The organism is Labrys sp. KB_33_2 (assembly GCF_052114505.1).
Taxonomy (GTDB): Bacteria; Pseudomonadota; Alphaproteobacteria; order Rhizobiales; family Labraceae; genus Labrys.
Genome location: NZ_JBFREW010000015.1, coordinates 1 through 113,383, shown reverse-complemented (window position 1 = coordinate 113,383; position 113,383 = coordinate 1). Strand labels below are relative to the sequence as shown.

The following is a 113,383-nucleotide window of genomic DNA, read 5'->3' as shown; positions in this document are numbered from 1 at the left end:
ACCCGGCGGCAGCGTTCGCCCTTGGCGCCATTCTTGGCGGTGCTCTGAGCCAATGATCATATCAGGGATACGCGGCGGCCTGAGACTTCGTTGCGTCACCCGCATTGGCCAATGGAATTGCCCCATCAGAGCGCGATATTCCTTCCTTTTTCCATGTAATTTTCTGATTCCATGGATAGCGCCGGAAGCGTGGTTTCCCGCATTGCGCGGTCGGCGCCGTAAATCTTCCTGCGTTTACGTTTGAGTTACTTCCGCCCCCTACGGTCCGCCCGGCTGGCGCCTGTTGGGGATAACGTGGCGCTGGCAAAAGGCCCGGCCGGATGCTCTCCTGGCCGGGCCACTAACCGGACGGCAGGCGAGTGGGCGACGATTTTAGCCCCTGCGTTTCCCGGTCCCTGGATTGCTTCCTCGCGCTCGCAATGACAATGATCCCTGAAATCGAAACAGTGTCAGGCAAGCGCAATGGTTCGTCTCAACAAGATCTACACCCGTACCGGCGATGACGGCTCCACCGGTCTCGGTACCGGCGAACGCCGGTCCAAGGCCGATCTGAGGGTCGAGGCCTACGGCACGGTTGACGAGGCCAATGCCGTGGTCGGCCTTGCCCGCCAGTATTCCGGCCGCGAGGATGTCGATGTCGATGCCATGCTCGCCCGCATCCAGAACGATCTGTTCGATCTTGGCGCAGATCTATGCACGCCCGAGGGCGGCGAGAAGGAGATCACCTGGGCGCCGCTGCGCATCGTGCAGGCCCAGGTCGACCGGCTGGAGCAGGAGATCGACGCCATGAATGCCGATCTTGCGCCGCTGAAAAGCTTCGTGCTGCCGGGCGGTACGCCTTGCGCCAGTTATCTGCACATGGCCCGCACCGTCAGCCGCAGGGCCGAGCGCGTGATGGTGGCGCTGTCGCAATCTGTGGGCGAGTTGGTTTCCGCCGAGGCGCTCGCTTATGTCAACCGCCTCTCCGACCATCTGTTCGTAGCCAGCCGCTACCTCAACCACAAGGCAAGCGGCGACGTGCTCTGGGTACCCGGCGCAAACGGGTGAGCTCCCTTTTACCGCAAGGGGAGAAGGTATTTGCGCCCGCCTCCGTCATGTCCGCGCAATCATTGCGCGTAATTAATCCGGCCCCACCCCATTTCGGCCGGTTTGGCCATCTTTCATTTACCTTGATGAATCATGATCGAGGCCATGAAAAAGTCAGTCCTGCCCGCCCTTGCGCTGCTCGCCCTCTCGGCTCTGCCGGCGTCATCAGCTTCCTTCCAACAGTGCCTTTCAGCCATCGGCGCGCGCGCTGGTGCGGCGGGGGTATCGTCGTCCGTGATCAACCGGCAGTTCAGCGGCCTGCAGCCGGACATGACCGTGATCGATGCGATGAACAAGCAGCCCGAGTTCAAGACACCGATCTGGGACTACATGGCCTCGCTGGTCGATACGCAACGCGTGGCCGACGGCAAGCAGATGCTGGCCAAATATGGTTCGGTGCTTTCGGGCGTGCAGCGGCGCTATGGCGTCGACCCGGCCGTGGTGGTCGCGGTTTGGGGCGTCGAGTCCAACTACGGCGAGAGCAAGGGCACGCGCCCGCTGGTGCAGTCACTGGCCACGCTTTCCTGCTATGCCGGCCGCCGCCAGGCCTATTTCCAGGGTGAGCTCATCGCCACGCTGAAGATCATCCAGCGCGGCGACGTCAATCCCGATCATCTGGTTGGCTCCTGGGCCGGTGCCTTCGGCAATACCCAGTTCATGCCCTCGACCTTCCTGCGCCTCGCCGTGGACGGAGACGGCGACGGACGGCGCGATGTGGTCGATTCCGTGCCCGATGCACTCGCCTCCACCGCCAACTATCTGGCCCGGTCTGGCTGGGCTTCCGGCACGCGCTGGGGCTATGAGGTGCGCCTGCCGCCCGGCTTCAAGGCGGGGCTGGCCGGACGCACCAAGAAGCGCCCGCTCGGCTCCTGGGCCGCGATGGGCGTGACCCGTATCGATGGCGCTCCGCTGCAGGGCGGCAATGCCCGGGCCGCGATCCTGCTGCCGGCCGGACCGGAAGGGCCGGCTTTCGTGGTGTTCCGCAATTTCGATGCGATCTATTCCTACAACGCCGCCGAGTCCTACGCGCTGGCGATCGCCCATTTGTCCGACCGTATCCGGGGTGGAAGCCCCTTCGCAACGCCATGGCCAACCGATGATCCCGGCCTGTCGCGGGCGCAACGCAAGGAACTTCAGGCCCTACTGGCACGCAAGGGCTACGATGTGGGTACGCCCGACGGCTCGATCGGCAACAAGACCATCCAGGCGATACGCGATGTGCAGCGCCGGCTCGGCCTGCCGGTCACCGGCCACCCTGGGCTGAAGGTCCTGACGGCCCTTAAACGGGGGTGATCGCCAAAAAGGGCTATTTTTCCAGGGCATAGTTGCCATCAGCCATTATGATGATTGCGCCTGCGGCATCACTTGCCCTAGAATGTCGCCGAGAAAAGTTGTAGAAACGCATCATGTCAGCGACCACAGTCATTCACTTCGATCGTTCCGCCAAGGCGGCCACGCCGGATGCAGCGCCTTCGCGCGAGCTTCCCTCTCGCGACCACCAGCGCACGGGCTGCCCGTTCCACGACGTGCGTTCTATGCTGCGTGACGTCGGTCTGAGGCCCACCCGACAGCGCCTGGCGTTGGGCTGGTTGCTGTTCCAGAAGGGCGATCGGCACATCACGGCCGAAATATTGCATGACGAGGCCTCCAAGGCCCGCGTGCCTGTTTCGCTGGCCACCGTCTACAACACACTGCACCAGTTCACGGAAGTCGGTCTGCTGCGCGAATTCGCCGTGGATGGTTCGAAGACCTATTTCGACACCAATGTGCATGAGCACCATCATTACTATGTCGAAGGCGACAATGAGGTGCTCGACATTCCCGGCGAGGTCAACATGGCCGAGATGCCGAAGGTGCCTGATGGTTATGAGGTCGCCCGCGTCGACGTGATCGTGCGCCTGCGCCGCAAGGACTGAGGCATTATCCCTTGATTTTTATGAAAACGGCGCGGCTTGGCCGCGCCGTTTTCGTTTGCGCATGTTTTGGTCATCGCACATCTTCGTTCTGAACGGTGCATTCGGCAAATTGACGGTGTCGCTGCGCTGCAATCAAGCTCGACTGTCGTCTACAAGTGAGCGATCGAACGGAGGGGTGCCGGCGGTGGGTGCATGAATCGCTATCCGATGTTCAATCCGCAACTCCTGAACAGCTTCGTGGCGGTGTGCGACACGGTGAGCTTCACCCGCGCGGCCGAGATCGTGTCGCTGTCGCAGTCCACGGTCAGCCAGCAGATCCGCCGGCTGGAGGAGATGCTGGGCAGGCCCCTGTTCGAGCGCTCCTCGCATCAGGTGCAACTCACCGAAGAGGGCATCAAGATGCTGGGCTATGCCCGGCGCATCATTGCCTTGAACGAGGAGGCGCATGACGCCCTGACGGGCCTGTGGCGCGATGGCGTGCTGCGACTGGGCATGCCCGAGGACTATACGGTGCCCACTGCCGAATTGCTGGCAGCCTTCAGCCGCGAGCACCCGCATTTGCGGCTGGATGTCACCAGCGGGCTGAGTGCGGATCTGCATGGCGCCTATGGGCGCGAGGAGCTCGATCTCATCCTGGTCAAGCAGCGTCGCAGCCAGCCGCCGCGCGCCGCCAGGCCCGAACCCCTGCTGTGGCTGGATAGCCTGGCCCACCCGGCCATCGAGCAGGCCCCGGTGCCGCTGGCGGTCTTCCCGCCCAACGGGCTCTATCGCGAGGAATTATGCCAGGCACTCGACGCTCTCGGCCGGCGCTGGCGGGTCGGCTACAGCAGCGCCAGCCTGGCCGCGCTCACCGCCGCATCCGCCGCCGGCCTCGGCGTCACCCTGTTGCCCGCCGGCTGCCGGCTGCCGAGTCACCGCATATTGGGCGAGGCCGAAGGACTGCAGCCGGTGACCGATTTCGAGCTGGCGCTCTATTTCCGTGACGGCGCTGCCGATGCTGTCATGACCCTGGCGGAGCGGCTGGTCACCTTCTGCGGGTTGGAGGCATAAAGCGCGGAAATCTCCGCCGCCCTCTTGGCATGAAAGGCCTGGCCATTCATTCATGCTCTGCATTCAGGTCCCATCATTGCCGAATCGAATGATCAGCATTGGCAAATGTCGCTGCCAACCGCAGCCGCCCTTTCGTAAATTGGCAGCATAAGCAACCAATCGAGGGCAGGAAACACCGTGGAAAACCAGCAGCAGCCGAGCCGCAGAGCCTTTCTCAGCCAGACCGGAAAACTCACCACGGCCTGGGCGGTCGTCGGCATGGCAGGCGGCAGCGCCATGGCCGCGACAGCCGGCACCAGCCGTCCGGCCGGTGAAGCAGGCGCCAGCACGCTGAGCGATCGCCATTATTATCTCAGCGACGTGCGCCTCGAAGAAGGCTTCGAATATGAGGGCGAGACGGTGATCGGCACCCGCACGGCGCTCTATACGCTGGAGATCAAGGACGGCAAGATCGCTGCCCTGCATGCGGCCGGCGCCAAGCTGGACGACGGCCTGCCGCGTTACCAGGCGCATGGCCAACTCCTGCTGCCGGCGATGCGCGACATGCACATCCACCTCGACAAGACCTTCTATGGCGGTCCCTGGCAGGCCCCGCGCCCGCGCCAAGGCAAGACCATCATGGACATGATCGCGCGGGAGCAGAAATTGCTGCCCAAGCTACTGCCCACCTCGCAGCAGCGCGCCGAAGGGCTGATTGCCTTGTTGCAGTCCAAGGGCAGCACGGTGGCGCGCAGCCATTGCAACATCGATCCGGTCAGCGGGCTCAAGAGCCTGGAACATCTGCAGCGCGCGCTGGAGAACCATCGAAGCGACTTCAGCTGCGAGATCGTCGCCTTCCCCCAGCACGGCCTCCTGCATTCCAAGGTTGACGGCCTGATGCGCGAAGCCATGGGCATGGGCGTGCAATATGTCGGCGGGCTCGACCCGACCAATGTCGACGGCGCCATGGAAAAATCGCTCGACGCCATGTTCCAGATCGCGCTCGATAGCGGCAAGGGCGTGGACATCCATCTGCATGAGACCAGCCCGGCCGGCGTGGCCGCGATCAACTACATGGTCGATACGGTGGAGAAGAACCCGGCGCTCAAGGGCAAGGTCACCATCAGCCATGCCTTCGCCCTCACCACGCTCTCGCCGGAGGCGTTGTCCGAGATTGCCACGCGCTTTGCCGCCCAGGGCATCACCATTGCCTCGACGGTGCCGATCGGCAGCCTGGTGATGCCGCTGCCGCAGCTCAGCGAGAAGGGCGTCTTCGTGATGACCGGCACCGACAGCGTGATCGATCATTGGTCACCTTTCGGCAGCGGCGACATGCTCGAAAAGGCCAATCTCTACGCGCAGCTCTACCATGGCTCGGACGAGTTCCATCTCTCTCGCTCCCTGTCGATCGCCACCGGTGGCGTGCTGCCACTGGATGACAGCGGCAAGCGCGCCTGGCCGAAGGCCGGCGACGACGCGGCCTTCACACTTGTTCCCGCCAGTTGCTCGGCCGAAGCGGTAGCCCGCATGCCGGCGCGCACGGCCACCTTCCACCAGGGCCGCATGGTCTATGGCAGCGTGGGGCAGGCCTGAGCCTCTGCGCGAAAAGCGGCCTTGGCGCCGCGAGGGACTCCGGTTTTGTCATGCCCGGGCTTGTCCCGGGCATCTATTTGCCAGCATCGCAGTTGTTGCGTTTCCCTGAATCGCCGGGTCAAGCCCGGCGATGACAAGGGGCGGCGCTTCAGCTGCCTTTCAGGCTCGCAGGCGCCTTACTTCCCGGCGGGATATACCTTCTTGCCGCCGACCCAGGTTTCCGCGACCTTGGTCTTCCAGATCAACTGGGGATCGACGGCGAAGATGTCCTGGTCGACCAGGATGAAATCGGCCCATTTACCCGGTTCCAGGCTGCCGAGGCTCTTCTCCTGGTGTCCGGCATAGGCGGCGTCCAGGGTGAAGGCGCGGAAGGCCTCCACCCGCGTCATCGCCTGCTCGGCATGCCAGCCGGCGACGGGCTTGCCCTGATGGTCGGTGCGGTTGACGGCCGCGTGCAGGCCGAAGAAAGGATTGGCCGATTCCACCGGAAAGTCCGAACCGCCTGCAATCACCGTGCCCTGGTTGAGCACGGTACGCCAGGCATAGGCGCCGCGGATACGCTCGTGACCGACCCTGTCCTCAGCCATGTTCATGTCGGAGGTGGCGTGGGTGGGCTGCATCGAGGCGACGAGCCCGAGGCTCTTGAGGCGCGGCAGGTCGGTGAGCGCCAGCACCTGGGCATGCTCGATGCGGTTGCGCAAATCGCGTCCGCCCACCTTGGCGAAGGCGCCCTCGAAGGCATCGAGCACCTCGCGGTTACCGGCGTCGCCGATGGCATGGACATTGGTCTGGAAGCCGGCCTTCAGCGCCGTCTCGATATCGGCCTGCATCTCCTCGGGCTTGCGGAAGAGCAGGCCACGATTGCCGGGATCGTCGCTATAGGGCTCGATCAGCGCGGCACCGCGGCTGCCCAGCGCGCCATCGGCGTAGAGCTTGACGCTGCGCACGGTCAGCCGGTCCTGCCCATAGCCGAGCAGCGGTCCGCCAGCCGAGACGGTCTTGAAATCCTCACCGACGCCGCCGACCATGGCATAGATGCGGGCGGTGAGGCGGCCCTCGTCGGCGAAGCGCTTGTACACCGCAATGTCGGCAGCCTCGACGCCTGCGTCATGCGCACCAGTCAGGCCGAGCTTGGCCATGTGGGCGAGGGCGGCGGTGAGATTGGCGGCACGATCAGCTTCGGTCTTAGCCGGCAGCACCTTGACGACGAGGTCCATGGCCTTGTCGACCAGTACCCCGGTGGGATTGCCCTGGGCGTCGCGCTCAATGCGCCCGCCATCGGGATCCTTGGTATCCTTGGTCACGCCGGCGAGGGCGAGCGCCTTGCCGTTGGCCCAGCCGGCATGGCCGTCGACCCGTTCGAGCCAGACCGGCCGATCCCTGACCACGGCGTCGAGCTCGGCGGCGTTGGGGAAGCGACCGAGCTTCCAGACCACCTGGTTCCAGCCTCCGCCGCGGATCCAGGCTGCCTTGGGATTGGCGCTCGCATAGGCGCTCACCAGCTTGAGGCCGGCCTTGAGGCTGGCAGTCGAGGACAGGTCGATCGTCGTCAGCGTTTCGCCGAGGCCGCCGACATGGCCATGGGCGTCGATCAGGCCCGGCAGCAGCACCTTGCCGCGACCGTCGCGCCTGGCCGCATCGGCATGGGCCTTGGCGAGTTCCTTGCTCGCGCCGGTGGCGATGACCTTGCCGTCCTCACCGAAGACGAGCGCGTCGAAACGGACGAGTTCGCCGTCCCGGATGGTATAACCCCTGATATTTTCAATCAGGACCGACGCAGCCAGCGTCGGCGTGGCCGCCATGGCGGCAGCCGCGACGAGGGTCGCGAAACCGACCTTCCTCATGCCAAATTTCCCCCAGTGTGATTCCCCTCGCAGGGATCATGTTCCATGCGGCGGCAGAGAGGTAAAGGTACCGTCGGGGAAGAACCCGGCCTGCATCGTCTCGCGGTGAGCCCGACCGGCCCGCCTCCGCGAGTGAACGGCTAGTTTGTTCCCTCCGCCCTTATCGGCGAGGACCACTTCTGTTTGCGATAAGGTCGATCGCCAGGGCCAGGATCATCGCGACCGAACCGATCACAAAGAGCAGGCGGTAATTGCCGCCGCTCTGCGCGAAGAGGAAGGACAAGGCATAGGCAGCACCGGCCTGGAACAGAGCGAACCACACTGTCGCCAGGCTCCAGGCGCGTTTTTGCTGAGCGGGATGGTGCGGCAGGAGTTCATGGATGCGGCCGATGACCAGCGGCACCGTGCCGGTGACGAAGGCGCCGACCACGAGGCTGGAGGCGATCAGCCATGGCTGGCCCATGACGCCGGCGGGCAGGGCTACCGCGACGGCTTCGAGCAGGAAGGAGGTGCGCAAGGCAGCGCCGAAACCGATGCGATCGGCGAGGTGACCGGCCAGGAGAGGGCCGATGGTGGCGCCGATGCCGAAGATGACCCAATAAAGCGCGCCGACCTCGACGCCTTCGCCCAATCCCCGCGCGACGAAATCGACCAGGAAGATCATGTGGGGCACCCAGCCGGCGGCATTGAGGGCATATTCGGCATAGAGGGCGCGCAGGCTTGCCGTCCTGGGGGCATGGCCGGATTGGGCGGGGGGCTGGCCTACCGCATTCTCGCCTCGCGGCCAGCCGGTCCAGGCGGCAGCCGTCAACAATAGCGAAAGCGCGCCGAGACCGAACCAGGCTTGCCGCAGCCCCTGTTGCAGCAACAGTGGCGCCAGCGTGCCGGAGGCGGCGATACCCGCGCCGATCCCCATGAAGATGGCGCCGCCGGCAAGCCCCCGCCTCGCCGGTGCGACATGGGCGAGTACGGTCGGAGCCGCCAGGACCATCAGCGTGCCGCCCGCCAAGCCGGCGACGAAGCGCCAGGCGAAGAACCAGGCAAAGCCGAGCGGATAGGCGCAGGCGAAGAAGGTAAAGGTAGCCAGGGCCATCATGATCCTGAGAATGGCAATGGTCGAGAAACGCGCGGCCAGCGGACGGCCGATAAGGGCACCGGCAAGATAGCCTGCCAGGTTGGCAGCGCTGAGATAGGCGGCCGTCGAGGCTTCGAACCAGTGCGCATCGACGATTGCCGGCAGCAGCGGCGTATAGGCGAAGCGGGCAAGGCCAATGCCGATCAGGCTGGCGCAGAAGGCGGACAGGATCGCGCGCCACATGTTCGGGCTGCGCTCGCTGGAATTCCCGTCACGGTCCAAGATGATGGTACCGGCCATTCGTCGACCCTCGATTGTCGTTCTTGACGAACTTAAGGGACCGTATCAATCTATAAAAACGAATATAAAGGATACGAGATATCTCTATTTGAGATATCTATGTTTGCAGTGGATGCGACCGGCATGGATATATCCGATCTGAGGGTGTTCGAAGCTGTATCCCGGCTCGGCAGCATGAACCGGGCCGCCCAGGAGCTGAACACCGTCCAATCCAATGTGACGACCCGTATCCGTACCCTCGAGCAGGACCTTGGCGTCAGTCTGTTCCAGCGCCATGCGCGCGGTGTGTCGATCACGCCCGCGGGGCAGCGTGTGCTGCCTTTTGTCGGCCGTATCGCCAGGCTGCTGGCGGATGCCCGAACGGCCGCGCAGGACGAGGGCGCGCCGAGCGGCGCTCTGTCCCTCGGCAGTCTGGAGACGACGGCGGCGCTGCGGCTGTCCGGCCTGCTCAGCCGATTTGCCAAGACCCATCCCGCCGTCCGGCTCGTCCTCACCACCGGCACTACGCGCAAGCTCCTGGACGAAGTGATCGCCTGCCGCCTTGAAGGCGCCTTTGTTGCCGGCCCCGTCAGCCATCCCGAATTGCACCAGCAGGTCGTCTTCCGGGAGGAACTCGTCCTCGTCACCGCCCGCAACCTTCGGAGCCCCGACGAGTTGGCCTCGGTCCCGGAGTTGAAGACGATCGTTTTCCAGGTCGGCTGCTCCTATCGCCAGCGGCTCGAAACCTTGCTGGCCGAGAGGGGGATCGTGACCGCAAGGCCGCTGGAATTCGGCTCGCTGGAGGCAATCATCAGCTGCGTGTCGGCCGGCGTCGGTATCACCTTGTTGCCGAGAAGCGTGGTCGCCGGCGCCTGGCAGGAGGGCAGGATTGCCATCCACAAGCTCCCGCCCGAGCGGGCGGAGGTCGACACGCTGTTCGTGCGCCGGGCCGACGGTTATGTCTCGAGCGCGCTCTCGGCCTTTCTCGACATGGCACATGCGAGTTTCAGCGTGAGCGGCACCTAACGCGCCGCTCCGATGGGCAGCCGCTCAATCGGCGATCTCGACCACGAGCTCGATTTCGACCGGCAACCCTAGGGGCAGGCTGGCGACGCCGAGCACGACCCGGCCCGACAGCATGTCCGCGCCGAAAACCTTGAGAAGGAGCTCGGAGGCGCCATCGGCCACCTTCGGGTGGTCCCGGAAATCACCTTGCGTGGCGATGTAGACGCCGAGCTTGGCGACGCCGGTCACCTTGTCGAGCGAACCGAGTTCCTCCCTGATCGCCGCCAGCGCACTACGGGCGGCGAGTTCAGCCGCCCTGTAGCCTTCCTCTACCGTCAGTTCGCCGCCGAGGCATCCGAGAAATTGCGGCTTGCGATCGATCACCGGCAGCATGCCGCTGAGAAACATCAGCCTCCCGATCCTGACTGCCTCGACATAGGCGCCGAACGGGGTCGGTGATGGCGGAAGGGTGATGCCGAACTCCCGAAGTCGCTGCTCCGCACCGGCGCCTTTTCCAGTGGGGCCGTTGCCGAAGTTTACCATTTGCCCAGATGTGCGCCGCCATCGACGTGCAGCACCTCCCCGGTTACGCGCGGAGCCTCGGTCAGGAAGAGAACCGCCTGGACGATTTCCCCGACACCGGAAATGCCGGGCATGGGTGACAAGGCATTGATGAAATCCCTTGGGCTGTCCTTGTGGAGCGGCGTGTCGACCACACCGGGCGCGACCGTGTTCACGCGGATGCCCTCATGCGCATATTCCATGGCGATGTTCTTGGAGAGGGCCTCGATGCCGCCCTTGGTGGCCATGGCGACGGAGGCGTTGACACCGGCGATCGGGTGGCCGGCCAGGGGCGTGGTGATGCTGACGATGCTGCCGCCGCTCTTCTGGGTAAGCATCTGACGCACCACCGCCTGGGTGAGATGCAGGAAGCCTTCCACATTGGTGGCGGCGAGCCTGCGGTAATCCTCCAGCGTGTAGTCGACGAACGGCTTGGTGAAGAAGATGCCGGCATTATTGACCAGAGCATCGATCCGCCCGAAGCGGGCCAGCGCGGTTTCCACCACACGCTGCGCGGTGGCGGGATCGGCGATGTCGCCGTCGACACGGGCCAGCCGATCGGAGGCCCGGATCTCGTTCGTCTGCGAAACCCGCCGCGAGGTTGCGACCACGTCGTAGCCGCGTTCGAGGAAGGCGTTGGCGAGGCCTGCACCGATGCCCTGCGAGGCGCCGGTGACGATGACGACCTTGTTTGTCATTTGCGTTCTCCACGAGTTGGTTTGTTCTCGTGGCAGGAATGTGCGTCGCGGCCAGTTCTTTGATTAGATGGAAATATCTGGAATCAATTTTCCACTCATGCAAAAATAACGACATGGCGGATCTCAACGACATCGCCGTTTTCGTGAAGGTTGCGCAGTTCGGCAGCTTCAGCCGGGCCGCCCATGCGCTCGGCATGCCGGTCTCCACCGTCAGCCGCAAGGTGAGCGCCCTCGAGGAGCAATTGGCCGTGACGCTGCTGCAGCGCACGACGCGCAAATTGACCCTCACGGCCCAGGGGCGCGCCTATTACCAGCAATGCAGCGAGCCGCTCGGCCAGCTCCAGGATGCCGAGCGGGTCCTCGTCCAGGCACAAAGAAGGCCGGAGGGCCTGCTCCGGGTCTCGGTGCCGGTGATCATGGGGCAGGAGCCCTTCTACGACTTCATCTCGTCCTTCCTGACGGCCTATCCGCACATCCAGGTCGACCTCGTCGTCACCAATGTCTTTCTCGACCTGATCGCCGAGAATGTCGATGTCGCCATCCGTTTCGGGGAACTGCCGGATTCCAGCATCATCGCTCAGCGCATCGGCAAGAGCGTGCGCTATGTCGTGGCGACGCCGGCTTATCTGAGGGATCGAGAGGTGCCGGACAGGCCGGAGGATCTCGCGCGCCATCGCTGCGTCCTGATGAACGGGCGCAACAACGAAGCCGAATGGCATCTGGTCAGCGGCCGCAAGGCGGTGAAGGTCCAGGTCTCCGGGCCGATCGCCAGCCGCGACTTCCAGGCCGTGAGCGCCTTCACCTATAAGGGCCATGGCATCGGTCTCCTGCCCTCGACCTATTGCGACGAGCGCATCGAGAGCGGCGACCTCGTACGCCTCCTGCCGGATTGGTCTTCGCCGGAGATCTTCGTGCACGCCGTCTACCAGACTAGGCGCTTCCTTCCTGCCAAGCTGCAGGTCTTCCTCGACGCCCTGAAGGCCTGGAAGAGCCCGCTTTGGATTATGCTGCGGTGACGCTGGTTACCGCAGCATGATCGTCATCGTCATCGGCCTCACAGCTTCAGCCAGTCGAGCGTGCCCAGGGAGACCAGGGTCGCAACCAGGATGGTTCCGGCATAGATCAGGCTGTGGCGCCAGCTCTGCAGTGGCGAGCGCCGGCGCAGCATGGCGGGGCGGGCGAGGATGAAGGTGGCGATCAGGAGCGCGACCACCAGGCCGCTGTGCTGGATGCCCGTGGCGAGGTCATGCAGGATCACCATGCTGCAGATCAGCAAGGTGGGGAACCAGGCGTGCCGGAATTCGGTGCGAAGCTTGGCAAGCAAGGGAGCAAATGGCTGCATGATATCCTCGGGATCGAAAGTCCGACCGCGGTCTGAAAATTGAAGTTGGCGGAGTAGATGCCGATTGCGGCGCGAGCGTGCCGTGCCGATGGTCACACGGCGGAAATCGCGAGGAATCGTGGCGTCAGGCCTGGGAATCCCGGATCAGCCTTAATAAAGCGTAAAAAATCGAACCGATTTGTCTGTTGCTGCCACACCCCGTCGGCTAGAGCAAAGGGCGTTCAGGCGTGAACGCTCACTTGCTCTAATTCTTTGTTTCGACGCGTCTTTGCGATTCTTGACGATTTCGTCCAATCTCAAAACGCTTTAGGCGGCAAACCCCGCATTCCTGGCATGGCAGACGTCGTCAAATAGGCAGTAGCGGCCTGACTGGAATCCTTCTATAAACGCACCATACCGCGCCGCACAAACCGCCTCGTGAGCGCGAATTCCGCTGACGTATCATAGGCTTGGGGGCGTTCCCCGGCCTTTTTCAGGGAACCTGCCATGGCCTCTCTCGATAGCTTCAAAGCCCGCAAGACACTTCAGGTGGGCTCGAAGACCTATACCTATTATTCCTTGAAAGCAGCGGAAGCGAACGGTCTTCCCGGCATTTCCGCCCTGCCGGTCTCCATGAAGGTCCTGCTCGAGAACCTCCTGCGTTTCGAGGATGGCCGCAGCGTTTCCAAGGGTGATATCGAAGCCATCGCCGCCTTCCTCACCAATCGCGGCAAAGCCGAGCGCGAAATCGCCTTCCGCCCCGCCCGCGTGCTGATGCAGGACTTCACCGGCGTGCCGGCCGTAGTCGATCTCGCCGCCATGCGCGACGCCATGAAGGCCCTGGGTGGCGATCCCACCCTGATCAACCCGCTGGTGCCGGTCGATCTGGTCATCGACCACTCCGTCGTTGTCGACTATTTCGGCAACAACGACGCCTTCAAGAACAACGTTGCCCGCGAATATGAGCAGAACCAGGAGCGCTACCGCTTCCTGAAGTGGGGCCAGTCGGCCTTCGACAATTTCCGCGTGGTGCCGCCGGGCACCGGCATCTGCCACCAGGTCAATCTCGAATATCTGGCCCAGACGGTCTGGACCAAGGAAGAAGACGGCGTCACCGTCGCCTATCCCGACACGCTGGTGGGCACCGACAGCCACACCACCATGGTCAACGGCCTGGGCGTGCTCGGCTGGGGCGTCGGCGGCATCGAGGCGGAAGCTTCCATGCTCGGCCAGCCCAATTCGATGCTGATCCCCGAAGTGATCGGCTTCCGTCTCAACGGCAAGCTGCCGGCAGGCGTCACCGCCACCGACCTCGTGCTCACCGTCACCCAGATGCTGCGCAAGAAGGGCGTCGTCGGCAAGTTCGTGGAGTTCTTCGGCCAGGGCCTCGACGCCATGACGCTGGAGGACAAGGCCACCATCGCCAACATGGCGCCGGAATATGGCGCGACCTGCGGCTTCTTCCCAGTCGATGCCGAGACGCTGCGCTATCTCGACAAGTCGGGCCGCGATGCCGATCGCATCGCTTTGGTCGAAGCCTACTCCAAGGAACAGGGTATGTTCCGGACCTCGGCGAGCTTCGATCCGGTGTTCACCGACATTCTCGAGCTCGATCTCGCCACTGTGCTGCCCTCGCTCGCCGGCCCCAAGCGCCCGCAGGATCGCGTGCTGCTCTCCGACGCCAAGACCGGCTTCCTCGCCGCACTGGAAGGTGAGTTCAAGAAGCCGGGCGAAGCCGGCAAGGCGCAGGCCGTCGCTGGCACCGACTATGCCATCGGCCATGGCGCCGTGACGATCGCCGCCATCACCTCCTGCACCAACACCTCCAATCCCTCCGTGCTGGTCGCGGCCGGCCTGCTCGCCCGCAAGGCGGCGGCCAAGGGCCTGAAGTCCAAGCCCTGGGTCAAGACCTCGCTCGCACCGGGATCGCAGGTGGTGGAAGCCTATCTCAGCCAGTCCGGCCTGCAGAAGGATCTCGACGCCCTCGGCTTCAACCTGGTCGGCTTTGGCTGCACCACTTGCATCGGCAACTCAGGCCCGCTGCCCGAGCCGATCTCGGAGGCCGTCAACAAGGGTGATATCGTCGCCGCGGCCGTGCTCTCGGGCAACCGCAACTTCGAGGGACGCGTCAATCCCGACGTCAAGGCCAACTACCTGGCCTCGCCGCCGCTGGTCGTCGCCTATGCGCTGGCCGGCTCCCTCCAGGTCGACGTGACGCTGGAGCCGCTCGGCACTGGCAGCGACGGCAAGCCCGTCTTTCTCTCCGACATCTGGCCCGATGGCGCCGAGATCCAGGCGGTGATCGACGAATATGTCACCCAGGCGATGTTCAAGTCTAAATATGCCGACGTCTTCAAGGGCGACGAGAACTGGCAGAAGATCTCGGCACCAGCAGGGCAGACCTATGCCTGGGACGAGCGTTCGACCTATGTGCAGAACCCGCCTTATTTCGAAGGCATGACCAAGACGCCTGTGCCGCCGACGGATGTGCACAAGGCCCGTGTCCTCGGCCTCTTCCTCGACTCGATCACCACCGACCACATCTCCCCGGCCGGTTCGATCAAGGCGGCGAGCCCGGCGGGCGAATATCTGCGCGACCATCAGGTCCGCCCGGTGGACTTCAACCAGTACGGCACGCGCCGCGGCAACCACCAGGTGATGATGCGTGGCACCTTTGCCAATATCCGCATCAAGAACCAGATGCTGCCGGGTATCGAAGGGGGCCTGTCCATCCATTATCCCGATAGCGTGGAAGCCCCGATCTATGACGTCGCCATGCGCTACAAGGCCGAGGGCGTGCCCTTGGTGGTGTTCGCCGGCAAGGAGTATGGCACCGGCTCATCGCGTGACTGGGCGGCCAAGGGCACCAAGCTGCTCGGCGTGCGCGCCGTGATCGCCCAAAGCTTCGAGCGCATCCATCGCTCCAACCTGGTCGGCATGGGCGTGGTGCCCTTCACCTTCGCCGAAGGCACCTCCTGGCAGACGCTCGGCCTGAAGGGGGACGAGATGGTGACGATCGAAGGGATCGAGACGATCAAGCCGCGCGCCACCATCGAGGCCGAAATCAGCTTCGCCGACGGCAAGGTCGTCAAGGTGCCGCTGCTCTGCCGCATCGATACGCTGGACGAGCTCGACTACTTCAAGAACGGCGGCATCCTGCAGTTCGTGCTGCGCAATTTGGCGGCGTAATCCTGGGAGTGCGGGCTCTGCCCGCTCTTCCGATATTGAGGGCATGGCGGCATCTCGTAGAGAGGGCCGTCTCGCCTCTCTTTCGGTCCTCGTCTCTTGCCGCATTCGTCAACGCCCAAGAGCGGACATCGCGACATGCGAACATGTCGCTGAGATGTCCGCGTTCCGAGGAGATTCCATGTTCCCCGACAGTCTCATAGCCGGCTACAAGTCCTTCCTCGGCGACCGCTTTTCCCGGGAACGCCAACGCTATGAGACGCTGGCGGCCACAGGGCAGAGCCCGGAAGTCCTGGTGATCGGCTGCTGCGACTCGCGTGTCTCGCCGGAGGTGATCTTCGATGCGGGGCCGGGCGAACTCTTCGTGGTGCGCAACGTCGCCAATATCGTGCCGCCTTATGAGGCGGGCGGCCAGTTCCATGGCACCAGCGCCGCGCTGGAATTTGCGGTCGAGGCGCTCAAGGTCAAGCACATCGTCATCATGGGCCACGCCAGTTGCGGCGGCATCCGTTCCTTTGCCGAAAAGCGCGCGCCGCTTTCTTCGGGGGATTTCATCGGCAAATGGATGTCGATCATCGCCCCGGCGGTGGATACGCTGGAGGACCCTGGCGAGACGCCGTCCGAGGATTATATCACTCGGCTTGGCCTTGCCGCAGTGGAGCAGAGCCTTGCCAATCTGACGACCTTCGGCAGCGTGCGCCGGCGCGTGGATGCCGGGGAATTACAGCTCCACGGCGCTTATTTCGGCATCGCTTCCGGCCATCTCCTGGTACGCGACCCAAAAACCCGCCGCTTCGAGCCGGTGGTTTCCGAGATCGGCACGCCGCCGTCCTTGCTTCGCTGCGATTGAGCCTTTGGGATTGCGGGCGTCACGCCCATAGGTGTAACTTAAGGCGAGAGGTGCAACACCACCCGCCTCCTCGCTCCACCGTTGAGTTGGTGCCTATGGGCGAGACGCCTGTGGCCCCAGGAATTGCGCCGCCCGCGTGAAGCAAGGTCTGCATCCTTATACCTTGTTTACGTGTCGCACTCAAAACAATACACAATATTTATTTGTGAAATATACTCTATATTTCGTAAAATGCCTTGGATGTCAGCCTCGTCGGACAATCGTCGCGGGGCAAGATGACACCGTTTCTTCCTTCGCGCGGCCGAATGCTTTGCGTGCCGGCGCGAGAACAAGGTATTTTCAGAACTGCTCCTATCATGTCGAATTCAGTCTCGAGAAAACTGGACCTCGTATCCAGAGTAACCATTCACGTCTTTGCCGCCGAAGTCCTGTTCGCGGCTTTGCTGGCGGCTTCCGGCTCGAAGGCCTTTGCGCCGACCTTTGCCGTTCTGCTCACCTTCCTCGCGCTGTTGCAGGTGATGGCGGCTCTTGGCGCGCGCCGCCGAGCGCCATCCTCCTCGCTGACGGAATGGGACGGCGTCGCCTGGCTGCTGCTGGTGGCGACCGGCACGCTGCTGTTCTTGCGGTGATTTCGCCGCTATGAGGCAGTCCTTCACAGCGGCGGCAGGCGCCGCTTCACCGGTTGCGCCTTGACGATGGCGGTGTTGGTCTCGGCCTTGTCGATCAGGCGGTCGAGGATCTCGTCGAGCTGCTCGATCGAGCGCAGATGCAGCCGAGCGACGAAGCAGTCGTCGCCGGTGACCTTGTCGCATTCGGAGAATTCCGGGATCTCCTCGATCAGGCCCTGCACCCGCTGCAACTGGCCGGGCAGGGGGCGGATGCGCACGATCGCCTGTAGTGTATAGCCGAGGGCGTGCGGATCGACGTCCACGGTAAAGGCCCGGATTACGCCGCGCTCCTCCAGGCGCTTGAGACGCTCGGAGGTGCTGGGAGAGGACAGGTTCACCCGGCCCGCCAATTCCTTCAGCGAGATACGGGCATTCTCGACCAGTATGTCGACGATGCGTTTGTCCACTTCATCAAGCATGATGTCGATCCGTTATTTGTCCTTCGTAATTTAGGAGGATGCCATATTCAACCTTATCCGATCCATATAAATTCGCAAAGAGCCCGAATAGAATTGAGCCTCCATTGAGAGGTAGATGCCATGGACAAGCTCCGCGGAACGGCCGAAATGACGGCGGCCATGATCATATCGGGGACGATCGGTTGGTTCGTCATCCTGTCGGGCCAGCCCGTCATCGACGTAGTGTTCTGGCGCTGCCTGTTCGGGGCAGGCACGCTCGCCTTGATCTGCCTGGGGCTTGGCCTCTACAGGGGCGATGTCATCACAGTGCGGCAGATCGGGCTCGCCGTGATCGGCGGCGTCGCCATCGTGGCGAATTGGCTGATGCTGTTCGCCGCCTATCCGCGCGCCTCGATCTCGATTGCCACCGCCGTCTACAACACCCAGCCTTTCATGCTGGTGGGGTTCGGCGTGCTGTTCTTCTCCGAGAAGCTGACGGCGTCCAAGCTGTTCTGGCTCGGCCTCGCCTTTGCCGGCATGCTCGGCATCGTGCAGGCCAAAAGCGGGGCCGCCGGGACCGGTTACCTGGTCGGCATCGGCCTGGCGCTCGGCGCCGCCTTCTTCTATGCGATCGCGGCCCTGGTCGCCAAGAAACTCAAGGGGGTGCCGCCGCATCTGATAGCCCTCATCCAGGTGATCGTCGGCACCCTGATGCTGGCTCCGCTCGCCAGCCTGGCCCATCCGCCCACGGGGGAGCAGACCTGGGCGATTTTGGGCACGCTCGGTGTCGTCCATACCGGGCTGATGTATATCCTGCTCTATGGTGCCATCCAGAAATTACCGACCAGCCTCACCGGCGCGCTCTCCTTCATCTATCCCGTGGTGGCGATCCTGGTCGACTTCGTCGCCTTCGGCCATCGCCTGGACTGGCTGCAAATGGTTGGTGCCGGCGCCATCCTGGTCGCGGCCGCGGGCATGACGCTCGGCTGGTCGCCCCTGCGCCGGAATGAGACGGCGGTACCGGGGACGCCGGCTAGCCCTCGATCCTGAGCAGGACGACGTCGAAGAGGGCGGCAGCGATGCCGAACCATTGCAGCGGCGACAGCCTTTCGCCGCGCAGCACCTCACCGGTCGCCAGCGACAGCAAGGTGGTGATCGCGCCATAGGTGGTGGCGCCGACGCCATCTGGCCGCGGATGGTGGGCAGGAACAGAACCAGCGGCGACAGGCCGGCAAAGCCGATAGCCTGGCTGAAGAATAGGGATCGGCGCACCCCGAGCGTGCGTGCAGCCGCGCCGCCGAGAAAATCTGTGCCACCCCAACATAGGGCAGCCGCCAGACCGAGAAGAATTGCCATGCCCGCGTCCGCCGTTCGGCCATGCGAGGAACGGTACTTCCGCCCAGATTCCACGCCTCTTATCTTCGTCCCCTGCCTCCTCGGAACGCACAGCCGCGCCAAAGCGCGTCAATATCCAGCCAAAACGCGAAAGGGGAGCGGTCAGGTCCCTGAACGCAGTCGCCGATGCGCCTCTGCGTGCAAGCTGTCGAGCCCTGCGGTGATGCGATGGCTGATCGCACCGATTTCCTCAGCATCAGCATCACCGGGGACGACGAGGGCTTCCGACCACAGCACGCAGCCGCGCCCGAAAGGCAGCACCACGCTGGCCTTATCCCAATTGTCGAGGTCGATCCGCGCACTGGTCACCGCCGCGAAGAGGAAGATCGGCCGCCCGGTGGCCCGGGCCAGCTGCACCGCGCCCTTGCCGGCCACCCGCGCGACCTTGGGCACGTCGGCCGTCATCAGTACGTTGGTGCCTGTTTCCAGCGCCTGGCGCATCGCCAGGAAGGCCGGGATGCCACATTTGCCCCGAATCTTGGCGCGGGTCTGGGTGCCGGAGCCGCGAATGGTGCCATAGCCGGCGCGCGCCAGCGCCGTGGCGATCACCGTACCGTCGAAATGCAGCGAGACCAGCACGCTGGTGCGCGGCGCACCTCGCAGGGCCGCGATGCTCAGCATCTGCTGGCCATGCCAGGTCAGGGCGATGAAGGAACCATCGGTCCGCTCCCAGGGCCGCTGCTCGCTTGGCAGAGGGGCGAAGCGCGTGGTGCGCATCACGCCGCTGATATAGGCATGCAGCCCGTAACCGGCTGCCCTTGCGGTCCATTGTTTCCTGCGGATCATCGAACGGCTCCCGAATGCGGGCGCAACCTAGGGAGGGCGGATTGCGCGGGCATTGCGGGCAGGCGGACGTTGCCCAGGAGCGTCGGAGATCGGACCTAGGCCGGCGGAAGCGGGATCTCGGGCCAATTCTCGGTGGCCAGAGGCTGGATCGCTCGTTCCAGATAGGTGGAGAGCACCACATAGCTCTTGGTCCCCCTGACGCCAGGCAGGACATAAAGCTGGGAGAGGAAATGCTCCATCGCCCGGGCGTTTCGGGTGCGCACCTTCATGATCACGCCGGTATCGCCCGCCACCGAATGCATTTCCTCCACCTCGGGAAAGCGGCGCAGCGTCATCATGCGCTCGCTCTTGCCCCAGCCTTCGGTGTCGACATGCACGAAGGCGAGGAAGGGCTTGCCGATGGCCTGGGCGTCGAGCACGGCCGTCGAGCCCTTGAGCACGCCGGCTTCGCGCAAGCGCTTGACGCGTTCGTGCACGGCCGGTGCGGAAAGCCCGGCGCTCTGGCCGATCTCGGCATAGGTCTGGCGCGCGTCGACGCTCAAGGCGCCTAAGATCTTTCGGTCGAAATCATCGAGAGAACGGTCCGCCCGTTCATTCGGCTGAAGATCCTTCGTTTTTGATTTCATTCGGCAAAAAGCTCTTTTCCTCGAAGATCGTTCTGTTCAACATGCGCTCGCCGAGGGAGAAAAACCATGCAAATGATCGTACGAAACCCCAGTAACGGCATCTATGAGGCAACGCCTGACTATGTTCACGCCATGGAAGTGGTGGGAATGCAGCGTCTGCTTTTCTTCAGCGGAACCATGGGCCTCGATCCAGATGGCCGGGTGCCCGGCAGCCTGGAGGAACAGCTCGAATGGCTGTGGTCCAACATTCGGTGCATCCTCGCCGAAGCCGGCATGACGGTCGACAATCTCGTGCGCGTCACCAGCTATCTCACCGACACAGCCTTTGCCGAGGCCAATCAGGCGGCGCGGCTCAAAGCCCTGGGCGCCCGCCGCATCCCCACCACGGCGATCGTGGTCGGCACGCTAGAGCCGGGCTGGCTGGTGGAACTGGAGGCTATTGCTGCCGGCTGAGGCATGCCAATGGCATGCCTCAGCCGAAAACCTCATTCCATCCCTTCAAGCTCCACGATCATGCTCTCGATCAGATTGAGCCCGATCTGCCAGAAGGCGGGATCGCGGGCATCGAGGCCGAAGGGGGCAAGCAGTTCGGAATGGTGCTTGGTGCCGCCGGCCGCCAGCATGGCGAGATAGCGTTCGGCAAAGCCCTCATGGGCCTTCTCGTAGACGGCGTAGAGCGAGTTCACCAGGCAATCGCCGAAGGCGTAGGCGTAGACGTAGAAGGGTGAATGAATGAAGTGGGGGATGTAGGTCCAGAAGGTCTCGTAGCCCGGCCCGATCTTGATGGCGGATCCGAGACTTTCCTCTTGAACCGACAGCCAGATCTCGCCGAGGCGGTCGGCGGTCAACTCGCCCTGGCGGCGCTCGACATGCACCTTGCGCTCGAAGGAATAGAAGGCGATCTGGCGCACCACCGTGTTGATCATGTCCTCCACCTTGGCGGCGAGCATGGCCTTCTTCTGCGCGGGCGTGGCGGCCTGGGCCAGCAAGGCGCGGAAGGTCAGCATCTCGCCGAACACCGAGGCTGTTTCGGCCAGAGTCAGCGGCGTCGGCGCCATCAGCGCGCCGTTATGGCCCGCCAGCACCTGATGGACGCCATGGCCCAATTCATGGGCGAGCGTCATCACGTCGCGCGTCTTGCCCTGATAGTTGAGCAGTACATAGGGATGGGCGGAGGGCACGGTCGGGTGGGCGAAGGCGCCGGGTGCCTTGCCGGGGCGGACGGGTGCGTCGATCCAGTATTCGTCGAAGAAGCGCTGGGCGATGCCGGCCATACGCGGCGAGAAACCGGCATAGGCCTCGAGCACGGTGCCGCGCGCGTCCTCCCACTTGATCGGGGTGCTCTCGACCTTGGGCAGCGGCGCGTTGCGGTCCCAGTGGTTGAGCTGGTCGAGCCCGAACCATTTGGCCTTGAGGCGGTAATAGCGATGCGACAGGCGCGGATAGGCTTCCTGCACCGCCGAGACCAGGGCATCGACCACTTCGCGCTCGACCCGGTTCGACAGATGGCGCGAATCGGCGACATCCTCGAAGCCACGCCAGCGGTCCGAGATCTCCTTGTCCTTGGCCAGGGTGTTGGTGATCAGGGTGAACAGCCTGAGATTGTCCTTGAAGGTGCGGGCTAGGGCGTGAGCCGCCTTCTCGCGCTTGGCGGGGGAGGGGTCCTGGAGCAGGTTCAGGGTCGGCTCCAGCGTCAGCTCTTGGCTGTCCTCAACCCTGAAGCGCAAGCCCGAGATCGTTTCGTCGAACAGGCGGTTCCAGGCCCCGCGACCGGTCACCGACTTGTCGTGGAACAATTGCTCGACGCGATCCTCGAGCTGATAGGGCTTCTCGATGCGGATATCGTCCAGCCAGGGCTTCCAATGGGCGAGCGCCTCGTCCTTGACCGCCTCGGCCAAGGCACCGTCGTCGATGCGGTTGAGCTCCAGCGTGAAGAACAGCAGGTGGGAGGAGGCCGTGGTCAGCTTGTCCTGCACGTCGCCATAGAATTTGGCGCGGGCGGGGTCTGTGGTGTCGCCGGCGTAGACGAGGCCGGCGAAGGAGGCGATGCGTCCGAGCCTGTCCTCGATGCCCTCATAGGTCTTGATGATGGCGGAGAGGTTGATGGCGCCGTCCTTGCCGGCCAGGATCTCGGCGAGCCTGCCCTTGTTGCCCTCTTCGAAGGCCAGGCAGTCGGCGAGGCCCTTGTCGAGATCGGCGGTGATTTCCGGCGAATCGATGCCCGGATAGAGATCGGCGAGATTCCATTCCGGCAACCGGCCGAGCTCGCTGCCCTTCCGGTCGGCCTTGGTCTCCTGCGAATCGGCCCTGGCGGTCTCCGACGAGGCGGAACCGGAGGATGCGGAAAAAGATTTGCCGGCCATGAAAACTCCTTGAGACCGCAAGATATCAAATATTTGCAGTGTTTCCCGACGAGGTCCATCCATGGGCCTCGTCGGGAAACACTGCCTGGGGCAAGGCGCGTTCAGGCCTGAACGCTTGCGTGCCCCGGCTCTTTGGTTCGACGCGTCCTTGCGATTCCTGTCGTTGCCGCCAAGTCGCCAAACGCCATTGCCGGGCCGGCGACGCGGCCCCGTGATGGTCCCACATATCGCCGTTCGCGGCCGCGGTTTCAACCGTCTCAGTGGAATGTAACTTTCATCCAACGTCGTTAAGCAGTCCTTCACGCTTCTGCTCCTAGATGATCCGAAACGGCACACAGGGCGCTTCGCCCGGGTGAAATTGCGAGGCCTGGCCACTGGCTACCTTGCGCTGACGCGGTGGTGCCGGGGCTTCGGCAGGGATCGGCATCCGATCGCTGCACCGAATGAAATGGGACGGGGGATTGATGGGCTCGACTGTTCTGATCGCCGACGATGATCCGGTGCAATGCCGGCTTCTGGAGGCCATGGTGAGGCGTTTTGGCTATCACGCCCGCCTTGTCGACAGCGGCGAAGCGGCGTTGCGCGAACTCGAAGGCGGCAAGATCGATCTCCTCGTGCTGGATCTGGTGATGCCCGATCTCGACGGCATGGGTGTGCTCGGACGCATGCGCGCCCGCGACCTGCAGGTTCCGGTGATCGTGCAGACGGCCCACGGCTCCATCGATGCCGTGATCTCGGCGATGAAGGCGGGTGCGGCCGATTTCGTGGTCAAGCCTGTCGGCGCCGAGCGCCTGCAGGCCTCGATCCGCAATGCCCTCAAGCATCGTGCCTTGGAACGCGAAGTGCGCGTGCTCGCCAAGCGCGCCATGGGCCAGCTCGGCCTGAAGGATCTGGTCGCGCGCGGCCCGGAGATGGAGCGGGTGGTGCGCCTTGCCGAAAAGGCGGCCGGCTCGACCATTCCCGTGCTGATCGAGGGCGAGGCCGGCACCGGCAAGCAGATGGTGGCCCAAGCGATCCATGGCGGCGGCGAGCGCCGCGGCCGGCCTTTCGTGGCCGTCAATTGCGGTACCCTGCCGGAGGAGGAGGCCGAGCGCATCCTGTTCGGCCAGGACAAGAACGCAGCCGGTGCTGTCGACAAGCAGGCCGGCAAGCTGGCGGAGGCCCATGGCGGCACACTCTTCCTCGACAATGTCGGCGAATTGTCGCCCGCTTTGCAGGTCAAGCTGCTCGACGCGCTGCGCAGCGGCGAGATCGAGCCGCTTGGGGCCCGGCGGGCGGTGCGCACGGATTTCCGGCTGATCTCCTCGACCAGCCGCAACCTGATCGACCTGGTCAAGGCGGGGCTGTTCCGCGAAGATCTCTATTACCGCCTCCATGTCTTCCCGATCATGCTGCCGGCGCTGCGGGTAAGGCGCGAGGACGTTGCCGATCTCGCCTGGCATTTTCTCGCCCGCTTCGGGGCCGAGGAGGGCAGGGCCGTACGCAGCATCAGCGCCGAGGCCGTGGCGCTGCTCACCGCCTATGACTGGCCCGGCAATGTGCGCCAGCTCGAAAACGCGATGTATCGCGCCGTGATCCTCGCCGAGGGCGACGAGATCGGCGTGCCCGATCTGCCTCAGATCGCCGCCCGCGTGGATGGCTTCGATGTGCGCATCCCCTCTGCACCGCTGCTGCCGCCCAAGCCGGTTCATATCGGGCCGGCCATGATCACCGGGTCGCCGTTGCGCGAGATCATCACGGTGCGCGAACCCCACACCATGACCATGCTCGATGCACGGGGAGATGTTCGCACGCTGGAATCGCTGGAAACGGACATGCTGAAATTCGCCATCCGCCATCATCGCGGACAGATGACCGAGGTCGCGCGCAAGCTCGGCATCGGGCGATCCACGCTTTATCGCAAGCTCAAGGAACTAGGGCTTGACGAAGCCACGATCGGCGTGAGAGCCGGTGAATTGAACGAGTCCCACCAGGCCGCGTGATTGTTCGCACACCAGAATTTGTCTTGAATCTGGCATGGTACTCGGCACTATCCACATTATTGTAGGCGGCGTTCGGATAATTCGCGCCGGGATTGAGGAATCTTATGAGTTACCGCGCTAATTTGTTGAGTTCGGTTGCTCTGGCTTTGAGCTTGAGCGCCCTTTTGCTCCCGGCCTATGCCCAAGACAGCCATACGCCTAATAGCCCTGTGTCCGCCGCCGAAACGCCCGTGGTTCCCGGCCTGAGCGCCGGTGAAAAGCAGAGCGCCTTCGCACCGGCGACGCCGCAGACCGCGCCTGCCGCCGCTTCGCCGCAAGAGCGGATGAGCGTGCAGCATGTCAAGCCGGAGAGTGCGCCGGCCTCCACTGCGACCCTTGCACCCGCGCCGGTCGGCCCGGTGCCGGTGCCGGCCCCTGTCGAAATGGCACCTAAACCGGCCGAGACGGCAGTGGCTCCCGATACGCCGTCCTCGATCTCGGCAACACCTTCCAAGGAAGAGGCGGCCCCGGCCGCGCCGGGGGACTCCCAGTCCGTGGCCACAGCCTCACCGGCCGGACAGCCTGCGCCCGCAACTGCTCCGACGCCGGAAATCCCGGCTGCCGTGCCGGCCGAGACACAGGCCAAGCCTAAGGTCGAACCGAAGGCCGAGCCCGTGCCGCCGGCGGAGGCCAGTGCGCCCGCCCCCGCGCCATCTGCCGCACCTGCCGCGATTACCCTCAACCTTTCCGCCAGGCTGGCCGATTACGCCGCCAAGCGCGGCGCCGATGCGCAGGCCATCAGCGATTTCTATGCTCTGCGCGGCGCTGTGCCGCTCTGGATCGACAATGGAGTGCTCACCCCCACCGCCAAGGCGCTGGTCGATCGCATGAACCGCGCCAGCGAGGACGGTCTCGACGCCGCGGCCTTCCGGGTTTCCGGGCTCGACAGCCTGAGCGGCGCGAGCGCCGATGCCCAGGCCGATGGTGAGATCGCGCTGAGCGCGGCCATCCTCACTTATGTCCGCCAGGCCTCCTCGGGCCGGGTCGACACCAGGCAGATCAGCCGCGACATCGCCAAGGCCCCCAACATGCCCGACCCGGTTGCGGCGCTCGCCTCGGTGGCGATCGCCTCTGATCCGGTTACAGTGCTCGAAGGGTACAACCCGGTCTCGCCGCAATATCTGGCGCTGAAGCAGAAGCTGGCCGATGTCAGGGCCGCCAGTGCCGCTGCTGCCGAAGCCGTCCTGCCGATGGTGCCCGCCGGTCCTACGCTCAAGGTGGGCATGACCGACACGCGCGTGGCGGTGCTGCGTACGCGCCTTGGCCTGACGGCCAGCGATGCCGACAGCGACGTCTATGACGACGCGCTGCAGGCGGCGGTGCGCGAGTTCCAGGCTGCCCGCAATCTCAAGGCCAGCGGTACGCTGGGGCCAGCCACTGTGGTCGCCCTCAACGCGGCGCTGCGCCAGCCGCGCACCAATGCGGAAAGCGAGATCATCGCCAATATGGAGCGCTGGCGCTGGCTTCCTCACGACATGGGCCTGACCAACGTCTTCGTGAACGTTCCCGAATACAAGGTGTGGTTCACCAAGGACGGCGTGCTGAGCTACGAGGCGCGGGTGGTGGTTGGCAAGGCCAATACGCCGACGCCGGTCTTCTCGGACACGATGAGCTTCGTGGTGGTCAATCCGTCCTGGAACGTGCCGCAGTCGATCATCAAGAAGGAATATATGCCCAAGCTCGCCCAGGACCCCGGCTATCTCGAGCGCCGTGGCTATGAGGTGAGCTATGTCGGCGGTCAGATGCAGGTGCGCCAGCCGCCGGGCGAGCGCAACGCGCTCGGCTTCATCAAGTTCATGTTCCCGAACAATTTCTCGGTCTATCTGCACGACACGCCGCAGCGCACCCTGTTCTCGCGCGACGAACGGGCCTTCAGCCATGGCTGCGTGCGTGTGGATAACCCCTATAAATTTGCCGAGCTGGTAATGGGCAATGGTTGGACCGAGGACCGCGTCCGCGGTCTGCAGGGCGGAGACGAACAGCGCATTGATTTGGAGAGGAAAATTCCGGTCCACATCGCTTATTTCACCGCTTATGTGGACGGTGATGGTGAATTGCAGCGCCTCAATGACATCTACGGATATGACCGGAAGGTGATTTCGGCGCTTGGCCTTCCCGGCTGAAATCTGTTATGCAACGATTTACCATGTTTGGTAAGGGTTGGCTTAGGCCAGCCCGCGTTCGTCTTTTTGCCACGTTTCCCAAGCAAAAGGCCACTCCCAAGGCCGGTTTCAACGGCTAGATATTAGGGGTCGAACGGTGCATCAACGGTGCTTTAACCAATCTCGGCAAGACTCCGGCAATCCGGACCTGGCGCTGAGCGTCCCATTTGTGGAAATACGCTCCGTGCTGGTTCCCTCGCCTGTTTGCCGAGAGTGCTAATCGTGCAGAATCCAATCAGCCTTTTGCCCCGGATCAAAGTTTCGCGTACCGGTCGCATTCTGGCCATTACCCTCGCATCCACCGTGATGGCGACGGTTCTGGTCGGGCCGACGCAGGACGCGATTGCCAATGGCGATACCCGCTCGCTCTATATGCGCCATGTGCATACGGGCGAGACCATCAACATCACCTTCAAGCGCAACGGCTCCTATGATTCCGCTGCGCTGAAGCAGCTCGACTGGTTCTTTCGCGACTGGCGCCTGAACCAGCCTACGCGCATGGATCCTCGAACGATGGACACGCTCTGGCTGGTCTATCGCCAGGTCGGTGCCAGCCAGCCCATCAACGTCATCGGCGGCTACCGATCGCCCGGCACCAACAACATGCTGCGCCGGCGTTCGCGCGGCGTTGCCAAGTTCAGCCAGCACACGCTCGGCAAGGCCGTCGACTATTTCATCCCCGGCGTGTCCCTGTCCAAGCTGCGTGTGGCCGGTCTGCGCCTGCAGCGCGGCGGCGTGGGTTTCTATCCGTCTTCCGGTTCGCCCTTCGTCCATATGGATTCGGGCGGCGTGCGCATGTGGCCGCGCATGTCGCGCAGCGAACTCGCTTCCGTCTTCCCCGATGGCAAGACGGTGCTGGTGCCTTCCGATGGCCGACCGATGGCCGGCTATCAGCTGGCAATGAACGAAATTCGCCGCAATGGCGGTACCGCCGGCGGCAGCGTCGGCGAGGATGATGCCGGCGGATCCAGCAGCGGCGGCGGTTTCTTCGCGGCCCTGTTCGGTTCTCGCAGCAACAGTGCGCCACCGCCGACCCAGATGGCGCAAGCCTATGCGCCGACCACGCGTGCCAGCGCCCGTATACCGGCCGTGCCACCTCAGCCCGCTCCGGCAGCGCAACTGCCGGCCATGCAGCAGATGGCGATGGCTGATGAACTGGCGATTTCACCGCGCCGCATGGCGCCCGTGCCGCTGCCCGAACGCCGTCCCAGCGACATCAATGCCGCTCAGGGGGCAGATGCCGCGGCAGCGCAGCTTGCCTCGGCCGATACCGGTCCGCGCATGATGTGGCAGACCGGGCCGAATGGGGCGGGTGGCGAAATGGCTGCCAATGTACCACTGCCGCCTCTGCGTCCGGGCACAGCGGCCGAGGAGAGCCAGGCGGCCCCCGTGCAGCTCGCATCCCTGGATACCCCGCCACCGGTGCCGGTGACGCGGCCGGTGCTCGACCCCAAGCCGCCGATCTTCGCCGACCTTTCGCAGGGCAGCGAAGGCTTTATGAAGCGTAGCGCCAACCGCCAGTCGCAGCGCGCACTCGGCTTTGCCGATCCGGCGCCCGTGACCAACACAGCCCGCCCGCCGCGGCCGGCCCTGATCGCGACGCGCTTCGAGAAGCAGAACTTCGCTTCGCTGTCGGCGCCGGTCTCCGCCGCCCGCAACAAGCAGCAGGCGACATTGGTCAAGCCTGACCTCCGTGCCACGGCTTCGCTGATTGCGGCGCCGTCCAAGACGGTGGTGGTGCGCTTCGGTGTGGCGGCCTATCAGGATCTGCGGGCCGACAAGTTTACCGGCGCCGCGGTGAAGCCGCTACGCGTCGCTAGCTTCACGCCGATGCCGGATATCTTCACCGGCTCGATCGCCTCCAACTGACGATCGACGACAGGTCTTACCAGCGCACCGGTTCGCCCGGTGCGCTGGCTTCGATTGCCAGGGCATGAACGCCTCGCGCAAAGGCCGGTTTGAGGGCCTCGTTGACCAGGCGGTGGCGATCGACACGGCTGCGCCCGCTGAAATGCGGCGAGACAATCCGCACCCGGAAATGACTTTCGCCACCCTCACGATGACCGGCATGGCCGGCATGAGCGGCCGATTCGTCGAGCACGATAAGACGCTCTGGCACCAGCGCTGTCTTCAGGCTGGTTTCGATCAGTTCTTGAATGGATGAAGACACGTCGTCGGTCCTTATGCTGCCCTGACTTCGGCCCAATTCTCCGAGATAGAGGAGAGGCTGGCTCGAATCACACTATTCCTGCTCTAAAATCGCGCCGTTTCAAGAGGCCGATGAGTTGACCCGCAACACGGCCAACCCTAGAGCAAAACGCGTTCACGATTGAACGCCTATTTTCTCTAACTCCTTGTTTCAACGCGTCTTTGCGGTTCTTGGTGACACCGTCAAATCACAAAACGCTATAGCGAGACCCTTTCGTGCCGACTGACCTGATCAATCCTGCGCCGCGCCGTTCCTCCCGCCGCATCTTCCTGCCGACCTTCCTGTTCGCTTTGGTCGCGATCGCCTGGTCGGGCTTCTGGTGGTATGCATCCACCAGGCTCGAAGCCGAGTGGGGCCGCTTCCTGACCAAGCAGGCAGAACTCGGCCGCCAGATCAAATGCGGCGAGCAGACGATCGGTGGCTATCCCTTCCGCCTGGAAATGCATTGCGGCCAGGCGACGGTCGAGAGCGTCCGGGCCGGGCGCCCCTTCAGCGCCACGCTTACCGAGGTGAATGCGGTAGCCCAGGTCTATCAGCCCAACAAGGTGCTGCTCGAAGCCAAGGGTCCGGTGGTGCTGGTCGACAAGAACGATGCCGGCGCGACCCTCACCGCAGACTGGAAGAGCGCAGAGGCCAGCATGGCGATCTGGACCTCCGGGCCGCAGAATGCCGCGGTGGTGATCAAGGGCCTCAGCGGCAACGTCAAGCGTGGCGATCAGGCCGTCAATCTCGTCGAGGAGGGCAATGTCGAGGTCCATATCCGCCTGGCGGAGGGCACCAATGCCGCGCCGGGCGCTTATGATCTCGCCGCCGATGTCGACGCCAAGGCGATTGCTCCGCTCGACGACTTCCTCGGCGCTCCCTCCCCGATGAAAGGGACTTTCCGTGGTGTGATCACCAAGATCGACCTCAGGCCGATGCCGATGCCGGAGCGCCTGCGGGACTGGGCCGCCGCCGGTGGCACGCTGACCATCACCCAGGCCCAGGTCGAACGTGGCCCCAGCGTCGTCAGGGCGACCGGCACGGTTGGCCTGGAAACCAGCGGCTTTGCCTCCGGAGACGTGACTGTGGCCCTCGCCGGCGTGCCGGAACTCGCCCAGACGCTCAAGCAATCGGGCCGGGTGCCTGATATGGTGGCGACGACCCTCACCGTCGGCCTGCCCGTGCTGGGCAAGCCCACCAATATCGATGGCAAGGCAGCGGTCGAAGTGCCCCTGACCATCGCCGACGGCAAGGTCCGCGCCGGTGCCTTCCTGCCTGGCCTCAAGCTGCCACGCCTGTTCCTGCCGGAATAGCGGCGCTGCCCCTGCGGCGGAGGAGGGGCGCGGATCATCCTGATGGGTTGAATGCCTGCCTCGCGGCTTTATGCTGCGTGCAACAATCCGCTTTGGGGGAATCACATGCTCCGTCCGCTTCTCGTCTGTCTCGGCCTGCTTTGCCTGGCGCCCGCCGCTATCGCACGGGAGGCACCATCGGCCCTGGGGCTCGATGCCGTGCTGGCTTCCGGTGTGCTCCGGGTGGGGTCCACCGGTGACTACCGTCCCTTCAGCTACAAGGACCCCGCCAGCGGCGAGTTCTCCGGCTTCGATATCGATCAGGCCAGGAGCCTTGCCGAGACACTCGGGGTGAAGCTTGAGATCGTGCCGACGACCTGGTCCAACCTTTCGGCGGATTTCGAGGCCGGCAAGTTCGACGTCGCCATGGGCGGCGTCTCGGTGACTTTCGATCGCCAGAAGAAGGGCTTGTTCTCCAGTCCCTATATGCGCGAGGGCAAGACGCCGATCGCCCGCTGCGCCGACAAGGGCAAGTTCGAGACGCTTCAGGGTATCGACAAGCCCGAGGTGACGGTCGTCGCCAATCCCGGTGGCACCAACGAGAAATTCGCCCGTGCCAGCCTGAAACAGGCGAAGATCGTGATCTTTCCCGACAACACCAAGATCTTCGACGAGGTGGCGGCGGGCCGGGCCGATCTGATGATGACCGATGCTTCCGAGACCCTCTATCAGGAAAAGCTGCATCCGGGCGTATTGTGCGCCGTGCATCCGGACAAGCCGTTCAACTTCGCCGAGAAGGCCTATTGGGTACAGCGCGACATCGGCCTCAAGGGCTTCGTCGATCAGTGGCTGCACCAGTCGATCGAGACGGGGGCCTACCAGAAGATCTACGACAAGTGGTTCAAGTGAGCCGATAAGCCGGAAAGCGCTTACCGCGCCAGGATCGGCGCCAGAGCATCGAGCAGCGGGTCAGGGGAAAAGGCTTCCCCTCCCGGCTCCCAGGCATATTGGAACTCGGCGATCTCGATGCCGACGAAAGCCTGTTCCGCGATCACCTCGCAGCAGGCCTGGAGTTCGGCGAGCGACAGGCCGTCTTCGCAGGCATAGTCGGTGGGAACGACGCCCGGATTCAACACGTCGCAATCCAGATGTACATAGACCGGACGGCCGGCGAGTGCCTTGCGCAGTTCGCTTGCCACGTCGCCGCGCGCTTTGACATGCGGGATGGCGTGCCTGTCGATCAAGTCCTGCTCGAAGGGATCGAGATCGCGCTGGCCGACGAGGACGAGCCGATCGAGGTTCAGGCCGGACCCGAGGCCTGAATCCCACAATCCTGCAGGACCGGAAATGGCAAGGCCGCCGAGATAGCCCGAAGCCGAGGCCTCCGGCGTGTTGAGATCGCCATGGGCGTCGAACCAGACGATACAGGCATCGGGATGATACCTGGCGACCGCCGGCAGCGTCGCCAGCGAGACCGCGCAGCGGCTGGTGGCGGCGATGGAGACGGCTCCGCTTGCCAGCACGTCGTCGAAGCGGGCCTGCAATTGTCTGAGCGCCGGCAGGGCCGCATCCAATTCTTCGCGCCAGCCCTTGTTCAGCGCAGGTTCCAGCCTGCCGACCACGAAGGGCGCAATCCCCGTCCGGCGCGCCAGCGCCTCGCCGATCGCCTGGGCTCCGGGCATGGCCAGATCGTTGTGATCGCCGGCCCGCCCCTGAAACACAGTATAGGCGAACGGCCCGGTCACGGGCTGCCGCCTTGGCCGTTGGCGTCCTGGCTGTCCGGCTTCACTTCGTATTTCATCAGGATCGGCACCTGGGTGGCCGCGAAGATCAGGGTGATCGGCATGGTGCCGAAGACCTTGAAATTGGTCCAGAAATTATCCGAGAAGTTGCGCCAGACGATCTCGTTGAGCACCGCCAGGAACAGGAAGAACAGGCCCCAGTTCAAGGTCAGCTTGCGCCAGCCTTCGGGCTTGAGGTCGAAAGCGGTGTGGAGGACGATGCGGATCAAGGGCTTGCCGAAGGCGAGGCCCCCCAGCAGGATCAGGCCGAACAGCGTGTTGACGATGGTCGGCTTGAGTTTGATGAAGGTCTTGTCCTGCAGCCAAAGCGTCAACACGCCGAAGACCAGCACGAAGATGCCCGAGACCAGCGGCATCACAGGGATGTGCCGGGTAAGGACGAAGCCGGCGACGAGCGCGATCAGCGTCGCCGGGATAAAGACAGCGGTGGCGGTGAAGATGTTGCCGCTCGGGCCCTCGAACAGGGCCGGTCCCATGAAGTGCTCAACCAGCGGATTGAACAGTTCCGGCCTGACATTGGCCAGGAAGAACAGGCCGAGCGGCCCCATTTCCAGCACGAGCTTGAGCAGAGGGTTGACCTTCTGGCGCGGCTTGGCAGTGGCTTCGATGGTCATGGCTCACTCCATCCCGGCAATGGCGCGGGAGAAGTCCCGGGCAGAGAAGGGTTCGAGATCGTCGATGCCTTCGCCGACGCCGATATAATGCACCGGCAGGCCGAATTTGGCTGATAGCGCCACCAGGATGCCACCGCGTGCCGTACCGTCGAGCTTGGTCATCACGAGGCCGGTGACGCCGGCGGTCTTGCCGAAGATTTCGGTCTGCGAGATGGCGTTCTGGCCCACGGTGGCATCGAGTACCAGCAGTACGGCATGGGGGGCGCTCTCGTCGATCTTCTTGATCACGCGCACCACCTTGGCGAGCTCATCCATCAGCAGCGCCTTGTTCTGCAGGCGCCCGGCGGTATCGATCAGCAGTACGTCCGAGCCGTTTTCCTGGGCTGTTTTGAGGGCATCGAAGGCCAGGCCGGCGGAATCGGCACCCTGCGCGCGGGCCACGATGGGCGAGCGGGTGCGCTCGGCCCAGACCTTGAGCTGCTCGATGGCGGCGGCGCGGAAGGTGTCGCCGGCCGCCAGCGTCACCTTGAGGCCGTCGGCGCTGAACTTGGCGGCGAGCTTGCCGATGGTGGTTGTCTTGCCCGAGCCGTTGACGCCGACCATCAAGAGCACGAAAGGCTTGCGGGAGCGGTCGATTTCCAAGGGCTTGGCCACCGGCGTGAGGATGGCCTCGACCTCGCTGGCCAGCACCTGGTGAACCTCCTCCGGCGAGATCTGGCGGTCGAAGCGCCCCTTGCCGATCGCGGCGGCGATGCGGGTGGAGACGTCGACGCCGAGATCGGCCTGGATCAGCACATCCTCCAGTTCCTCGATCGTGGTGGCATCGAGCTTGCGCTTGAGCACGATGTCGGTGATGCCGCGCGAGATGGCGTTGGACGAGCGCGACAGGCCGTCGCGCAGGCGGCGCCACCAGGATTTTTTCTCGACGGGAACAGGAGCTGGAACGGGAGCAGACTCCGGTTCGCTCGCGCGGGGCGCGGGAGCCGGCTCCGGTGCTGGAGGAGGAGGCGAGACGGAAGGCTCGGGTTCGGAGGGAACGACCAGCTCGGCCGCAGCCAGCGGAACAGGCTCGGTCAGCGCTTCGAGCAACGGTTCCGACGCGGGTTCCGCAGAGCGTGGCTCTTCGACGGGCGCCGGCAGCACCTGCTCGGATGTCTGCTCGGGCCTGGTTTCGGTCTCGGGCGCCGCAGCGCCTCGCCCGAACAGCCGTGAAAAGAAGCCGGGCTTTTGCTTGTCGCTCTCAGTCATCGAAACGGTCTGGATCCTTTGATGGCGAACCTGCCACCGAAAAATGGTCTCATGTTGAAGGAACCTCTAGCCGACAATGCCCGATCACGATAGCGCTAAGCGATGATATCGCTCGATTTGACCACGCGGCTTGTTCACCGCGACGCCCTGATCCTGATCCTCGACAAGCCTGCCGGCCTGCCCGTGCATGCCGGCCCGAAAGGCGGGCCCAATCTCACCGCCATGCTGGAGCAGTTGCGCTTCGGCCTGCCCCGCAATCCGGAACTCGCGCACCGGCTCGACAAGGATACGTCCGGCTGCCTGGTGCTCGGGCGGCATGCCCGGCCTCTGCGCACCCTCAACGAGCTCTTCGCCAAGGGCGGCATCGAGAAGACCTATTGGGCCGTGGTCGAGGGCGGCCCCGCCGAAGAAAGTGGCCTGATCGACATGCCGATCGCCCGGCGTTCGCCCGAACGCGGCTGGTGGATGAAGCCGGCCGAGGATGGACTGCCGGCCCAGACCGATTTTCGCGTGCTAGGCCGGGCCGAGGGGCTTACCTGGCTGGAACTCAAGCCGCGCACCGGGCGCACCCATCAACTGCGCCTGCATTGCGCCGCCTCCGGTTTTCCGATCGTCGGCGATCCGATCTATGGCAGCGCGCCGCGCGAGGGCGGCCCGGTGCTGCATCTGCATGCCCGTGGCGTGAGTGTGCCGATCCTGCCCAAGAAACCCGCCGTCAGCGCCGAGGCGGCGCCACCCGACCATATGGGTGAGCACCTTGCTACCCTCGGCTATCAGGGGCCTGTAAGCCCGACGCCGCCCGAACTGGTGCAGCCGGCGGCCGAGCCGGTGCGCCGCCGCGGGCTCAGGCCGAAATAGGTTGCCCACCCGCCAGCTCCGCCAGGATCCAGTCGCGGAAGGCGCGGATCTTGGGTTGGTTGCGGCGGGCTTCGGGATAGACCAGGTAGAAGGAGCGTTCGCTCTCCAGCACCAGCTCGAAAGGCTGGATCAGGCGCCCTTCGGCGAGATCGTCGTCATAGAGGGCGGTGGACAGGATGGCGACCCCCTGTCCCGCCTTGGCCGCCGCGTTGATCACCGCCTGGCTGCTGAGATTGTAGACGAGCTTGGGCATCTCATAGCTGACGCCGGCCGCTTCGAACCATTCGCGCCACCAGTGATCGCCGGGATCGAGAAGGGGCAGGCGCAGAAGATCGGCCGGCGTGTAATGCGGGCCAAGACGAGCGACGAGGCTGCGGCTGAGCATGGGCGTGTAGTCACCGGCAAGCAGGCGGTGTGCCTGCAGTCCGGGCCAGTCCCCGGCGCCGAAAAAGATGGCGAGGTCGGTTTCCTCGCGGGTGAAATCGATGGCTCGGTCGGTCGCCTCGATACGAACCGCCAAGGCGGGATGGGCGAGCTGGAAGGCGCCGATATGGCGGGCAAGCCAACTGGTGGCAAAACTCACCTTGGCGCAGACGGTCAGTACGCCCTCGATGCCGCCGCGCGCCGCCGCATAGGCCTCGCCGATCAGGGCGAAGGCGTCCGTGATCGCCGGGGCCAGGCGCTGGCCGGCCACGCTGAGCTCGATCTGGCGTGGCTTGCGCAGAAAGAGCGGGCCGCCGAAGCGCTCCTCCAGGAGCTTGATCTGATAGGAAACGGCAGCCTGGGTCATGCCGAGCTCGCCCGCCGCGCGGGTGAAGCTCAAATGCCGCGCCACGGCCTCGAAGACCCGGATGGCGGTCAGCGGCGGCAAAGCGGTGCTCACGATGCATCAGCTCTCTTTATGGGCCTTGCTTGAGCTTCAATTCGTCATCGCTGCGATTCCATGGAAGAACCATGGGTGAAACGGCGAAATCAAGGCCGGATTGGAGATTTAGCCATGACAATGGCGCAGGTTGTACGCATAGGGCAAGCTTATTTCGAGACTGGCGATCAGGAGCAGGCCGCATCGCGGCCGGGGCAGCGATCATGGCTGCGGAGGCGCGGTTTGATTGGCCTCTCCTGCCATTTGCTGGGCGATATCGGGGCCGTCGACATCCGCGAAAAGGCCAGGCCCTGCGAGCCTGCCGCGAGTGCCCGCGATCTGATCGATCGTTACAGGTAAGAGGCAGGCGGGCTGGCTGACCGGCCACGATTTTCGCCGGCTGACCGGGTACCGTGAACCACCGATCGCGCTAGGAGGCTATCGCCTCCTCGGTCTGGCCGGCGACATGGGTGGTCCTGCCGACCTCGTCCAGGATCCAGTCGCGAAAGACGCGGATCTTCGGCAGGTTGCGGCGCGCTTCGGGATAGACCAGATAGAAGGATTGTTCGCCGGCCGTTTCGTCAAAGGGCTGGATCAGCCGCCCTTCCGCAAGGTCCTTCGCCCATAGCGCGCGAGAGAGGATGGCGACACCCTGGCCGTCCAGCGCCGCGGTTCCGACGAAGGCCTGCGAACCGATGCAGGGGATTTCCACCGGGCCGCGATGGTTGCTGCCGAAGCGGTCCTGCCCGCGTGTGATCGCCGGTGCCGTTTGCGCCTGGCCGTGCGCCGAGTTCTTGGGCCGGCGGGCAACCCTGACCCTGTCGAACCAGTCGTCCCACCAGGTGTCGCCAGGATCGAGCAAGGGCAGGCGCAGGAGGTCGGCCGGCTGCTTCACACCGCCGATAGTGGCGGCGAGCTTCGGGCTGAGCATGGGGGAATATTCGCCTGGAAGCAGGCGGTGGCTGCATAGGCCCGGCCAGTCGCCGTCGCCGTGGCGGATCGCGAGATCGATATCGTTGCGCGCGAAGTCGACCGGCTGATTATTGGCGTCGATCCGCACTGCGAGCGCCGGATGGCGGATCTGGAAGGCGCCGACATGGCGGGCCAGCCAGGTCGTGGCGAAGGTGACCGAGGCCGTGACCGTGAGCACACCCTCGGCATCGCCGCGCGCCGAGGCATAGGCCTGGGCGAGCAGGGAAAAGGCCTCGCTCACGGCCGGCGCCAGGCGTTGCCCGGCCTCGGTCAGTTCGACCTGGCGCGGACGGCGCAGGAAAAGCGGGCTGCCGAAGCGCTCCTCGAGCAGCTTGATCTGATAGGAGACAGCGGCCTGGGTCATGGCGAGTTCGCTTGCCGCGCGCGTGAAACTCTGGTGCCGGGCCACGGCCTCGAACACCCGGATGGCGGTGAGGGGAGGGAGCGGAAGCGTCATTTGCTATAAGCCTGTTTTATGGCTCCAAATCGAGCTTCAATTAGCCACATCTCGCGGGAAATGGGAATATCCCTGTCAGATATTGTTAATTGTCGCTCAGGAGATTTGGCCATGACGGCCGTTCAGTTCCACCACATAGATCTATCTTATTGCAACGCGCGGGAAAACAGGCAGGGCGCCAGGCTTCCTCGGACATCCGTCCGGCGCCGCCTCGTCGGCCTGTTCGGCTTTTCGGATCACCTGCTGCGCGACATCGGCGTGCTCGATGGCCAGCCAGTGAGGGGCAGGCCGACCGAGGCCGCCGCCAGCGCCTACGACCTGATGGACCGCTATCGCTAAGCCTGGGAGCGCGGACGTCCCGCCCGTTTTTCTTTTCCTGCAGTCGTGACGTTTCCAAGGGGGCGGGGGAGGACATCCGCGTTCCCAGGGATTATTCCGCTGCGGGCCTAACCCCGTAGCGGTTCTCGATATAGTCGATCACCAACTGCTTGAATTCGTCGGCGATGCCGGGGCCGCGCAGAGTCGCGGCCTTCTGGCCGTCGATGAATACCGGCGCCGTCGGTGTCTCGCCGGTGCCGGGCAGGGAGATGCCGATATCGGCATGCTTGCTCTCACCGGGGCCGTTGACGATGCAGCCCATCACCGCGACCTTCAGCGTCTCGACGCCGGGATAGCGCGTCTTCCAGTCGGGCATGGAATCGACGATGAAGCCCTGGATGCTTTGGGCGAGCTCCTGGAACACCGTCGAGGTGGTGCGACCGCAGCCGGGGCAGGCGGCGACCAGCGGCACGAAGGTGCGAATGCCCATCACTTGCAGGATCTCCTGGGAGACCTTGACCTCCTGGGTGCGGTCGCCGCCGGGCTCCGGCGTGAGCGAGACGCGGATGGTGTCGCCGATGCCGGCCTGCAGCAGCGGCGAGAGGGCGGCGGCCGAGGCGACGATGCCTTTCGAACCCATGCCGGCCTCGGTGAGGCCGAGATGCAGGGCATAGTCGGAACGGCTTGCCATCTCGTTGTAGACGGCGATGAGATCCTGCACCGCCGAGACCTTGGCCGAGATGATGATGCGGGACTTGGGCAGGCCCATTTCCACCGCGCGATCGGACGAGAGCAGGGCTGACTGCACCAGTGCCTCCCAGGTTACGGTGCGGGCATCGACGGGCGCCTCGCTCCTGGCGTTCTCGTCCATCAGATGAGTGAGCAGTTCCTGGTCGAGCGAGCCCCAGTTCGCGCCAATGCGCACCGGCTTGTCATGGCGCATCGCCGTCTCGATGATGGCACCGAACTGGCGGTCGCGCTTGTCCTTGAAGCCGACATTGCCGGGGTTGATGCGGTATTTGTCGAGCGCCTCGGCACAAGCGGGATGGTCGGCCAGGAGCTTGTGGCCGATATAGTGGAAATCTCCGATGATCGGCGTGGTCACGCCGATGCGCATCAGCCTCTCCTTGATGCGCGGTACAGCCGCGGCGGCCTCGTCGCGATCCACCGTGATGCGTACCAGTTCAGATCCGGCGCGAGCCAGGGCGGCGACCTGCCGCACGGTGCCATCGATATCGGCCGTGTCGGTATTGGTCATCGACTGCACGACGATGGGTGCGCCGCCACCGACCGTGACGCCGCCGACATCGACGGGAACGGTAAGGCGACGGGACATCAGGCCAAAGCGCGCATAGGACGGGATCATCGGGCACCGCTGGTTTCGTTTGGGGATGACATGGACCTCACCGGCAGGCGCGTCAAGGTTCGGCACACCGTGGATTGGAAAACGCAGAGGTTGCGCTCCGCCCGAACCTTTCTACCATCGCATCTTGCAAATGATGTGATGGGTTGATGATGATCGGCGCTGGTGCCACGGCACGCCTGTTCAAATGGTTCGCGGCCAAGCGTATGGAACTGGCCCTGGCCGTGCGCGTCACGGTGGCGGCGGGCCTGACTTTCGTGGCGGTCAAGCTGGTCGATCTTTCCCAGTCGAGCTGGGCGGTGATCACCTCCATCATCGTCATGCAAGCCAGCCTGGGCGGCTCGGTCAAGGCGGCGATGGACCGGATGGCCGGCACGCTGCTCGGGGCTCTATGGGGCGCGGCGGTATCGGTGGTGATGCCGCATCATGAGGGCAATGTCGCACTCGGCCTGGCGGTGCTGATGGCCGTGGCGCCGATGGCGGTGGCCTCCGCCCTCAGGCCGAGCTTCCGGGTGGCGCCCATCACGGCGCTGATCGTGCTGATTCCGGCGGGCGGTACGCTGCTGCCGCCCTATGCCTATGCGGCCGAGCGCGTCGCGGAGATCGCGCTCGGCATTATCGTCGGTGTCGGCGTCGCCCTCTTCGTGCTGCCCGCTCGGGCGCAGGGGGCGCTCGCCGCCGCGGCCGCGCGCGTGGCCGATCTCAATGCCGAACTTCTGCTCGCTCTGACGGGCAGCCTCATCGACGGCAAGGGCCGGCCCGAGCTCGCCGGCATCAACAAGCGCATCCGCGCCGGCCTGCGCCAGATCGATGCGGCCGTGGAGGAGACGGTGCGCGAGCGCAGCGCCCATCTCAGCGCCGCCATCGATCCCGAACCCATGGCGCGCACGCTCTACCGCGTCCGGCATGATCTCGTCATCATCGCCCGGGTCTGCGTGCGCGCTCTGCCGGAACGGGTAGCGCCGACCCTGACCGAGCCCCTGGAGGCGATGAGGGACGCGACCGTCGGCCTGCTGCGCGGAATCGCCGAAGCCCTGCGGCGCGGCTATCTCGGGCCGGATGCCGTGGGCTTCGACACCAGCCTTACCGCTTATGTCGCCGCCATGGACAAGTTGCGGGCGGCCGGCGTGCTGCGGGAGCTCAAGAGCGAGGAGGTCGGCCGCCTCTACGCCCTGCGCTTCGGTTTCGAGCAACTCGGCCAGGACATCAAGGACCTGGTCGAGCGCAGCAGCGATCTGGCTCGGGAATAGAACGCAGGGCCTGATTCAGCAAACATGCCCGATGTTCTGGGGTCAGCTCTGTTGCTCGACCGCCGATCGGGCGAGAGCGGCGTCCTGTTCGGGGCTGCCACCCGACACTCCCAGCCCACCGATCAAGGCCCCCTCAGAGTCGAACAGGGGTATCCCACCGCCCATGAGGAGCAGGCCACCATGGTGGATGTGGTCGAAATGCGGGACTGGCTGGCCGATCTGCAGCGGCGCATTCAGGGCTTCGGTGGGCGCCTGAAACATGACCGAGGTGCGGGCCTTGGCAATGGCGAGTTCGTTCGATGCCAGCCAGGCGCCATCCATGCGGGAGAACGCCACCAGGTTCGTGCCCTTGTCGAGCACCGCGAAGACCGCCTTCATGCCGGCCTTCTCTGCGGCCGCGCGACCTTGAGACACAACAGACTGCGCGTGGTTGAGCGTGATATCAGGCATTCTGACTCCACTCGGTTTCCTGCCACTGCTTGGCCGCCTTGATGGTGTCGAGCGGGCGCATGGTGCGATAGAGATGGTCCTCGGCCGGAATGATATCGACCATCGCGTCGATCATCTCCTGGGGATCGTTCTGGTCTGCGAGGGCGTCGGCAAAGTCGGGCATGGGCACGACCGCGCTATCGGCGCGATACCACTGGGTGTGGCTCTCTGCGCCGGTGTCGTTGAAACCAGTGCCGAACACGCCGGGGTTCACGGTCGCGACCTTGATGCCGTAGGGCGCCAGCTCGGCCCTCATCGAGCCGGCGATGGCTTCGATGGCGTGCTTGGTTGCGCAGTAGACGCCGACGAAGGGAATGACGAGGATGCCGCCCATCGAGGAGGTCCACACCACCTTGCCGGATTTGCGCGCCACCATCTTCGGGACGATGCCCTGAGCCAGCTTGAGATGGCCGAAAACGTTGATCTCGAACGATTCTCGCACGCGTTCCATCGGGATGTCGACGACGGAGCCGCTTTCCATCACGCCAGCATTGAGGACGAGGATGTCGGGGTCGTAGCTGGCTGCATGCGCGATATCGATGTCGTCGAGAAGGTTGAGCTTGATGACTTCGAGCTTGACGCCGGCGGCCTCGGCGTCGGCGCGCAAGCCGCGTACTTGGGGCCAGGTTTCGGCGGTCGCGACGACTTGGTACCCCTGGCGGGCGAGCTCGATCGCAGCGCCGCGACCGAAACCGGAACTGGCGCCGGTGATCAGGATTTTCTTTGACATGGTCTTTCCTCCGTTCTCGATGACCGAGATCGGGGCCTACCCTATGGAAGCTTGACTGCTGCAACAATCTCGCCAATTCTTGATGTAGAGATGAGAAATATTCATCAATTGAAGAGCGGCGATCTCCTCGCGCTCACCGTGTTCCTCTCGGTTGCTGCCCATCGCAGCTTCCGGGCGGCAGCGATCGAACTCGATGTGACCCCCTCGGCCGTCAGCCATTCCATCAAGAGCCTGGAACAGCGCCTCGACGTCCGCCTGTTCAACCGTACGACCCGCAGCGTCTCCCTTACCGATGCGGGCGTGCGGCTGGCCGCCACGCTCAGGCCGGCGGTATCCTCGATCGCCGAGGCGCTGCAGGTGGTCGACGATTATCGCGAGATCCCCAGCGGGACGGTGCGGATCAATTCCAGCGAGGGTGCGATCCGCCTCGTGCTGCTGCCGGTGCTGGCGCGCTTCGCCAGGGACTATCCGCAGGTCCATCTCGACATCGTCAGCGACGGCCGGTTGAGCGACGTCGTCGCCGATGGCTTCGATGCCGGTATCAGGCTTGCCGAGGCGGTGCCGCAGGACATGATCGCGGTTCGTCTCACCGAGACCGCACGCTTCGCCGCGGTGGCGTCGCCGGACTATTTCGCGGCCCACGGCCGCCCGGCCGTGCCGCAGGATTTGCATCGCCACGCCTGCATCCGCTTCCGGTTTGAAAGCGGTGCTATCTATCGCTGGGAATTCGAGCGTCACGGCATGACGGAGACGATCAACGTCACCGGTCCCCTCACGTTGACCGACCAGCCCTTGATGGTCGAGGCGGCGATCCAGGGCATCGGCATCGCCTTCGTGCCCGATCATCTGGTAATGGGAGCCCTGGCGGATGGGCGTCTCGAACGTGTTCTCGACGAATGGTGCCCGGCCTTTCCGGGCCTCTGCCTCTATTATCCCGGGCACCGCCACGTCTCGTCCGGGTTGCGCGCGCTGATCGCGGCCATCCGCGCGGGATGACGGCGCATTCGGTTCACAGCCGGCTCGACAGGGCCTCGACGATCCAGCCCCATTCGCTGGCCGCCAATTGGCTGGGAGGATCGCCGCGCAGGATCGCCATCAGTTCCAGATAGCGCCGCGAACGGGCATGGTGCTTGCGATATTGTTCGAGCTGCCAGTCGAGAAAAGCCTGGTCCGGCTCTTTCTTCATCGCTCGGGCCGAGTTCTGCAGCCATGTCTCGGCAATGGCCCGGCCGGTGTCCGAATTCGGCGCGACTCCCTTGGCCATGGCCTCGCGCACCTCGGCGAAAGTCTGGTCCGAGACCTGGCGATAGGCGGCAGGGTCGAAGCCGTCATTCCACAATTGCCGCATGCTGGCCTGCATCTCGCTGATATAGGCCTTGTCGCTGAGGATGCCGGTAAGTTCCGTCCAGGCGTCGATCTGTTCGGGGCTGGGATCGTCGGGCAGGTCCGGGGTGGAGGCCTCGATCATCCTGGCACGCCAGGCCGGGTCCATCCTGGCGCCGGCGCCGACCTCATCGTAGAAATTCTCGATTGCGGTGCGGAACTGGTTCTGGGAAAGGGCGGTCACGGTCCACAGTCTCCTCAAATCTTGCGGGGTGGGATCGGCGAGTTTCAGCGTGGCGCGCAAGGCGGCAGCGATGCGGCGCTTGGCCGACAGCTCGGCCTCGATGGCTTCCAGGCGCAGGGCCAGGACGTCGGCAAGGCCGAGGCGGCGGGCGAGCAGGCGCGCGATGTCGCCGAGCTTCACGCCGGCATCGCGCAGAGCGAGGATGAGATCGAGCCTGGCCCCGTCCGCCTCCGAATAGACGCGGTAGCCGCTTTCAGCCCGTGCCGTGGGCGGCAGGAGGCCCTTGTCGGAATAGAAGCGGATGCGCCTGACGGCGATGCCGCTCAGCTTGGAAAGTTCGCCGATGGTGTAGGTTCTGTCGCTCATGGCGCGGTTCTACGGGCTCCACCAAGTGGAGAGTCAAGCGGCCCGTTTCCGGAAACTTTCCGGGTGCGCGGACGTCCCGTCCGCTCTTCCTCTGCCTAGAGCCCAGTGCTCCCAAGAGCGGGCCGGACGTTCGCGGTCCCAAAGAGGGCTAACCCTGTGCCTTCGCTCGGCAGTGGCGACAGATGCCGGCGAGTTCGATGACCTGGCCGCGCGGCTGAAAGCCGATGGCGCCGGCGGCTGCGGTGAGCGCCTTGCCGACGGCCTCCGACTCGGCCTCGCCAACTGTGCCGCAGCTCTCGCAGATCAGGAACATCACCACGCTGCCGTCCTTGTGGTCATGGGCGCAGGCGATGAAGGCGTTGCGGCTTTCGATGCGATGGGCAAAGCCCTGTTCGAGCAGAAAGTCGAGCGCGCGGTAGACCGTGATCGGGGCAGGGCGCTTGCCCTCGGCATCCTCCAGCTTCTCGATCAGCTCATAGGCCCCGATCGGCTGGTGGGTGGCGGCGAGCGCCTCCAGCACCTGGCGGCGGATCTGGGTCAGCCGGACGCCGCGCTCGGCCGAGAGGCTTTCCGCCCGCGCGAGCACGGTCGAGCTGCAGTGGCTGTGATCATGGCCAGGCTCGGCGAAGACGGGCGTAGAGCCGTCATGGTCATGGCCATCATGGCTATGTCCGCGATGGTCGCGATCGTGGGAGTGGCTGTGTGCCATGGAAACCTCTCCCGCCCTATGTAGCAATGGCGGGGCGCCAATGCCAGTTCTCAAGGGAAAGGGCGCTTTCCCGGGAATGGGGCATTCGCGGGAATGCAGGCATACCGGGATCCCGGGATCCCGGGCTAAGGCCTCACAGTGCCATGGCCGCGCACACGGTATTTGAACGAGCAGAGCTGCTCGGCGCCGACAGGGCCGCGGGCATGCATGCGGCCGGTGGCGATACCGATCTCGCCGCCGAAACCGAATTCGCCGCCATCGGCGAACTGGGTTGAGGCGTTGTGCAGCACGATGGCCGAATCGACCTCGGTGAGGAAGCGCTGGGCGGCGGTCTCGTCGTCGGTGACGATGGCATCGGTGTGGTGCGAGCCGTAGCGCTCGATATGGGCGAGCGCCGCATCAAGGCCCGAAACGACCTTCACCGAGATAATGGCGTCGAGATATTCGGTGGCCCAGTCGGTGTCGTCGGCCGGCTTCACATGGGGATCGACCGAGAGGGTGCGCGAATCGCCGCGGACCTCGCAGCCGGCCTCCAGCAGGGCCTTGACCAGTGGCTTGAGGAAGACGGGGGCTACGGCCTGGTCGACCAGCAGGGTCTCGGTGGCACCGCACACGCCGGTGCGGCGCATCTTGGCGTTGAGCACGACCTGGATGGCCATGTCGAGCGAAGCGCCGGCATGAACATAGGTGTGGTTGACGCCTTCCAGGTGGGCGAACACCGGCACGCGGGCTTCCGCCTGCACGCGCGAAACCAGGCTCTTGCCGCCGCGCGGCACCAGCACGTCGAGATTGCCGTCAAGCCCGGCCAGCATGGCGCCGACGGCGGAGCGGTCGGCCGTGGGGACCATCTGGATGGCGGCTTCGGGCAATCCGGCAGCCAGCAGGCCGGCTCTCAATGCCTTGGCAATCTCGGCACAGGTGCGGAAGCTCTCCGAGCCGCCGCGCAGGATCGAGGCATTGCCTGCCTTCAGGCAGAGTGCGCCGGCATCGGCCAGCACATTGGGACGGCTCTCGAAGATCACGCCGACGACGCCGAGTGGCGTCGAGACACGCTCGAATTCCAGGCCGTTCGGCCGCGTCCAACTCGCCAAGACATGGCCGACGGGATCGGGCTGGGCAGCGACTTCACGGATGGCCGCGGCAATGCCGGCGATGCGCTTCTCGTCGAGGGTGAGGCGATCGACATAGGAAGCGATCTGGCCGCGCGCGAGCGCATCGGCGACATCCAACGCATTGGCGGCCAGGATGGCGGCCTCATTGGCGAGGATCGCCCTGGCCATCGCCTCGAGCGCGGCATTCTTGGCTGGGGCCGGGGCGAGCGCCAGGATCCGCGCGGCCGATCGAGCCGCCTGTCCCACTTTGCGCATGACGGCAATGACGTTGCCGTCGTCCATTCCCCGGTTTTCGTCGGGCATGGTTCACCCTGTCAGTTTGGAAAGATCAGGTTGACGTGGTTAGGCCGGATCGGGGTTCGTTGCAAGGCTGTTGGGGGGCCGGTCTTCGGACCAGCCTCCCAATTCCTCAATGCCCGCCCCCACCGCCGCCGCCCGCCATCTGCGGCTTCTTCAGCATGAAGACGGAGAGGCTGAGCAGGCCGAACAGCAGCGTCAGCAGCAGGAACACATCCGAAAACGCCATCACCAACGCCTCGCGCCGCATCAGGCTGACCAGCCTGGCGACGGTCATCTGGTCGGCGGCCGCGCCGAAGGCGGCAAAGCCCGCCTTCATGTTGTCATAGGCCTGCAGGACGTTGTCGCGACTCCAGTTCACCGCCTCGCCCAGGCGCGACAGATGCAGGTCCTGGCGCTTGTTGAGCGAGGTGTTGATGATGGCAAGCCCCACCGCGCCGCCGAGATTGCGCATTAGGTTGAACAGGCCGGAGGCGTTCTTGATGCGGGCGGGGGGCAGGGTGCCTAAGGCGATGTTGGAGATCGGCACCATGCAGATCATCAAGGAGACGCCGCGCAGGACCTGCGGCAGCAGGATCTCGTAGAAATCCCAGTCATGCGTGATGCCGGTCATGATCCAGGTGCCGGCGGCAAAGCCGATAAAGCCGCCAGCGATCATCAGGCGCGGATCGACGAAGCGGGTGAGGTTGCCCGCGATCGGCGCGGTGAAGAACATGCACAGGCCGGTGACGAACATGGTCTCGCCGATCATGCGCGAATCATAGCCGCGCACGGCGGAAAGATAGACGGGGAAGAGATAGGTAAGGCCGTAGAGGCCGACGCCCAGCACGAAGGAAAGCAGCGAACCGGTGGCGAAGTTCCCGTCCTTGAAGGCGTAGAGATCGACGATGGGTTGCCTTGCCAGCAGCACGCGGGCGAAGAACACCAGGGCACCGATGGCTGCGAGCACCGACATCACCAGGACGGGCGTCTCGGCGAACCAGTCATGTCCCGGCCCTTCTTCCAGCGCATATTCGAGGCCGCCGAGGAACACCGCCATCGAGATCAGGCCCGTCCAGTCGAAATTGCTGAGCAGCGACAGGTCCGGCTCGTCGAAATCGACCATGGAGAAGGTCATCAGCGTGACGATCACCCCCGGCACCACATTGATGAAGAACAGCCAGTGCCAGGAGATCGCATCGGTGAGGATGCCGCCGACCGTCGGGCCGATGGTGGGGGCGAGCGTCGCCACCAGGCCGATCATCGGCGAGACGATGGCCTGCTTGGAGCGCGGGAAGATGGTGAAGGCGGCCGCGAACACGGTCGGGATCATGCCGCCGCCGATGAAGCCCTGCAGCGCGCGGTAGATGATCATCTCGTTGATGTTGGTCGCGGTACCGCACATGAAGCTCATGACGGTGAAGCCTGCGCAGGACACCGCGAAGGTCCAGCGCGTCGAGAAGGCGCGGGAGAGGAAGCCCGAGAGCGGGATCATCACCACTTCGGCGACCAGGTAGGCCGTCTGCACCCAGGGGATCTCGTCGCCGGAAGCGCCGAGGCCGGCCTGGATCTGGGGCAGGGAGGCGGAGACGACCTGGATGTCAAGGATCGCCATGAACATGCCGAACACCATCGCCAGGAAGGCGATCAGCTTGCGCTTGTCGATCTTGTCGTCGGCGGGTGCCGGAATGGCAGTGGCGGTTGCGGTGGCCATGGCGGCCTCCTGGTCCTTTTCGCCGCATCCTTGCCGGACGAAGCGCGCGAAAGCCTTCTCCACACAATGGGGAAGGTGGCATTTCGAAGAAATGCCGGATGGGGTGCGGGTCGTTCGTTGATCTTATCCGGATAGGGCGTGCGAGCGGACCACACCCCATCCGACCCGGCCTCGCCGGGCCACCTTCCCCACTGCGTGGAGAAGGCTTTCTCGTGGCACTACCCCTTCGGGCCGGTGCGGCTGTCGACCGTCACCACCACCGACAGCCCGGGGCGCAGCTTGCCGCTGAGGGCGAGGTCGGCGGGCACCTCGATGCGAACAGGCACGCGCTGCGTGATCTTGGTGAAGTTGCCGGTGGCGTTCTCGGGCGGCAGCAGGCTGAAGATCGAGCCGGAGGCCGGCGAGAACTTGCCGACGACGCCTTCGAAGGTATTGCCGTCCATCGAGTCGACCGAGACTTCCACCTTCTGGCCTGATATCAGCGGGCCGAGCTGCGTTTCCTTGAAGTTGGCCGCGATGTAGATGCTCTTGAGTGGCACCAGCGCGATCAGGCGCGAGCCGGGGGAGACATATTGGCCCGGCTGGGCGGCGCGGTTGCCGACCACGCCGTCGGTGGGGGCGCGAACCACGGTGGCGTCGAGATCGTTCTGCGCCTTGACGATGGCGACGTCGAGCTCCTTGGCACCCTGCTCGGCCTCGGCCTTCTGAGCCTGCGTCACGGCGAAATTGGCCTTGGCCGCGATCACGTTGGCCTGGGCGCTGTTGAGGCTCGCCTGCGCATTGGTGAGCGTGGCATTAGCACTGGCAAGACCGGCATTGGCCTTGTCACGGTCGGCAGTGGCCTGGTCGAGTGTGGCCTTGGAGCCGAAATTCTGGGCGGCCAGCGTGTCGGCCCGTTCGAAGGCGGCATTGGCGCGCACGATCTCGGCCTTGGCCGAGTCGATGCCGGCCTGCGCCGATTCGATGCCGGCCTTGGCCGAGGCGACCCCGGCATTGGCGGTTTCGATCGCCGCCTGCTGGGCCACGACCTGCTGGTCGATGCGGGCGATGGTGGCGTTCTGGGTGACGCGCTTGGCCTTGGCGGATTCGAGCGCGGTGCGATAGTCGGTGTCGTCGAGCTTGACGATGACGTCGCCGGCCTTGACGCTGTCGCCATTCTGCACCGGCACGCTGTCGACATAGCCCGAGACCTTGACGCCCAGGGTCGAGACGTCGGCCTGCACATAGGCGTCGTCGGTCTCGACCATGAAGCGGCCATTGGTCCACCAGTCATAGCCGTACCAGCCGCCCGCCGCGAGGGCGACGACCAGCAGGATCGGCAGGACGGTGCGGGCCTTGGATTTCTTCTTGCCGGCAGCGGCGGCAGGCTTGGTCTGCGCCGGAGCCGCAGGAGCCTCGGTCTTCTGGGGCTCGGTCTTCTTGGTCTCGGGCGCTTCCGGCGCGTCGGTGCGCTGGCGCTCCAGGGTCACGACGTTGTCGGTAACATCGGCAGAGCCGGTGGCTCCCTGGCCACCCGGCACGGCATTGTGGTCGCGAGCTGCGTCCATCATAATCTCCCAACCGGAAGGTGAGGCGCCCCTGGACAACTCGGATAAGTTGTCTGCAAAACCAGACCGTGTTGATCTTGCCCCGGAGCATTCTACGATTTGGGTGGTTATGCCAAGGATCGCAAATATGCATTAAAACAAAGGCTTAGAGTAAAATTCGCTTCCAGGGAAACGCGTTTCGCTCCGGTCGACAAGATCAATACCGTCTGGCTGGGACTGTTAGGATCGAACCGAACGGTTCAGTCAGTTTTCGTTGACTATCATGTTGCGCTGCGATACGCAATAAAAATCGAACCGAACGGTTCAGTCATTTTTGGGGACTTCCAGCCATGCTCGCCGAAAGCCCGGTGCCCGCGAAAGAGCCGGCTACCGACCCACCGGCCGCCGACAACGCCAAATGCCGCCAGATCGTCGATGGCGCCCGTCGCGTCTTTCTGGCCCATGGTTTCGAAGGCGCCAGCATGAACGACATCGCCAAGGAGGCTGGCGTCTCCAAGGGCACTCTCTACGTCTATTTCGAGAACAAGGAGCGCCTGTTCGCGGCGATCGTCGACGAGGAGCGTTCCTCCCATGTCGAGCGCATCTTCGAGTTCGATTACAACTCCCCCGACGTCGAAGGCACGCTGCTGGAGCTTTCCGCCGCGATCACCGCCTTCATCTGCCAGCCGCGCATCATCTCGGCGATGCGCGCCGTGATGGGCATCACCGAACGCATGCCCGATATCGGAGCCCATTTCTACAATGCGGGGCCTGGCCACTCGCGCAAGCAATTGGCTAAATATCTCGATCTGCGCGTGGCCGCTGGCCAACTCGCCATCGAGGATACCGAGCTTGCCGCCGCCCAGTTCCTGGAAATGTCGCACGGCCCCTTGCTGAAGCCGATGTTTTTCATGGCCAACAACACGCCGCCGACCAAGGATCGCATCCGTGAGGTGGCACAGTCAGCCGTGAGGGTGTTCATGGCCGCCTATGGCGTAAGGAAGTAGAGGGCTTCGCCCTTACATCTCGGGGACGCCGAAGAGGGCGAAAACCCGTCCTGTCGGCACTCACCCTCCGGCGATGCGCACCCGCAGGAAATCACCCTTGATGGCGATGGCCGGCTTTACGCCCGGTCTGTTCGGCAGGGTGCTGTCGACCAGCGAGCTATGGCCGCTTACCGCATAATTCACCGCCGCCGCGCCGGCAAAGCGCAGCTCCGCATCGATGGCGTTGCCGCCGAGGGTTATGCTTTCGTCCTGGTCGACGCGGGCATAGGAGAGGCGGGCTCGGATGGCATTGCCCTCGATCGAAACAGTGCGCGCATGGCCGTCCAGCGCGATGTCGCCGGCCCTGCTGTCGACGTCGAGCGAGGCGAAGTTGCCCGACAGCCGGCTGGAGGTGGCATTCTGCTCGATGGAGACGGCGACACCCTCGGGCAGGGTGGCGTCAAGGTCGAGACGGCAATCGGAGGCGCCGAACCAGGCGCGATTGCCGGTGTCGACCCGCAGCTCGGTGCCAACCAGGCGGATCGAGCCGGCGTTCTCGCAGCCACCCGCACTCCAGCTCGATCGCCAGAAGGCGAACCAGCTATCCGGTCGGCTGCGCAACTCGGCGCGATAAGGGCCGTTGCGGCTGGCGGTCAGCTGGATCAGGCCCGCCGGGCCGGTGACGACCACCGACCTCACCGAGCCGGCATCCACTTCACCGAGGCTGGTGCGCGCTCCGCCTGGGGCCATCCAGCCGGCAGTAATGAACAGGGCGGCGGCGACTAATAGTGCTTTCATGGCTGTCTCCCGTGTGGCGCGACAGGAAGACGGAGCCGGAAATCGCCTCATCCGGCGACCTCGATTGCGATCGGGGACGAATCCGAACGTGATCGAGGACAGAAATGGTGTAGATTCCTCCCATTCCGGAAGCACCTCATGATCTTCGTGCCCCTGCCCTTCGTCAGCGCGCTGCTCTTTGCCATCCTGCTGGTGCAGATGGCGCGGCAGGACGATCGTCCCTGGCGCGACAATGCCTTCTTCCTGCTCCTGCTCGGCTTCACCGTGCTCTCCGTGCTGCTCGGCCTGCGCTGGGGCTATGGGATCAGGATCTTCATCCCGCTGCAGGCCATGCTGGCCGCGCTGACGCCTGCCTTGGCCTGGCTTGCCTTCCGCGGTCTCACCGGCGAAGGTCCGATACTGCGCTGGGCCAAGGTCTGGCCCCATCTCATGCCCGCTGGCCTGGTCGGACTGCTCTTTACGATCTCATCGATGTCGATCGACCTCGTGGTAATCCTGGCCTTTCTCGGCTATGGCCTCGCCTTGTCCCGGCTGGCGCTGGCCGGCCCCGACGTGCTGATAGCGCCCCGGCTGGACGGCGTGCTCCGGTCCTATCGCGCGCTGCAGATCACCGCCGTGGCCTGCCTGCTCTCCGGGCTGATGGATATCGTCATCAGCCTCGACATGCGTTGGATGGGAGGCGCCATTTCCGAGGCCATGGTGTCCGGCGGCAATGTCGTGGTGCTGCTGGTGCTGGGAGTGGCCGCTGCCTCGGCGGGATCGGCGGCGCCGGCCGAAGAGGCCGAGCCGCAGGTGATTGAGCCGCTTGTCCGTCCGGGCAGCGACGAGGACAAGGCGGTGGCCCAGGCGCTCGACGCGCTGATGGCGGGACGTCAGCTCTACAAGGATGTCGATCTCAATCTCGGGCGGCTTGCCCGGCGCCTGAACCTGTCGGCACGCAGGGTCTCCTCGGCCGTCAACCGCATTCACGGCATGAGCGTGTCGCATTACGTCAACAAATACCGGATCGAGGAGGCCTGCCGCCTGCTCGCTTCCACCGAGACCTCCATCATCCAGGTGATGATGGAGGCCGGCTTTCTCAGCAAGTCCAATTTCAACCGCGAATTCCTGCGCCTTACCGGCGTCAGCCCCGTCGCCTGGCGGCGAGGGCAGCGTGCCGCGCCGGCCGGGAATGCCGAGGCGGACAAGCAAAAGGCCCCGCTGTGGCGGGGCCCCAAAACTCAACTCAACATGACGCAACTCAACATGACGCAACGCGACTTGACGCAACTCGAACGCAACGCAACTCAGTAGCAGACTCTCACGCGAGCCCAGTGGCCGCCATAGTAGTCCTCGACCCAACGTTTCTGGATGGTGCAGCGGCGATACTGGCGATAGTAGACGGGGCGATATTCGTCGTAATAGCCGCCACCATAATAGCTGTTGTTGTAGGCGGAGCCGGCGAGCAGGCCGCCCAGCAGGCCGATGCCAGCGCCGGCGGCGAAGGCGCCGCCACGGCCATAACGGGCTTCGGCAGTGCCGGTGGTGGCAATGGCAGTACCGGCCAGCGTGGCGGCAACCAGGGTTCCGGTCAGGATCTTCTTCAACATCGTCTCGTTCCCATCTCTGTTCTTGCGCGGGCTGCGCTTGCTCTGATGGAATGACAATGCCACTGCCACATCGCCGTTTCCGTGCGATTCGACACCGAGAAAACACAGCTTGGAGATACGGCTTGCTGCCCCCTGAACCAGGGTCACGCTCCTGTTTCCTTTCATAGCCAGGATGACGTAACGTCTTGCGGTTGCGGAGGGGTGGCATGCGGTCCGGGTGGCGAGTTGGCGTCTGGTTGGTTCTGGGCTTGACCTTCGTGGCGTCACCGGTCGTCGGTGCACCCTGTCCAGGGAGCCCGGCCGCCTGTGCGGCGACGAGCAAGACCGCGCTGGGCCTGCCCTATCAGACGGCGCTCACCATCCTCCAGGACATGGACGAAAAGGATCGGCAGGCTCGAATCGAGCGCCTGGGCAAGGTTCTCGAGGCCAATCCCGCGGATGACCTTGCCAGGCTCGAACTGATCGTGCTGGGCGGCGATGACCGCAAGCAGACGGCCATCGCCTCCTCCCTGGCCGACCTTCTCGCCAAGGCCGGGAAGGCGGGCGATCCGATGGTCGCGGCCCTAGCTCGCCTGCTCAGCATTCCCACCATCGATGCCGAGGGGGAGGAGGCCGACGCCAGGATCACGGCACTCGTCGAGGCGGCACTCGCCGACATCCATAGCCTGCGCAGCGGTGGCACGCGTGGTGGACAGGCCGGACTGACGGTGGATGACGCCGACCTGCTGGCCGGCCTGATCGCCCGCCGGGCGGTCTTCGATCTCGACGAGGCGATCGAGGACTACGATCGTGATGTCGGCAAGGCCCAGGCCGCCATGTTACGGGCGGCGATTGAAGCCTTTTCCGCCCGACTCGAACGGGCTCCGCGTGATCCGGCTCGCTTCCCGCTCCTGGTCGAGGCACTGCGCGACAATTACTATGACAAGGGCCGGTATGACCGCCTCGTCGAGATCTGCCGCCGCTGGACCGGGGTCGCGCCCGCCGATCCGAAGGCGCGCAGGTCCCTGGTGAGCGCATTGACGACCCGGGCCGACGAACGCAACCTCACCGACAAGACAGCCTTGGCCCTCGCCGACGCTGAGGCTCTCGCCGCCCTGGCCGAGCCGGCGTGGGGTTCGCCCCGTCCCGATGCCATTCAGGTCCAAGCTCTCGTCGCCAGCTACCGGGTCAGGGCGACGGCGCAGGGCAAGACCGAGCCGGTCCGCGCCGCCGTCACTCTCGTCGAGGGACTGGCGCGGCTGCGTTCAAGGACGCAGGGCGAACCGGCCCTGGGCAGTGGCGACGAACTCATCCTGGCTGGCGTGACGCTGGCGGGCGAGCGCATCGACAAACAGGAGGTGGCCGCGGCCGAAGCCATCGAGACGAAGCTGCTCGCCGTCCTTGCCGAGCCCGAGCGCCGGGCACAGTTGCGCGACATGATCGCCGCCCGCTACCAGACGAAAGGGGAGATCGAGGCGGCAATGCGGCGCTATCGTCAATCCCTGGCTGAACTGGCGGACGCGCCGTTCGACGGGGAGCGGAGCTGGCGCTTTTTCGCGGCGGCGCGAAACCTGTTCGACCTCGGCCGGCGGGATGCCCGCAGCTTCGATGCCGACGCCCATGCGGGCCTGTTGATCGGTTATGCCGACGAGGCCCGCTTGCGGGCGCTCGACGGGTTGGATGAGAAGGAGAGGGCACGCCTGCGCCTGCAGATCGCCGATGCACTGCATTCAACGGCCAAGCGTCTGGAGGAGGCCGGCATCGAGGCGCCGCGCATCGGTCTGTTGGAGCGCGAGGTCGCCCTGCGCGAGCCGTTGGTGCGCGATCCCGCCGAGCGGGCCGGCCGCCTGGACGATCTCGCACGAGCCTATCGCGACCTTTCCGACGCCTTCGATACGGCCAACCGGGAAAAGGAAGCACTCGACCAGGCCCGCAAGCGCGTGGAGATCCGGCGCGAGTTGAAGGACAAGAAACCGTCGGGCTTCGACGAACTCGACGACTATGTCTGGGCTCTGCGCGACCTCGGCGACGAGCAGCGCCATGTCGGTGACGACAAGGGCGCGCAGGCCAGCTACCAGGAAGGGGCTGAGGTTGGAGCGACGCTGCTCGAACGCTTCCCCGATAAGGGTGGCTCCTATGAGGCGATGTCGGCGATCCAGGTGGCGATGGGCCATGCGGCGCGCTCCACCATGATGAAGCTGATCCATTACAAGCGAGCGGAGGCGACCAATCTCGCCCATCTCGACAAGCTCGGCGAAAAGAGGTTCGACCAGGATTTCCTGGCAGTATCGAGCATCAATATCGGCGACACCTATCTGGAGGCCGGCAAATACCAGGCGGCGCTGACCCATCTCGGCAAGGCGCTCGAAGCGAGCGACAGGAGCCTCGCCGACGACCCTGAGAACAACAGCCTCCTTAACCGGCGTGCCCGCATCTTCGACAAGATCGCCAGGGCCGAACAGGGCCTGGGCCGCACCGAACCTGCCATTGCCACGCGCCGCCGCCAGATCGAGCTTTTGGAGAAGCTGGCACACCTGCGCGGGGCCACGGTCGAAAACCAGGCCGACGCCTATGAAGCGCTGATCGGCCTTCTCTCCGAGAGCGGCGATCATGCCGACGAGATCACCGAGATCCGGCGCAAGGTGGCTGCTCTGTGAGGAAGGCGCAGGCTTGATCGCGACGAAGCAATCCACAGGGCCGCAGAACGGCAAGGCTAACCATTGATGGCTTCGATCTTGCCGAGGAGCTCGGCCACCAGCGCGTTGTCGAGACCCTCATCCGTCTGCCAGACGACCTCGCAACGCCGGCCGATCAGGAAGGTCTGAGGGATCGAACGCAAGGACAGCATGGTGATGAGCTCGCGCTTGTTGTCGATGCCGACGAGGCCGTAGGGATTTCCTGCCTTCTCCAGATAGTGCAGCACCGCCTCGTTTCGATCCTGGACGGCAACGCCGGCAATGCGGATGCCCTTGCGTTGGAGGTCGACGAGATAGCGGTGCTCCTCCCGACAGGCCTCGCACCAGGAGGCCCAGAAATTCAGGACGGTGACCTGGTCCTGCAGCGCTTCGAGCGTGGGGGCGGGGATATCGGCCAGGCCGGACAGGGGCTCTACCTGGAAGGAGCCGAGCACGGTGCCGCTCGCATCCGGCGCAGCCGCTTCCTGGGCACGGGCGGATGTCACCAGGCTGGCGGCGATACTCGCCAGGAATGCCCTGCGGCCAATCATGACGATTCTCCCATGCGATGCTTTGCTCAGGCTCTTTGTTTCGCGGCGTTCCTGCGCTTCACGGTGACGTCGTCAAATCGCAAGAGGCTTGGGCCACCATAGGTTGGGCAGTGACTTTGGCAACTGACCGGAGGCGATTGCGAACAGGCTTGGACTATCCGCAGGGCAACAAGTTCCGACGCAGCAATTCTTAATGAGAGTGTCGAGGAACAGCCGAAGCGCGTCTTGCGGTGTGCCGGTCTTCAGACCGGCATGGAATCACTGCGTTGGGAGGATGGAAATGCCGGCCTGAGACCGGAAGATCAGTCCATTCTGCTTCATTTTGAATTGCATTTCGGCGAGCGGGATAGCTATGCCCGCGCCCTATGATATAATGACTGTGAAGTCCCCAGAACCGCTGCGGTGCTTCTTGTCGGATGCCGGTGAAACCAAAACGACCTTGAAGTCCCCCGAAGCCGGGGACCAGATGGCTTTCACCCTGCTGCGGGCACGGCTCGAGGCTTATGCGCTCGACAAGCCCGACGATGCCATCCCCTTCACGACAAGGCTGGCGGCCGAGTGCGGCTGGAGCCATGACAAGGCCCGCCGCGTCGCTTTCGAATATAAGCGCTTCGTTGCCATCGCCCTTTCCAACGGACATGGCGCCTGTCCCTCGCGGGCGGTGGATGAAGCCTGGCACCTGCATCTGATCGATACCAGGCGCTATTGGGGGGAGTTCTGCCGCGACGTGCTGCAGCGCGATTTCCATCACGAGCCGGGCCGCGGCGGTATCGCGGAGGATCTGCACTTCGACCGTCTCTACCGGCAGACGCTCGCCGATTACCGCCGTTTCTTCGGCGAGGAGCCGCCGGCCGAGATCTGGCCGGAACCGGATGCGGCGGGTCCCATGGATTCGGCACGGTCGGGCCGGCAGGCCTTGCTGCCGCGACTGCGAGGGCTCCTGAAGCGCGCCGTCAAGCCCCTGGCTTTCCTGGCCCTTCTTCTGGCGGTGCCGGGCTGTGCCGCCATCTACAACTCTTCGAGCCCCGGTGCCCTGCAGGGGCCGGGCTTCCTGACGCTTTATGTCGTGCTCCTGGCAGGTGCCATCCTGCTCAGCCGCGCCCTGCAGGACGCATTGAAAGGCTCTTCTCCTCCGGCAACCTCCAGCAGGGTACTCGAACTCTATCACCTCGCCTTTCTTGCCGGCGGTACCAGACGGGTCTTCGAAACTGCGATGACCCGCCTCTATGTCGACGGCACCGTCGCTATTCAGTCGGGAGATGCCGTATTGTTGCGCCCGGTTTCGCCGCAAGCGCCGGCGTTGGAGCGGCTGATCGGCGAGCGGTTGGCCGACGGCCCATGGCGTGTCGAGTCCGTTGCCATCGAGCGCGAGGCCGAACCGATCCGGCGGGATCTGATCGCTGCCGGCTTCGTCCCCGGCCAGGCGGAATTGGCTAGGGCGAGGCAGCTTCCTTATCTGGTGATTGGGCCGCTGTTTCTGCTCGGCCTGACCCGACTTTGGCACGGTATAGCCGTCGGGCGTCCCATCGGCTTCCTCTTGTGTTGCCTCGTCGTGACGGCGATGCTGGCCGTCAACACGGCAAAGCGCAAGCCGATGAGGACTTGGGCCGGCCAGCGTGCGCTGAAGGAGGCCGAACGAGCCCACCGGACACGCGGCAAACCGGCAGCCGACAGCCCTGCCTTAACAGATTGGGTTGCCCTTCATGGCGATGCCGGCTTGGCAGGCCTCGGCTTGACGTCGTTTTCCCTCTATCTTGCCAGCCCTTCCACCATAGCTTTCGAGGTCAGCGCGGATACCGGCGGCAGCAGTGACGGCGGCTCCTGCAGTGGTGGTTGCGGTGGTGGAGGCTGCGGCGGGTAGGAGGCGAAGTCGGATCGGTGATCTCTCATCCCTCTGCCGGCCGGGAGAGGGATGAGAGAGGCACCCTCAGTAATTCGCGTCGGGAACGGCAGCCTTCTTGCGCTCGATGAAGTCGCGCAGGGCCTCGTCGATGCCGAGGTCGATGGCGGGAGCCTCGTAGTCGGCCAGCGTCTTCTTCCAGATCTTGTTGGCGCGCTGGGCAGCATCCTGCTTGCCCTCCGCTTCCCACTGTTCCACCGAATTGTTGTCGGAGATGGTGGAGCGGTAGAAGGCGGTTTCGAAATTGGCCTGGGTGTGGGCACAGCCGAGGAAGTGGCCACCCGGCTCGACCTGGTGGAAGGCATCCATGGCCTGGCCGTTCTCGGACATGTCGACGCCCTTGGCCAGCACGTGCATGGCGCCGAGCTGGTCGAAATCCATCACGAACTTCTCATAGGAGGCCGAGAGTCCGCCTTCCAGCCATCCGGCCGAATGCAGCATGAAGTTCACGCCGCCGAACATGGCCGGCAGCAGCGTATTGGCGCTTTCATAGGCGGCCTGGGCGTCCGGGACCTTGGAGGCGCAGAGCGAGCCGCCGGAGCGGAAGGGCAGCTTCATGCGGCGGGCGAGCTGGCCGGCACCATAGATGGCGAGGGCGGCTTCCGGGGTACCGAAGGTCGGCGCGCCCGACTGCATCGAGAGCGTGGAGACGAAGGTGCCGAAGATGGCCGGCGCGCCGGGGCGCACCAATTGCAGGAAGGAGACGCCGGCCAGGACCTCGGCCAGCACCTGGGTGAGGGTGCCAGCCACCGTCACCGGGCTCATGGCCCCGGAGAGGATGAAGGGCGTGATGATGCAGGCCTGGTTGTTCTGGGCGTAGACGTCGGCCGCGCCCAGCATGGTGTTGTCCCACACCATCGGCGAATTGGCGTTGATCAGGCTGGTGCACACCGTGTTCTGCTGGATGAAATCCTCACCGAACAGGATCTTGGCCATGTCGACCGTGTCCTGGGCACGCTCGGGTGCGGTGACCGAGCCCATGAACGGCTTGTCGCTGAGGCGCATATGCGCATAGATCATCTCGAGATGGCGCTTGTTCACCGGCAGGTCGACCGGCTCGCACACCGTGCCACCCGAATGGTGCACATAGGGATTGGCATAGGCCAGCTTCACGAAATTGCGGAAATCCTCGATGGTGCCGTAGCGCCGGCCCTTGTCGAGGTCATGCACGAAGGGTGAGCCGTAATTGGGTGCGAACACCGTGTTGTTGCCGCCGATGACGACATTGCGTTCCGAATTGCGCGCATGCTGGGTGTATTGCGAGGGCGCCGTCTGGATCAGCTTGCGGGCAAGGCCGCGCGGAAAGCGCACCCGCTCACCCTTGATGTCGCAGCCGGCTGCCTTGAGCAGTTCGAGCGCGCGCGGATATTCGCGGAACTCGATGCCGACTTCCTCCAGCAGCGTCTCGGCATTGTGCTCGATGATCTGCATCGCCTCTTCGGAGAGCACCTCCGTGAGGGGGATATTGCGGGTGATATAGGGCACCGAGACGCCGCCGCGCTGCACGCGGGCGGCCCGGCGGGCGTCGCGCCCGCGGCGCGAGGCGGACGGAGCTTCGGTATGCGTGGCGTTGTCGGCTGCGTCCGTCATGGTGTTCTCCCGAGAATTCTGGACCTGAGACTTGAATAGGGGAATGCGTCGCCCGCCTGCGGCTCAAGCACGCCGCCGAATTGCCGGAAAGCGACGTGTGCGGCGGAGGCAGGATATTGGAGGCGGTTGCTGGTGAACCGGCAAAGGCTCGAGGCGGGGTGAAGGGCCGCTGAAACCATATTGTCGTCGAAAGCTCGAATCCCGCGGCGGCAATGCTATGTTGTCCATTGTTCAACGGCAAAGGGGGAGACGACGATGGAAGTTCTGCAGCGGTCCTGGCCCTGGTTCGTCATTCTCGGCCTGATCGCGGTGATCGGCGGTATCCTGGCACTGATCCATCCAGGCTTCGCCTCGCTGGTGGTGGTGGTGTGGGCAGCCTGGGCCTTCATCGTGCTGGGCGTCGGGCAATTGGTGCATGCTACCGTGATCCGGGCCTGGGGTGGCTTCCTGATGACGGCGCTCATGGGTATTCTCGCACTGCTGCTCGGGGCTTCCCTGTTACTCAATCCCCTGGCCGGCGTGGTCTCCCTCACGGCCCTGCTGGGGGCGATGTTCCTGATCTACGGGCTTGCCAAAGTGATCATCGCCTTCAACATCCGCTCCTCCGCCAATTGGACCTGGCTTTTGCTGTCCGGCCTGATTTCGATTCTGCTGGCGGTTCTGATCTTCTCGGACTTCCAGCAGTCGGCCTCCTCGCTGCTCGGCATTCTTCTCGGCGTCGAACTCCTGTTCTACGGCTTCGCCTCGGTGATGACGGGCATGGCGCTGCGGAGCAGGGTGGGCGGAAGCCGCTGAGATTGCCGGGTGGAATGCTGCAATGGAGGCGACGCCGGACAGTCTGGTCATCCTTCTGCATGGCGTCGCCGCCTTCGGCTACGATCTCGACCCGCTGGCGGCCGTGCTGCGGCGATCACTGCCCAAGACGGCGGTGATCGCCCCGGACGCGCCTTTTGCCTATGAGCAGGGACCGGGCCGGCAATGGTACAGCCTGGAGGGCGTCACGCCGGAAAATCGGCTGGCGCGCATCATGGCGGCGCGGGCGGCCTTCGATGAACTGATCGACGCCCTCGTTGTCGCCCATGGCCTGGGGAACCGGCTGGAGCGCGTCGCCCTGGTCGGCTTCTCGCAGGGCGCAACCCTGGCTTTCGACGCCCTGGCCCGCGGCCGCTGGCCCGTGGGGGCCATGGTGCTGCTCTCCGGCCGCTTCGTGGCTCCCGAGCCGTTCACGCCAGCCCGGGTCACGCCGGTGCTGCTGGTGCATGGCAGCGCCGACGGCGCTGTGCCATCCGAGGAAACCCGGCGGGCACGGTCCATGCTGCAAGAGGCCGGCATGACGGTGGAAAGCCATATATTGCGGGGCGTCGGCCACACCATCTCGCCGACGGGCGTGAAACTCACCCGCCGCTTCCTGCGGGAAAGGTTAGGCGAGGCCACTGTGTGAAGGCTGCCGGAACCGGCGTCGGTGACAGAAAAGCCCACCGGAATGTCACAAAGCCGAATCCCAGATCGTCATGACCTCGGTACCAACAAGGAGACCGACCATGACCGCCAAGCTCAACCCCCTTGCCGCTGCCCCCACCCTGATGAAGGAGTGGCAGCGCGTTTCGTTCGTCATCGCCGCCAATGTCGATCCGGGTCTGTGCGAGCTCGTGGAGATCCGTGCCTCCCAGATCAATGGCTGCGCCAATTGCCTCAACATGCACACGGTGTTCGCCCGCGAAAACGGCGAAACCGAGCAGCGCATCTATTTGCTGCCGGCCTGGCGCGAGGCGCCCTGCTACACCGATCGCGAGCGGGCCGCGCTCGGCTGGACCGAGGCCTTGACGCGGCTTTCCGAGGGGCATGCGCATGAAACGGCCTATGAGGCCCTGAAGGCGCATTTCAGCGAGGAGGAGCGGGTCAAACTCACCCTCCTGATCAACGTCATCAATGGCTGGAACCGGATCGCCGTCGGTTTCGGCGGCTGGGTCGATCCGGCGGTGGTGAAATCCGCCAAGGCGGCCGCCGCCTAGATGCGCAGGCAAACAGACGGACGCGGCGAGAGTTTCGGCTCGCTGCGTCCGAAACCAGGATCGACATCCGCAGCATTTTTGCCGAAAACTGGCGCCCACTTTTCGGTACGGTGCTCAAGGACCGGCGATGCAGGCGGCGAATCCCACGGTGAAAGCGTCTATCCGGCTAGGTGCCTTCCTGCATTCGGCAAAGCTGCAATATCCCAGCCTGAGCCGTCGGCGACTGCTCTTGTCGATAATCGCCCCGTTGGCGATCGTCGGAGCATGCTGGGCTCAATCCGTCTGCGCCGATCAACCGCCCCAGAGAACCATGATCTGCCGCGAGGGCGACAATGCCATGGAGTTCGTCCTTGATGGCAAAGGCGGCGCAAAACTGAAAGGAACCACAGGCACCACCCTTCTGCTGTTTCCGGATCTGCGCGAGGAGGATTGGACGGTCAAGGTCGTGCAGGAGCACGGTGGATACGGGTTGCGAGTCGCCAATTCTCGCGGTGCGCTGCTTTCGATTCCCTTCATCGCAGCGAAGACGATCGGCCAGATGACGTGGAACCATCCCGAAAATTCGAAGGTGGATCTGCTCTGCGATATCAACGTCATACGGTGATCGGCTTGTTACCGGCGAGGCCGGAAGGGCGCGCCTGGTTCGGCTAGGTTTCGTCCGCGGGATCTTGCCCCCAACCCGCTGTCTTTCTACAAGGAGGCCTCCTTTTTTCGGTTCCCGGTATGCCAGATCTTTCTTTTTCGCGCGCAGGCGCCTTCCGTCACGGCGGTTTTGCGCGGTATTGGCTGGCGCGTTTCCTCGGCAGTTTCTCCGCCCAGATCATGAGCGTTTCGGTCGGCTGGCAGGTTTACGACCTCACGCGCGATCCCTTTGATCTCGGCATTGTCGGGCTGGTGCAGTTCCTGCCGGCCTTCCTCCTGGTGCTGGTCACCGGTGCGGTGGCGGATCGTTTCAACCGCGTGCGCATCATGACGATCTGCCTGGCCGGCGAAGCGCTCTGCGCCCTTGCGCTGATGCTGTTCGGGCTATGGGGCAGCCAGACGGCGCTGCCGATCTTCGTCACGCTGGTGGTATTCGGCACGCTCAGGGCCTTTTTCGGACCGGCCCAGCAGTCGCTGATGCCCAATCTGGTACCGGAGGAGGACCTCGCCAGCGCCATCGCCTGGAGCACCTCGTCCTGGCAGATCGCCACGGTGATCGGCCCGGTCGCCGGCGGTCTGCTCTACGGCGTCTCGGCCAATGCCGCCTATGGCACGGCCCTGGTGCTGCTCGGCTTCGCCGCCTTGCTGACCTTTACCATCGCGCCGCCGCTGCAATTGAAGACAGCGAAGGAAAAGCCGAGTTTCGAGACGCTGCTGGCGGGTTTTCGCTATATCTGGGGCGAGAAGATCGTGCTCGGCGCCATCTCGCTTGATCTCTTCGCCATGCTCCTCGGCGGCGCCACGGCGCTGCTCCCGGTCTATGCCCGCGACATCCTCGATGTCGGTCCCTGGGGGCTCGGCATGCTCAGGGCAGCGCCCGGCGTCGGCGCCATCGTGGTGGCGGCGATCCTGTTGCGCCACCCGATCAGGGATCATGCCGGCGTGATCATGTTCGTTTGTGTGGCGCTGGTCGGTGCCTCCATTGCTCTATTCGGCGCCTCGACGGCAGTCTGGCTTTCCATCCTGGCGTTCGCGCTTTTCGGTGGGCTCGACATGGTCAGCGTCTATGTGCGCGAGACCCTGATCCAGCTCTGGACACCCGATGCGGTGCGCGGCCGGGTGAACGCGGTCAACCAGGTCTTCGTCGGTGCCTCCAACGAACTTGGCGAGTTCCGTGCCGGCATCTCGGCGGGGCTGATCGGTGCCGTGCCCGCCGTGATCTTCGGGGGTGTCGCCACGATCGCAGTAGCCGGCCTGTGGTGGTACTGGTTCCCCGAACTGCGCAAGGTAAGGCATCTGAGCGGGCGGGTGTAGTGGGTAAGACCGTGTGCCGATCTTCTCAGCTCCATCAAGTGATGGAGCGAGATCGGCATCTTCTTGCCGGAGCGCGTCGTTTCCAAGTATGCCGATCTGGAGATCGGCACGCCAAATTCCGCGTTCAGCTCCGCAAGACGAACGTCTGCCGGGCTTCTTCGCTGCTCTTTCTTTCGATGAGAACCGCTCAGAGCACCGCCTCGATCAGCCTCGGCCCGCGCTGTCCCATCGCGGCCTTGAAAGCATCGGCGAGGGCGGCATGGCTCTCCGCCCGCACCGCCTCCACGCCCATGCCCTCGGCAAGCTTTACCCAATCGAGATCGGGATTGCCGATATCGAACATGGATTGCCCCCTGGGGCCGATGCTGCCGAGGCCCACGCCCGCGACCTCGTCCATCAGCACCTTGTAGGCCCGGTTGGCATAGATGACCGTGGTGACGTCGAGCCGCTCACGCGCCTGCGTCCATAGCGATTGCAGCGTGTACATGGCGCTGCCGTCCGCCTGCAGTGACACCACCTTGCGGCCGGGGCAGGCGATGGCGGCGCCGGTGGCCACCGGCATGCCGTCGCCGATTGCCCCGCCCGAGAGCTGGAGGCTGTCATGCGGCGCCGCCGTTTCGTTGAGAGGGTAGAAGGGAAAGCCCGAGGAGATCGTCTCGTCGGAAATGATGGCGTTCTCGGGCAGGAAATGCCCGGCGATGCGCATGATGCCCTCCGCGGTGATGCGGCCATCCGCAGGCAGGGCAGGCGGGGCGTGCGCGGAGGCTTTGCCGGGCGCAGTCGCGCCGATCGCCTCGGCTAGGGCTTCGAGGGCGCCGGTGCCGTCCTCATGCGGAAAGGCGAGCACGAGAGGCCGGCAGCCGGACGGCGTCAGCTCGCTCGGCTGTCCCGGATAGGCGAAGAAGGCGATCGGTGCCTGTGAGCCGACCAGGATGAGGGTCTGCGTGCCCTTGAGGAAATCGAGGGCGGGACCGGGGCGGTAGGGCAGCCTTTCCACCTTGATGCGCCCCGCGCCGCGTTCGACCCGCGGCACGAAGGTGTCGCAGATCAGCCGGGCCCCGGTCTTGGCCGCGATGCGGCCCGCTGCCGCCAGCCCGCGGCCGCGCAGGGCCTCGCCGCGTAAGAGGAAGGCAACCGGACCGCCCGCGTCGAGCGCTGCCACCGATTGCGTCACGGCGGTGTCCGAAACGGGTGCGGGGCCGAGGACAGGGAGCGGCGCGGCCGGCCTGTCGGCAACGAGCCAGGCGGCATCGGCCGGCAGGATCAGGCTGGCGATCTGGCCGGGCGCGGTGCGGGCCGCCTGCACGGCGCGGGCGGCATCGGCGGCGACGCTGCGGGCGTTGGGGGAGGAATGCACCCAATGCGAGACCGGGCGGGCGAAGGCGGCGACATCGGAGGTCAGCGGCGCATCGAAACGCTGATGCGCGGAGGCATGGTCGCCGATGATGTTGACCATCGGCACCGGCACCTTGCGGGCATTGTGGAGATTGGCGAGGCCATTGGCCAGGCCCGGGCCGAGATGCAGCAGCGTCGCCGCCGGCTTGCAGGTCATGCGGGCATAGCCATCCGCCGCGCCGGTGACCACGCCCTCGAACAGGCCGAGCACCGGCCGCATGCCCTCGATGCGGTCGAGCGCGCCGACGAAATGCATTTCCGAAGTGCCGGGATTGGCAAAGCAGACCTCGACGCCGCTATCGACCAGCGTGCGCACCAGGCTTTCGGCGCCGTTCATGGTATCGGAGACGGGGAGGGGCTCATGCATGGTGGGCGTCCGTAGGCTGAAAGAAGGCTGGAACGTTCACCCTTAGGCGCAAACGCCCCGTCATCTCAAGCATAACGGCACGGCGCCCCGCTTGGGGCTCACCCGCAATCCTTGGCGATCAGCGGCGAGAAGGCCCAGCCATGGATGCCCTTGCTGAAGCCATCCTCCTCAAGGCGCGAATCGCCGCGCCACCAGGTGACCTCGACCCATTTGCCTGTGCGCCCCTGGCCATATTGCACTTCGTCCCCGGGCTTCATACGGGCGATCAGGCGGTGCTGCGGGCCGGGACCGGCGCGCAGGGCGACAAAACCATCCGGTGTCTTGCGCAGATGGCATAGCTCCATGGCGGAGCCTGCGGCGGGCCAGAGACAAGCGAGGCAGACGGCGAGCAAGGGAGGACGAAGGGAGCGGTTCATGGCAGGGCCCGGTGCGTGGATGCCCGACCAAGCCACAGGCAACGGGATACCGCCGTGACAGTGCGCACAGGACGTTCTCTCCTTCTCCCCCTGTGGTAGAAGGTGGCGCGAAGCGCCGGATGAGGGGGCTCGCGACCTGACTTTTCTGATGCTCACTCGCAAGCACGACCTGAACAAGTTGCGAGACCCCTCATCCGCCTGCCGGCGCCTTCTCCCGCAGGGGGAGAAGGGAATAGTTCAGCTGGCGATCAACCTCGGCGACAGGATTCTCGTCGACGTCGTTTTCTGGCCATGTCCCGGCCCATATGCGACATCGTTCCAGCGCGTCTTCTATAGAGCTAATCGGCAACGGGATGGCATCGGCGCTGCATCCTGCGGTTGTGGTCGCGTGGCCTTGGGAGAAGGTCGCACTGAGGCAGCAACCGCGGCGGTAGAGGCGCTAGGGTTTCCCGCAACGCATCCGGAGTCGCAGGCAAATGGCAGTGTTTCCAAAAAAGGCGAAGGTCGTCATCGTCGGATTGGGCGGGATCGTCGGCGCATCGATCGCCCATCATTTGATCGAGCGGGGCTGGGACGACATCGTCGGCATCGACAAGTCGGGCATCCCAACCGATATCGGCTCCACCGCCCATGCCTCCGACTTCTGCTATGCCACCAGCCACGATTTCCTGTCCTGCTGGACCACGCTCTATTCCATCGATTTCTACGAGAAGATGGGTCACTACGCCCGCGTCGGCGGCATCGAGGTGGCCCGCGTGGGCGACGATGCCCGCATGGACGAGATCAAGCGCAAGGTTGCCTCCGGCAAAGCCTTCGGCACCCGTGCCCGCCTGATCGAGCCGGCCGAGATCAAGGAGAAGTTCCCGCTGATCGAGGAGCATCTGGTGCAGGGCGGCCTGTGGGATCCCGATGCCGGCCTTGTCATCCCACGCTCGCAGACGGTGGCGGGCAAGCTCGTCGACCAGGGCGAGGCCGCCGGCAAGCTCCAGGTCTTCGCCAACACGGCGGCTCAGTCGCTCATCATCGAGAACGGCCGCATCAAGGGCGTGGTCACCAGCCGCGGCACTATCGAGGCCGATCATGTCGTTGTTTGTGCCGGCCTGTGGGGCCGCCTGATCGCCGAGATGGCCGGCGAGGACCTGCCGGTGATGCCGGTCGATCATCCGCTTACCTTCTTCGGGCCCTATAACGAGTTCGCCGGCACCGGCAAGGAGATCGGCTGGCCGCTGATGCGCGACCAGGGCAACTCCGCCTATATGCGCGACACCGGCGATCCGACGACCGCCGAAGGCGGCCAGATCGAGTGGGGCTATTACGAGGAGACCAATCCGCGCCTGTGCCATCCCCGCGACCTTCTCGAAAAGCACGAGGCGCGCCTGTCGCCCTCGCAGCGCGACCTCGACATGGAGCAGATCATCGGCCCACTCGAACGCGCCATGGAGCTGACGCCGATTCTCGGCGAGCTGGGTTACAATGAGGGCCATTCCTTCAATGGCCTTCTGCAGGTCACCACCGATGGCGGCCCCTCCATGGGCGAAAGCCAGAAGGTGCGGGGCCTGTGGTATGCGGTCGCTATCTGGGTCAAGGATGGCCCCGGCATGGGCAAGCTCATCGCCGACTGGATGACCGACGGGCGTACGCCGATCGACCACAACAAGATCGACTATGCTCGCTTCTCCCCGCACATGCTGGAGGAAGGCTTCATCGAGGGGCGTTGCGGCGAGGCGGCCCGCAAGATCTATAACCCTGCCGTGCATCCGCGCGAGCCCTATGACACCGGCCGCAATATCAGGCGCTCGCCCTTCTATGAGCGCGAGAAGGAGCTCGGCGGCTACTTCATGGAGCTCGGCGGCTGGGAACGCGCCCATGGCTACGCCGTCAACGAGCATTTGCTCGAGAAATACGGAAATCGCGTGCCGGTGCGCGCGAACGAATGGGACAACCGCCATTTCTGGCGCGTCTCCAATGCCGAACAGCTCGCCATGAGCGAGGATTGCGGCATCATCAACCTCTCGCACTTCGCCATGATCGATGTCGAGGGGCCTGACCATGTCGCGCTGATGGAATGGGTCTGCGCCGCCAAGATCGGCGGCGAAGCGAATATCGGCAAGGGCATCTACACCCATTTCCTCGACGAAAACGGCATGGTGCGCGCGGACCTCACCGTGTTCCGCATGGCGGACCGCTGCCGCGTGGTCGATGGCGCCGATGCCGGCCCGCGCGATCTCAACTATCTGCGCCGCGTTGCCCAGGACAAGGGCTTCGACGTCACCGTCACCGATACTTCGGAGAAATACGTCACCATCGGCATCTGGGGCCCGAATGCCCGCGTCAATCTGAAGAAGGTGGTGGAAGACCCGACCGGGCTCGATCCGGAGAACTTCGCCTTTGCCGCCATCAAGCAGATCCACATCGGGGGCAAGGACGTCTCCGCCTTCCGCATCTCCTATGTCGGCGAGCAGGGCTGGGAACTGCACATGCGCTACGAGGACGGTCTTGCCGTCTGGGACGCGCTGCGCACCACCGGGGTGATGGCGGTCGGCGTGGAGACCTATGCCAATTCCCGCCGCATGGAAAAGAGCCTGCGCTTGCAGAATGCCGAGCTCAACACCGAGTACAACCTGATCGAAACCGATCTCCAGCGCCCCAAGGTCAAGGAGGCCGATTTCTGCGGCAAGGCCAGGCATTTGGAGCACCGCGCCCGCGCCCACCAGCCGGCCATGCTGTGTACGCTGGTGATCACGGACAATGTCGATGCCAAGGGCGTCGCTCGCTACCCCGTCGGCATCCTGCCGGTGATGGACCCTGAGACCGGCGAGACGCTGGTCGACGAACTCGGTCGCCGGTCCTACACCTATTCGATCGCCTATGGCCCGACCATCGGCAAGAACATCGCGCTCGCCTATCTGCCGCATGCCTATGCGCAGGAGGGTCGCAAGTTCCAGGTCGAGTATTTCGGCGAGACCTATCCGGTCGAGGTGGCCGGCGTCGGCTATAAGCCGCTCTACGACCCCACAAACGCCAAGCCGCGAAGCTGAGGGGAAACCTGACCCTCCTCATCCTGGGAAGGTCATCTCCACTCCGAGTTCTCCACGTCACAATTGCCCCCTCTTGTTGACGTTTGGGGCCGGCACGCGGAAGTAAGGGATCTCAATCCCCAGCCCTCTCCCGGTGTGGGAGAGGGAGCCCGCCATGCCCAAGAAACCAATAGCCAAACCGATAGCCAAGAAGAAGATCGAGCGCTTTCCCGAACCGCCCAGCATGCCGCCTGAGACCTCCGTCATCGCCATCGGCGATATCCACGGGCGGCTCGATTTGCTGGAACCCCTGCTCACGCGCATCGAAAGGCGGGCGTCGCTGCTGCCGGGCCTCAAGCATCTCGTGGTCAGCGTCGGCGATCTCATCGACCGCGGCCCCGATTCCGCCGGCGTGATCGAGCGGCTGATGAACGGCGTGCGAGGCTGTGAGCTGGTGGTGCTCCTGGGCAACCACGAGGACGCGCTGCTCGGCTTTCTCGACGACAAGCCGATCGGCGATGCCTGGCGCAGCTTCTTCGGCGCCGACGCCTTCCTGCAGAGCTATGGCATTGCCAGCCGGCAGAATTACAAGGTGGAGAAGACGCCGGACCGCCTGCGCCAGGACATGCTTTCAGCCATACCGCAGGCGCATCTCGATTTCCTGCGCGGCCTGCCCACCTCCTACAGTATCGGCGACTATTTCTTCGTCCATGCCGGCGTGCGCCCCGGCGTGCCGCTGGCCGAGCAGGACGATCGCGACCTCGTCTGGATTCGCGAGGAGTTCCTGCATTCCACGCAACGCTTCGAGAAGAAGATCGTCCACGGCCACACACCGGTGCGCAAGCCGGACTTCAACCGCAACCGCATCAATCTGGACACCAAGGCCTATGCCTCGGGCATCCTGACGGCTGTACGGTTCGAAGGCATCGAGGCCGTGGTATTCTGAGCCCCTGAGGCCCGCGCTCCCGGGGCATTGCCGCCCCTTGCCGCGCGGCCCGCACGCCCCTTATGGTGTCGCATGGAGGGAGCGCATCATGGGGTCATTCCATCTGCCCGCTATCCCCGACGATGTCAGCGTCATCGCCTTCGGCGACGTGCACGGCTGCTACGACAAGCTGGAGATCCTGCTCGAACAGATCGAGGCGCGCCTGGCGTCTTTGCCGGAGCGACGGCACATCGTCGTCTCTGTCGGCGATCTCGTCGATCGCGGCCCGGATTCGGCCCGTGTGGTCGATCGCCTCGCGGCTGGACTGCCGGGCTGCGAGCTCGTGGTGCTCAAGGGCAATCACGAAGCCATGATGCTCGACTTCATCCGTGGCGGCGAGGATGCCGAGGCCTGGCTGCACAATGGCGGCCTGCGCACGCTGGCGAGCTACGGCGTCGATCTGGAGCGGGCCCTGGCCGCAGGCCCGACGCTTCACGACCTGCGCCGCGCCTTTCTCGACGCGATACCGGAGCATCACCTCGCCTTTCTGGCGAAAATGCCGCTCAGCTATGCCTGCGGTGATTATTTCTTCGTTCATGCCGGCGTCCGCCCCGGCCGCCCGCCCGACCGGCAGGACGAGGAGGACCTGCTCTGGATCCGCAACGAGTTCCTCGACTGGGATGGCGATTTCGGCAAGCGCATTGTGCATGGCCACACGCCGGTCGATATCGCGACCTTCAGGCCCAACCGCATCAATCTCGACACCGGCGCCTGTTTCGGCGGCCCTCTGACCGCCGTGCTGCTGGAAGGGACGGAGGCGGTGATTTTTTGAGGGCGCTCCGTCGCTTCACCTGTTGAAACCTTTGGTCAAAAGCTGCCGATTGCTTGCTCCGGCCGGGCGCAACTGCGAGTCTCCGCACCAGATATCGGCTTTGTCACCAGGAGAAATCGATCGTGCCGCCAGAGACCGGCAACCTCGTCACCGCCGACCTGATCGCCGTCCTCGTGGCGGTGACCGCAGGGCGGCCGCGGGTGATGACGGTGCGCGAGGGCAGGGGCCTGCCCTCCGGTCCCTTCGAGGCCGGCCACCGCTCATTGCAGACCGGGCTGCGTGCCTGGGTGGAACGCCAGACCGGCCATCCCCTCGGCTATGTCGAGCAGCTCTATACCTTCGCCGACAACGATCGCGGGGCGCAGGACATGCAGCGGGCGATCTCGATCTCCTATCTAGGCCTGACGCGGGAAAATGCCGGTGGAGGCGAGGAAACCGGTTGGCGCGACTGGTATGAGTATTTCCCCTGGGAGGACCATCGCGCCGGCCTGCCGGCCTTCTTCCAGACGGGAATCGTCGCGCCCCTGCGTGCCTGGGCCGGGGCGGTCGACAGTGCGGCCATGCGGGAGATCAGGTCCCAGCGGGTCGATATCACCTTCGGGCTTGAGGGTTTTGCCTGGAACGAGGAGCTCGTGCTGCAGCGCTACGAGCTGCTCTACGAGGCCGGGCTGGTACCGGAAGCTGCCACGAACGGCGTTGCGGGCGCGCAAGCGGTGCCGGCCTCGCAAGCGGTGCCGGGCAGGCCGATGCATGCCGACCATCGCCGCATCCTCGCCACCGGCATTGCCCGTCTGAGAGCCAAGATCAAATACCGCCCAGTGGTGTTCGAATTGCTGCCCGCCACCTTCACCTTGCTGCAGCTCCAGCGCAGCGTCGAGGCCCTGGCTGGGCGCCTGGTGCACAAGCAGAATTTCCGCCGCCTGATCGAGCAGCAGGAACTGGTGGAGGAGACCGGCGAGATCGCCGCCGAGACCATCGGCCGCCCGGCCAAGCTGTTCCGCTTCCGCCAGGCCGTGCTGGCCGAGCGCGTAGCCGCCGGCACCAAGCTGCCGCTGGCGCGGGGGTAGGAGTGTCCCCTCACTGAGTCTAGCGCGGTCCCCTTCTCCCCTTGCGGGAGAAGGTGGCATTGCGAAGCAATGACGGAAGAGGGGTCTTGCGACCTTGCCAGCCTTGGTGCTCGCTCAAAGGTGTAATCTCTGGATGGGGGGCTAGACCCCTCATCCGCCGCTTCGGGGCTCCCAGTCCACTCCAAGTGGAGTGGACGATCCCCACCAGGGGAGAAGGGGAGTCGCGGTTCGCTCTCTCGGTTTTGCTCCAATCTCTTATGCTCCAAGTGAACATAATTCGCTTGACATTGCTTATACTCAGATTAAGCATATGCTCAACATATGCTCAATGGGAGTATAAATATGAGCCCCGATGCTACCGTTCTCACCCGCACCGCGCCGCTCTATGAGCGGGTCAAGCGCGTCATTCCCGCCATGGAATGGCCCGTCTTCGCCGATGACGTCGACGCCATCCTGGCGCTCAAGCGCGAGCGCAACGCCGTCATCCTGGCGCACAACTACCAGACGCCGGAAATCTTCCACTGCGTCGCCGACGTGGTCGGCGACAGCCTGGCCCTGGCCCGCAGGGCTGTCGATACCGACGCCGATGTCATCGTGCTGGCGGGCGTGCATTTCATGGCCGAGACCGCCAAGCTGCTCAATCTGGACAAGACGGTGCTGATCCCCGATCTTCGCGCCGGCTGCTCGCTGGCCGATTCGATCCAGCCGGAGGATGTGCGCCTGATGCGCCAGACCTATCCCGGCGTGCCCATCGTCACATATGTCAACACCTCGGCGGCGGTGAAGGCGGAGTCCGATGTCTGCTGCACCTCGGGCAATGCCAAGAGGATCGTCGAAAAGCTTGGCGTGCCCCGGGTGATCATGCTTCCCGACGAATATCTCGCCCGCAACATCGCGGCCGAGACCGATGTCGAGATCATCGCCTGGAAGGGCCATTGCGAGGTGCATGAGCGCTTCTCGCCGGCCGAGGTGCGCCAGCTCAGGGAAGACCATCCCGGCGTGATCGTCCTCGCACATCCCGAATGCCCGCCGGAGGTGGTGGCGGAAGCCGATTTCTCCGGCTCGACCGCGCTGATGTCCGGCTATGTCGCCGAGCACAAGCCTGCCCGCGTGGTGCTGCTGACCGAATGCTCGATGAGCGACAACGTGGCCGTGCAGCACCCCACCGTCGATTTCGTGCGCCCCTGTAATCTCTGTCCGCATATGAAGCGCATCACGCTCGCCAATATCCGCCAGGCGCTGGAGACCAACCGGCACGAAGTCACCATCGATTCTGCCATTGCGGTTGCCGCGCGCCGGGCCGTCGAGAGGATGCTCGAGCTATGAGCGATCATCCGCAGCTCTATCGCGACCGCCCGGTGGTGGTCGGGGCCGGCCTCGCCGGGCTGATGACGGCGCTCTCACTCGCCCCCGAACCGGCGGTGCTGCTCTCCCGCGCGTCGCTCGGCGCGGAAACCTCGACCGGCTGGGCGCAGGGCGGGCTCGCCGCAAGCCTGGCTGATGATGATACACCTGCACTTCACCTTGAGGATACGCTGGCGGCCGGCGGTGGCCTGGTGGCGGCGGTGGCGGCTCGCTCCATCCTCGACGCTGCTCCGGATGCGGTGCGTCGGCTCGCCGCTCTCGGTGTCAATTTCGACAGGAACGGCGAGGACTTCCAACTCGGCCTCGAAGCCGCCCATGGCCGCCGCCGCATCGTACATGCCGATGGCGACGCCACGGGACGAGAGATCGTGCGCGCCTTGGTCGCCGCAGTGCGTAAGACGCCCTCGATCACCGTGCTGGAGGGCGTCGAGGCACGGCGCCTCATCGTCGAGGACGGCACCATCGCCGGTGTCGTCTGCGTCGGCCCGAACAGCGAGGCGATGACCATTCCCACCGCACGCGTGGTGCTGGCCACCGGCGGCATCGGCGGCCTCTTCAGCGATAGCACCAATCCTCGCACCAGCCAGGGGCAGGGGCTCGCCCTGGCGGCTCGCGCCGGGGCGCTGCTCTCCAATCTCGAATTCGTGCAGTTCCATCCAACCGCGCTCGATACCGCGGCGCGGCCGATGGGACTGGTCAGCGAAGCCGTGCGGGGTGAGGGCGCCGTGCTGATCGACGAGACCGGCGAGCGCTTTCTCCGCCATCTGCCAGGCGCCGAACTGGCCCCGCGCGACGAAGTCGCCCGCGGCATCTGGCAGCATCTGTCGGGCGGGCACCAAGTCTACCTCGATGCCCGCCAACGGCCCGGCGCGGGGTTCGCACGCCGCTTCCCGGGTATCGACCGGCTCTGCCGGGACGCAGGCTTCAATCCCGCCTTGCAGCCTCTGCCGGTGCGTCCGGCCCAGCACTATCACATGGGCGGCATTGCGGTGGATGGACAGGGCCGAAGCTCCCTGCCGGGTCTATGGGCTTGTGGCGAAGTGGCCTGCACCGGTCTGCACGGCGCCAATCGCCTCGCCAGCAATTCCCTGGCCGAGGCTGCGGTCTGCGCCGCCTGGGTCGCCGACAGCGTGAGGAGCGCACCGGCCGCCAGCCGCCGATTCGCGGGTACTTCCATTGCCGCGAATGCTGCTGACCTTCGCGCCGGGGATGCCGAGTCAACGCGTCCGATTCTATCGCGTGCGCTCGGCGTGGTGAGGGACCGGGCCGGACTAGAGGCGGCGATCGCCGAACTCCTACCGCTGGCCACCAGCACACGCCCTGGCTCGGGGCCCGCCTTGGTCGGCCTGATGCTGGCCGTCTCCGCGCTATGCCGGCAGGAAAGCCGGGGCGCGCATTGCCGCACGGATTTCCCCAGCAGCCTGCCGGAGGCGACACCGTCTCTCCTCTCGCTCGACCAGGCCCTCTCGACGGCCCGTGAGGTCGCCCTCTCCCTTCCTTTCGCAGAAAGCGCCTGACATGCCCCTTTCTCCCCTGTCCCCCCTGCTGTTCGAGCCTGTCGTCCGCGCGGCCCTGGTCGAGGATCTCGGCCGTGCCGGCGACCTCACCACCGATGCCATCGTGCCTGTCGGCCTCAAGGCGACCACCGTGCTGGCCGCACGCCAGGACGGCGTGGTCGCCGGCCTCGACATTGCCGCCGCCGCCTTCCGCCTGCTCGATCCTTCTGCTGCGATCGCGGTGGAGCGCGGCGACGGCGCTAGCGTATCGCCTGGCTCGATCATCGCCACCGTCACCGGTTCGGCCCGGGCCTTGCTGACGGGCGAGCGCACGGCGCTCAACATCCTCTGCCGTCTCAGCGGCATCGCCAGCGCCACCGCCTCGGTGGTGGAGGCGATCAGGGGGCACAAGGCCACCATCGTCTGCACCCGCAAGACCACGCCCGGCCTGCGCGCTTTGGAGAAATATGCGGTGAGGGCCGGCGGCGGCGGCAATCACCGCTTCGGGCTCGACGATGCCATCCTGATCAAGGACAACCATGTCGCCATCGCCGGCGGCATCCGCCCGGCGCTCGAGCGGGCCAAGGCCGCGGCGGGCCACATGGTCAAGATCGAGCTGGAGGTCGATACGCTGGCCCAGCTCGAGGAGGCGCTGGCCGTCGGCGTCGATGCCGTGTTGCTCGACAATATGGGCCCGGATGAATTACGCGAGGCGGTGGCCATGGTCGGCGGACGGGCGCTCACCGAGGCCTCAGGCCGGGTTACGGCGGCGACGGCGCCGGCAATCGCGGCCTCGGGCGTCGACCTCATCTCCATCGGCTGGCTCACCCATAGCGCGCCGATCCTCGACATCGGCCTGGATTATCGGGCCTGAGCGGCCGAATGCTGTTCACTTAAAGAGGTAACACCCCGTTTTGTCATAGCCGGGCTTGACCCGGCTATCCGGAATAAGCGCGAAGGGGCTGGATTGCCGGGTCAAGCCCGGCAATGACAAAGGTCGAGCAAACCCGAAGACGCTGAGGTGAACTGCAGTGGAGGCTGAGCGGCATTGCCGCATCCCCTTGCTGCGGCAAGCGTGGCTGATATGCTGCCTTCATGCAGAATCGTGTCGTACCCTTTCCCATCCCGCCGCGTGTGCCGGCGGGGACAACCATCATTGCCTTCGGCGACGTCCACGGCCATCTCGCGCTGATGGAGGAGATCCTGGCCAGGGCGCAATCTCGGGCCCAGGCCAAGCCGGACCGGCGCCACATCGTCATCAGCCTCGGCGATCTCGTCGATCGTGGCCCCGATTCCCGCGGTGTCGTGGCCCGGTTGATGGGCAACCTGCCGGGTTGCGAGCTCCATGTGCTCAGGGGCAATCACGAAACCTTGCTGATGTCCTTCCTCGCCGGCGACCCGGATGCCGACGTCTGGCTCAAATGGGGCGGCATGGCCACCGTCGGCAGCTATGGCGTCGACATCAAGGGAGCCGACCCGCATTCGAAGCGGGATGTCGAGCGTCTCAGGGCGGAGTTCCGCGCCAGGATGCTGCCCGACCATCTCGACTTCATGCGCACGCGGCCGCTGAGCCTCACCTTCGGCGATTATTTCTTCGTGCATGCCGGCGTGCGGCCGGATGTGCCGCTGGCCAAGCAGAAGGAATATGACCTGATCTGGATCCGGGACGAGTTTCTACCCTCGGGCCAACTCTTCGAGAAGAAGATCGTGCATGGCCACACCTCGGTGGAGGAGCCGGATTTCCGCACCAACCGGATCAATCTCGATACGGGTGCCTGCTATGGCGGCAAGCTGACGGCGGCGATCTTCGAGGATGACGTGGCCGAGGTGTTCGCCTCCATCCCGGCGCCGCCTGGCACGCATTTTCCCTGAGAATGATACGAAGAGGTTGATCGGGCAGGAACATGCCTTCCGTATGTTTAAGCCGGTCCTGTGCCGCCCCTCACCTCAATCCCAGTCCACTCCACTTGGAGTGGACTGGGATTGAGGTGAGGGGCGGCGCGGCATTGGCAGGATTGCGGTGGCGACTGAACACCCTTTCTGCGCTCAATGCGTGACCAGCCACTCCATCGGATGGTCTTCGCCGCGAGGGGCGTAGAGCGGCGGCACGGGGTTGGGAATCTCCGTAAAGCGCGGCTTGACGCCGAGCAGCGGGCCGATGCGCTCCAGGATCTTGCCGGTGGTAACCCCGGCATTCCAGGCGGCGGAACTGTAGCCATAGGTCTCGGGCAGGCCCTTGGGCTCGTCATAGAGCACGAGCACCAGATATTTCGGCTTGTCGAAGGGAAATACCGCCATGAAGGTGGTGAAGTTGAGCTTCTTCGAATAGCGCCCGTTGATGACCTTTTCGGCCGTGCCGGTCTTGGCGCCGATGCCGAGCCCGGGCACATTGGCCTTCTTGCCGGAGCCGTCGGTGGCGTTGAGGCGCATGATGTAGCGCATCACGTCGGAGGTGTGCTTCTTCAGGACCAGCTTGGAGCCCGCCAGGGCGTCGCCTTCGTTGCGCGCCAGGAACGTCGGCTTCATCAAATGGCCGCCATTCATCATCGCCCCCACCGCCATCATCGCCTGCAGCGGCGCCACGGCCATGCCATGGCCGAAGGCGATGGTGATGGTGTTGATCTCGCTCCAGCGCCTGGGCAGGATCGGCATGGCGTTCTCGGGCAGTTCGGTGACCAGTCGCGTGGTCTGGCCCATCATCCTCAGAAAGGCCTTGTGGGCGTCGACGCCGAGGGCGAGGGCCATTTTGGCCGAGCCGATATTGGAGGAGAAGGTGAAGACCTCCGGCAGGCTCAGCATGCGCCGACGGGCGTGGTCGTCATGAATGGTGAAGCGGCCATATTTGAGCGTGGTGCGGGCATCGAGCATGGAAGCGGTGGTGAATCTGCCCGATTCGATCGCCATGGCGGTGGTCAGGGCCTTGAAGGTCGAGCCCATCTCGAACACGCCGACATTGATGCGGTTGATCCGGTTGGGATCCAATGCCTCGGCCGGGTTGTTGGGATCGAAATCGGGCAAGGACACCAGCGAGATCATTTCGCCGGTATTGACGTCCATGATGGCGCCGGCCGCCGCCTTGGCCTGGTAGTGCTCCATCCCCGCGACGAGTTCGTCGCGCATCACCGCCTGGGCTCGCAGATCGATCGAAAGGCGCACAGGCTTGAGATCGTGCGGGTCGGAGGCGTAGCCGAGTGCCTGCAGCTCGGAGAGGCCGCGCTTGCGGTCGATATATCGCTCGATGCCGGCAATGCCCTGGTTGTCGATGTTCACGGCCCCGAGCACATGGCTCACCGTCGGCCCGTTGGGATAGATGCGCTTGGCCTCGTTGAGAAAGCCGATGCCCGGCAGGCCGAGTGCATAGATGCGATTGCGCTGCTCGGGCGTGATCTCGCGCTTGAGCCAGATGAAGCCCTTGCCCGAGGCAAGCTTGGCCCTTAGATCGCGTGCATCGAATTCGGGCATCTGGGCGGTGAGCAGCTCGGTCGCCTCGTCGACATCGATGATCTTCCTCGGTTCGGCGTAGAGCGAAGGCACCTGCACGTCGGTGGCCAGGATCCGGCCATTGCGGTCAAGGATATCCGGGCGTGCCGCAGCCAACTGGTCGGCTGCCGAGCGGCGCGCGTCATATTGCTCGTCCGGCGCGGTGCCGAACTGCACCAACCGCGCCAGAATCGCCATATAGATGCAGACGAAGCCCACCACGATCAGCATGATGCGGCCGGCGCTTTTCTGCAGTTTGGTGGGCACTAGGGGACGCCGCCTGCGTCTTTCGGCCGGCCTAGCAGGGTGGTCCTCCGTCGGAGCTTCGAAAGGCGGCTGGCCCGTGAGGACCTCCTGGCCTTGGTCTGCCTCGTCGACGGAAGAGGTCTGCATCGTCGCTTTTCCCAATGCGTATGCAGATTCCTCCTGATCGAGCCAAGGGATCGATCAGGAGGAATCCGCAGGATCTCAAACCCTGCTCGGAGCAAAGCGCGTCCATGGCCGAACGCCTGTTTGCTCTGGCTCCTTGTTTCCAAGCCAACCTGATGGATTGGCTAGAGCGTTCTTGCCTCCAATCGCAAAACGCTTTGGCAGGCAGCCGCCATCTGCCGGGCTCGCGCCCGGCGGTTCCTGCCGCATCTTGATTTGACGTTGATGATACGGGGCGCGTGGAGGTCGCCCGCTATCCAAAAGGGCGTTGGTGTCTAAAAATGGTTCATTCTATTCATGGAATAGCAATAAAGCCGCAGGAAATTCAGGTAAAGGGTATCAACTCATTAACAATTCGTACGGTTATCGAGGTCTTAACGGGGAGGTAACCGCTGAGGGTAGCCTGTGTTTAGCGGGGGTAAGCATAGATATTTGCCGCAACGAGTGTCGTTCTGTCGTGCCCGGACTTGACCCGGGGATCCGGAGTCCCGGCATAGTCAGGCCGCCTGACCGGGCTGGCTTTCCTCGGGCTGCAGCAGGTCGCGGATCATGCCGCGGGCGATTTCCTCTTCGCCCATCAGGATCGCATCGGCCCCGAGCCCGCGGAGATAGTCCACCGCCTCCTCGCTATGCGCCCGGGCGAGAATGCGGATGGACGGGTTGAGCGTGCGGGCCTGCTCCACCAGATGGCCGGCTTCGAAGGCGTCGGGGATGGCGACGACCAGCCATTTCGCGCCGGCCAGATTCTGCAGCTCCAGCGTCTCGTAGTCGCCGGCCGGTCCGGAATAGACCTCGATGCCTTCGGCTTTCAGCTTCTCGACCTCGCTCTGCGATTCCTCGATCACCACCAGCGGCACGCCGGCCTGGTGCAGGGCCTTGGCCACCCGGCTGCCGACGCGGCCATGGCCGACCAAAATGGCGTGCTGGCTGAGTTTGGTCGGCTGGACCACTTCGATGTCATCATCCTTGGGCAGGGGCGCCGGAGCGGGCGCGGCTTCCGCGACGGACGCACCCGGCGAGGCCTCCGGCTGAGGCTGTGCCTCGGGCTCGGCCTCAGGTTTGACTTCCGGCTTGACTGGGGCGGTTGGCTGGCGTTCGGGACGCAGCACGAAGCGGTCCAGCGCCATGAACAGGATCGGGTTGATCACGATTGAGATGAGGGCGCCCGCCACCACCAGATCGCGCGCCGTGCCGGGGATGATCTGCAGCTTGACACCGAGCACCGCCAGAATGAACGAGAATTCGCCGATCTGGGCGAGACTCGCCGAAATGGTGAGCGCGACGCCCTTGGAATAACCGAAGCCGCGCACGATCAGGAAGGCGGCAATCGACTTGCCGATCACGATGATCACGAAGGTCGCGAGCACGCCGAGGGGATGCTGGATCAGGATCGCCGGGTTGAACAGCATGCCCACCGAGACGAAGAACAGCACGGCGAAGGCGTCGCGCAGCGGCAGCGTCTCATTGGCGGCCTGCTTGCTGAGCGGGGATTCGGCCAGCACCATGCCGGCGAAAAAGGCGCCCAGCGCGAAGGAGACGCCGAAGAGCACGGCCGCGCCATAGGCGACCCCGAGCGAAATCGCCAGCACGGCCAGGCGGAAGAGCTCGCGCGAACCGGTATGGGCGACGAAATGCAGGACCCAGGGGATGACCTTGCGCCCGACCACCAGCATCAGCGCCACGAAGGCGGCGACCTTGATGGCGGTGACCAGGAGGGTCGCGGCGATCGAATTGAGGCCGAGATTGGCGGCGAGGCCTGAAGGTGCGACCTCGCCCGGCGCATGGCCGCCGAGAAGTCCGGCCAGCGGAGGGATCAGCACCAGGGTGATCACCATCACCAGGTCTTCGACGATCAGCCAGCCGACGGCGATACGGCCGCGCTCGGTCTCGATCAGCTTACGCTCTTGCATGGCGCGCAGCAGCACCACGGTACTGGCGACCGAGAGGGCGAGGCCGAAGACGATGCCCGTGCCGAGGCCCCAGCCCATGACCCAGGAAAAACCCATGCCGAGCAGGGTCGCCACCGCGATCTGGCCCAGCGCGCCGGGAACGGCGATGGCGCGGACGGAGAGCAGGTCCTTCAGCGAAAAATGCAGGCCGACACCGAACATCAGCAGGATCACGCCGAGCTCGGCGAGCTCATTGGCGAGATTCTGGTCCGCCACGAAACCGGGCGTGAAGGGGCCGATCACCACGCCGCCAAGCAGATAGGCGACGATCGGAGACAGTCGTAACCGCTGTGCGACAAGCGCAAAGATGAATGCCAGTCCCAGGCCCGCCACGATCGTTGCAATCAACGGTGTCTCGTGCGGCATGGAACCTCCCTTCGCGGTCGTAACGAGCGTTCGAGTGCTTACAGCACCGGAAGCGTTTTCCAGAAAAGTTGGTCGACTTTTCGATTAGGAAAACGCGCTGAAACAAAGAATTAGAGAAAAGGGCGATTTAAGGAAATCGCACTTTGCCCCGCATTTGTATGGTGATTGCCTTGCGGCCGCTTCACCATAGGAGAGTTCCATAGTGAGCGCTCGTTAACAATCGGAAAGGTCGCGATCAATTCACGCCAAAAGCGCGGAACGAAGCAGTCGCGACGCGCAAAGCATGCCCCGGCGAATGAAGCCGATCAAGGCTCCAGTTCGGTATCCCAATAGAGGTAATCGAGCCAGCTCTCATGCAGATAGTTCGGCGGGAAATGCCGGCCGTTCTGGTGCAGGTCGCTGAGGGAGGGGGCGTAGGGCTTCTGGTTGGGATGCATGCCAGCCTCGGCGGGCATGGCGCCGCCCTTTTTCAGATTGCAGGGCGAGCAGGCGGCGACGACGTTTTCCCAGGTGGTCTGTCCGCCCCGGGAGCGGGGGATGACGTGGTCGAAGGTCAGATCCGACCGTGTGCCGCAATATTGGCAGGTGAAGCAGTCGCGCAGGAAGACGTTGAAGCGGGTGAAGGCGGGGTTTCGACTGGGTTTGACGTAGGTCTTGAGACATACCACCGAAGGTAATCGGAACTCGAAGGTGGGACTTCGCACCACCTTGTCATATTCGGAGATGATGTTGACCCTGTCGAGGAAGACCGCTTTCACCGTATCCTGCCAGGACCAGAGCGAGAGCGGATAATAGGACAGCGGCCGGTAATCGGCGTTCAGCACGAGCGCGGGACACGCCTCGGGCGAGACCGACGTATGAAACACAGCAGGCGAAACATGCGCTGTCACGAAGCGCTCCCGTCACCATCAGTCCAGCCGAAAAGGCCGATTCGGCTGTTCGTCCAACACAATGTAGGATTAACGTGTCGGTCTTGTGAAGGGGGTATAGCCACCGGCCGCCCCCTTGCCCTTACTCTTTTCCAGGCTGTTAGGGGCAAAAGGTGAAGGAAAACGACCTTCCCCGGATGCGACGGCCTCACCCCCGCAATTGGTGCGAGAGCCAGGCCAAGGTGCGGTCGGGAATGCCGAGTTCGTCGAGATGGTCGTGGGTGGCCAGCACATAATCGGGATTGGCGCCCGAAAGCCCGACGCCGCCGCGCACCACCTCCAGGAGCTGGCGGTCCGGCAGCTTGCCGCAATATTGATGGTGCGCCCGGTCGGCCCGGTAGGCGAGGGCGCGGACATGACGCCCGTCCTCGAGCCGGGCCTCGTGCAGGATCTCGATATAGACGCTGGTGGCCTGCTCGCGCCGGCGCAGATAGTCCACCGTCGCATCCCAGTTCTCGGAAGCGACGCGGAAGGCGACCCCCCGGCAGGAGCCGCCTCGATCGAGGCCGAGCACCAGGCCGGGCTTTTCGGGTGTGCCGCGATGGACATGCGACCAGATGCACAGGGCCCGGTGCAGGCCGCGAATCAGCGCATTCTGACGCTCTTCAAAGGCAAAGCCGGGATTCCACATCAGGGAACCATAGCCGAAGACCCAATTGGCTTCGGGGGCAGGCGAAACGGGCTGGTTCACTCGGCGGCCAGGTGGAATGCATCGAGATAGTGGAAGGGCAGGCCAGCGAGCGTATCGCGCAGCACGGTGAGATCCTGCTTCAGGCGGTCGAAGGCCGGAGCCAAGGAAAAATCCTGCTCGTTCATGTAGATCGAACGGTTGATCTCGATCTGGATGACGTGGAAGCCGGCGCCGGGATTGCCGTAATGCTCGGTGATGTAGCCGCCGGCATAGGGCTTGTTGCGTGCCACCGAATAACCGAGGTTGCGCAGGGCCTCGTCGGCGCAATCCATGATCAGATGCGAGCAACTCGTGCCGTAGCGATCACCCAGCACGATGTCGGCGCGGGGCCTGTCCTCGCGTGCCAGGCCGCAGGACGGCATGGAATGGCAGTCGACCAGCAGCGCCACGCCGAATTCGCGGTGGATCTGGCCGAGCAGGCGGCGTAGCGTGCGGTGATAGGGCTTGTAGAGCTCCTCGATCCGGCGCAGTGCCTCGTCCACCGGCAGGCGGCGGGCGTAGATCTCCTGGTTCTCGCTGACCACGCGCGCCAGTGTGCCCAAGCCGCCGGCCACGCGCAGGGAGCGGGTATTGGCATAGTTCGGCAGCCTGCCGTCGAACATGCGCGGGTCGAGTTCGTAGGGTTCGCGGTTGACGTCCAGAAAGGCGCGGGGAAAGCGCGCGCTCATCACCGCCGAGCCGCTGGCAGCGACATCGGCGAGCAGGAGGTCGACGAAAGCATCCTCGGAGCGGCGCAGGGACAGCGGATCGAGGCGAGATGACTCCAGGAAGGCGCGCGGATAGACCCGTCCCGAATGGGGCGAGTTGAACAGCAAAGGCGCCGCATAGGCCGCAGGCTCGACCACGTCGAAAGGAGGGCTGAGCTCGATGTCCATGCCGTGCACATACTCCAGCGGCGGGTTGCGGCCTCGTCGGCCGCGGCACCTCGAGGGTGCGGCCGGTTCGAACGATGCCGACATCATTCGACAAAATCACGGGCGGGCAAGCATCACAAGCCCCGCCGCATGATTTTTACTTCACCCGTCCCGCACAACAGCCACTGGCGGCATCACGAATTCGGGATTAACTCTATTGCGATGTAAACGGGGCGTTTACCCTGACGACGGTTTATAGAGTTCGAACATGCTCCGGCCCTGCCGGGGATTCGGGACGCCATCATGAACAAGATTCTCCTTGCCGAAGACGACAATGATATGCGCCGCTTCCTGGTGCGCGCCCTGCAGAATGCCGGACATGAGGTGATGTCCTACGATAACGGCCTGTCCGCCTATCATCGGCTGCGGGAAGAACCGTTCGAATTGCTGCTCACCGACATCGTCATGCCGGAAATGGATGGCATCGAGCTGGCCCGCCGGGCCACCGAACTCGATCCCGACATCAAGGTGATGTTCATCACCGGTTTCGCGGCCGTGGCGCTCAACCCCGATTCGCAGGCACCTCGCGACGCCAAGGTGTTGTCCAAGCCCTTCCATCTCAAGGATCTGGTCAACGAAGTCGACAAGCTCCTGAAGGCCGCCTGAACTTCTTTTCAAAATAGCGGGACGAATGGCTTGCATGGCCTAATTCAACCTGCTATCAGGCCGGCCTCCGCAAGCGATGGGCGCGTAGCTCAGCGGGAGAGCACTACGTTGACATCGTAGGGGTCACAGGTTCAATCCCTGTCGCGCCCACCATCGCTTACCAGAAAGAACTGAAGACCCAAGGCATCGCAAACGCGGTGCCTTTTGTTTTTGCCAGGACTCCCGCCGGTGCAGCGTTCCCCGACTCTGTCGAAAGGCCGGGAGCCTTATGTCGGCCTGCGCCTCCGCTCTTCGCTGCAGCATCTGACGGCCTTCGATGAAACTCCCTTCACGACGGCAGGCGGGAGGTGGCGCCGTTATAGGAGTATCCGACGGCCGCAGCCTTTCCAAGGCAAGACCCCGCATGCGTTCAAATACCAGATGTTCGACACTGCCAAGGCAGGAGTCGTGGCTATTTGAGGCAGCAGTGGCCAGGGCGAGTGGGTGGCTTCCCGACCTTGAGGAGTCGAAAAATATACGGGACGAATAAATTTCACGGTTATTTGAAAATATTATACGATATGAATGATGTTTGTTGTAAATTTAGTACATGAATTTTCTTATATTGAATTATCAAAATATATTAAAACTGTTGCTTTAAAATCACATACTTGCAGCCGTGGTCATGATAGGAAAAATTATCGTCCTATTAGATCTGGGTTTGTAGAAATGAAGTTTCGGATTTCGGCAATAGCCTTTCTTCTTGCCACGGCCGGTGCTTCGGCTGCTGACCTGGCGCCCGCCGCAGTAGAGCCGGTGGCTCCTGCAGCCGCTTATAACTGGACAGGCTTCTATGCCGGTATCAATGGCGGCTATGCCTTCGGATCCAGCCACGATGTGACGATGTCGGAACTCTTTCCGGAATCCGACCCCTATACGGACAAGTATGGCAGCCTTTCACCCAAGGGTGGCTTCGGCGGCGTACAGGCCGGCTATAATTGGCAGACGGGCAATTTCGTCCTTGGCCTGGAAGGCGATATCCAGGGGGCCGGTATCAGCGACAAGACTAGCCGCATCGGCGCCACCACGGATTATTTCCTGAGCACCAAGAGCCAGGTCAACTGGTTCGGCACGGTTCGTCCGCGAATCGGCTACGCCTTTGACAACATTTTGATTTATGCGACCGGCGGTTTGGCAGTGGGTGGTGTCAAATACACCCAGAACTACGTCGACGGCGATTACCTCGCGCACGCTCGTACCAACAAGACCAGAGTTGGCTTCGCGGTCGGTGGCGGCGTGGAATACGCCTTCAACGAACACTGGACCGCCAAGCTCGAATACCAATATATCGACCTTGGTCGATCGAAAATCAGTGCGACCGAGATCAATGATGGTGAGCCGACGCAGTACACCATCCACACCAAGCTGCGCACGGATTTCCATACGGTTCGCCTAGGCGTGAACTACAAGTTCTGATCAGGCAATCCCAGGAGATGAACAGCCCGGCACGCGCCGGGCTTTTTGCTTGTGTGCAAACGCGCCGAGCGGGATCGGAATAGCGGCCGCGTGATCGTCGGGATTCCGATTTCACTAGGCGTCTCATCATCGACGGCGGCTGGAACTGGACGTATGTCTGTTCGGGGCGGGCGGAGGGGCCTGGATCCGGAGATCGGGGTCACGATAAAATCACACCCGATGATCAATTCTATTCTCGTAGCCGGTCACTACCCCAGGAGAGACCAGCTTCCAGAGATCCCCGAGCATCATGACCCCGCCGACGAGGCGGGGTTTTCCTTGTCGATCGCGCGCGGGGCCGACAGCGCAATTGGCCCGACGCATTCTGCGATTTCATGGAATCACGTCGAATCGCAAAATGTTTTGACGCGTTTTCCCAATCGAAAAGACGGTCAACCTTTCTTGGAAACGCTCTCGCGCAGTTTTACCAGAGCCCATAGCGCCTGGTTCAGCGGCGCTTCGAGGCCGCGCGTGGCGGCCCGGCGCAGGATGGCACCGTTCAGATCGTCGATTTCCGTGCGCCGGCCCCTGGCGAGATCCTGGGCGGTGGAGGAATATTGCTCGGCCATGCTGGTGCCGAGGCCGAACACGGTGTCCTCCAGCGTCGGGGCCAGGGTGATGCCATGGGCGCCGGCCACGGTACGGCACTCGGCCAGGATCCCCTTCAGCAGCACATCCACGCCTTCGCGCCCGATCAGCCCGCCATAGGGCAGGGCGGCGAGCGCCGAGATGGCATTGAGTGCGCAATTGACCGCGAGCTTGGTCCACAGCGTGCTGGCGACATCCGGCGCAACACGGGCCGCAATGCCGGCGGCGGCGAACAGGGCTGCGAACTCCTCGCTGCGCGGGGAGGGGCCGATCACCATCTTGCCACCGCCCTTGTGGCGGACATAGCCGGCGCCCGGCGCCTCGAGCGCAGCATAGACGGCAACGGGCACGGCCGGCCTGTCGAGGATACGGGCGAGCCTGTCGGCATTGTCGATGCCGTTCTGCAGGCTCCAGACCGAGCAATCGGCACCGATATGAGGAGCGATGGCGACCGCCGCCGCTTCGGTGTCGAAGGATTTCACGCAGAACAATACGAGTTCGGCTCCTGCGACCGCCTCGGGCCTGGTATCGGCAAGAACGGGCACGTGCCGGCGCTCGCCGCCACTTTCGAGCAGCAGCCCGCCATCCCTGACGGCCTCGACCAGGGCCGGGCGTCCGATCAGGGTGACGTTATGGCCGGCCTGGGCCAGCACGGCACCGAAGAAGCAGCCGACGGCGCCGGCCCCCATCACTGCAATCTTCATGATTCGAAGTCCTCGGAAGCGGCGGGCGAATGCGTTGGGGTGTTCGCCTCGTCAAAGCAAATCTCAAGAAAAAAAGTTGACACAGGTGAAAAACTGGTGAGCATGGAAGAAGCTTTGCATTCGTGCACAGCATTGCGAGCAAGCCCGCTCAGCCTTTTCGATGACGATCCGGAGTTCGCACCTCCCGGGACAGGGCTCATAGCGCGAAGGTGGCGAAAGCGCCTTCGGATATGCATGGGAACTGACGGGGAGGAGCTGCATGCTTGCGGATCTACTGGTGCGTGACGCCTATATCTATGTCGATCGAAGCTGGGAGATTGCCAGCGGCTGGATCGCGATCAAGGATAGACGGGTTCAGGCCATCGGCAAGAGTGGTGAGGAGCCGGCCGCGACGAAAGTGGTGTCGGCGCGCGGGCGTCTGGTGACGCCCGGCCTCATCAACGCCCACCACCACATGTATCAGAACCTCACCCGCTCCTACGCGCCGGTGACCAACGGCACCCTGTTCGAGTGGCTGACCGGCCTCTATCCGCTTTGGGCCGATCTCGACGCGGAATCGGTCTATCTGTCGACCTATATCGCCATGGCCGAACTGCTGATGGGCGGTTGCACCACCTCGATGGATCATATGTATGTCCATCCCAAACCCTTCCTGATCGACGCGCAATTGAGGGCCAGCCGGGACATCGGCTTCCGCTTTTATGCGACGCGCGGCTCGATGACCCGCTCGGTCGAGCAGGGCGGCCTGCCGCCGGCTTCGGTGGTGCAGGGCGAGGAGGCCATTCTCGAAGACAGCGTGAGGCTGGTGGAAGCCTATCACGATGCCTCGGCCGGCGCGATGAACCGGGTGGCGCTGGCGCCGTGCTCCCTGTTCTCGGTGACTGAACGGATCATGGTGGAATCGGCCCGGCTCGCCGAAAAATATGATCTTCGCCTGCATACGCATCTGGCCGAGGACCCACAGGAGGACATCTACTGCCAGGAAGTCTATGGCTGCACGCCCACGGAATATTTCGAGCGCGTCGGCTGGGCCAGCAAGCGTTCCTGGGTCGCCCACTACATCTACCCCTCGCAGGACGAGATCGGGCGACTGGCGAAAGCTGGGGTGTGCGCCTGCCAATGCCCCTGCTCTAACATGCTGATCGGCGGCGGGGCTGCCGATGCCATGGGGCTGCGGGCGCGCGGCATGCGCGTCGGCCTGGGCTGCGATGGTTCGGCCTCGACCGATCATGCTTCCCTTTGGCTGGAGGCCCGCACCGCCCTGCTGCTCGGACGTTTCCGCAACGGACCCCATTCGATGTCGGCCCGCGATGCCCTCGACATGGCCACGCGCGGCGGTGCGGCGTGCCTGGGCTGGGATGATGAGATCGGTCATCTGAGGCCGGGGGCCTGCGCCGATCTGGTGGTGTGGGAGATGTCGGATGTCGCACTTGCCGGAGCCCACACCGATCCGGTCGAGGCCTGGCTGCGCTGCGGCCCCGCCATCGCCGGCACCACCATCGTCAATGGTGACATCCTGGTCGAGGCCGGCAAGCCGGTGCTCACTGGTCTGGAGGACGTCCTGCGTGAGCATGCAAAGCATGCCCGCCGGATCCAGCGATTGGCTGCCTAAAACAAAAATACAGCCTCGTCGCTCCGTGCACTTCTTGGGAGGAGCAACTACAATGAAAGGTCTGATCAAAGATCGGCTTGGCGAACACTCGGACCGGGCTGCCGATGACGGCGCCATCGGCGATGTCGAGGCAGTGATGCCGGCCCGGCGCGGGCTGGCGCTGGGCCTGCAGCAGGCCCTAGTTTCCAATGCCTGGCTCGACCCGATTTTCGTCGCTTCCGTCGGCGGTTTTTCCGCGAGTCTGGCCACCAATCTGGTCACCGCGACCTTCCTGGCTGCCGGGATCGTGACGGTGGTGCAGAGCACCAAGCTGGTGCGCCTGCCCATCGTGCAGGGGCCGTCATCGGCCTTTTCGCCGCTCGCCATCGGTTACTACAAAGCCGGGACCATCGCCTCGGCCAGCCTCGGCTTGCTGATCGGTGCTGGCCTGGTCTTTCTCGCAGCCGCCGGGGGCCAACTCGCTAGGCTGCGCCGCCTGCTATCGCCGGCGGTATCCGGTACCATCATCATGCTGGTCGGCATCGCCCTGGCGGGGTTCACTTTCCAGGAGTTCTTCGGCGGACCGGGCATGCCGACTTTCGGCACGCTGCCGAGCCTGGTGTTGGGCTGCCTGACCACGGCTGCCGTCCTGGTCTGTTCCGCGCTCGGTGGCCGGTTGCGCATGTTCGGCTTTCTGATCGCGCTGGTGCTGGGCGATTGCGCCGCCCTGGCTCTCGGCTTGCTGGATTTTTCAGCGGTCGCGACGGCACCCTGGCTCGCCTTGCCGCAATTCCTCCCCTATGGCCCGCTCCATTTCGACCTCGGCATCACCCTGACCATGAGCATCGTCTTCCTGGTCGCGGTGGTCGAGGCAATGGGCATGTATGAAGCAACGGCGCGGCTGACCCGCACGCCGCTGGATGACCGGCGCGTCAATATGGGCATTGCCGGCGAGGCGGGAGGTTCCATGCTGGCCGCCTTGATCGGCGGCTTCGGCACCACGGCCTATGCCCAGAACCTGGGCGTGGTGAAGATCACCGGTGTGGCGAGCCGGCATGTGGTGCGTATCGCCGGCATCATCTTCATCGTGCTGGCTTTCCTGCCGAAGGTGGCTGCCGTGCTGGTGGCGACGCCGGCTGCCGTCATCGGAGGCCTGTTCCTGCCGGCGGCGGGTACGGTGATCATGACGGGCATCCAGCTTGCAAGCCAGGAAAGGGGCAGCGCCATCAAGAATCTGGTGGCACCGCTCGGCCTGATGGCCGGTCTTGGCATTCCCGCGCTATCGAGTTCGTTCAAGGGGCTGCCGCCGCTCCTCGCCGAGATGACCTCACATTCCATTGTGGTCGGGGCCGTGGTGGTGATGGCTGCCGAAATCGTGCTGGTGCGGCTGCCTGCGCTGCTGGGGGCGGCAGACTGAGCGTCAAGGCGTGATGCGCCCCGAGGTCGATGCTTTCGCCAGAACCAAGGCCTCCTGGGCGAGCGTATCGACATCGGTGCTCGCGTAAGCCTGGTTCGCCAGAAGGGCCGGCAGGTCGAACCAGCGCGCTTCCAGGGCATCGTCGGCGGCGACGGCCTCACCGGCCTGCCAGTGGCAGAGCACGCCGACCAGCACATAGTGGTGGCCACCTTCATGGGCCGGACGAGGATCGATGGAATCGAGGGCTGCGAAGGCCTTTACGGCGCGGGCCTTGACGCCGGTTTCCTCCCCGAGTTCGCGCAGGGCCGCCTGCAGCACGCCTTCGCCGGGTTCGATCTTGCCGCCCGGAAAGCCCCACAGGCCCTGGTCGGGCGGATTGGCGCGGCGAACCAGCAGGAATTCCTCGCCGCGCAGCACCACGGCGAGCACGGCGGCGACTGGGCGGGCCGGATTGTCGCTTGTGGCCGGATCCGATGCCATCTCTGATTTCCCTGGAATCGTCTGCGTATCGAAGGGACAGCTATAGGCGCCTTCCGCTTCGGGCGACACCCAGGGCAACGCTCCCGGGTTTTCATTCCTGGTCGGAAGCGGGGTGGGAGCGCAGATAGGCAATGACGTCGGCGCGGGTGGCGGCATCGTTGATCGAGATGGTCATGCGTGCCCCCGGCAGGAAGCGTGCGGGCCCGGCGAGCCAGTGGTCGAGCGTGGCTGCAGACCAGGTCAGGGGTTGTCTTTGCAAGGCCTGGCTGTAGCGGAAGCCAGGGATGCTGCCGGCCCGCCGGCCGTAGACGTCGCCGAGGCGGGGACCGAAGCGATTTTCTCCCAGGGCATGGCAGCCGCTGCAATGCTGCTCGAACACGGTTTGCCCACGGGCGGGATTGCCGGTGACGCTCGACCCGGCTTGCCCTGCCGGAGAGGCGACGGGGAGCAGGGAGGCCAGCAAGGCAAGCCATCCAAGCCATGGTGGAGCCCGGCCTGGAAAGAGAGACCGCAGCCGTTTGGCGCCGGTGGTCGATATGGAGCGTGGCTGGTTTTGCGGAAAATCGAAAGGGGTTGCCATGTGGTGCTCGCAACATGAGGATTTATCGCTTTTATAATGTGATAAATCCTCATGTTTTTGATGTCAAGCGGGACACCTTGTCTGTCGAGGGCTTGTCTCGGCAGGAGTTCGCATGTTCGAGGCGGAGCATGGCAAGAACTGCAGCCTTGCGTGTCCGCCGCGTCCCATGGGCTTGTCGGCTGCCGTTACCCCTGCGAAAAAGCCTGCCTTTATCCGGCGCCGTCCTGGCCGGGGATCAAGAAGCACTGGAAAGCATCATGAAGCTTGGTATCGAAGGAAAATCCGCCATCGTCTGCGCCTCCAGTCGAGGCCTTGGCAAGGCCTGCGCGCTCGCCCTGGCGCGGGAGGGCGTGAATGTGGTGATCAATGGCGTCACGCCTGCCACGCTGGAGAGGACCGCGACCGAGATCCGCGCCGCGACGGGCGCGACGGTCACGCCTGTGATTGCCGATGTCGCCAGCGTGGAGGGACGAAGCAAGCTGCTGGAAGCCTGTCCGCAGCCCGACATCCTGATCAACAATGCCGGCGGCCCGCCGCCGGGAGATTTCCGCCAGTTCGGCCGCGAGCAATGGCTGGCGGCGCTCGATGCCAACATGCTGGCACCGATCGAGCTGATCAAGGCGACGCTGGATGGCATGATCGCGCGCCGCTTCGGGCGCATCGTCAACATCACCTCGGTGACGGTGAAGGCTCCCATCTCCTATCTCGGCCTGTCGAACGGTGCCCGCAGTGGGCTGACCGGTTTCGTCGCCGGTCTCGCACGTGACGTCGCCCGCCATAATGTGACGATCAACAACATCCTGCCGGGCTCTTTCGGCACCGATCGGCTGCGGGACAACGCCGCGGCCTCGGCCAGGCCTGGGCAGACGGCGGAGGAAGTGCTCGCCGAATGGCAGGACGGTGAGGTTTCCGGGCGGTTCGGTGATCCGGACGAACTGGGCGCGGTCTGCGCCTTTCTGGCTGGAACGCAGGCCGGCTATGTCACCCGCCAGAATATTCTGATGGATGGCGGTAATTTTGCCGGATCGTTCTGAGGGGCTGTCGGAACGGCAGGGCGATCGATTGATGCATCACTTTCCCCGGTTCCCCATGCCCCTCAAAAGGAGGGGCCGGCCCTGAAGGCCAGCCCCTCGTCGTGCGCTCAATTCGGTTCGACCTCTTGGATGGGCTCAGAGCTTGGCCAGCATCTGGCACAGCTTGATGAGCTGAGCGTCATATTCGTCGGTGGCGCCGAGAACCATCTTGCAGCGCTTCTTGAGGGCGATGCGCTGGGCGCTGCTCATCGAAGCGAACTGATTGGAGACATTGCCGATATTCACACCTGTGCCGGGGACGCCCGGGGTACCAGGATTTCCCGGAGTGCCCGGCGTTCCGGGCGTGCCAGGTGTCCCCGGGATGCCGGGATTCGTGCCGGGCACGTTCACGCCGACGCCGACATTGACGCCCGTTGCGTTGTTGAGCGAGGCATTGACATTGGCATCAGCGACCGAGGAGTTGACGCCGACATTGGCGTTGACGCCATTATTGGGCGTTGCCGATGCACTGACATTAGCCGTCGCGGCATTGCCGACACTGGCCGTCGTGTTGGAATTCAAGCCGTTGCTGTTGAGGCTGGTGTTGCTGTTGGCATTGACCGGACCCACCTTGGCGCTGACGCCGACATTGACACCGCCGACGGCACCACCGACCGCACCCACGGCGCCGCCAACAGCGTTGCCGAGGCCGCCGACTGCATTGCCGAGACCTCCGCCGTTATTGCCGAAACCACCGCTCAGGGCTGTCTGCGGAGCGACAAGAAACAAAGTAGTCGCTAGTCCAGCAAACATTGCAACCTTGCGCCATTCCTTCCGAAATTGTTTGGGCATGTCGACCTCCACCTGGGAAAACTCGAACATTCAGCTGAGAACTCCGGGGAAAGGAGCCTTGGGTGCTTTCTCGATCGGCCGGAAGCTGACTGTTGCTAACAAAATATGCTAAAAAATAGTAAATCGCAACGTAAATTCATAAATAATAAATCGATTTATCTCGATAAAGTGCGTCATTTCATTTTTTGTACATAGAGTATTTCAAAATATACTTGTAATTTCCCGTGAGTTAGCCATTTGATGAAGGTAGTTTAAGCATAATTATGCTTCCTGTCTCCGGCTATTTCTGCGCGATGTGGCCGAATGTCGTCATGGATAAATTGCGTCTAGAATGTGACACTTCTGGGGCGAAATTGGGCGCCTGGACTCTACCTCTCCAATGATACTTAAGTATTAGATTGTAGCATTGAGGCATGACTGCAATCCCTAATAGGTATTGCCTAATTTGGTATTATTGTACCTTAATCATCGCAATAAAAAAGCCGCCCTGCATCAGGAGGGCGGCATTCGCGTTTGTCATTCTCGCTCAGAACGGCGAGTCAGGGTAGTAGAAATCCTTGGCGTTGTCCTTGGTCACCAGCGTGGCATCGAGAATATAGGAGCCGCGTACGGGCAGCTTGTCGTAGAGACCGGCTGCGGTGAGATCCATCGCGACAGCGACCATGGCAGGCGGATACAACACGTCCGCCGGGATGGTGGCGTCGCCATCCATGACTTTCTTGATCATGTCCTTCATGCCAGCACCGCCGAGCACGAATTTGATGTCGCTGCGGCCGGCCTGCTTGATCGCCTCCAGCACGCCCACAGCCATGTCGTCATCCTGACACCACACCGCATCGATCTTGGGGTGCTTGGTCAGGAAGTCCTGCATGACCTTGAAGGCATCGTCGCGGCTCCAATTGCCGAACTGGCTGTCGATCACCTTGACCTCGGAGCCCTTCAGGCCCTCGTTGAAGGCATTGACGCGTTGCTCGTCGATGACGATGGGCAGGCCGCGGATCACCACGACGTCGCCCTTGCCACCGAGCTTTTCCTTGACGTAGGCGGCCGAGACGGTGCCCAGGCCCGGATTGTTGCCGGCGACGTAGAGATCCTGGATCGGATCGCGCAGGGCGCGGTCCACCACGGTTATGAACACGCCCTTGCCCTTGACCTGGCGAATCGGGTCGGTCAGCTCGTCGGAATTATGCGGCAGCACGACGAGGGCGTTGATGCCCTGCGTGGTCAAGTCCTCGAGGGCGTTGGCCTGCGCCGCGCCGTCGGGAGAGGTCTTTACGATGACCTTGAGGCCTGGATAGCGCGCTTCCAGCGCCTTGGCCTCCTGCTGGGCGTGATAGACCACGCCGCCCGTCCAGCCATGATCGGCGGCTGGGATCGAGACGGCGATGGTCTTGCTGTCGGCGGCTTTGACATCCGTCGTCTGGACCGCTGTGCCGGCAAGTGCGAAGAGACCGGCCGTCATCAGGCCCGTCAGCAATTTGCGCATGATATCCTCGCTAGCGCTTTTCGTTCCCCTAGAGCAAAGCGCGTTTTAGCGGAAACGCTTCTTTGCTCTAATTCTTTGTTTCCAAGCCAATCCAAAGGATTGGCCAGAGCGTCTTTGCGATTCGAAGTGAGTCCGTCTAATCGCAAAACGCATTTGGGGGCGGGTTTGTGCCGCCCACTCCATGTGGGTGGGGTGGCTCAACTCCTCCGGGCGAGCGAGCGCTGCACCAGCATGGCGATGATGATGATGGCGCCTTGCACGGCGCCGACCAGATATTCCGACACGAAATTCGACAGCACCATGATGTTGGAAATCACTTCCAGGATCAGCGCGCCGCAAATGGTGCCCCAAATGCGCCCGACACCGCCGCGCAGCGCCGTGCCGCCGACCACGACCGCCGTGATGGCCTGCAATTCCCAGCCAAGGCCGGTGGTGGAGGTGGTCGAGCCGAGCCTGGGCACATAGACCAGCACGGCGATAGCGACGCACAGGCCCTGGATGATGTAGGTGAGCATGCGCACGCGCCCGACCGAGATGCCGGAATAGCGGGCGACATCCTCGTTGGATCCAACGGCCATGACGTGCCGCCCGAAAGTGGTGCGGTAGAGCAGGAAGGCACCGATAACCGCCACCGCGATGATCACCCAGACCGGGAAGGGCAGGCCGAGAATGGTGCCGAAATAGACTGGGCGGTAATCGGCCCGCAGTTCCATCGACTTCATGGCGATCGAGCCGCCGTCGGCCAGCCAGATCAGCAGCGAACGGAAGATCGCCATGGTGCCGAGCGTGACGATGAAGGGTTCGAGCCTCCCGGCGGTGACGCCCAGGCCGTTGGCGGCGCCGCACAGGGCGCCGAGCAGCAAGGCCAGGATCATGCCGATGGCGAGCAGGGCATAGCCGTCGCCGATATAGGCCTTGTTGAGGAAGAGGATCATCACGCCCGAGACCAGGGCCGCCATCGAGCCGACCGAGAGGTCGAGGCCGCCGGCGGTGATCACGAAGGTGGCGCCGACCGCGATGGTGGCGATGAAGGCGCTGCGGGCCAGGACATTGGTGAGGTTGTCGAGGTCGATGAAGCGGGCATTGACGAAATAGCCGAGCATCATCAGCACGGCGAGTGCCGCGAAGGGCGCGATGGCGCGCAGGTCGAAATCCTGGAAGCGGCTTGCAGCCTTGGTGGGGGCGAGCTCTCCGCTCATATCTGTGCTCTCGCTTCTTCTCTGGAAACGCCGGTGGCATGCACCACGATTTCGGCCTCGGTCATGGTTTCGCCCTTGACCTCGCCGGCAATATGCCCGCCGCGCATCACCAGGATGCGATGGCACACGCCGATCAGTTCCTGCATCTCGGAGGAGATCACGATCACACCCTTGCCCCTGGCGGCGAGGGCGGCGATGAAACGGTAGATCTGTTCCTTGGTGCCGATGTCGATGCCACGAGTGGGTTCGTCGATGATGACGATCCTCGGCTCCAGCAGCATCATCTTGGCGAGCAGCAATTTCTGCTGGTTGCCGCCAGAAAGCTGGCCGGCGAGCAGGGTCTTGGAGCGGGCCCGGATATCAAAATCCTGGAAGGCCTGGTTGAGCGCGCTCCATTCGCTCGCCTTGTCGATGAAGGCGCCCGAGGTGAAGCGATCGAGCGCGGCCAAGGTGAGGTTGGTGCGCAGATCCTGCGCCAGCAACAGGCCCTTGCCCTTGCGATCCTCCGAGAGGTAGACGATGCCGGCCTCCATGGCCTGGCGGGGCTCGCCGAAGTGCACAGGTCGACCCTCGAGCCTGAGGGTGCCCGTAGCGGAACGCAGACCCAGCAACCCTTCGAACAGCTCGGTGCGTCCAGCGCCGACCAAGCCGGCAAAACCGAGGATCTCGCCGGCCTGCAGGCTGAAGCTGGCTTCGGCAACAAAGCCCGGCACGCTGAAATGCTCGACCGCGAGCAGGGGCTCCTTCGAGACCGTCAAGTCCGCATCCGCGATATCCTTGGGCGGATAGAGATTGGCCATGTCGCGCCCCACCATCAACTGCGCCATGTCGATGGGCTGGAGCTCGGTCGTGGGCCTGGTGGCGATCCATTTGCCGTCGCGGAGCACGGTGACGCGGTCGGCGATGGCCTTCACCTCGTTGAGGCGGTGCGAGATGTAGAGAACCGCCGCACCCCTGGCACGGATGGCGGTGATCACCTTCAAGAGGGCCTGCGTCTCCACTGCGGTGAGGGAGGCCGTGGGCTCATCGAAGATCACCACGCGGTGCGGCACCGCCAGGGCGCGGGCGATCTGGACCAATTGGCGCTGGGCGATGGAGAGGCGTTCGACCAGCCTGGTCGGCGCGATCTCAGCCCCGAGCTCGCGAACTGCCCGCGCGGCTTCCTGGTTCATGGCCCGGTCGTCGACCATGAGGCCGCGGCGGACCTCGCGACCGAGGAAGATGTTCTGGGCCACGGTGAGGTGGGGCGCGAGCAGGATCTCCTGATGCACCAGCACGATGCCGCGATGCTCGGCATCGACCGGGCCGGAAAAATGCACCGGCTCGCCATCGATGGCGAGCGTGCCCCGGCTCGGCTGCAGATGGCCGGCGAGGATCTTCATAAGGGTAGACTTGCCGGCACCGTTTTCGCCGATGATGGCGTGAACCTCGCCTGCCTTGAGGTCGAGCGCGATGTTGCTCAGCACCTCGATGGCGCCAAAGCTCTTGGACAGGCCACTGGCAGCCAGCACCGGGACGGTCTGGTTCTGCGCGGCAGCCTTGCTCGCTTCCGCCTGAGACAAATCCGGTTCCTGGTTTTCGTTTCCCGCCAACGTCCCCTTCGCCATCTGCACGGGCGAATGAGTTACGTACCTCGCAATTGTCAGATTAACTGGACGGCGGGTTCTGTCAATCGGCCATTGCGGGAGCGCGGCCATCTTGTCCGCTTTTGGAAACGCCGATCTAGGAAGAAAGCAAAGGCGGACGCCGCGACATGCTAGCATGTCACTGAGATGTTCGCGCTCCAAGCGCATGCCCGCCAGAAAATCGCTCGCGATAGGATTGCGGCGTGGTGGCCAGGTGCCGGGCGAAACCGCGCCGCATGGTCTCCTCGCAGCCGAAGCCGCAGCGGGCGGCGATCTGCTTGAGAGGCAAGGTGGTGTCGGCGAGCAGCGTGCGTGCCTGTTCGACCCGCAGCCTTTCGACGGCGCGGGCCGGCGGCACGCCGGTGGCCTCTCGGTAGCGACGCTGGAAGCTGCGTTCGCTCATGCCGGCCTGCGCGGCGAGGGTGGGGACGGACAGGTCGGCGTCGAGGTTCTCCCGCATCCAGCTATGCAGGGCTTCGAAACGGGAGGTGCCATGCTGGAGCGCCAGGGCGGCGCTGTATTGCGACTGCCCGCCAGGCCGCTTGAGGAAGACCACGAGTTCGCGCGCCACCGCCAGCGCCATGGCGCGGCCAAGATCGCGTTCGACCAGGGCCAGAGTGAGATCGATGCCGGCGGTGACGCCAGCTGAGGTCCACAGATTGCCGTCCTCGATGAAGATCGGATCGCTTTCCACCTGTGTTGCCGGAAAACGCTCGGCGAGCAGGGCGCAGGAATCCCAATGGGTCACGGCGCGCTTGCCATTGAGCAGGCCGGCGGCGCCGGCCAGGAACGCCCCGGTGCAAACAGCCGCGACCCGTCTGGCGGTTGTGGCCTTGGCCACCACCCAGGCGACGAGTTCGGCGTCTTCGACGGCCTGATGTATGGCGCGCCCACCGGCGATCACCAGCGTGTCGCAGGCTTCGCTGACCTCCGGCAGGGGCTCGGCCTTCAGCGTCAGCCCGGCCCAGGCAGGGACCTGGCCCTGCTTGGCGACGATACGCAGGCGATAGGCCGGAAGCCGTCCGTCATCCTCCAGCAGGCGGTTGGCCGAGGCGAACACCTGCATGGGGCCGGCGATATCGAGGAGCTGAAATCCCGGGAAGGCGAGCAGATCCACCGCGCGCGGCGTCCGGCCATGCGGCGGCCCATCGATCGGATTTGGCGTAAAGTGTGGTTCAAACGACATTTGCGCCAAAATCTGCCGCTCTAGAATGGCTCTGTCAATATCAAGATTTGGAACGGAGTACCGCCATGATGCTGCAGATCGGCTTTCTCGTCTTTCCCAAGGTCCAGCTGCTTGACCTAGCCGGGCCTTTCGACGCCTTCGCCGCGATGCCGGGCGTTGTCCAGCATCTGATCTGGAAGGATCTCGATCCGGTGACGGCGACCTGCGGCTGGCCCGTCCAGCCCACGACGACGCTGCAGGATTGTCCGATCCTCGACGTGCTGTGCGTGCCGGGCGGAGCCGGCATCAATGCCTTGATGGAAGATGAAATGATCCTCGATTTTCTGCGCCGCCAGGCCTGGAGCGCCCGCTTCATTACCTCTGTGTGCACTGGCGCGCTCGTCCTGGGAACCGCGGGGCTTTTGGAGGGAAAGCGGGCGACGACGCATTGGGGTTCGCATCATCTGCTAGAGCCACTCGGCGCCGTACCGGTGGCCGAGCGTATCGTCGTCGATGGCCGGCTGATCACCGGTGGTGGCGTCACGGCGGGTATCGACTTCGCACTCGATATCATCGCCCGGCTGCGAGGCCGAGAGGAGGCCGAGGCCGTGCAGCTCAAGCTCGAATATGCGCCGGCGCCACCCTTCGATGCGGGATCCCCCGCGACGGCGCCGGCAGGCGCGATCGAGGCGGCGCGCGCCTCCGCCTCCAGCTATGTTGAAGAGCGGGAGCGCATCGTCGCCAGATTGCTTGCCGCCAAGGCCGCGTGAGCGCGGCCATCCGGTTGGACGGAACGGCTCAGCTAGCCGGGCCGGCGAACAAGATCAGGTTACCGTCCGGATCCTGGACGATGAGGGTCCTGGCTCCCCAGGGCTCTTTTCTGAGCGGCTGATGGAAGGCCACGCCCGCAGCCTGGAAAGTCAGGAAGAGCTGCTTGATCTCGGCTGTGCTGTCGACCGTGATGGCGGCGGCGAGCAGATGCTCGCGCTGCCTGACATCGCCGACATAGACCGGTTCGCACACCAGCCTCAGGGCGAGCCGCGCTCTGTCGCGTATGACCTGCGCGTAGAAAGGCGGATCGCCATAGGCAAAATCCAGGTCGAAACCGAGCTTGCCGATAAAGAACGCGCATGAGGCGGTGACGTCGGCGACGAAGAGTTGCGCCGCAATCGAGCTCAAAAAGGCTTGCGGTGCGGTTCTTTCGGGAACGTTCGTCATGGTAGGGGCTCCTGCCTTGAGCGCCTCCCATCCCTCGAATCCTAATTGGCGAGCGACGAGCTCCAGAGCGTCGGCGAGCTGGAAATTCGCCTCCAATATCTGGTGGTCGTCGAGGTGACGGAACCGTGGCAAGGCGGCCCTGATCTCGGCGGCGACCGGATGATAATGCTCGCGATGCCAACGCAGATATTGCTTGGCCTGCTTCTTGAGATTTTCGAGGTTCGGCATAGGCGCAATCGTGGTTCCGATTGTAGGCAGGCATTGCCCTTCCGACGGTGCACCGGTGCGCCCTACGCAGCGCCTTGAGACTGCCGCAGCAAGTTTGGGCTGTCAATCATTCCGCCATCGTCGTCAGAAGAACCCAAGGGGGATGGGAGGGGGACAGGTGGGGCGATCATGCTTGCGTGCGGTAGCCAAGATTTTCGGAGGCTCAAAATTTTCAAAAGGCTCTTGCGTAATCTATCTTTCGATATATCTTAAGATTCATCTTAAAGATAGAACGAAAGGTATATCGAATGTTTGGACGACATCATGAAGGCCGCGGTCGCGGCGAGTTCTCGGGCCGCGGCGGATTTCGCGGCTGGGGCCGCGAGGAACAGCGGGAGTGTGCCCCGGGTCGTGGGGGCCGTTGGGGACGCGGCGGTTTCGAGGGCGATGGCCCGGGCGATTTCTTCGGTCGGGGCTTCGGCGGGCGTAGCCGCGTCTTCGGCCATGGCGATCTGCGCCTGGTCATCCTGGCGCTGATCGCCGAGAAGCCGCGCCATGGCTATGAGCTGATCCGCGCCATCGAGGAGAAGTTCGGCGGCGCCTATGCACCGAGCCCCGGCGCGGTCTATCCGACGCTGACGCTCCTGGAGGAGCAGGACCACATCCGTGGCGAAGTCACGGAGGGCACCAAGAAGCTCTACACCATCACCCCGGAGGGTGAGGCCTTCCTCGCCGAAAACCGCGACGCGGTCGATGGCGTGATGGCGCGAATGGATCTTGCCGCCAGCGCCTTCTCCGCCCGCTCCACGCCGGAGATGGTGCGGGAAGCTCTGCATACGTTCCGGCACGCCCTGCAGATGCATCGTGGTCCCTGGACGCAGGCCGAGGCCGAGCGGATCCGCGCCATCATCGAAAAGGCCGCCCGCGACATCGTCGGCGGACAGGATTGACGGGCAAGCCTGCCGAGACCGTCCACTCAAGGCTGCGGCTTTGCGGGATCGCAAAGCCTGTTGCTTATAATACTAGGATAAAGCTGGCACTTCCCCGGCGATCTAGAAAGCGTAGAAGCAGGGTGCCGTTGCGGCGCCCTGTTTGCCGTTTCGGGTGATTTTTCCAATTCATTGTCTCGAAGACGCCGATACTATCGGCACTTGTCGCTGTGAGTATTTGATGAATGCCGCCACCATGGATGGCCTGCCCATTCCCCAACGCTTTCTGGCTTTCCTGACCATCGCCATGGCGCTCACCATGGCGGTGCTCGACAGTGCCATCGTCAATGTCGCCCTGCCTTCGATCGCGGGCGAACTCGCGGTCTCCCCGGCGGAATCGATCTGGGTGGTCACCGCCTACCAACTCGCGGTCACCATCGCGCTGCTGCCCCTGTCCTCGCTCGGCGACATCATCGGCTATAAGCGGGTCTATTGGGCGGGGCTGGCTGTGTTCACCGCGGCTTCCTTCGCCTGTGCCCAGGCTTCCTCGCTGCCGGTGCTGGCGCTGGCGCGTGCCGTGCAGGGGCTCGGGGGCGCCGGCATCATGAGCGTCAATATCGCCCTGGTGCGCTATATCTTCCCCAAGGCCTCCCTTGGCTCGGGTGTCGGCTACACGGCTCTGGTGGTGGCGGTGTCCTCGGCCGCCGGGCCCAGCGTCGCCTCGGCCATCCTGACCGTGGCGAACTGGCAGTGGCTGTTCCTGGTCAATGTGCCCATCGGCCTCATCGCCCTCTTCGTCGCGGCGCGGGCTCTGCCGCAGACACCGGCTTCCGGCCATCGCTTCGATTGGGTCAGCGCCATCCTCAACGCTTTCGCCTTCGGCCTTCTGATCGCCGGCCTCGATGGTCTCGGCGATACCGGAACGATGCCGGTGGCGCTGGCGATGATCGCCGGGGCGGCGGTGGCGGCCCTCGTCTTGGTGCGGCGCTCGCTGAAACTGCCGGTGCCGCTGCTGCCGGTCGACCTCTTGCGGCGACCGATATTCTCGCTGTCGATGGCGACCTCGATCTGCTCCTTCGCTTCACAGAGCATGGCCTATGTGGCACTGCCCTTTTTCTTGCAGCGCTCGCTCGGCCATTCGGAGGCCGCGACGGGATTCCTGATGACGCCCTGGCCATTGATGACGGCGTTGATTGCCCCCATCTCGGGCCGGCTTTCCGACAGGATCTCGCCCGAGAAACTCGGCATTGCCGGGCTTTGCCTGCTGGCCGCAGGGCTGGCGGCGGTCGCCAGCATGGGCGAGCGGCCCGACAGCTTCGACATCGTCTGGCGGCTTGCCTTGTGCGGTTTCGGCTTCGGCCTGTTCCAGTCGCCCAACAACCGCATCATCATCACCAGCGCGCCGCGCGAGCGCAGCGGCGGAGCCAGCGGCCTGCAATCGACCGGGCGGCTGCTCGGCCAGTCGATGGGGGCGGCGGTCGCCGCCGTCATCTTCAGCCAGGTTGCGCAGGGGCAGACGGAACTGATCGCCTGGATTGGCGCCGGCCTCGCATTGATCGGGGCGGTGTCGAGCGGGCTGCGCAAGCCGGACTGAGGAGGGCGGGTTACGGCACCGGACCCGACTTCGGCATCGGGTCTAGTGCTGGTATGCTATTGTTGTTGCACCGTTTTTTCTGAAAATCGGCATCCACTTTTCGGTGTGATGCTTAGCTCTCCTCGGCACCGCCCTGCGAAGGCCGTACCACCACCCGCACGCCCACGGGGGTGTTGTGATAGAGGGCCATGATGTCCTGGTTGAGCAGGCGGATGCAGCCCGAAGACATCGACTTGCCGATCGAGGTGGGATCGTTGGTGCCGTGCAGGCGATAGAGCGTATCGCGGTCGCCCTGATAGAGATACATGGCGCGGGCACCGAGCGGGTTTTCGACGCCGCCAGGCATGCCGCCCGCGAATTTGGCGGCCAGCGGGTCGCGCTTGACCATTCTCGGTGGCGGCGTCCAGCGCGGCCATTCCGCCTTGCGCTTGATGGTGGCCTTGCCGTTCCAGCCAAAACCTTCGCGGCCGACACCAACGCCATAGCGAGTGGCGGTGCCGTCGTCATGGACATGGTAGAGAAAACGGTTGTCGGGATCGACGACGATGCTGCCGGGTGTCTCGCCGTCGGGGGCTGCCACGACGCGCCGCAGATATTTGGGATCGATCGCGTTCAGATTGATGGGCGGATAGGCATGGCCGTTCTCCATCCCGCCGGCATAGATCTCGCGATAGTTGAAGCCGCTGTCATTCGATCTGTTGAACAGGGAGCCGACGGTGGCACGTGAGGAGGCGCAGCCGGCAAGCAGCAATGGAGCACCGAGAACGAAAACGCGACGAGATAAATCGGGCATCACAACCTTTTCCAAACAGCCATCAGTATCGAAATCGCGCCAAAGGCCGGCGCCACGACATTCCGTTACGTAGGCCTACTATTTCATGCAACGTTCGCGCAAGCCAATACCGCCTGTCAAACTCGAACGTTTTGCCGACGGGTTTTGCGAATAGCCGGACTCGGCGGGAATCGCAAAGGCGCAGGGATGGCAAGAGGTAGGGCAAAACGGCGCTCTTGTCGAAGCGCGCCGTGCCGCAGCCGGGCGACGGGCATCCAGGGGCCGACAACCTGCCCACGTGCAAGAACATGGTTGGACATTTGAGCGATACAGGCCGTCGCTCTTTTGGGCTGTTGTCGCAGTTTGAATATACGATGTCCCCAGTGCGACAGCGCAAGGCGCCCCTGTCAGGCTACCTCGCATTAAGAAGCGTTCTATAGTAATCCGTGCTTCACCCAGTGCAGGAACAGCAAGTCATGTCCGACGGCGATCTCGATCTCAACACGCTCCCCGATGACGAGCTCGTCGAGCAGATGCACGACGACCTTTATGACGGCCTGGCCGACGAGATCGTCGAGGGCGTCAATGTCCTGCTCAAGCGCGGCTGGACGCCCTATGACGTGCTGACCAAGGCGCTGGTGGAAGGCATGCGTATCGTCGGCGTCGACTTCCGCGACGGTATCCTGTTCGTGCCGGAAGTGCTGATGTCCGCCAATTCGATGAAGGCCGGCATGCATCTGCTGCGCCCGTTGTTGGCCGAGACCGGCGCTCCCAAGGTCGGCAAGATGGTGATCGGCACCGTCAAGGGCGACATTCACGACATCGGCAAGAACCTCGTCACCATGATGATGGAAGGCGCCGGCTTCGAGGTGATCGACCTCGGCATCAACAACCCGGTCGAGAACTATCTCGAGGCGCTCGAGAAGCACCAGCCCGAAATTCTCGGCATGTCGGCTTTGCTCACCACCACGATGCCCTATATGAAAGTGGTGATCGACACGATGAAGGAGAAGGGCATCCGCTCCGACTACATCGTGCTGGTCGGCGGCGCACCTCTGAACGAGGCCTTCTCGGAAGCCGTGGGCGCCGATGCTTATTGCCGCGATGCTGCCATCGCGGTGGAGATGGCCAAGTCCCTGATCGGCAAGCGTCAGGGCATGGCGGGCTGAGCCCGACAGCGGATCTGCGCAGGGCGGCATGACGCCGTTCTGCCTGATGGGCGAGGCCCGATCTCGGGGAGTGGGCGATGACCAGTCCTTCGAAAAAACCAGATGAACCCCGCTCGACGCTGGTGATCGCCTGCGGGGCGCTGGCGCGCGAATTCCTGGCGGTGAAAGCCGCCAATGGCTGGGACCATATGGAGGTCACCTGCCTGCCGGCGATCTGGCACAATTATCCGCAGAAGATCCCCGACGGCATCCGGCGCAAGATTCGCGACAATCGCGCCAAATATGACGAGATCCTGGTGCTCTACGGCGATTGCGGCACCGGAGGCCTGCTCGACGACGTCCTGCGCGAAGAGGGCGTCGAGCGCATCGACGGGCCGCACTGCTATTCCTTCTTTGCCGGGGGCGACATATTCGATCGCATGCAGGAGGAGGAGATCGGCACCTTCTATCTCACCGATTTCCTGGTTCGGCACTTCGACCGCTTCGTGATCAAGGGGTTGAAGCTCGATCGCTATCCGCAATTGCTGCCGATGTATTTCGGCCATTACAAGCGGGTGATGTTCCTGGTGCAATTCCCCGATCCGGTGCTTGAGCGCAAGGCGGAGGAGGCGGCTGCTCGCCTCGGCCTGCCCCTCCAGATGCACTACACCGGATTGGCAGGCGTGGAGCGTTTCCTGGAAACGGGCAAGGCCGGGGCGTAGTCCGCGCCGCGACCAAGCAGCGGCCGGGCGCCGCCGGGGGCGAAATTCTGCTCCGCCTGCGGAATGGCTACGGCGTAAGCGCGGAAAAAGGCGGTCATGCCGGCCCGGGGAAGCGGAATTGCGATTGAGAGGCTACACCGACGGCCGTTTTTGCTGTAAGGCAGCGCCCCAGAAATCTTCTCTTTCCCGTAGGTATGTCGTGACCGCCAACCCTGTGTTCAACTATTTCGCCGATTTGCGCTGGCGCTATGTGCTGGCTCACGCCGTGATTGTCGCTTCCGCCAACTGGGGCGTGCAATATGTCGTGCCCGGATCCTCGGATTTCCTGACCTGGGGCGCCTTCATCTTCCCGGTCGCCTTCTTCATCACGGATTTGTGCAATCGCCGCCACGGCGTGGAGATGACGCGCAAGGTGGTGATCGCCTCCTTCGTCATCGCGGTGATCGTCTCCTTCGTGGCCGCGGATCCGCGCATCGCCATCGCCAGTGGCATCGCCTTCATTTCCGGCCAGATGGTGGATGCTCAGGTCTTCAACCGCTTCCGCCAGCATGCCTGGTGGGTGCCACCCTCCATCTCCAACATCCTCGCCTCGACGGTCGACAGCGTGCTGTTCTGGGTGATCGCCTTCGTCGGCACGGACGTGCCCTGGGTCAGCCTCGGCATTGCCGACTATGCCATCAAGATCGCCATGGTTTTCGTGGTGATGCCGGTTTACGGCTATCTCGTCTTCCGCGACAGGCTCTCTGCCAAGACGGTGTGACCGGGAACAGCGATATCTGTTTCCGGGAACAGGCACACTGTTCCCGGGAGCGCGGACAACTGTCCGCTCTTGGAAACACAGAGCTTACAAAAAGGGCGCGGCCAAGTCAGGCGGCGCCCTTTTGCGTGCGATCGTTCCAAGGGGCAGACACCGCGACATGCAAGCATGTCGCGGTGTCTGCGCTCAGAGTCCTATGGGCAGCCCTTGGTGATGGCGTCGAGGGCCTGCGGCAGCCCGTCGAGGGAATAGCGGTCGGTGGTCCTGTTGCCGCGCTTGGAAGCACCGGTGAAGACCGCGTCGCGGCTCTTGCGCAAGGTGTTGACCACGGTGCCTTCCTCGGCGGCGTTCTTCACCCAGGCATTGCTGCCCTTGGTGTAGAGCGTGAAGGAGGAGCGTCCGACTTTCAGCGTGGCGTCGCCGCCATCCTTCATGGTGAAACCGGTGATCATGCTCAGCTCGTTCTTCACGCCTTCGCCGGGGCGGCGGGTGACGAAGAGCGTGGCCGGATCGCGCTTCAGCCGTGCGGGCTTGCGGTCCTTCGGACTGGTGATGGCAAAGCAGGACTTACCCTTGGCCGTGCCGTTCTGGAAGGCTTGCCAATCGCCGAACTGGCCGAGCGGTGTCGGCTGCGCGCCTCCGGCGGCTGCCGGAGCCGGTGCTTCGGCCTTGGGTTTGCGAGGTGCTGCCAGAGCCGAACCGGTGAATGCGACGACGGCGGTGGCGATGAGCGCGATGCGAAGGGTTGAGGACATCATGCTGGCTCGATCGATCCCGAAGTAAGAGGGCAGAAAGCGGTGGCGCCGATCATCGTGAATCGGAGCGCCTCGCGCAACTGCGACGAAAGACAGGGATTCCGGCGAAAGTTCGACCGGAACGCGTCGAAGCCTACGCTGGCGCGGTATGCAAATGGTTAAATAGTCCCGAAATTACCATGGCGTGCAAACTTGGCTCCGCTCAACCCGCCGCGCTCCGTCCGGCTACCAGCCAGTAGACCGTGCCGGCGACGATGCCGATGGCGGTCAGGCCGAGCAAAGCGCGGTAGAGCAGCATGATCGCGAGGATGTTCAGGCTCATCACCATCGGCGCCACCGCGAAGGCGAGCGCCATGCCGATGGCGTAGAACATCCAGCTTGCTTTGCCCATGGTCTCGCCGATCACCGCGACCAGGGCGATCGGTGCCAGCCAGATGGCCAGGGCGGCGGTTGCTGCTTGCTGGATCATGGCCCCGATGTCTTCCACGGGAGTTCCATCGATCAGCGTCGCCAGAGCCTTCAGGCCGAACAGCTCTGCCGTGCCGGCGAGTTCCTGCCCGAAATCGTGATTGGCGAGGCCCATCACGCCGACCACCAGCGCTGCAATCGCGGCCAGGACGGCAGCGAAGGCCACCAGCACCAGGCGGTCGACGAAGCTGATGACGCCACGGGGGCGAGGAGGCTGAGAGGGGGTAACCATCACAGGACGCAAACCTATTATTCAATAGGGTGGCGACGACGCGTGTTCGAATGAATCGCGCTCAGTGCCACCCAACCAAGGTGGAAGCCATGCTTATCATTGCTTGAGTGAGCGCACTATCAAGCCGGCTTGCCGGCCGGTGATGAGCCAATAGACCAGCCCGGCAATCGCTCCTGTGCAGGCCACACCGATAAAAAGCAGCACAACGTCCCCAGGGGGCGGAGGAATGAAACCGACAAGGCCGGGAACGCTGCACAAAGCCGCCGCAGTGCCGATACTGTAGAAAGCCCAACGTTGCAGTCCGAAGAGTTCACCAATGATGGCAATGCCTGCAATGGGCACGACCCATATTGCAGCAGGCATCAACCACACCTGCCATATGGCACCCTGCAATCGGTCAAAATTGAGAAACGGATGTTCGAGAACTGCAAAAGCCTCTCGATTCAATGTTGTGCTGTAACGGAATACGGCCGAGGCGAGATTGGTGTTCACCAGTCCGCTGCTGCCGACAATCATTGCGGAAAGGGCTGCCACTCCTGTCGAGGCGACAATTTCGAGGATCCGTCCGATGACTAGAAGGAAAAAACCCAGCCATCGCACGACCATTGTCGTTAGTCCCCGTCCGTCCCATGGGCGTAGAAGGCCTCGACCGCCAGCTTCTTCATGGCATCGGCCTCGATGGCGAGGCGATCGCGCGCCCGCATCTTCTGGCTTTCGCTCTTGAGCTGGCCGCAGGCGGCGAGGATGTCGCGTCCGCGCGGCGTGCGGATGGGCGAGGCGTAGCCGGCATTGAAGACGATGTCGGAGAAGGCCTCGATCGTCTCCCAGTCCGAACATTCATAGAAGGTGCCGGGCCAGGGATTGAAGGGGATCAGGTTGATCTTGGCCGGGATGCCCTTGAGCAGCTTCACCAGCGCGCGCGCCTCAGCCGGGCTGTCGTTGACGCCCTTGAGCATGACATATTCGAAGGTGATGCGGCGGGCGTTGGAGAGGCCGGCATAGTTGCGGCAGGCATCCAGGAGCTCGGCGATCGGATATTTCTTGTTCAGCGGCACCAGCTCGTTGCGCAGATTGTCGTTGGTGGCATGCAGCGAGATGGCGAGCGCCGGATTGATGTCCTCGCCGAGCGGGCCGAGCATCGGCACCACGCCGGAGGTCGATAGGGTGATGCGGCGGCGCGACAGGCACAGGCCGTCCTGGTCCGACATCACCTTCAGGGCGATGGCGACATTGTCGTAATTATAGAGCGGCTCGCCCATGCCCATCATCACGACATTGGAGACGAAGCGCCCGCCGTCACGCGGCACGATCGCTCCTTCCGGCGCTTCCTGGCCCGGCCAGTCGCCGAGGCGGTCGCGTGCGACCAGGAGTTGCGCCACGATCTCGGCCGCAGTGAGGTTGCGCACCAGCTTCTGCGTGCCGGTGTGGCAGAAGGAACAGTTGAGCGTGCAGCCGACCTGGGAGGAGACGCACAGCGTGCCGCGCTTCTCGTCGGGGATGTAGACGGTCTCGATCTCGGCGCCCTTGTCGGCGGGGCCGGTGGAGGGCATGCGCATCAGCCATTTGCGCGTGCCATCGGCCGAGATCTGCTCGGCGATGATCTCCGGGCGGTCGAGCGTATAGGACTGCTCCAGAAGGGCGCGCAGATGCTTGGACACGTTGGTCATGGCATCGAAACGGCTGGCGCCGCGCACATAGAGCCAGTGCGAAAGCTGGTTGACGCGCATCTTCACTTCGCCGGCGGGCACGCCCACGGCGGTGAGAGCTACATTCAAGGCCGTGCGGTCCATCCCGGCGAGGGAAGGCTTGGCGGACTGAGCTTGTGGAGCGGCAACGGTATCGGCCATTCCCATGGGAATGGCCTGAGGGCTCGCTGCCTGTTCGAGCGAAAGGGCCGACATGCAAAATTCCTGATGTTGGTCGGCGCTATAGCACAGTCCGGCCGAAAGGGCGACCGGCAAAGATGCATGGTGGCCGCGCGCTCCGGCACTCTCAGACAGCAAATACAAAACGGCGCGGATCTTGCGACCCGCGCCGTTTTGTCGAGAAGCGCTCGGGCTCAGGCGGCGGCCTTCACCGCGGTCGAAACGGAGGCGATGGTCTTGAGCACCTGGGAGGCGATCTCATAGGGATCGGCCTGGGAGTTGGGACGGCGGTCCTCCAGATAGCCCTTGTAGTCGTTGCGCACAAAGGAGTGCGGCACGCGGATCGAGGCACCGCGATCGGCCACGCCCCAGGAGAAGGTGTCGATCGAGGCAGTCTCGTGCTTGCCGGTGAGGCGCAGATGGTTGTCCGGGCCGTAGACGGCGATGTGCGCGTCCTTGTTGGCCGCGAACGCCGCCATCAGGGCTTCGAAATAGGCCTTGCCACCCACTTCGCGCAGTTGGGTGGTCGAGAAGTTGCAATGCATGCCCGAGCCGTTCCAGTCGGTGTCGCCGAGCGGCTTGCAGTGCCATTCGATGTCGATCGAATAGGTCTCGGTCAGGCGGAGCAGGAAATAGCGGGCGATCCACATCTCGTCGGCAGCGGCGCGGGAGCCCTTGCCGAAGATCTGGAATTCCCACTGGCCCTTGGCGACCTCGGCATTGATGCCTTCATGGTTGATGCCGGCGGCCAGGCAGATGTCGAGATGCTTCTCGACGATCTCGCGGGCGATGTTGCCGACATTCTTGTAGCCGACGCCGGTGTAGTAAGGCCCCTGCGGGGCGGGGAAGCCGTGCTCTGGGAAGCCGAGCGGCCGGCCGTCCTTGTAGAAGAAATATTCCTGCTCGAAGCCGAACCAGGCGCCGTCATCATCGAGAATGGTGGCACGGCTGTTGGAGGCGTGCGGGGTGACGCCATCGGGCATCATCACTTCGCAGAGCACGACGGCGCCGTTCAGGCGCTCCGGATCGGGGACGATGCGGACCGGCTTGAGTACACAATCCGAATTCGATCCCTCGGCCTGCTTGGTCGAGGAACCGTCGAAGCCCCAAAGCGGCAGTTGCTCGAGCGTGGGGAAGGCATCGAAGTCGCGGACCATGGTCTTGCCGCGCAGGTTCGCGGTCGGCCGGTAACCGTCGAGCCAGATATACTCGAGCTTGTACTTCGTCATTCTCAGGATACTCGCTGGTTGGAAGGCGGATGGCGGCAGCCGGTTCGCACCGGGTTGCCGCCGGTTGCGGTGCAATAAGCAGGAAGCGTGCCAGCGGGCAGGGTGCGGTGTTTTTGTCGCAGATATTTTGGAAACGAGGGTGCGAGCCTGCAAAAGAAACGGTGTCCTTTTGTCGGCTGAAAGAGAAAAAGGGGTGTTTTCAAGTCATGCCGGGCCCAGATGCCGTTGTCGCGGCCTGCTGTCTTGCTGCGCATTGCCGTAATGCGGGCTTTGGTTGCACATAGTTTAGGCAAATGCTGCCTGCAAAGCAGGCAAATGATAGGAAGGCGCCCGAGGCTGTGCTAAGACTGGATCCTGGTTTGGCAGCGTCCTTGGCGCGCGAGACAAGGGAGACGAGCATGACTGCGAGTACCCGGCAAGAGACTGCCAAGATCTACCTTTTCCCCACGCGTCCGCGCATGGGGTCCAGCCTCGGACGTGACGAGACGCGGCTTTCCTCGCGCGATACGCAGCCCTTGCCGCCCATCGATGTCGACGGTGCCTGGTATCATCAGGCCGCCATCCGCGATATGGCCGATCCACGCAAGCGCTGACGGAGCGGGAAGACGGAAGAAGCCCTGAGCTTCGGGCGCTGAGGCCATATACGCGCCTATGGCTCGAAGGGCGTTTGGCCACCATTTCCCACGTCTTTTTCCCACGTCTTTGCGAGAGCTTTTCGCAGTTCTGCCCCTTGCCTCCCCCCCTTTGCATGCCGATACTCGCGCCGACTCGACGCGAGAGCGTTTTGTAATTTGGCGGCATCGCCAGGAATCGCAAAGGCGCTCCAGCCGATCCATCGGATTGGCTTGGAAACAATGAGCTAGAGCCAATGAGCGTTTTCGTCTAAACGCGCTTGTTCTAGGCAACCGTGGAGGCTGGGCGCGGGGCGCACCGGCTCGCAACAGGGAGACCGATATGGCAGACGCCAAGATGATGTCACAGATGACCGGCAAGGATGGCTTCATCGCCGCCCTCGATCAGAGCGGTGGTTCCACCCCCGGCGCGCTGCGTCTCTATGGCATCGCCGAATCCAGCTATAGCGGCGACGAGGCGATGTTCCGCCTGATGCACGAAATGCGCGTGCGCATCATGACGGCGCCCGCCTTCTCCGGCGACAAGGTGATCGGCGCCATCCTGTTCGAGAAGACCATGGATGGCGAGGCCAAGGGCAAGCCGGTGCCGACCTATCTGTGGGAAGACCGCAGCGTGGTGCCCTTCCTCAAGGTCGACAAGGGCCTGGCGACGGAAGAGAACGGTGCCCAGGTGATGAAACCGATGCCCGAACTCGACGCTCTGCTTGCGCGCGCGGCGAAGAAGGGCATCTTCGGCACCAAGATGCGCTCGGTGATCGCCAATGCCGACAAGACCGGCGTCGCTGCTGTGGTCAAGCAGCAGTTCGAGGTCGGCCGGCAGATCCTCGGCCACGGCCTCATCCCGATCATCGAGCCGGAAGTCTCGATCAAGAGCCCGACCAAGCAGAAAGCCGAGGCTATTCTGCGCGATGAGATCGCTGCGGCGCTCGACGCGCTGCCGGCGGGCGAGCAGGTGATGCTCAAGCTCACCATCCCCACCGTCGCCGATTTCTACAAGCCGCTGGTCGACCACAAGGCCGTTGCCCGTGTCGTTGCCCTGTCGGGCGGCTACACCCGCGCCGATGCCTGCGAGAAGCTCAGCCACAATCACGGCATGATCGCCTCCTTCTCGCGCGCCCTCACGGAAGATCTGCGCGTGTCCATGAGCGATGCGGAGTTCGATGCAGCGCTCGCCAAGACCATCGGCGAGATCTACACGGCGAGCGTGGTCAAGGCCTGATCCTTCGGGCGGTTCGAGATCACCGGCCGCGAGCGGGGCAAGATGCCCGGTTCGCGGCCGGATTCGTTTGGGCAACGTGGTTTTCGTAGCAATCAAGGAGTTCGAGACGTGACGATCGGCATTGCCGCCTTTGGAACTGGCGCGGGCAGGGCAGTGTGGGCCGGCTGGGCCGAGGCGGAGAAGCTCGGCAAGGGCGACCTGCATGGTTTTGCGGTGTTTTATGCCCTGGCGCCGAATGGCGAGGCGACGGCGCTCGAGTGCCAGCGCGGCGGGCTCGAGACCATTCGCGCCACATGGACCGCCCGGCCGGATCTTGCCTGGATGATGGCTTCGCCGCTGGCGGCGGTGATCACCAGCGGGCCTGATCGTCCCGAGCCTCTTACCCAGTTTCTCCTGGCCGGCCGGAAAGGTTTCGTCACCGGCCATAGGCTGCCGAATACCGTCGGTACATCCGGCCTTGCCGTCAATGCGGAGGCCTTGGCGCTGCTCGAGGCGGGTGTCGATCCCGCCGTGGCCGTGCGGCGGGTGATGGAGGCCAATCCACGCGTCGATGCCGGCCTGATCGCGGTGACCGGCGATGCCATCGGGCTCGCCGACAGCGAGCGGGTGCGCGAGCGGGATGATCGCGGCGAGGCCCTGATCCTCGCACCGGACAAGCGCTATGGCCTTGCCTTGCTGCACAATTCCATCGAGCCCGTGAAGGGGCTTGCCGAAGGCGCCGCGCGACCGGCCGTCGCAGTGCTGGCCGGGCACGAATCATAAGGTCGGGCTTATACCAAAGAAGAGGCCGGCATACCGGTCCGGAACGACCCAAGGATCATGCGATGACTTTCCCCTGCGACCTGATCTTCCGGCAGGCGACGATCTTCGACGGCACCGGCGCCAAGCCGCGCCAGGCCGATGTCGCCGTCACTGGCGAACGCATCGTCGCCCTCGGCGAGCGCTTGCCTCACAAGGCCGGGACCGAGATCGATGCCGCCGGGCTCGCCCTCGCGCCGGGCTTCATCGACGTGCACACCCATGACGACCGCGCCGTGATCGCCACCGACATGGCGGCCAAGCTCAGCCAGGGCGTGACGACGGTGGTGGTTGGCAATTGCGGCATCAGCCTGGCACCGCTGCGGGCCAAGGGAGAGGTGGTGCCGCCGCTCGACCTGATCGCCAAGAGCGAGCACGAATTGTTCGAGCGTTTCGCCGATTATTTCGAGGCGGTGGAGACGGCGGGAACCACGGTGAACGTCACCTGCCTCGTCGGCCACACGACGCTCCGTCTCGCCACCATGGACCGGCTCGACCGCCCGGCCACCCGGACCGAATGCGCCCGCATGCGCGACCTGCTCGACCAGGCGCTGGCGGATGGGGCGATCGGCCTGTCCACCGGGCTCTACTACCAGCCGGCCAATGCTGCCTCGACGGCGGAGGTGATCGCCGTCGCCGAGCCGCTGGCCAAATATTCCGCCATTTACACCACCCATCTGCGCGACGAAGCCGATCACCTGCTGGAGGCGATGGAAGAGGCCTTCACCATCGGGCGCGAGGCCGATGCGCCGGTGGTGCTGTCGCATCACAAGGCCACCGACCCGCAGAACCATGGCCGCACCCGCGTGTCGCTGCCGATCATCGAGAAGCGGGCGCGCGAGCAGCCCGTCACGCTCGACGTCTATCCCTACGCCGCTTCCTCCACCGTGCTGGAGGCCAAGCGCGCGACCCAGGTCGAGCGCATCCTGATCACCTGGTCGAAGGCGCGGCCCGACCTCGCCGGCAAGACGCTCGACGTTATTGCCCGCGAGCTCGGCGTCTCCAGGGAGGAGGCGGTGGCGAAGCTGCAACCGGCCGGCGCCGTCTATTTCACCATGGACGAGGAAGATGTGCGGCGCGTGCTGCAATTCCCGCTCACCATGGTGGGTTCGGACGGGCTGCCGCACGATGTGCGCCCGCATCCCCGGCTCTGGGGTACCTTTCCGCGCGTGCTCGGCCATTACGCCCGCGATATCGGCTTGTTCGGTATGGAGGAGGCGGTGCGCCGGATGACGGCGCTGCCTGCTGCGCGCTTCGGCCTCGCCCAGCGTGGCGTGATCAGGGAAGGGGCCTTCGCCGACCTCGTGCTGTTCAATTCCGAAACCATCCTCGACAAGGCGACCTTCGACGATCCCACCCAGCTCTCGGCCGGCATCCGCTCGGTCTATGTCAATGGGAGCCTGGCCTGGAGCGAGGGCAGGGCCACCGGCCCCCGCGCCGGCAAGGTGCTGCGCAACCGCGATCTGGTGGCGAAGAATTTTACCGCCGCGTTTGCGTGAGGCCGGCGCAATTGCCTTCTCCCCTTGCGGGAGAAGGTGCCGTAGCGTGGTCCCTTAAGAACCACGCGTTCAAGTAAAGAACGTTGGGGGCGGATGAGGGGATACGCAACCATTCTAGAGCGTCGGATCTGAAACTGGAATCGGCGATTCCCTTGGAGGGCAATTTGTGATTCACCGTTATTGGAGGTGGATCATGGGCAGGAGCTATTCTCAGGATCTTCGCGATCGGATTGTCAGCTTTGTTGAGAACGGCCATTCGCGCCTTTGTTGAGAACGGCCATTCGCGC

At 64.1% G+C, this 113,383-nt stretch carries 103 protein-coding genes and 1 tRNA gene (1 of these 104 cut by a window edge); 55 read left to right on the top strand and 49 right to left on the bottom strand.

What is annotated here, in order from left to right; translation table 11 throughout:
- From AB4037_RS25110 to AB4037_RS25085, 6 genes are all read left to right on the top strand, one after another.
- Nucleotides 1-56, top strand: partial view of a hypothetical protein gene (locus AB4037_RS25110; RefSeq protein WP_434959466.1) — the final stretch only. The gene continues 274 nt to the left of window position 1, outside the view; only the last 56 of its 330 coding nucleotides appear in the window; its start codon lies off the left edge, out of view; its stop codon occupies nt 54-56.
- A gap of 406 nt (nt 57-462) precedes the next feature.
- Nucleotides 463-1,047, top strand: coding sequence for a cob(I)yrinic acid a,c-diamide adenosyltransferase (locus tag AB4037_RS25105; RefSeq protein WP_434959467.1), 585 nt, complete (start codon nt 463-465; stop codon nt 1,045-1,047).
- A 144-nt stretch (nt 1,048-1,191) separates the two neighbouring features.
- Nucleotides 1,192-2,379: a lytic murein transglycosylase gene (locus AB4037_RS25100; RefSeq protein WP_441773350.1), complete on the top strand. Its 1,188-nt coding sequence runs from the start codon at nt 1,192-1,194 to the stop codon at nt 2,377-2,379.
- Nucleotides 2,380-2,492: 113 nt separating this feature from the next.
- Nucleotides 2,493-3,002: an iron response transcriptional regulator IrrA gene (irrA, locus tag AB4037_RS25095; protein ID WP_434959469.1), complete on the top strand. Its 510-nt coding sequence runs from the start codon at nt 2,493-2,495 to the stop codon at nt 3,000-3,002.
- A 192-nt stretch (nt 3,003-3,194) separates the two neighbouring features.
- Complete coding sequence (locus AB4037_RS25090) at nt 3,195-4,052, top strand: LysR family transcriptional regulator (protein ID WP_441773349.1); 858 nt, start codon at nt 3,195-3,197, stop codon at nt 4,050-4,052.
- 177 nt (nt 4,053-4,229) lie between these two features.
- The gene (locus AB4037_RS25085) at nt 4,230-5,624 is read left to right on the top strand and encodes an amidohydrolase family protein (protein ID WP_434959471.1); all 1,395 of its coding nucleotides are present in this window, start codon (nt 4,230-4,232) and stop codon (nt 5,622-5,624) included.
- 176 nt (nt 5,625-5,800) lie between these two features.
- Here the strand turns inward: AB4037_RS25085 and AB4037_RS25080 are convergent, their stop codons facing one another.
- Together AB4037_RS25080 and AB4037_RS25075 are read right to left on the bottom strand one after the other, a co-directional pair.
- Nucleotides 5,801-7,468: an amidohydrolase gene (locus tag AB4037_RS25080; protein WP_441773348.1), complete on the bottom strand. Its 1,668-nt coding sequence runs from the start codon at nt 7,466-7,468 to the stop codon at nt 5,801-5,803.
- A 160-nt stretch (nt 7,469-7,628) separates the two neighbouring features.
- Nucleotides 7,629-8,843, bottom strand: a complete 1,215-nt coding sequence (locus tag AB4037_RS25075; RefSeq protein WP_441773347.1) for a YbfB/YjiJ family MFS transporter — start codon at nt 8,841-8,843, stop codon at nt 7,629-7,631.
- Nucleotides 8,844-8,966: 123 nt separating this feature from the next.
- On the opposite strand from AB4037_RS25075, the gene AB4037_RS25070 reads away from it, so the two are divergent.
- A complete protein-coding gene (locus AB4037_RS25070; protein WP_441773346.1) occupies nt 8,967-9,848 on the top strand; it encodes a LysR family transcriptional regulator in 882 nt (293 codons plus the stop codon).
- Nucleotides 9,849-9,872: 24 nt separating this feature from the next.
- Here the strand turns inward: AB4037_RS25070 and AB4037_RS25065 are convergent, their stop codons facing one another.
- On the bottom strand, nt 9,873-10,370 hold the full coding sequence (locus AB4037_RS25065) for a RidA family protein (RefSeq protein ID WP_441773345.1): 498 nt from the start codon (nt 10,368-10,370) through the stop codon (nt 9,873-9,875).
- Complete coding sequence (locus AB4037_RS25060; protein ID WP_441773344.1) at nt 10,364-11,086, bottom strand: SDR family NAD(P)-dependent oxidoreductase; 723 nt, start codon at nt 11,084-11,086, stop codon at nt 10,364-10,366. The genes AB4037_RS25065 and AB4037_RS25060 overlap by 7 nt, the downstream gene beginning before the upstream one ends.
- Before the next feature lie 113 nt (nt 11,087-11,199).
- Between AB4037_RS25060 and AB4037_RS25055 the strand changes: the two genes are divergently transcribed.
- Entirely contained in the window at nt 11,200-12,102 is a 903-nt protein-coding gene (locus AB4037_RS25055) for a LysR family transcriptional regulator (protein ID WP_441773343.1), read from the top strand.
- A gap of 38 nt (nt 12,103-12,140) precedes the next feature.
- Here AB4037_RS25055 and AB4037_RS25050 read toward each other — a convergent pair whose 3' ends face one another.
- Entirely contained in the window at nt 12,141-12,428 is a 288-nt protein-coding gene (locus AB4037_RS25050) for a hypothetical protein (protein ID WP_434959478.1), read from the bottom strand.
- 486 nt (nt 12,429-12,914) lie between these two features.
- On the opposite strand from AB4037_RS25050, the gene acnA reads away from it, so the two are divergent.
- The 3 genes from acnA (at nt 12,915) to AB4037_RS25035 (ending at nt 17,072) form a co-directional block, all read left to right on the top strand.
- Entirely contained in the window at nt 12,915-15,596 is a 2,682-nt protein-coding gene (gene acnA, locus AB4037_RS25045) for an aconitate hydratase AcnA (RefSeq protein WP_441773342.1), read from the top strand.
- Nucleotides 15,597-15,774: 178 nt separating this feature from the next.
- Nucleotides 15,775-16,443, top strand: coding sequence for a carbonic anhydrase (locus AB4037_RS25040; RefSeq protein WP_434959480.1), 669 nt, complete (start codon nt 15,775-15,777; stop codon nt 16,441-16,443).
- Nucleotides 16,444-16,799: 356 nt separating this feature from the next.
- Complete coding sequence (locus AB4037_RS25035) at nt 16,800-17,072, top strand: hypothetical protein (RefSeq protein WP_434959481.1); 273 nt, start codon at nt 16,800-16,802, stop codon at nt 17,070-17,072.
- Nucleotides 17,073-17,095: 23 nt separating this feature from the next.
- Here AB4037_RS25035 and AB4037_RS25030 read toward each other — a convergent pair whose 3' ends face one another.
- A complete protein-coding gene (locus AB4037_RS25030; RefSeq protein WP_434959482.1) occupies nt 17,096-17,530 on the bottom strand; it encodes an Lrp/AsnC family transcriptional regulator in 435 nt (144 codons plus the stop codon).
- A gap of 120 nt (nt 17,531-17,650) precedes the next feature.
- On the opposite strand from AB4037_RS25030, the gene AB4037_RS25025 reads away from it, so the two are divergent.
- On the top strand, nt 17,651-18,559 hold the full coding sequence (locus AB4037_RS25025) for a DMT family transporter (protein ID WP_441773341.1): 909 nt from the start codon (nt 17,651-17,653) through the stop codon (nt 18,557-18,559).
- A gap of 447 nt (nt 18,560-19,006) precedes the next feature.
- Here AB4037_RS25025 and AB4037_RS25020 read toward each other — a convergent pair whose 3' ends face one another.
- Both AB4037_RS25020 and AB4037_RS25015 read right to left on the bottom strand, forming a co-directional pair.
- Complete coding sequence (locus AB4037_RS25020) at nt 19,007-19,690, bottom strand: lysophospholipid acyltransferase family protein (protein WP_441773340.1); 684 nt, start codon at nt 19,688-19,690, stop codon at nt 19,007-19,009.
- A 95-nt stretch (nt 19,691-19,785) separates the two neighbouring features.
- The gene (locus tag AB4037_RS25015; RefSeq protein WP_434959486.1) at nt 19,786-20,316 is read right to left on the bottom strand and encodes an Lrp/AsnC family transcriptional regulator; all 531 of its coding nucleotides are present in this window, start codon (nt 20,314-20,316) and stop codon (nt 19,786-19,788) included.
- A 66-nt stretch (nt 20,317-20,382) separates the two neighbouring features.
- On the opposite strand from AB4037_RS25015, the gene AB4037_RS25010 reads away from it, so the two are divergent.
- Nucleotides 20,383-20,769 carry a RidA family protein gene (locus tag AB4037_RS25010; RefSeq protein WP_441773339.1) on the top strand — a complete coding sequence of 129 codons (387 nt, stop codon included), beginning with the start codon at nt 20,383-20,385 and terminating at the stop codon, nt 20,767-20,769.
- Between the two features lie 32 nt (nt 20,770-20,801).
- Here AB4037_RS25010 and AB4037_RS25005 read toward each other — a convergent pair whose 3' ends face one another.
- Nucleotides 20,802-22,679: a M3 family oligoendopeptidase gene (locus tag AB4037_RS25005; protein WP_434959488.1), complete on the bottom strand. Its 1,878-nt coding sequence runs from the start codon at nt 22,677-22,679 to the stop codon at nt 20,802-20,804.
- Between the two features lie 464 nt (nt 22,680-23,143).
- Here AB4037_RS25005 and AB4037_RS25000 point away from each other — a divergent pair, with 464 nt between their 5' ends.
- The 3 genes from AB4037_RS25000 (at nt 23,144) to AB4037_RS24990 (ending at nt 28,731) form a co-directional block, all read left to right on the top strand.
- Complete coding sequence (locus tag AB4037_RS25000) at nt 23,144-24,661, top strand: sigma-54-dependent transcriptional regulator (RefSeq protein WP_441773338.1); 1,518 nt, start codon at nt 23,144-23,146, stop codon at nt 24,659-24,661.
- A gap of 209 nt (nt 24,662-24,870) precedes the next feature.
- Nucleotides 24,871-26,823, top strand: coding sequence for a L,D-transpeptidase family protein (locus tag AB4037_RS24995; protein ID WP_441773337.1), 1,953 nt, complete (start codon nt 24,871-24,873; stop codon nt 26,821-26,823).
- A gap of 261 nt (nt 26,824-27,084) precedes the next feature.
- Nucleotides 27,085-28,731, top strand: coding sequence for a DUF882 domain-containing protein (locus AB4037_RS24990; protein ID WP_434959491.1), 1,647 nt, complete (start codon nt 27,085-27,087; stop codon nt 28,729-28,731).
- A 16-nt stretch (nt 28,732-28,747) separates the two neighbouring features.
- Here the strand turns inward: AB4037_RS24990 and AB4037_RS24985 are convergent, their stop codons facing one another.
- Nucleotides 28,748-29,032, bottom strand: a complete 285-nt coding sequence (locus AB4037_RS24985; RefSeq protein WP_434959492.1) for a BolA family protein — start codon at nt 29,030-29,032, stop codon at nt 28,748-28,750.
- 254 nt (nt 29,033-29,286) lie between these two features.
- Here AB4037_RS24985 and AB4037_RS24980 point away from each other — a divergent pair, with 254 nt between their 5' ends.
- A complete protein-coding gene (locus AB4037_RS24980; RefSeq protein ID WP_441773336.1) occupies nt 29,287-30,366 on the top strand; it encodes a DUF2125 domain-containing protein in 1,080 nt (359 codons plus the stop codon).
- A 105-nt stretch (nt 30,367-30,471) separates the two neighbouring features.
- Complete coding sequence (locus AB4037_RS24975) at nt 30,472-31,254, top strand: transporter substrate-binding domain-containing protein (protein ID WP_434959494.1); 783 nt, start codon at nt 30,472-30,474, stop codon at nt 31,252-31,254.
- Between the two features lie 20 nt (nt 31,255-31,274).
- Here the strand turns inward: AB4037_RS24975 and AB4037_RS24970 are convergent, their stop codons facing one another.
- From AB4037_RS24970 to ftsY, 3 genes are read right to left on the bottom strand one after another with little or no spacing between them, the layout of a single operon-like run.
- The gene (locus tag AB4037_RS24970; RefSeq protein WP_441773335.1) at nt 31,275-32,090 is read right to left on the bottom strand and encodes an arginase family protein; all 816 of its coding nucleotides are present in this window, start codon (nt 32,088-32,090) and stop codon (nt 31,275-31,277) included.
- Nucleotides 32,087-32,761, bottom strand: coding sequence for a septation protein A (locus AB4037_RS24965; RefSeq protein ID WP_441773334.1), 675 nt, complete (start codon nt 32,759-32,761; stop codon nt 32,087-32,089). The genes AB4037_RS24970 and AB4037_RS24965 overlap by 4 nt, the downstream gene beginning before the upstream one ends.
- Nucleotides 32,762-32,764: 3 nt before the next feature.
- The gene (gene ftsY, locus AB4037_RS24960; RefSeq protein ID WP_441773333.1) at nt 32,765-34,009 is read right to left on the bottom strand and encodes a signal recognition particle-docking protein FtsY; all 1,245 of its coding nucleotides are present in this window, start codon (nt 34,007-34,009) and stop codon (nt 32,765-32,767) included.
- Nucleotides 34,010-34,111: 102 nt separating this feature from the next.
- Between ftsY and AB4037_RS24955 the strand changes: the two genes are divergently transcribed.
- A complete protein-coding gene (locus tag AB4037_RS24955; protein ID WP_434959498.1) occupies nt 34,112-34,867 on the top strand; it encodes an RluA family pseudouridine synthase in 756 nt (251 codons plus the stop codon).
- Here the strand turns inward: AB4037_RS24955 and AB4037_RS24950 are convergent.
- Both AB4037_RS24950 and AB4037_RS24945 read right to left on the bottom strand, forming a co-directional pair.
- A complete protein-coding gene (locus AB4037_RS24950) occupies nt 34,854-35,750 on the bottom strand; it encodes a LysR substrate-binding domain-containing protein (protein WP_441773332.1) in 897 nt (298 codons plus the stop codon). The genes AB4037_RS24955 and AB4037_RS24950 overlap by 14 nt on opposite strands.
- A gap of 409 nt (nt 35,751-36,159) precedes the next feature.
- The gene (locus AB4037_RS24945) at nt 36,160-37,158 is read right to left on the bottom strand and encodes a LysR substrate-binding domain-containing protein (RefSeq protein ID WP_441773331.1); all 999 of its coding nucleotides are present in this window, start codon (nt 37,156-37,158) and stop codon (nt 36,160-36,162) included.
- 111 nt (nt 37,159-37,269) lie between these two features.
- Here AB4037_RS24945 and AB4037_RS24940 point away from each other — a divergent pair, with 111 nt between their 5' ends.
- Nucleotides 37,270-37,497 (top strand): hypothetical protein, encoded by a 228-nt coding sequence (locus tag AB4037_RS24940; protein ID WP_441773330.1) that lies wholly within the window; start codon nt 37,270-37,272, stop codon nt 37,495-37,497.
- Between the two features lie 91 nt (nt 37,498-37,588).
- On the opposite strand, the gene ispG is transcribed toward AB4037_RS24940, so the two are convergent.
- Nucleotides 37,589-38,842: a flavodoxin-dependent (E)-4-hydroxy-3-methylbut-2-enyl-diphosphate synthase gene (gene ispG / locus AB4037_RS24935; protein WP_441773329.1), complete on the bottom strand. Its 1,254-nt coding sequence runs from the start codon at nt 38,840-38,842 to the stop codon at nt 37,589-37,591.
- A gap of 146 nt (nt 38,843-38,988) precedes the next feature.
- On the opposite strand from ispG, the gene AB4037_RS24930 reads away from it, so the two are divergent.
- A complete protein-coding gene (locus tag AB4037_RS24930) occupies nt 38,989-40,089 on the top strand; it encodes an FUSC family protein (RefSeq protein WP_441773328.1) in 1,101 nt (366 codons plus the stop codon).
- Nucleotides 40,090-40,131: 42 nt separating this feature from the next.
- On the opposite strand, the gene AB4037_RS24925 is transcribed toward AB4037_RS24930, so the two are convergent.
- Together AB4037_RS24925 and AB4037_RS24920 are read right to left on the bottom strand one after the other, a co-directional pair.
- Nucleotides 40,132-40,539, bottom strand: coding sequence for a GlcG/HbpS family heme-binding protein (locus AB4037_RS24925; RefSeq protein WP_441773327.1), 408 nt, complete (start codon nt 40,537-40,539; stop codon nt 40,132-40,134).
- The gene (locus tag AB4037_RS24920; protein WP_441773326.1) at nt 40,532-41,308 is read right to left on the bottom strand and encodes an SDR family oxidoreductase; all 777 of its coding nucleotides are present in this window, start codon (nt 41,306-41,308) and stop codon (nt 40,532-40,534) included. Before AB4037_RS24920 ends, AB4037_RS24925 begins: the two co-directional genes overlap by 8 nt.
- 90 nt (nt 41,309-41,398) lie before the next feature.
- Here AB4037_RS24920 and AB4037_RS24915 point away from each other — a divergent pair, with 90 nt between their 5' ends.
- Nucleotides 41,399-42,304 carry a LysR substrate-binding domain-containing protein gene (locus AB4037_RS24915; RefSeq protein ID WP_441773325.1) on the top strand — a complete coding sequence of 302 codons (906 nt, stop codon included), beginning with the start codon at nt 41,399-41,401 and terminating at the stop codon, nt 42,302-42,304.
- Between the two features lie 13 nt (nt 42,305-42,317).
- Here AB4037_RS24915 and AB4037_RS24910 read toward each other — a convergent pair whose 3' ends face one another.
- The 5 genes from AB4037_RS24910 to AB4037_RS24890 form a co-directional block, all read right to left on the bottom strand.
- Nucleotides 42,318-43,241, bottom strand: a complete 924-nt coding sequence (locus AB4037_RS24910; protein WP_441773324.1) for a MerR family transcriptional regulator — start codon at nt 43,239-43,241, stop codon at nt 42,318-42,320.
- 148 nt (nt 43,242-43,389) lie between these two features.
- Nucleotides 43,390-43,950 (bottom strand): transcriptional repressor, encoded by a 561-nt coding sequence (locus AB4037_RS24905; RefSeq protein WP_434959508.1) that lies wholly within the window; start codon nt 43,948-43,950, stop codon nt 43,390-43,392.
- 125 nt (nt 43,951-44,075) lie between these two features.
- On the bottom strand, nt 44,076-45,365 hold the full coding sequence (locus AB4037_RS24900; RefSeq protein WP_441773323.1) for a glutamate-5-semialdehyde dehydrogenase: 1,290 nt from the start codon (nt 45,363-45,365) through the stop codon (nt 44,076-44,078).
- A 106-nt stretch (nt 45,366-45,471) separates the two neighbouring features.
- Nucleotides 45,472-47,052: a DHA2 family efflux MFS transporter permease subunit gene (locus tag AB4037_RS24895; protein WP_434959510.1), complete on the bottom strand. Its 1,581-nt coding sequence runs from the start codon at nt 47,050-47,052 to the stop codon at nt 45,472-45,474.
- Between the two features lie 218 nt (nt 47,053-47,270).
- Nucleotides 47,271-48,602 carry an HlyD family secretion protein gene (locus tag AB4037_RS24890; protein ID WP_441773322.1) on the bottom strand — a complete coding sequence of 444 codons (1,332 nt, stop codon included), beginning with the start codon at nt 48,600-48,602 and terminating at the stop codon, nt 47,271-47,273.
- Between the two features lie 326 nt (nt 48,603-48,928).
- On the opposite strand from AB4037_RS24890, the gene AB4037_RS24885 reads away from it, so the two are divergent.
- On the top strand, nt 48,929-49,585 hold the full coding sequence (locus AB4037_RS24885) for a TetR/AcrR family transcriptional regulator (RefSeq protein WP_434959512.1): 657 nt from the start codon (nt 48,929-48,931) through the stop codon (nt 49,583-49,585).
- Between the two features lie 60 nt (nt 49,586-49,645).
- Here the strand turns inward: AB4037_RS24885 and AB4037_RS24880 are convergent, their stop codons facing one another.
- Nucleotides 49,646-50,362 carry a hypothetical protein gene (locus AB4037_RS24880; RefSeq protein ID WP_441773321.1) on the bottom strand — a complete coding sequence of 239 codons (717 nt, stop codon included), beginning with the start codon at nt 50,360-50,362 and terminating at the stop codon, nt 49,646-49,648.
- Between the two features lie 138 nt (nt 50,363-50,500).
- On the opposite strand from AB4037_RS24880, the gene AB4037_RS24875 reads away from it, so the two are divergent.
- Nucleotides 50,501-51,655, top strand: coding sequence for a helix-turn-helix domain-containing protein (locus AB4037_RS24875; protein WP_441773320.1), 1,155 nt, complete (start codon nt 50,501-50,503; stop codon nt 51,653-51,655).
- Here the strand turns inward: AB4037_RS24875 and AB4037_RS24870 are convergent.
- The gene (locus tag AB4037_RS24870) at nt 51,649-51,951 is read right to left on the bottom strand and encodes a hypothetical protein (RefSeq protein ID WP_149252314.1); all 303 of its coding nucleotides are present in this window, start codon (nt 51,949-51,951) and stop codon (nt 51,649-51,651) included. The genes AB4037_RS24875 and AB4037_RS24870 overlap by 7 nt on opposite strands.
- 206 nt (nt 51,952-52,157) lie before the next feature.
- Between AB4037_RS24870 and AB4037_RS24865 the strand changes: the two genes are divergently transcribed.
- Nucleotides 52,158-54,587 (top strand): hypothetical protein, encoded by a 2,430-nt coding sequence (locus tag AB4037_RS24865; protein WP_441773319.1) that lies wholly within the window; start codon nt 52,158-52,160, stop codon nt 54,585-54,587.
- Between the two features lie 56 nt (nt 54,588-54,643).
- Here AB4037_RS24865 and AB4037_RS24860 read toward each other — a convergent pair whose 3' ends face one another.
- Nucleotides 54,644-55,156: a TlpA family protein disulfide reductase gene (locus AB4037_RS24860; RefSeq protein ID WP_441773318.1), complete on the bottom strand. Its 513-nt coding sequence runs from the start codon at nt 55,154-55,156 to the stop codon at nt 54,644-54,646.
- A 466-nt stretch (nt 55,157-55,622) separates the two neighbouring features.
- Here AB4037_RS24860 and AB4037_RS24855 point away from each other — a divergent pair, with 466 nt between their 5' ends.
- Nucleotides 55,623-57,017, top strand: a complete 1,395-nt coding sequence (locus AB4037_RS24855; protein WP_441773317.1) for a TIGR04222 domain-containing membrane protein — start codon at nt 55,623-55,625, stop codon at nt 57,015-57,017.
- Between the two features lie 66 nt (nt 57,018-57,083).
- Here the strand turns inward: AB4037_RS24855 and AB4037_RS24850 are convergent, their stop codons facing one another.
- Nucleotides 57,084-58,646, bottom strand: a complete 1,563-nt coding sequence (locus AB4037_RS24850; RefSeq protein WP_441773316.1) for a trimethylamine methyltransferase family protein — start codon at nt 58,644-58,646, stop codon at nt 57,084-57,086.
- 255 nt (nt 58,647-58,901) lie between these two features.
- On the opposite strand from AB4037_RS24850, the gene AB4037_RS24845 reads away from it, so the two are divergent.
- From AB4037_RS24845 to AB4037_RS24825, 5 genes are all read left to right on the top strand, one after another.
- Nucleotides 58,902-59,441: an HdeD family acid-resistance protein gene (locus AB4037_RS24845; RefSeq protein WP_434959520.1), complete on the top strand. Its 540-nt coding sequence runs from the start codon at nt 58,902-58,904 to the stop codon at nt 59,439-59,441.
- A gap of 22 nt (nt 59,442-59,463) precedes the next feature.
- On the top strand, nt 59,464-60,087 hold the full coding sequence (locus AB4037_RS24840) for an alpha/beta hydrolase (protein ID WP_441773315.1): 624 nt from the start codon (nt 59,464-59,466) through the stop codon (nt 60,085-60,087).
- A gap of 100 nt (nt 60,088-60,187) precedes the next feature.
- Complete coding sequence (locus AB4037_RS24835; protein WP_441773314.1) at nt 60,188-60,658, top strand: carboxymuconolactone decarboxylase family protein; 471 nt, start codon at nt 60,188-60,190, stop codon at nt 60,656-60,658.
- 127 nt (nt 60,659-60,785) lie between these two features.
- Nucleotides 60,786-61,262 carry a hypothetical protein gene (locus AB4037_RS24830; protein WP_441773313.1) on the top strand — a complete coding sequence of 159 codons (477 nt, stop codon included), beginning with the start codon at nt 60,786-60,788 and terminating at the stop codon, nt 61,260-61,262.
- A 119-nt stretch (nt 61,263-61,381) separates the two neighbouring features.
- Nucleotides 61,382-62,614 carry an MFS transporter gene (locus AB4037_RS24825; RefSeq protein ID WP_441773312.1) on the top strand — a complete coding sequence of 411 codons (1,233 nt, stop codon included), beginning with the start codon at nt 61,382-61,384 and terminating at the stop codon, nt 62,612-62,614.
- A 187-nt stretch (nt 62,615-62,801) separates the two neighbouring features.
- Here AB4037_RS24825 and AB4037_RS24820 read toward each other — a convergent pair whose 3' ends face one another.
- Together AB4037_RS24820 and AB4037_RS24815 are read right to left on the bottom strand one after the other, a co-directional pair.
- Nucleotides 62,802-64,376, bottom strand: a complete 1,575-nt coding sequence (locus tag AB4037_RS24820; RefSeq protein WP_441773311.1) for an acetolactate synthase large subunit — start codon at nt 64,374-64,376, stop codon at nt 62,802-62,804.
- A gap of 98 nt (nt 64,377-64,474) precedes the next feature.
- On the bottom strand, nt 64,475-64,792 hold the full coding sequence (locus AB4037_RS24815) for an SH3 domain-containing protein (RefSeq protein ID WP_441773310.1): 318 nt from the start codon (nt 64,790-64,792) through the stop codon (nt 64,475-64,477).
- Nucleotides 64,793-65,268: 476 nt separating this feature from the next.
- On the opposite strand from AB4037_RS24815, the gene AB4037_RS24810 reads away from it, so the two are divergent.
- The 8 genes from AB4037_RS24810 to AB4037_RS24775 all read left to right on the top strand — a co-directional run bounded on the left by AB4037_RS24810 (nt 65,269) and on the right by AB4037_RS24775 (nt 75,366).
- Nucleotides 65,269-67,830 carry a GcvT family protein gene (locus tag AB4037_RS24810; RefSeq protein WP_441773309.1) on the top strand — a complete coding sequence of 854 codons (2,562 nt, stop codon included), beginning with the start codon at nt 65,269-65,271 and terminating at the stop codon, nt 67,828-67,830.
- 154 nt (nt 67,831-67,984) lie between these two features.
- A complete protein-coding gene (locus AB4037_RS24805) occupies nt 67,985-68,755 on the top strand; it encodes a metallophosphoesterase family protein (RefSeq protein WP_441773308.1) in 771 nt (256 codons plus the stop codon).
- Nucleotides 68,756-68,843: 88 nt separating this feature from the next.
- Complete coding sequence (locus tag AB4037_RS24800) at nt 68,844-69,566, top strand: metallophosphoesterase family protein (RefSeq protein WP_441773307.1); 723 nt, start codon at nt 68,844-68,846, stop codon at nt 69,564-69,566.
- Between the two features lie 122 nt (nt 69,567-69,688).
- Nucleotides 69,689-70,633: an NUDIX hydrolase gene (locus AB4037_RS24795; RefSeq protein ID WP_441773306.1), complete on the top strand. Its 945-nt coding sequence runs from the start codon at nt 69,689-69,691 to the stop codon at nt 70,631-70,633.
- Between the two features lie 342 nt (nt 70,634-70,975).
- Nucleotides 70,976-71,959, top strand: a complete 984-nt coding sequence (nadA, locus tag AB4037_RS24790) for a quinolinate synthase NadA (RefSeq protein WP_441773305.1) — start codon at nt 70,976-70,978, stop codon at nt 71,957-71,959.
- The gene (locus AB4037_RS24785; protein ID WP_441773304.1) at nt 71,956-73,515 is read left to right on the top strand and encodes an L-aspartate oxidase; all 1,560 of its coding nucleotides are present in this window, start codon (nt 71,956-71,958) and stop codon (nt 73,513-73,515) included. The genes nadA and AB4037_RS24785 overlap by 4 nt, the downstream gene beginning before the upstream one ends.
- A gap of 1 nt (nt 73,516) precedes the next feature.
- Complete coding sequence (gene nadC / locus AB4037_RS24780; protein WP_441773303.1) at nt 73,517-74,368, top strand: carboxylating nicotinate-nucleotide diphosphorylase; 852 nt, start codon at nt 73,517-73,519, stop codon at nt 74,366-74,368.
- Nucleotides 74,369-74,589: 221 nt separating this feature from the next.
- Nucleotides 74,590-75,366, top strand: a complete 777-nt coding sequence (locus tag AB4037_RS24775) for a metallophosphoesterase family protein (RefSeq protein WP_441773302.1) — start codon at nt 74,590-74,592, stop codon at nt 75,364-75,366.
- A 174-nt stretch (nt 75,367-75,540) separates the two neighbouring features.
- Here the strand turns inward: AB4037_RS24775 and AB4037_RS24770 are convergent, their stop codons facing one another.
- The 5 genes from AB4037_RS24770 to AB4037_RS24750 all read right to left on the bottom strand — a co-directional run bounded on the left by AB4037_RS24770 (nt 75,541) and on the right by AB4037_RS24750 (nt 82,213).
- Nucleotides 75,541-77,367: a peptidoglycan D,D-transpeptidase FtsI family protein gene (locus tag AB4037_RS24770; RefSeq protein ID WP_441773301.1), complete on the bottom strand. Its 1,827-nt coding sequence runs from the start codon at nt 77,365-77,367 to the stop codon at nt 75,541-75,543.
- A 533-nt stretch (nt 77,368-77,900) separates the two neighbouring features.
- Complete coding sequence (locus tag AB4037_RS24765) at nt 77,901-79,718, bottom strand: cation:proton antiporter domain-containing protein (RefSeq protein ID WP_434959536.1); 1,818 nt, start codon at nt 79,716-79,718, stop codon at nt 77,901-77,903.
- A 305-nt stretch (nt 79,719-80,023) separates the two neighbouring features.
- Nucleotides 80,024-80,584 (bottom strand): HNH endonuclease, encoded by a 561-nt coding sequence (locus AB4037_RS24760; protein ID WP_149255366.1) that lies wholly within the window; start codon nt 80,582-80,584, stop codon nt 80,024-80,026.
- A 211-nt stretch (nt 80,585-80,795) separates the two neighbouring features.
- Entirely contained in the window at nt 80,796-81,338 is a 543-nt protein-coding gene (locus AB4037_RS24755) for a gamma-glutamylcyclotransferase (RefSeq protein ID WP_434959537.1), read from the bottom strand.
- On the bottom strand, nt 81,335-82,213 hold the full coding sequence (locus AB4037_RS24750; protein WP_441773300.1) for an N-formylglutamate amidohydrolase: 879 nt from the start codon (nt 82,211-82,213) through the stop codon (nt 81,335-81,337). Before AB4037_RS24750 ends, AB4037_RS24755 begins: the two co-directional genes overlap by 4 nt.
- 279 nt (nt 82,214-82,492) lie before the next feature.
- Here AB4037_RS24750 and cpdR point away from each other — a divergent pair, with 279 nt between their 5' ends.
- From cpdR to AB4037_RS24735, 3 genes are all read left to right on the top strand, one after another.
- Nucleotides 82,493-82,858, top strand: coding sequence for a cell cycle two-component system response regulator CpdR (gene cpdR, locus AB4037_RS24745; RefSeq protein WP_105864233.1), 366 nt, complete (start codon nt 82,493-82,495; stop codon nt 82,856-82,858).
- A 78-nt stretch (nt 82,859-82,936) separates the two neighbouring features.
- A tRNA-Val gene (locus AB4037_RS24740) sits at nt 82,937-83,011 on the top strand.
- Between the two features lie 555 nt (nt 83,012-83,566).
- Complete coding sequence (locus tag AB4037_RS24735; protein WP_434959539.1) at nt 83,567-84,313, top strand: outer membrane protein; 747 nt, start codon at nt 83,567-83,569, stop codon at nt 84,311-84,313.
- Between the two features lie 431 nt (nt 84,314-84,744).
- On the opposite strand, the gene AB4037_RS24730 is transcribed toward AB4037_RS24735, so the two are convergent.
- On the bottom strand, nt 84,745-85,644 hold the full coding sequence (locus AB4037_RS24730; RefSeq protein ID WP_441773299.1) for a ketopantoate reductase family protein: 900 nt from the start codon (nt 85,642-85,644) through the stop codon (nt 84,745-84,747).
- Nucleotides 85,645-85,903: 259 nt separating this feature from the next.
- On the opposite strand from AB4037_RS24730, the gene AB4037_RS24725 reads away from it, so the two are divergent.
- On the top strand, nt 85,904-87,256 hold the full coding sequence (locus AB4037_RS24725) for an 8-oxoguanine deaminase (RefSeq protein WP_441773298.1): 1,353 nt from the start codon (nt 85,904-85,906) through the stop codon (nt 87,254-87,256).
- A 52-nt stretch (nt 87,257-87,308) separates the two neighbouring features.
- Nucleotides 87,309-88,652 carry a uracil-xanthine permease family protein gene (locus tag AB4037_RS24720; RefSeq protein WP_441773297.1) on the top strand — a complete coding sequence of 448 codons (1,344 nt, stop codon included), beginning with the start codon at nt 87,309-87,311 and terminating at the stop codon, nt 88,650-88,652.
- Nucleotides 88,653-88,655: 3 nt separating this feature from the next.
- On the opposite strand, the gene AB4037_RS24715 is transcribed toward AB4037_RS24720, so the two are convergent.
- Both AB4037_RS24715 and AB4037_RS24710 read right to left on the bottom strand, forming a co-directional pair.
- Nucleotides 88,656-89,132 (bottom strand): NUDIX hydrolase, encoded by a 477-nt coding sequence (locus AB4037_RS24715; protein WP_434959543.1) that lies wholly within the window; start codon nt 89,130-89,132, stop codon nt 88,656-88,658.
- A gap of 91 nt (nt 89,133-89,223) precedes the next feature.
- On the bottom strand, nt 89,224-89,595 hold the full coding sequence (locus tag AB4037_RS24710) for a c-type cytochrome (protein ID WP_441773296.1): 372 nt from the start codon (nt 89,593-89,595) through the stop codon (nt 89,224-89,226).
- A 374-nt stretch (nt 89,596-89,969) separates the two neighbouring features.
- Between AB4037_RS24710 and AB4037_RS24705 the strand changes: the two genes are divergently transcribed.
- Nucleotides 89,970-90,746, top strand: coding sequence for an SDR family oxidoreductase (locus AB4037_RS24705; protein WP_441773295.1), 777 nt, complete (start codon nt 89,970-89,972; stop codon nt 90,744-90,746).
- A gap of 135 nt (nt 90,747-90,881) precedes the next feature.
- Here the strand turns inward: AB4037_RS24705 and AB4037_RS24700 are convergent, their stop codons facing one another.
- From AB4037_RS24700 to AB4037_RS24680, 5 genes are all read right to left on the bottom strand, one after another.
- Nucleotides 90,882-91,577 carry a hypothetical protein gene (locus AB4037_RS24700; RefSeq protein WP_441773294.1) on the bottom strand — a complete coding sequence of 232 codons (696 nt, stop codon included), beginning with the start codon at nt 91,575-91,577 and terminating at the stop codon, nt 90,882-90,884.
- Between the two features lie 526 nt (nt 91,578-92,103).
- Complete coding sequence (locus tag AB4037_RS24695) at nt 92,104-93,063, bottom strand: ABC transporter substrate-binding protein (protein WP_434959547.1); 960 nt, start codon at nt 93,061-93,063, stop codon at nt 92,104-92,106.
- A 197-nt stretch (nt 93,064-93,260) separates the two neighbouring features.
- Nucleotides 93,261-94,262, bottom strand: coding sequence for an ABC transporter permease (locus AB4037_RS24690; RefSeq protein WP_441773293.1), 1,002 nt, complete (start codon nt 94,260-94,262; stop codon nt 93,261-93,263).
- Nucleotides 94,259-95,773, bottom strand: coding sequence for a sugar ABC transporter ATP-binding protein (locus AB4037_RS24685; RefSeq protein WP_441773411.1), 1,515 nt, complete (start codon nt 95,771-95,773; stop codon nt 94,259-94,261). Before AB4037_RS24685 ends, AB4037_RS24690 begins: the two co-directional genes overlap by 4 nt.
- Before the next feature lie 253 nt (nt 95,774-96,026).
- A complete protein-coding gene (locus tag AB4037_RS24680) occupies nt 96,027-97,073 on the bottom strand; it encodes a GlxA family transcriptional regulator (protein WP_441773292.1) in 1,047 nt (348 codons plus the stop codon).
- A 65-nt stretch (nt 97,074-97,138) separates the two neighbouring features.
- Between AB4037_RS24680 and AB4037_RS24675 the strand changes: the two genes are divergently transcribed.
- Nucleotides 97,139-97,822 (top strand): DJ-1/PfpI family protein, encoded by a 684-nt coding sequence (locus AB4037_RS24675; RefSeq protein ID WP_434959550.1) that lies wholly within the window; start codon nt 97,139-97,141, stop codon nt 97,820-97,822.
- Nucleotides 97,823-97,850: 28 nt separating this feature from the next.
- Here AB4037_RS24675 and AB4037_RS24670 read toward each other — a convergent pair whose 3' ends face one another.
- On the bottom strand, nt 97,851-98,498 hold the full coding sequence (locus tag AB4037_RS24670) for a VOC family protein (protein WP_441773291.1): 648 nt from the start codon (nt 98,496-98,498) through the stop codon (nt 97,851-97,853).
- Nucleotides 98,499-98,785: 287 nt separating this feature from the next.
- Between AB4037_RS24670 and AB4037_RS24665 the strand changes: the two genes are divergently transcribed.
- Both AB4037_RS24665 and AB4037_RS24660 read left to right on the top strand, forming a co-directional pair.
- Complete coding sequence (locus AB4037_RS24665; protein ID WP_434959552.1) at nt 98,786-99,427, top strand: PadR family transcriptional regulator; 642 nt, start codon at nt 98,786-98,788, stop codon at nt 99,425-99,427.
- A 220-nt stretch (nt 99,428-99,647) separates the two neighbouring features.
- Nucleotides 99,648-101,000, top strand: a complete 1,353-nt coding sequence (locus AB4037_RS24660; RefSeq protein WP_441773290.1) for an MFS transporter — start codon at nt 99,648-99,650, stop codon at nt 100,998-101,000.
- Between the two features lie 112 nt (nt 101,001-101,112).
- Here AB4037_RS24660 and AB4037_RS24655 read toward each other — a convergent pair whose 3' ends face one another.
- On the bottom strand, nt 101,113-101,793 hold the full coding sequence (locus AB4037_RS24655) for a L,D-transpeptidase (protein ID WP_434959554.1): 681 nt from the start codon (nt 101,791-101,793) through the stop codon (nt 101,113-101,115).
- A 455-nt stretch (nt 101,794-102,248) separates the two neighbouring features.
- On the opposite strand from AB4037_RS24655, the gene AB4037_RS24650 reads away from it, so the two are divergent.
- From AB4037_RS24650 to AB4037_RS24640, 3 genes are all read left to right on the top strand, one after another.
- Nucleotides 102,249-102,941, top strand: a complete 693-nt coding sequence (locus AB4037_RS24650; protein WP_434959555.1) for a corrinoid protein — start codon at nt 102,249-102,251, stop codon at nt 102,939-102,941.
- Nucleotides 102,942-103,018: 77 nt separating this feature from the next.
- Nucleotides 103,019-103,642 (top strand): DUF1638 domain-containing protein, encoded by a 624-nt coding sequence (locus AB4037_RS24645; protein WP_441773289.1) that lies wholly within the window; start codon nt 103,019-103,021, stop codon nt 103,640-103,642.
- A gap of 199 nt (nt 103,643-103,841) precedes the next feature.
- Nucleotides 103,842-104,402 carry a queuosine precursor transporter gene (locus AB4037_RS24640; protein ID WP_434959557.1) on the top strand — a complete coding sequence of 187 codons (561 nt, stop codon included), beginning with the start codon at nt 103,842-103,844 and terminating at the stop codon, nt 104,400-104,402.
- 191 nt (nt 104,403-104,593) lie between these two features.
- Here the strand turns inward: AB4037_RS24640 and AB4037_RS24635 are convergent, their stop codons facing one another.
- From AB4037_RS24635 to AB4037_RS24615, 5 genes are all read right to left on the bottom strand, one after another.
- Nucleotides 104,594-105,157, bottom strand: a complete 564-nt coding sequence (locus tag AB4037_RS24635) for an invasion associated locus B family protein (RefSeq protein WP_441773288.1) — start codon at nt 105,155-105,157, stop codon at nt 104,594-104,596.
- Between the two features lie 199 nt (nt 105,158-105,356).
- Entirely contained in the window at nt 105,357-105,854 is a 498-nt protein-coding gene (locus AB4037_RS24630) for a hypothetical protein (protein WP_434959559.1), read from the bottom strand.
- Nucleotides 105,855-105,950: 96 nt separating this feature from the next.
- Nucleotides 105,951-106,460 carry a hypothetical protein gene (locus AB4037_RS24625; protein ID WP_441773287.1) on the bottom strand — a complete coding sequence of 170 codons (510 nt, stop codon included), beginning with the start codon at nt 106,458-106,460 and terminating at the stop codon, nt 105,951-105,953.
- A gap of 5 nt (nt 106,461-106,465) precedes the next feature.
- Entirely contained in the window at nt 106,466-107,707 is a 1,242-nt protein-coding gene (rlmN, locus tag AB4037_RS24620; protein ID WP_434959762.1) for a 23S rRNA (adenine(2503)-C(2))-methyltransferase RlmN, read from the bottom strand.
- Nucleotides 107,708-107,913: 206 nt separating this feature from the next.
- Entirely contained in the window at nt 107,914-108,948 is a 1,035-nt protein-coding gene (locus tag AB4037_RS24615) for a glutamine synthetase beta-grasp domain-containing protein (protein WP_441773286.1), read from the bottom strand.
- 398 nt (nt 108,949-109,346) lie between these two features.
- Here AB4037_RS24615 and AB4037_RS24610 point away from each other — a divergent pair, with 398 nt between their 5' ends.
- From AB4037_RS24610 to AB4037_RS24595, 4 genes are all read left to right on the top strand, one after another.
- On the top strand, nt 109,347-109,541 hold the full coding sequence (locus AB4037_RS24610) for a DUF2735 domain-containing protein (RefSeq protein ID WP_441773285.1): 195 nt from the start codon (nt 109,347-109,349) through the stop codon (nt 109,539-109,541).
- Between the two features lie 361 nt (nt 109,542-109,902).
- Nucleotides 109,903-110,799 (top strand): fructose bisphosphate aldolase, encoded by an 897-nt coding sequence (locus AB4037_RS24605; protein WP_441773284.1) that lies wholly within the window; start codon nt 109,903-109,905, stop codon nt 110,797-110,799.
- Nucleotides 110,800-110,907: 108 nt separating this feature from the next.
- A complete protein-coding gene (locus AB4037_RS24600; RefSeq protein ID WP_434959564.1) occupies nt 110,908-111,561 on the top strand; it encodes a DUF6963 family protein in 654 nt (217 codons plus the stop codon).
- A 62-nt stretch (nt 111,562-111,623) separates the two neighbouring features.
- The gene (locus tag AB4037_RS24595; protein WP_441773283.1) at nt 111,624-113,096 is read left to right on the top strand and encodes an N-acyl-D-amino-acid deacylase family protein; all 1,473 of its coding nucleotides are present in this window, start codon (nt 111,624-111,626) and stop codon (nt 113,094-113,096) included.
- The last annotated feature ends 287 nt before the right edge of the window (nt 113,097-113,383 follow it).

Coding starts and splice junctions, on each gene's coding strand:
- AB4037_RS24905 (WP_434959508.1), bottom strand. CDS start 43,950: ATGGCACACAGCCACTCCCACGATCGCGACCATCGCGGACATAGCCAT.
- AB4037_RS24815 (WP_441773310.1), bottom strand. CDS start 64,792: ATGAACCGCTCCCTTCGTCCTCCCTTGCTCGCCGTCTGCCTCGCTTGT.
- AB4037_RS24655 (WP_434959554.1), bottom strand. CDS start 101,793: ATGCCCGATTTATCTCGTCGCGTTTTCGTTCTCGGTGCTCCATTGCTG.
- AB4037_RS24765 (WP_434959536.1), bottom strand. CDS start 79,718: ATGCCGCACGAGACACCGTTGATTGCAACGATCGTGGCGGGCCTGGGA.
- AB4037_RS24660 (WP_441773290.1), top strand. CDS start 99,648: ATGAATGCCGCCACCATGGATGGCCTGCCCATTCCCCAACGCTTTCTG.
- nadA (WP_441773305.1), top strand. CDS start 70,976: ATGAGCCCCGATGCTACCGTTCTCACCCGCACCGCGCCGCTCTATGAG.
- AB4037_RS24810 (WP_441773309.1), top strand. CDS start 65,269: ATGGCAGTGTTTCCAAAAAAGGCGAAGGTCGTCATCGTCGGATTGGGC.
- AB4037_RS25100 (WP_441773350.1), top strand. CDS start 1,192: ATGAAAAAGTCAGTCCTGCCCGCCCTTGCGCTGCTCGCCCTCTCGGCT.
- AB4037_RS24975 (WP_434959494.1), top strand. CDS start 30,472: ATGCTCCGTCCGCTTCTCGTCTGTCTCGGCCTGCTTTGCCTGGCGCCC.
- AB4037_RS24825 (WP_441773312.1), top strand. CDS start 61,382: ATGCCAGATCTTTCTTTTTCGCGCGCAGGCGCCTTCCGTCACGGCGGT.
- AB4037_RS24630 (WP_434959559.1), bottom strand. CDS start 105,854: ATGGTTACCCCCTCTCAGCCTCCTCGCCCCCGTGGCGTCATCAGCTTC.
- AB4037_RS24750 (WP_441773300.1), bottom strand. CDS start 82,213: ATGGACATCGAGCTCAGCCCTCCTTTCGACGTGGTCGAGCCTGCGGCC.
- AB4037_RS24945 (WP_441773331.1), bottom strand. CDS start 37,158: ATGACGCTTCCGCTCCCTCCCCTCACCGCCATCCGGGTGTTCGAGGCC.
- AB4037_RS24670 (WP_441773291.1), bottom strand. CDS start 98,498: ATGCCGAACCTCGAAAATCTCAAGAAGCAGGCCAAGCAATATCTGCGT.
- rlmN (WP_434959762.1), bottom strand. CDS start 107,707: ATGGGAATGGCCGATACCGTTGCCGCTCCACAAGCTCAGTCCGCCAAG.
- AB4037_RS24880 (WP_441773321.1), bottom strand. CDS start 50,362: ATGAAAGCACTATTAGTCGCCGCCGCCCTGTTCATTACTGCCGGCTGG.
- AB4037_RS24770 (WP_441773301.1), bottom strand. CDS start 77,367: ATGCAGACCTCTTCCGTCGACGAGGCAGACCAAGGCCAGGAGGTCCTC.
- AB4037_RS24900 (WP_441773323.1), bottom strand. CDS start 45,365: ATGCCCGACGAAAACCGGGGAATGGACGACGGCAACGTCATTGCCGTC.
- AB4037_RS24625 (WP_441773287.1), bottom strand. CDS start 106,460: ATGGTCGTGCGATGGCTGGGTTTTTTCCTTCTAGTCATCGGACGGATC.
- AB4037_RS25030 (WP_434959482.1), bottom strand. CDS start 17,530: ATGCTTGATGAAGTGGACAAACGCATCGTCGACATACTGGTCGAGAAT.
- AB4037_RS24690 (WP_441773293.1), bottom strand. CDS start 94,262: ATGAGCGGAGAGCTCGCCCCCACCAAGGCTGCAAGCCGCTTCCAGGAT.
- AB4037_RS24955 (WP_434959498.1), top strand. CDS start 34,112: ATGATATCGCTCGATTTGACCACGCGGCTTGTTCACCGCGACGCCCTG.
- AB4037_RS24635 (WP_441773288.1), bottom strand. CDS start 105,157: ATGATGTCCTCAACCCTTCGCATCGCGCTCATCGCCACCGCCGTCGTC.
- AB4037_RS25060 (WP_441773344.1), bottom strand. CDS start 11,086: ATGACAAACAAGGTCGTCATCGTCACCGGCGCCTCGCAGGGCATCGGT.
- AB4037_RS25050 (WP_434959478.1), bottom strand. CDS start 12,428: ATGCAGCCATTTGCTCCCTTGCTTGCCAAGCTTCGCACCGAATTCCGG.
- AB4037_RS25055 (WP_441773343.1), top strand. CDS start 11,200: ATGGCGGATCTCAACGACATCGCCGTTTTCGTGAAGGTTGCGCAGTTC.
- AB4037_RS25020 (WP_441773340.1), bottom strand. CDS start 19,690: ATGATCCGCAGGAAACAATGGACCGCAAGGGCAGCCGGTTACGGGCTG.
- AB4037_RS24835 (WP_441773314.1), top strand. CDS start 60,188: ATGACCGCCAAGCTCAACCCCCTTGCCGCTGCCCCCACCCTGATGAAG.
- AB4037_RS25070 (WP_441773346.1), top strand. CDS start 8,967: ATGGATATATCCGATCTGAGGGTGTTCGAAGCTGTATCCCGGCTCGGC.
- AB4037_RS24915 (WP_441773325.1), top strand. CDS start 41,399: ATGAGAAATATTCATCAATTGAAGAGCGGCGATCTCCTCGCGCTCACC.
- AB4037_RS25015 (WP_434959486.1), bottom strand. CDS start 20,316: ATGAAATCAAAAACGAAGGATCTTCAGCCGAATGAACGGGCGGACCGT.
- AB4037_RS25075 (WP_441773347.1), bottom strand. CDS start 8,843: ATGGCCGGTACCATCATCTTGGACCGTGACGGGAATTCCAGCGAGCGC.
- AB4037_RS24705 (WP_441773295.1), top strand. CDS start 89,970: ATGAAGCTTGGTATCGAAGGAAAATCCGCCATCGTCTGCGCCTCCAGT.
- AB4037_RS24805 (WP_441773308.1), top strand. CDS start 67,985: ATGCCCAAGAAACCAATAGCCAAACCGATAGCCAAGAAGAAGATCGAG.
- AB4037_RS24885 (WP_434959512.1), top strand. CDS start 48,929: ATGCTCGCCGAAAGCCCGGTGCCCGCGAAAGAGCCGGCTACCGACCCA.
- AB4037_RS24890 (WP_441773322.1), bottom strand. CDS start 48,602: ATGATGGACGCAGCTCGCGACCACAATGCCGTGCCGGGTGGCCAGGGA.
- irrA (WP_434959469.1), top strand. CDS start 2,493: ATGTCAGCGACCACAGTCATTCACTTCGATCGTTCCGCCAAGGCGGCC.
- AB4037_RS24675 (WP_434959550.1), top strand. CDS start 97,139: ATGATGCTGCAGATCGGCTTTCTCGTCTTTCCCAAGGTCCAGCTGCTT.
- AB4037_RS24855 (WP_441773317.1), top strand. CDS start 55,623: ATGGCTTTCACCCTGCTGCGGGCACGGCTCGAGGCTTATGCGCTCGAC.
- AB4037_RS24845 (WP_434959520.1), top strand. CDS start 58,902: ATGGAAGTTCTGCAGCGGTCCTGGCCCTGGTTCGTCATTCTCGGCCTG.
- AB4037_RS25025 (WP_441773341.1), top strand. CDS start 17,651: ATGGACAAGCTCCGCGGAACGGCCGAAATGACGGCGGCCATGATCATA.
- AB4037_RS24940 (WP_441773330.1), top strand. CDS start 37,270: ATGACGGCCGTTCAGTTCCACCACATAGATCTATCTTATTGCAACGCG.
- ftsY (WP_441773333.1), bottom strand. CDS start 34,009: ATGACTGAGAGCGACAAGCAAAAGCCCGGCTTCTTTTCACGGCTGTTC.
- AB4037_RS24595 (WP_441773283.1), top strand. CDS start 111,624: ATGACTTTCCCCTGCGACCTGATCTTCCGGCAGGCGACGATCTTCGAC.
- AB4037_RS24785 (WP_441773304.1), top strand. CDS start 71,956: ATGAGCGATCATCCGCAGCTCTATCGCGACCGCCCGGTGGTGGTCGGG.
- AB4037_RS24925 (WP_441773327.1), bottom strand. CDS start 40,539: ATGCCTGATATCACGCTCAACCACGCGCAGTCTGTTGTGTCTCAAGGT.
- AB4037_RS24820 (WP_441773311.1), bottom strand. CDS start 64,376: ATGCATGAGCCCCTCCCCGTCTCCGATACCATGAACGGCGCCGAAAGC.
- AB4037_RS25000 (WP_441773338.1), top strand. CDS start 23,144: ATGGGCTCGACTGTTCTGATCGCCGACGATGATCCGGTGCAATGCCGG.
- AB4037_RS25090 (WP_441773349.1), top strand. CDS start 3,195: ATGAATCGCTATCCGATGTTCAATCCGCAACTCCTGAACAGCTTCGTG.
- AB4037_RS24850 (WP_441773316.1), bottom strand. CDS start 58,646: ATGACGGACGCAGCCGACAACGCCACGCATACCGAAGCTCCGTCCGCC.
- AB4037_RS24720 (WP_441773297.1), top strand. CDS start 87,309: ATGAAAGGTCTGATCAAAGATCGGCTTGGCGAACACTCGGACCGGGCT.
- AB4037_RS24910 (WP_441773324.1), bottom strand. CDS start 43,241: ATGAGCGACAGAACCTACACCATCGGCGAACTTTCCAAGCTGAGCGGC.
- AB4037_RS24725 (WP_441773298.1), top strand. CDS start 85,904: ATGCTTGCGGATCTACTGGTGCGTGACGCCTATATCTATGTCGATCGA.
- AB4037_RS24605 (WP_441773284.1), top strand. CDS start 109,903: ATGGCAGACGCCAAGATGATGTCACAGATGACCGGCAAGGATGGCTTC.
- AB4037_RS24615 (WP_441773286.1), bottom strand. CDS start 108,948: ATGACGAAGTACAAGCTCGAGTATATCTGGCTCGACGGTTACCGGCCG.
- acnA (WP_441773342.1), top strand. CDS start 12,915: ATGGCCTCTCTCGATAGCTTCAAAGCCCGCAAGACACTTCAGGTGGGC.
- AB4037_RS25105 (WP_434959467.1), top strand. CDS start 463: ATGGTTCGTCTCAACAAGATCTACACCCGTACCGGCGATGACGGCTCC.
- AB4037_RS24730 (WP_441773299.1), bottom strand. CDS start 85,644: ATGAAGATTGCAGTGATGGGGGCCGGCGCCGTCGGCTGCTTCTTCGGT.
- AB4037_RS24895 (WP_434959510.1), bottom strand. CDS start 47,052: ATGGCCACCGCAACCGCCACTGCCATTCCGGCACCCGCCGACGACAAG.
- AB4037_RS24665 (WP_434959552.1), top strand. CDS start 98,786: ATGTTTGGACGACATCATGAAGGCCGCGGTCGCGGCGAGTTCTCGGGC.
- AB4037_RS24865 (WP_441773319.1), top strand. CDS start 52,158: ATGCGGTCCGGGTGGCGAGTTGGCGTCTGGTTGGTTCTGGGCTTGACC.
- AB4037_RS24830 (WP_441773313.1), top strand. CDS start 60,786: ATGCAGGCGGCGAATCCCACGGTGAAAGCGTCTATCCGGCTAGGTGCC.
- AB4037_RS24645 (WP_441773289.1), top strand. CDS start 103,019: ATGACCAGTCCTTCGAAAAAACCAGATGAACCCCGCTCGACGCTGGTG.
- AB4037_RS25065 (WP_441773345.1), bottom strand. CDS start 10,370: ATGGTAAACTTCGGCAACGGCCCCACTGGAAAAGGCGCCGGTGCGGAG.
- AB4037_RS25035 (WP_434959481.1), top strand. CDS start 16,800: ATGTCGAATTCAGTCTCGAGAAAACTGGACCTCGTATCCAGAGTAACC.
- AB4037_RS24800 (WP_441773307.1), top strand. CDS start 68,844: ATGGGGTCATTCCATCTGCCCGCTATCCCCGACGATGTCAGCGTCATC.
- AB4037_RS24930 (WP_441773328.1), top strand. CDS start 38,989: ATGATGATCGGCGCTGGTGCCACGGCACGCCTGTTCAAATGGTTCGCG.
- AB4037_RS24715 (WP_434959543.1), bottom strand. CDS start 89,132: ATGGCATCGGATCCGGCCACAAGCGACAATCCGGCCCGCCCAGTCGCC.
- AB4037_RS24680 (WP_441773292.1), bottom strand. CDS start 97,073: ATGTCGTTTGAACCACACTTTACGCCAAATCCGATCGATGGGCCGCCG.
- AB4037_RS24775 (WP_441773302.1), top strand. CDS start 74,590: ATGCAGAATCGTGTCGTACCCTTTCCCATCCCGCCGCGTGTGCCGGCG.
- AB4037_RS24920 (WP_441773326.1), bottom strand. CDS start 41,308: ATGTCAAAGAAAATCCTGATCACCGGCGCCAGTTCCGGTTTCGGTCGC.
- AB4037_RS24700 (WP_441773294.1), bottom strand. CDS start 91,577: ATGCCCAAACAATTTCGGAAGGAATGGCGCAAGGTTGCAATGTTTGCT.
- AB4037_RS24860 (WP_441773318.1), bottom strand. CDS start 55,156: ATGATTGGCCGCAGGGCATTCCTGGCGAGTATCGCCGCCAGCCTGGTG.
- AB4037_RS24875 (WP_441773320.1), top strand. CDS start 50,501: ATGATCTTCGTGCCCCTGCCCTTCGTCAGCGCGCTGCTCTTTGCCATC.
- AB4037_RS24965 (WP_441773334.1), bottom strand. CDS start 32,761: ATGACCATCGAAGCCACTGCCAAGCCGCGCCAGAAGGTCAACCCTCTG.
- nadC (WP_441773303.1), top strand. CDS start 73,517: ATGCCCCTTTCTCCCCTGTCCCCCCTGCTGTTCGAGCCTGTCGTCCGC.
- AB4037_RS25010 (WP_441773339.1), top strand. CDS start 20,383: ATGCAAATGATCGTACGAAACCCCAGTAACGGCATCTATGAGGCAACG.
- AB4037_RS25080 (WP_441773348.1), bottom strand. CDS start 7,468: ATGAGGAAGGTCGGTTTCGCGACCCTCGTCGCGGCTGCCGCCATGGCG.
- AB4037_RS24650 (WP_434959555.1), top strand. CDS start 102,249: ATGTCCGACGGCGATCTCGATCTCAACACGCTCCCCGATGACGAGCTC.
- AB4037_RS24695 (WP_434959547.1), bottom strand. CDS start 93,063: ATGCGCAAATTGCTGACGGGCCTGATGACGGCCGGTCTCTTCGCACTT.
- AB4037_RS24840 (WP_441773315.1), top strand. CDS start 59,464: ATGGAGGCGACGCCGGACAGTCTGGTCATCCTTCTGCATGGCGTCGCC.
- AB4037_RS24735 (WP_434959539.1), top strand. CDS start 83,567: ATGAAGTTTCGGATTTCGGCAATAGCCTTTCTTCTTGCCACGGCCGGT.
- ispG (WP_441773329.1), bottom strand. CDS start 38,842: ATGATCCCGTCCTATGCGCGCTTTGGCCTGATGTCCCGTCGCCTTACC.
- AB4037_RS24610 (WP_441773285.1), top strand. CDS start 109,347: ATGACTGCGAGTACCCGGCAAGAGACTGCCAAGATCTACCTTTTCCCC.
- AB4037_RS25040 (WP_434959480.1), top strand. CDS start 15,775: ATGTTCCCCGACAGTCTCATAGCCGGCTACAAGTCCTTCCTCGGCGAC.
- AB4037_RS25005 (WP_434959488.1), bottom strand. CDS start 22,679: ATGGCCGGCAAATCTTTTTCCGCATCCTCCGGTTCCGCCTCGTCGGAG.
- AB4037_RS24870 (WP_149252314.1), bottom strand. CDS start 51,951: ATGTTGAAGAAGATCCTGACCGGAACCCTGGTTGCCGCCACGCTGGCC.